The 112,739-nt window shown below is 67.3% G+C and carries 99 protein-coding genes and 1 pseudogene (2 of these 100 only partly in view); 55 read left to right on the top strand and 45 right to left on the bottom strand.

The window, feature by feature from the left end; all coding sequences use genetic code 11:
- The 3 genes from AC3WT6_RS08440 to AC3WT6_RS08430 form a co-directional block, all read right to left on the bottom strand.
- Positions 1-571, bottom strand: the 5' portion of a protein-coding gene (locus AC3WT6_RS08440; RefSeq protein ID WP_492653138.1) for a trans-sulfuration enzyme family protein. It extends 587 nt beyond the left edge of the window; only the first 571 of its 1,158 coding nucleotides appear in the window; the start codon lies at positions 569-571; its stop codon lies off the left edge, out of view.
- A complete protein-coding gene (locus AC3WT6_RS08435; protein ID WP_492653137.1) occupies positions 568-921 on the bottom strand; it encodes an endonuclease domain-containing protein in 354 nt (117 codons plus the stop codon). The genes AC3WT6_RS08440 and AC3WT6_RS08435 overlap by 4 nt, the downstream gene beginning before the upstream one ends.
- Positions 922-1,068: 147 nt before the next feature.
- On the bottom strand, positions 1,069-2,436 hold the full coding sequence (locus AC3WT6_RS08430; protein ID WP_492653136.1) for a pyridoxal-phosphate dependent enzyme: 1,368 nt from the start codon (positions 2,434-2,436) through the stop codon (positions 1,069-1,071).
- Between the two features lie 176 nt (positions 2,437-2,612).
- Between AC3WT6_RS08430 and orn the strand changes: the two genes are divergently transcribed.
- Entirely contained in the window at positions 2,613-3,158 is a 546-nt protein-coding gene (gene orn, locus AC3WT6_RS08425) for an oligoribonuclease (protein ID WP_492653135.1), read from the top strand.
- Positions 3,159-3,168: 10 nt separating this feature from the next.
- On the opposite strand, the gene AC3WT6_RS08420 is transcribed toward orn, so the two are convergent.
- The 7 genes from AC3WT6_RS08420 to AC3WT6_RS08390 form a co-directional block, all read right to left on the bottom strand.
- Positions 3,169-4,494, bottom strand: a complete 1,326-nt coding sequence (locus AC3WT6_RS08420) for an ATP-binding protein (protein ID WP_492653134.1) — start codon at positions 4,492-4,494, stop codon at positions 3,169-3,171.
- A 41-nt stretch (positions 4,495-4,535) separates the two neighbouring features.
- The gene (locus tag AC3WT6_RS08415) at positions 4,536-5,213 is read right to left on the bottom strand and encodes a response regulator transcription factor (protein WP_492653133.1); all 678 of its coding nucleotides are present in this window, start codon (positions 5,211-5,213) and stop codon (positions 4,536-4,538) included.
- Between the two features lie 21 nt (positions 5,214-5,234).
- Entirely contained in the window at positions 5,235-5,549 is a 315-nt protein-coding gene (locus AC3WT6_RS08410) for a hypothetical protein (RefSeq protein WP_492653132.1), read from the bottom strand.
- 24 nt (positions 5,550-5,573) lie between these two features.
- On the bottom strand, positions 5,574-6,164 hold the full coding sequence (locus tag AC3WT6_RS08405) for a glycine zipper 2TM domain-containing protein (RefSeq protein ID WP_492653131.1): 591 nt from the start codon (positions 6,162-6,164) through the stop codon (positions 5,574-5,576).
- Between the two features lie 105 nt (positions 6,165-6,269).
- The gene (locus AC3WT6_RS08400; protein ID WP_492653130.1) at positions 6,270-7,628 is read right to left on the bottom strand and encodes a DUF1329 domain-containing protein; all 1,359 of its coding nucleotides are present in this window, start codon (positions 7,626-7,628) and stop codon (positions 6,270-6,272) included.
- A gap of 39 nt (positions 7,629-7,667) precedes the next feature.
- Positions 7,668-10,265, bottom strand: coding sequence for an efflux RND transporter permease subunit (locus AC3WT6_RS08395; protein ID WP_492653129.1), 2,598 nt, complete (start codon positions 10,263-10,265; stop codon positions 7,668-7,670).
- 69 nt (positions 10,266-10,334) lie between these two features.
- Positions 10,335-11,435 (bottom strand): M48 family metallopeptidase, encoded by a 1,101-nt coding sequence (locus AC3WT6_RS08390; RefSeq protein ID WP_492653128.1) that lies wholly within the window; start codon positions 11,433-11,435, stop codon positions 10,335-10,337.
- A gap of 102 nt (positions 11,436-11,537) precedes the next feature.
- Here AC3WT6_RS08390 and AC3WT6_RS08385 point away from each other — a divergent pair, with 102 nt between their 5' ends.
- Positions 11,538-12,431, top strand: a complete 894-nt coding sequence (locus AC3WT6_RS08385; protein WP_492653127.1) for a hypothetical protein — start codon at positions 11,538-11,540, stop codon at positions 12,429-12,431.
- 196 nt (positions 12,432-12,627) lie between these two features.
- On the opposite strand, the gene AC3WT6_RS08380 is transcribed toward AC3WT6_RS08385, so the two are convergent.
- The 3 genes from AC3WT6_RS08380 to AC3WT6_RS08370 form a co-directional block, all read right to left on the bottom strand.
- A complete protein-coding gene (locus AC3WT6_RS08380; protein WP_492653126.1) occupies positions 12,628-13,443 on the bottom strand; it encodes an AIM24 family protein in 816 nt (271 codons plus the stop codon).
- 48 nt (positions 13,444-13,491) lie between these two features.
- A complete protein-coding gene (locus AC3WT6_RS08375) occupies positions 13,492-14,589 on the bottom strand; it encodes an efflux RND transporter periplasmic adaptor subunit (RefSeq protein WP_492653125.1) in 1,098 nt (365 codons plus the stop codon).
- Positions 14,590-14,663: 74 nt separating this feature from the next.
- The gene (locus AC3WT6_RS08370) at positions 14,664-15,299 is read right to left on the bottom strand and encodes a TetR/AcrR family transcriptional regulator (RefSeq protein ID WP_492653124.1); all 636 of its coding nucleotides are present in this window, start codon (positions 15,297-15,299) and stop codon (positions 14,664-14,666) included.
- Between the two features lie 195 nt (positions 15,300-15,494).
- Between AC3WT6_RS08370 and AC3WT6_RS08365 the strand changes: the two genes are divergently transcribed.
- Genes AC3WT6_RS08365 through AC3WT6_RS08355 form a run of 3 tightly spaced genes read left to right on the top strand, consistent with a single transcriptional unit; the run spans position 15,495 to position 18,826 of the window.
- Positions 15,495-17,213: a vWA domain-containing protein gene (locus AC3WT6_RS08365; protein ID WP_492653123.1), complete on the top strand. Its 1,719-nt coding sequence runs from the start codon at positions 15,495-15,497 to the stop codon at positions 17,211-17,213.
- Between the two features lie 52 nt (positions 17,214-17,265).
- Entirely contained in the window at positions 17,266-17,844 is a 579-nt protein-coding gene (locus AC3WT6_RS08360; RefSeq protein ID WP_492653122.1) for an RNA polymerase sigma factor, read from the top strand.
- Positions 17,831-18,826, top strand: coding sequence for a hypothetical protein (locus AC3WT6_RS08355; protein ID WP_492653121.1), 996 nt, complete (start codon positions 17,831-17,833; stop codon positions 18,824-18,826). The genes AC3WT6_RS08360 and AC3WT6_RS08355 overlap by 14 nt, the downstream gene beginning before the upstream one ends.
- Before the next feature lie 32 nt (positions 18,827-18,858).
- Here AC3WT6_RS08355 and AC3WT6_RS08350 read toward each other — a convergent pair whose 3' ends face one another.
- Genes AC3WT6_RS08350 through AC3WT6_RS08325 form a run of 6 tightly spaced genes read right to left on the bottom strand, consistent with a single transcriptional unit; the run spans position 18,859 to position 21,194 of the window.
- Complete coding sequence (locus tag AC3WT6_RS08350) at positions 18,859-19,065, bottom strand: hypothetical protein (RefSeq protein WP_492653120.1); 207 nt, start codon at positions 19,063-19,065, stop codon at positions 18,859-18,861.
- 8 nt (positions 19,066-19,073) lie between these two features.
- Positions 19,074-19,520: a PspC domain-containing protein gene (locus tag AC3WT6_RS08345; protein WP_492653119.1), complete on the bottom strand. Its 447-nt coding sequence runs from the start codon at positions 19,518-19,520 to the stop codon at positions 19,074-19,076.
- Between the two features lie 2 nt (positions 19,521-19,522).
- A complete protein-coding gene (pspB, locus tag AC3WT6_RS08340) occupies positions 19,523-19,837 on the bottom strand; it encodes an envelope stress response membrane protein PspB (RefSeq protein WP_492653118.1) in 315 nt (104 codons plus the stop codon).
- Positions 19,838-19,849: 12 nt separating this feature from the next.
- The gene (locus tag AC3WT6_RS08335) at positions 19,850-20,503 is read right to left on the bottom strand and encodes a PspA/IM30 family protein (RefSeq protein ID WP_492653117.1); all 654 of its coding nucleotides are present in this window, start codon (positions 20,501-20,503) and stop codon (positions 19,850-19,852) included.
- A gap of 11 nt (positions 20,504-20,514) precedes the next feature.
- Entirely contained in the window at positions 20,515-20,760 is a 246-nt protein-coding gene (locus AC3WT6_RS08330) for a hypothetical protein (RefSeq protein ID WP_492653116.1), read from the bottom strand.
- A 56-nt stretch (positions 20,761-20,816) separates the two neighbouring features.
- Entirely contained in the window at positions 20,817-21,194 is a 378-nt protein-coding gene (locus AC3WT6_RS08325; protein ID WP_492653115.1) for a hypothetical protein, read from the bottom strand.
- 175 nt (positions 21,195-21,369) lie between these two features.
- Here AC3WT6_RS08325 and pspF point away from each other — a divergent pair, with 175 nt between their 5' ends.
- Positions 21,370-22,479 (top strand): phage shock protein operon transcriptional activator, encoded by a 1,110-nt coding sequence (pspF, locus tag AC3WT6_RS08320; RefSeq protein ID WP_492653114.1) that lies wholly within the window; start codon positions 21,370-21,372, stop codon positions 22,477-22,479.
- Between the two features lie 25 nt (positions 22,480-22,504).
- On the opposite strand, the gene AC3WT6_RS08315 is transcribed toward pspF, so the two are convergent.
- Positions 22,505-25,621 carry an efflux RND transporter permease subunit gene (locus AC3WT6_RS08315; RefSeq protein WP_492653113.1) on the bottom strand — a complete coding sequence of 1,039 codons (3,117 nt, stop codon included), beginning with the start codon at positions 25,619-25,621 and terminating at the stop codon, positions 22,505-22,507.
- 172 nt (positions 25,622-25,793) lie between these two features.
- Here AC3WT6_RS08315 and AC3WT6_RS08310 point away from each other — a divergent pair, with 172 nt between their 5' ends.
- The 15 genes from AC3WT6_RS08310 (at position 25,794) to AC3WT6_RS08240 (ending at position 40,226) form a co-directional block, all read left to right on the top strand.
- Entirely contained in the window at positions 25,794-26,657 is an 864-nt protein-coding gene (locus AC3WT6_RS08310) for a DUF4394 domain-containing protein (RefSeq protein ID WP_492653112.1), read from the top strand.
- Positions 26,658-26,820: 163 nt separating this feature from the next.
- Positions 26,821-27,981, top strand: coding sequence for an MFS transporter (locus AC3WT6_RS08305; RefSeq protein WP_492653821.1), 1,161 nt, complete (start codon positions 26,821-26,823; stop codon positions 27,979-27,981).
- A gap of 138 nt (positions 27,982-28,119) precedes the next feature.
- Positions 28,120-28,371: a CopG family ribbon-helix-helix protein gene (locus AC3WT6_RS08300; RefSeq protein ID WP_492653111.1), complete on the top strand. Its 252-nt coding sequence runs from the start codon at positions 28,120-28,122 to the stop codon at positions 28,369-28,371.
- Entirely contained in the window at positions 28,368-28,781 is a 414-nt protein-coding gene (locus tag AC3WT6_RS08295; protein ID WP_492653110.1) for a PIN domain-containing protein, read from the top strand. Before AC3WT6_RS08300 ends, AC3WT6_RS08295 begins: the two co-directional genes overlap by 4 nt.
- 88 nt (positions 28,782-28,869) lie before the next feature.
- Entirely contained in the window at positions 28,870-29,955 is a 1,086-nt protein-coding gene (serC, locus tag AC3WT6_RS08290) for a 3-phosphoserine/phosphohydroxythreonine transaminase (protein WP_492653109.1), read from the top strand.
- Positions 29,956-30,160: 205 nt separating this feature from the next.
- Positions 30,161-31,336 (top strand): phosphoglycerate dehydrogenase, encoded by a 1,176-nt coding sequence (locus AC3WT6_RS08285; RefSeq protein ID WP_492653108.1) that lies wholly within the window; start codon positions 30,161-30,163, stop codon positions 31,334-31,336.
- A gap of 93 nt (positions 31,337-31,429) precedes the next feature.
- Complete coding sequence (gene pheA, locus AC3WT6_RS08280) at positions 31,430-32,521, top strand: prephenate dehydratase (protein ID WP_492653107.1); 1,092 nt, start codon at positions 31,430-31,432, stop codon at positions 32,519-32,521.
- A 12-nt stretch (positions 32,522-32,533) separates the two neighbouring features.
- On the top strand, positions 32,534-33,658 hold the full coding sequence (gene hisC / locus AC3WT6_RS08275; RefSeq protein WP_492653106.1) for a histidinol-phosphate transaminase: 1,125 nt from the start codon (positions 32,534-32,536) through the stop codon (positions 33,656-33,658).
- Between the two features lie 10 nt (positions 33,659-33,668).
- A complete protein-coding gene (locus tag AC3WT6_RS08270) occupies positions 33,669-34,529 on the top strand; it encodes a prephenate dehydrogenase (protein WP_492653105.1) in 861 nt (286 codons plus the stop codon).
- A gap of 2 nt (positions 34,530-34,531) precedes the next feature.
- Positions 34,532-35,851: a 3-phosphoshikimate 1-carboxyvinyltransferase gene (gene aroA / locus AC3WT6_RS08265; RefSeq protein WP_492653820.1), complete on the top strand. Its 1,320-nt coding sequence runs from the start codon at positions 34,532-34,534 to the stop codon at positions 35,849-35,851.
- Complete coding sequence (gene cmk, locus AC3WT6_RS08260) at positions 35,848-36,525, top strand: (d)CMP kinase (protein ID WP_492653104.1); 678 nt, start codon at positions 35,848-35,850, stop codon at positions 36,523-36,525. Before aroA ends, cmk begins: the two co-directional genes overlap by 4 nt.
- 137 nt (positions 36,526-36,662) lie before the next feature.
- The gene (rpsA, locus tag AC3WT6_RS08255; protein WP_492653103.1) at positions 36,663-38,327 is read left to right on the top strand and encodes a 30S ribosomal protein S1; all 1,665 of its coding nucleotides are present in this window, start codon (positions 36,663-36,665) and stop codon (positions 38,325-38,327) included.
- A 169-nt stretch (positions 38,328-38,496) separates the two neighbouring features.
- On the top strand, positions 38,497-38,796 hold the full coding sequence (locus AC3WT6_RS08250) for an integration host factor subunit beta (RefSeq protein WP_492653102.1): 300 nt from the start codon (positions 38,497-38,499) through the stop codon (positions 38,794-38,796).
- Entirely contained in the window at positions 38,793-39,083 is a 291-nt protein-coding gene (locus AC3WT6_RS08245; protein WP_492653101.1) for a LapA family protein, read from the top strand. Before AC3WT6_RS08250 ends, AC3WT6_RS08245 begins: the two co-directional genes overlap by 4 nt.
- A gap of 6 nt (positions 39,084-39,089) precedes the next feature.
- A complete protein-coding gene (locus tag AC3WT6_RS08240) occupies positions 39,090-40,226 on the top strand; it encodes a tetratricopeptide repeat protein (protein ID WP_492653100.1) in 1,137 nt (378 codons plus the stop codon).
- A gap of 4 nt (positions 40,227-40,230) precedes the next feature.
- On the opposite strand, the gene AC3WT6_RS08235 is transcribed toward AC3WT6_RS08240, so the two are convergent.
- Positions 40,231-41,727: a M48 family metallopeptidase gene (locus AC3WT6_RS08235; RefSeq protein WP_492653099.1), complete on the bottom strand. Its 1,497-nt coding sequence runs from the start codon at positions 41,725-41,727 to the stop codon at positions 40,231-40,233.
- A 136-nt stretch (positions 41,728-41,863) separates the two neighbouring features.
- On the opposite strand from AC3WT6_RS08235, the gene AC3WT6_RS08230 reads away from it, so the two are divergent.
- The 5 genes from AC3WT6_RS08230 to AC3WT6_RS08210 all read left to right on the top strand — a co-directional run bounded on the left by AC3WT6_RS08230 (position 41,864) and on the right by AC3WT6_RS08210 (position 46,799).
- On the top strand, positions 41,864-42,400 hold the full coding sequence (locus AC3WT6_RS08230; protein ID WP_492653098.1) for a CvpA family protein: 537 nt from the start codon (positions 41,864-41,866) through the stop codon (positions 42,398-42,400).
- 44 nt (positions 42,401-42,444) lie between these two features.
- Positions 42,445-43,959, top strand: coding sequence for an amidophosphoribosyltransferase (gene purF / locus AC3WT6_RS08225; RefSeq protein WP_492653097.1), 1,515 nt, complete (start codon positions 42,445-42,447; stop codon positions 43,957-43,959).
- Positions 43,960-43,968: 9 nt separating this feature from the next.
- On the top strand, positions 43,969-45,153 hold the full coding sequence (locus AC3WT6_RS08220) for an O-succinylhomoserine sulfhydrylase (RefSeq protein ID WP_492653096.1): 1,185 nt from the start codon (positions 43,969-43,971) through the stop codon (positions 45,151-45,153).
- Positions 45,150-45,779 (top strand): CoA pyrophosphatase, encoded by a 630-nt coding sequence (locus AC3WT6_RS08215; RefSeq protein WP_492653095.1) that lies wholly within the window; start codon positions 45,150-45,152, stop codon positions 45,777-45,779. The genes AC3WT6_RS08220 and AC3WT6_RS08215 overlap by 4 nt, the downstream gene beginning before the upstream one ends.
- Before the next feature lie 78 nt (positions 45,780-45,857).
- Entirely contained in the window at positions 45,858-46,799 is a 942-nt protein-coding gene (locus AC3WT6_RS08210; RefSeq protein WP_492653094.1) for a DegV family protein, read from the top strand.
- Positions 46,800-46,970: 171 nt separating this feature from the next.
- Here the strand turns inward: AC3WT6_RS08210 and sthA are convergent, their stop codons facing one another.
- Positions 46,971-48,368, bottom strand: a complete 1,398-nt coding sequence (sthA, locus tag AC3WT6_RS08205) for a Si-specific NAD(P)(+) transhydrogenase (protein WP_492653819.1) — start codon at positions 48,366-48,368, stop codon at positions 46,971-46,973.
- Positions 48,369-48,611: 243 nt separating this feature from the next.
- Between sthA and bcsD the strand changes: the two genes are divergently transcribed.
- Genes bcsD through AC3WT6_RS08170 form a run of 7 tightly spaced genes read left to right on the top strand, consistent with a single transcriptional unit; the run spans position 48,612 to position 62,024 of the window.
- Positions 48,612-49,094 (top strand): cellulose biosynthesis protein BcsD, encoded by a 483-nt coding sequence (bcsD, locus tag AC3WT6_RS08200; protein ID WP_492653093.1) that lies wholly within the window; start codon positions 48,612-48,614, stop codon positions 49,092-49,094.
- A 12-nt stretch (positions 49,095-49,106) separates the two neighbouring features.
- Entirely contained in the window at positions 49,107-50,096 is a 990-nt protein-coding gene (bcsR, locus tag AC3WT6_RS08195; RefSeq protein ID WP_492653092.1) for a BcsR/BcsP family cellulose biosynthesis protein, read from the top strand.
- 24 nt (positions 50,097-50,120) lie between these two features.
- The gene (gene bcsQ, locus AC3WT6_RS08190; RefSeq protein WP_492653091.1) at positions 50,121-50,894 is read left to right on the top strand and encodes a cellulose biosynthesis protein BcsQ; all 774 of its coding nucleotides are present in this window, start codon (positions 50,121-50,123) and stop codon (positions 50,892-50,894) included.
- Complete coding sequence (bcsA, locus tag AC3WT6_RS08185; RefSeq protein ID WP_492653090.1) at positions 50,891-55,423, top strand: UDP-forming cellulose synthase catalytic subunit; 4,533 nt, start codon at positions 50,891-50,893, stop codon at positions 55,421-55,423. Before bcsQ ends, bcsA begins: the two co-directional genes overlap by 4 nt.
- An 18-nt stretch (positions 55,424-55,441) precedes the next feature.
- The gene (gene bcsZ / locus AC3WT6_RS08180; RefSeq protein ID WP_492653089.1) at positions 55,442-56,608 is read left to right on the top strand and encodes a cellulose synthase complex periplasmic endoglucanase BcsZ; all 1,167 of its coding nucleotides are present in this window, start codon (positions 55,442-55,444) and stop codon (positions 56,606-56,608) included.
- Complete coding sequence (locus AC3WT6_RS08175) at positions 56,587-61,302, top strand: cellulose biosynthesis protein BcsC (RefSeq protein ID WP_492653088.1); 4,716 nt, start codon at positions 56,587-56,589, stop codon at positions 61,300-61,302. The genes bcsZ and AC3WT6_RS08175 overlap by 22 nt, the downstream gene beginning before the upstream one ends.
- On the top strand, positions 61,299-62,024 hold the full coding sequence (locus AC3WT6_RS08170; RefSeq protein ID WP_492653087.1) for a tetratricopeptide repeat protein: 726 nt from the start codon (positions 61,299-61,301) through the stop codon (positions 62,022-62,024). Before AC3WT6_RS08175 ends, AC3WT6_RS08170 begins: the two co-directional genes overlap by 4 nt.
- Before the next feature lie 62 nt (positions 62,025-62,086).
- Here the strand turns inward: AC3WT6_RS08170 and AC3WT6_RS08165 are convergent, their stop codons facing one another.
- Complete coding sequence (locus tag AC3WT6_RS08165) at positions 62,087-62,851, bottom strand: ParA family protein (RefSeq protein WP_492653818.1); 765 nt, start codon at positions 62,849-62,851, stop codon at positions 62,087-62,089.
- A 175-nt stretch (positions 62,852-63,026) separates the two neighbouring features.
- Here AC3WT6_RS08165 and AC3WT6_RS08160 point away from each other — a divergent pair, with 175 nt between their 5' ends.
- Positions 63,027-64,433, top strand: a complete 1,407-nt coding sequence (locus tag AC3WT6_RS08160) for an alkaline phosphatase PhoX (protein ID WP_492653086.1) — start codon at positions 63,027-63,029, stop codon at positions 64,431-64,433.
- Positions 64,434-64,446: 13 nt separating this feature from the next.
- Here AC3WT6_RS08160 and AC3WT6_RS08155 read toward each other — a convergent pair whose 3' ends face one another.
- Together AC3WT6_RS08155 and acnA are read right to left on the bottom strand one after the other, a co-directional pair.
- A complete protein-coding gene (locus tag AC3WT6_RS08155; RefSeq protein WP_492653085.1) occupies positions 64,447-65,481 on the bottom strand; it encodes a hypothetical protein in 1,035 nt (344 codons plus the stop codon).
- 185 nt (positions 65,482-65,666) lie between these two features.
- Positions 65,667-68,330, bottom strand: coding sequence for an aconitate hydratase AcnA (gene acnA / locus AC3WT6_RS08150; protein ID WP_492653084.1), 2,664 nt, complete (start codon positions 68,328-68,330; stop codon positions 65,667-65,669).
- Between the two features lie 202 nt (positions 68,331-68,532).
- Here acnA and AC3WT6_RS08145 point away from each other — a divergent pair, with 202 nt between their 5' ends.
- Together AC3WT6_RS08145 and AC3WT6_RS08140 are read left to right on the top strand one after the other, a co-directional pair.
- Positions 68,533-73,689, top strand: coding sequence for a PAS domain-containing protein (locus AC3WT6_RS08145; protein WP_492653083.1), 5,157 nt, complete (start codon positions 68,533-68,535; stop codon positions 73,687-73,689).
- A gap of 71 nt (positions 73,690-73,760) precedes the next feature.
- Positions 73,761-74,864 (top strand): response regulator, encoded by a 1,104-nt coding sequence (locus tag AC3WT6_RS08140; RefSeq protein WP_492653817.1) that lies wholly within the window; start codon positions 73,761-73,763, stop codon positions 74,862-74,864.
- On the opposite strand, the gene AC3WT6_RS08135 is transcribed toward AC3WT6_RS08140, so the two are convergent.
- From AC3WT6_RS08135 to gspG, 11 genes and pseudogenes are all read right to left on the bottom strand, one after another.
- A complete protein-coding gene (locus AC3WT6_RS08135) occupies positions 74,861-75,148 on the bottom strand; it encodes a hypothetical protein (RefSeq protein WP_492653082.1) in 288 nt (95 codons plus the stop codon). The genes AC3WT6_RS08140 and AC3WT6_RS08135 overlap by 4 nt on opposite strands.
- Before the next feature lie 102 nt (positions 75,149-75,250).
- Positions 75,251-76,318 (bottom strand): tRNA 2-thiouridine(34) synthase MnmA, encoded by a 1,068-nt coding sequence (gene mnmA, locus AC3WT6_RS08130; RefSeq protein WP_492653081.1) that lies wholly within the window; start codon positions 76,316-76,318, stop codon positions 75,251-75,253.
- Between the two features lie 121 nt (positions 76,319-76,439).
- Positions 76,440-76,880, bottom strand: a pseudogene (locus tag AC3WT6_RS08125) (NUDIX hydrolase); the annotation flags it as partial.
- Positions 76,877-77,632 carry a type II secretion system protein N gene (locus AC3WT6_RS08120; RefSeq protein ID WP_492653080.1) on the bottom strand — a complete coding sequence of 252 codons (756 nt, stop codon included), beginning with the start codon at positions 77,630-77,632 and terminating at the stop codon, positions 76,877-76,879. The pseudogene AC3WT6_RS08125 and the gene AC3WT6_RS08120, both read right to left, overlap by 4 nt.
- Complete coding sequence (locus AC3WT6_RS08115) at positions 77,629-78,195, bottom strand: type II secretion system protein M (RefSeq protein WP_492653079.1); 567 nt, start codon at positions 78,193-78,195, stop codon at positions 77,629-77,631. Before AC3WT6_RS08115 ends, AC3WT6_RS08120 begins: the two co-directional genes overlap by 4 nt.
- A complete protein-coding gene (gene gspL / locus AC3WT6_RS08110) occupies positions 78,192-79,400 on the bottom strand; it encodes a type II secretion system protein GspL (RefSeq protein ID WP_492653078.1) in 1,209 nt (402 codons plus the stop codon). The genes AC3WT6_RS08115 and gspL overlap by 4 nt, the downstream gene beginning before the upstream one ends.
- 9 nt (positions 79,401-79,409) lie before the next feature.
- Complete coding sequence (gspK, locus tag AC3WT6_RS08105; RefSeq protein WP_492653077.1) at positions 79,410-80,360, bottom strand: type II secretion system minor pseudopilin GspK; 951 nt, start codon at positions 80,358-80,360, stop codon at positions 79,410-79,412.
- A gap of 2 nt (positions 80,361-80,362) precedes the next feature.
- Entirely contained in the window at positions 80,363-81,118 is a 756-nt protein-coding gene (gene gspJ, locus AC3WT6_RS08100) for a type II secretion system minor pseudopilin GspJ (RefSeq protein WP_492653076.1), read from the bottom strand.
- A complete protein-coding gene (gene gspI / locus AC3WT6_RS08095; protein ID WP_492653075.1) occupies positions 81,115-81,510 on the bottom strand; it encodes a type II secretion system minor pseudopilin GspI in 396 nt (131 codons plus the stop codon). The genes gspJ and gspI overlap by 4 nt, the downstream gene beginning before the upstream one ends.
- A complete protein-coding gene (gspH, locus tag AC3WT6_RS08090) occupies positions 81,507-82,232 on the bottom strand; it encodes a type II secretion system minor pseudopilin GspH (protein WP_492653816.1) in 726 nt (241 codons plus the stop codon). Before gspH ends, gspI begins: the two co-directional genes overlap by 4 nt.
- Before the next feature lie 53 nt (positions 82,233-82,285).
- On the bottom strand, positions 82,286-82,723 hold the full coding sequence (gene gspG / locus AC3WT6_RS08085) for a type II secretion system major pseudopilin GspG (protein WP_492653074.1): 438 nt from the start codon (positions 82,721-82,723) through the stop codon (positions 82,286-82,288).
- 66 nt (positions 82,724-82,789) lie between these two features.
- Here gspG and rrtA point away from each other — a divergent pair, with 66 nt between their 5' ends.
- From rrtA to AC3WT6_RS08030, 11 genes are all read left to right on the top strand, one after another.
- Positions 82,790-83,470, top strand: a complete 681-nt coding sequence (gene rrtA / locus AC3WT6_RS08080; RefSeq protein WP_492653073.1) for a rhombosortase — start codon at positions 82,790-82,792, stop codon at positions 83,468-83,470.
- A gap of 89 nt (positions 83,471-83,559) precedes the next feature.
- Complete coding sequence (fabD, locus tag AC3WT6_RS08075; RefSeq protein WP_492653072.1) at positions 83,560-84,522, top strand: ACP S-malonyltransferase; 963 nt, start codon at positions 83,560-83,562, stop codon at positions 84,520-84,522.
- Positions 84,523-84,524: 2 nt separating this feature from the next.
- Entirely contained in the window at positions 84,525-85,268 is a 744-nt protein-coding gene (gene fabG / locus AC3WT6_RS08070) for a 3-oxoacyl-ACP reductase FabG (RefSeq protein ID WP_492653071.1), read from the top strand.
- 148 nt (positions 85,269-85,416) lie between these two features.
- Positions 85,417-85,662: an acyl carrier protein gene (gene acpP, locus AC3WT6_RS08065; RefSeq protein ID WP_123211919.1), complete on the top strand. Its 246-nt coding sequence runs from the start codon at positions 85,417-85,419 to the stop codon at positions 85,660-85,662.
- A gap of 49 nt (positions 85,663-85,711) precedes the next feature.
- Entirely contained in the window at positions 85,712-86,956 is a 1,245-nt protein-coding gene (gene fabF / locus AC3WT6_RS08060) for a beta-ketoacyl-ACP synthase II (RefSeq protein WP_492653070.1), read from the top strand.
- Between the two features lie 6 nt (positions 86,957-86,962).
- A complete protein-coding gene (locus AC3WT6_RS08055; protein ID WP_492653069.1) occupies positions 86,963-88,297 on the top strand; it encodes an aminodeoxychorismate synthase component I in 1,335 nt (444 codons plus the stop codon).
- Complete coding sequence (gene pabC / locus AC3WT6_RS08050) at positions 88,294-89,145, top strand: aminodeoxychorismate lyase (protein ID WP_492653068.1); 852 nt, start codon at positions 88,294-88,296, stop codon at positions 89,143-89,145. The genes AC3WT6_RS08055 and pabC overlap by 4 nt, the downstream gene beginning before the upstream one ends.
- A gap of 40 nt (positions 89,146-89,185) precedes the next feature.
- Positions 89,186-90,220: an endolytic transglycosylase MltG gene (mltG, locus tag AC3WT6_RS08045; RefSeq protein WP_492653067.1), complete on the top strand. Its 1,035-nt coding sequence runs from the start codon at positions 89,186-89,188 to the stop codon at positions 90,218-90,220.
- The gene (gene tmk / locus AC3WT6_RS08040) at positions 90,217-90,840 is read left to right on the top strand and encodes a dTMP kinase (RefSeq protein WP_492653066.1); all 624 of its coding nucleotides are present in this window, start codon (positions 90,217-90,219) and stop codon (positions 90,838-90,840) included. Before mltG ends, tmk begins: the two co-directional genes overlap by 4 nt.
- Positions 90,837-91,859 (top strand): DNA polymerase III subunit delta', encoded by a 1,023-nt coding sequence (gene holB / locus AC3WT6_RS08035; protein WP_492653065.1) that lies wholly within the window; start codon positions 90,837-90,839, stop codon positions 91,857-91,859. Before tmk ends, holB begins: the two co-directional genes overlap by 4 nt.
- 43 nt (positions 91,860-91,902) lie before the next feature.
- On the top strand, positions 91,903-92,262 hold the full coding sequence (locus AC3WT6_RS08030; RefSeq protein ID WP_492653064.1) for a PilZ domain-containing protein: 360 nt from the start codon (positions 91,903-91,905) through the stop codon (positions 92,260-92,262).
- A gap of 24 nt (positions 92,263-92,286) precedes the next feature.
- Here AC3WT6_RS08030 and AC3WT6_RS08025 read toward each other — a convergent pair whose 3' ends face one another.
- The 5 genes from AC3WT6_RS08025 to AC3WT6_RS08005 form a co-directional block, all read right to left on the bottom strand.
- On the bottom strand, positions 92,287-93,327 hold the full coding sequence (locus AC3WT6_RS08025; RefSeq protein WP_492653063.1) for a cyclic nucleotide-binding domain-containing protein: 1,041 nt from the start codon (positions 93,325-93,327) through the stop codon (positions 92,287-92,289).
- 75 nt (positions 93,328-93,402) lie between these two features.
- A complete protein-coding gene (locus AC3WT6_RS08020) occupies positions 93,403-93,855 on the bottom strand; it encodes a C40 family peptidase (RefSeq protein ID WP_492653062.1) in 453 nt (150 codons plus the stop codon).
- Positions 93,855-94,472 carry a glutathione S-transferase family protein gene (locus AC3WT6_RS08015; protein WP_492653061.1) on the bottom strand — a complete coding sequence of 206 codons (618 nt, stop codon included), beginning with the start codon at positions 94,470-94,472 and terminating at the stop codon, positions 93,855-93,857. The genes AC3WT6_RS08020 and AC3WT6_RS08015 overlap by 1 nt, the downstream gene beginning before the upstream one ends.
- A 160-nt stretch (positions 94,473-94,632) precedes the next feature.
- On the bottom strand, positions 94,633-95,592 hold the full coding sequence (gene trxB / locus AC3WT6_RS08010; RefSeq protein ID WP_492653060.1) for a thioredoxin-disulfide reductase: 960 nt from the start codon (positions 95,590-95,592) through the stop codon (positions 94,633-94,635).
- 156 nt (positions 95,593-95,748) lie between these two features.
- Positions 95,749-96,345: a peroxiredoxin gene (locus AC3WT6_RS08005; RefSeq protein WP_492653059.1), complete on the bottom strand. Its 597-nt coding sequence runs from the start codon at positions 96,343-96,345 to the stop codon at positions 95,749-95,751.
- Positions 96,346-96,663: 318 nt separating this feature from the next.
- Between AC3WT6_RS08005 and sppA the strand changes: the two genes are divergently transcribed.
- The 4 genes from sppA (at position 96,664) to ahpF (ending at position 101,852) form a co-directional block, all read left to right on the top strand.
- Positions 96,664-98,526: a signal peptide peptidase SppA gene (sppA, locus tag AC3WT6_RS08000; RefSeq protein ID WP_492653058.1), complete on the top strand. Its 1,863-nt coding sequence runs from the start codon at positions 96,664-96,666 to the stop codon at positions 98,524-98,526.
- A gap of 15 nt (positions 98,527-98,541) precedes the next feature.
- A complete protein-coding gene (locus AC3WT6_RS07995; protein ID WP_492653057.1) occupies positions 98,542-99,441 on the top strand; it encodes an alpha/beta fold hydrolase in 900 nt (299 codons plus the stop codon).
- Positions 99,442-99,584: 143 nt separating this feature from the next.
- Positions 99,585-100,148 (top strand): alkyl hydroperoxide reductase subunit C, encoded by a 564-nt coding sequence (gene ahpC, locus AC3WT6_RS07990; protein WP_492653056.1) that lies wholly within the window; start codon positions 99,585-99,587, stop codon positions 100,146-100,148.
- A gap of 120 nt (positions 100,149-100,268) precedes the next feature.
- A complete protein-coding gene (gene ahpF / locus AC3WT6_RS07985) occupies positions 100,269-101,852 on the top strand; it encodes an alkyl hydroperoxide reductase subunit F (protein WP_492653055.1) in 1,584 nt (527 codons plus the stop codon).
- Between the two features lie 47 nt (positions 101,853-101,899).
- Here the strand turns inward: ahpF and nadC are convergent, their stop codons facing one another.
- From nadC to AC3WT6_RS07970, 3 genes are all read right to left on the bottom strand, one after another.
- A complete protein-coding gene (gene nadC / locus AC3WT6_RS07980) occupies positions 101,900-102,760 on the bottom strand; it encodes a carboxylating nicotinate-nucleotide diphosphorylase (protein ID WP_492653054.1) in 861 nt (286 codons plus the stop codon).
- A 28-nt stretch (positions 102,761-102,788) separates the two neighbouring features.
- Positions 102,789-103,685, bottom strand: coding sequence for an ornithine carbamoyltransferase (argF, locus tag AC3WT6_RS07975; RefSeq protein WP_492653053.1), 897 nt, complete (start codon positions 103,683-103,685; stop codon positions 102,789-102,791).
- A 64-nt stretch (positions 103,686-103,749) separates the two neighbouring features.
- A complete protein-coding gene (locus AC3WT6_RS07970; RefSeq protein ID WP_492653052.1) occupies positions 103,750-104,325 on the bottom strand; it encodes a superoxide dismutase in 576 nt (191 codons plus the stop codon).
- Between the two features lie 285 nt (positions 104,326-104,610).
- Between AC3WT6_RS07970 and grxD the strand changes: the two genes are divergently transcribed.
- The 3 genes from grxD to AC3WT6_RS07955 all read left to right on the top strand — a co-directional run bounded on the left by grxD (position 104,611) and on the right by AC3WT6_RS07955 (position 111,795).
- Positions 104,611-104,940: a Grx4 family monothiol glutaredoxin gene (gene grxD, locus AC3WT6_RS07965; protein ID WP_492653051.1), complete on the top strand. Its 330-nt coding sequence runs from the start codon at positions 104,611-104,613 to the stop codon at positions 104,938-104,940.
- Between the two features lie 290 nt (positions 104,941-105,230).
- Positions 105,231-108,356, top strand: a complete 3,126-nt coding sequence (locus AC3WT6_RS07960; RefSeq protein ID WP_492653050.1) for a WD40/YVTN/BNR-like repeat-containing protein — start codon at positions 105,231-105,233, stop codon at positions 108,354-108,356.
- Positions 108,357-108,549: 193 nt separating this feature from the next.
- On the top strand, positions 108,550-111,795 hold the full coding sequence (locus AC3WT6_RS07955; RefSeq protein ID WP_492653049.1) for a hypothetical protein: 3,246 nt from the start codon (positions 108,550-108,552) through the stop codon (positions 111,793-111,795).
- An 84-nt stretch (positions 111,796-111,879) separates the two neighbouring features.
- Here AC3WT6_RS07955 and AC3WT6_RS07950 read toward each other — a convergent pair whose 3' ends face one another.
- Positions 111,880-112,434: a DJ-1 family glyoxalase III gene (locus tag AC3WT6_RS07950; RefSeq protein ID WP_492653048.1), complete on the bottom strand. Its 555-nt coding sequence runs from the start codon at positions 112,432-112,434 to the stop codon at positions 111,880-111,882.
- A 188-nt stretch (positions 112,435-112,622) separates the two neighbouring features.
- Here AC3WT6_RS07950 and icd point away from each other — a divergent pair, with 188 nt between their 5' ends.
- Positions 112,623-112,739 carry the 5' end (the start) of an isocitrate dehydrogenase (NADP(+)) gene (icd, locus tag AC3WT6_RS07945; protein ID WP_492653047.1) on the top strand. 1,656 nt of this gene lie beyond the right edge of the window, so only the first 117 of its 1,773 coding nucleotides appear in the window; the start codon lies at positions 112,623-112,625; its stop codon lies off the right edge, out of view.

Below are 112,739 nucleotides of genomic sequence, written 5' to 3'. Positions count from 1 at the left end.
AACCGTGCTCCAGCGGCCTTTGCAGATAGGGGCTGGCGAAGGTGTTGTCGGCCCAGGCCGGGATGCCGTGCTTGCGGGCGATCTCGCCGATGGCGGAGAGGTCGGCGAGCTTGAGCATGGGGTTGGTGGGCGTCTCCACCCAGATCAGCCGCGTCTCCGGGGTGATCGCGGCCTCGACATTCTTCGGCTCGCGCAGGTCGACGAAGCTGAACCTGAGCCCCGCCGACTTCGCGCGCACCCGTGCGAACAGCCGGTAGCTGCCGCCGTAGAGATCGTCGCTGGCGATGACGTGCGCGCCCGGCTCCAGAGTGTCGAGCAGGGTGGCGGTGGCGGCGAGCCCGGAGGCGAAGGCATAGCCGCGCGCGCCGCCTTCGAGATCGGCGACGCAGCGCTCGTAGGCGTAGCGCGTGGGGTTGTGGCTGCGCGAATACTCGTAGCCCTTGTGCACGCCCGGGCTTTCCTGCGCATAGGTGGAGGACAGCGAGATTGGCGGCATGATCGCGCCGGTGGTCGGGTCCGGCGCCTGGCCGGCGTGGATGCAGCGGGTGGCGAATTGGGCGTCGTTTTTCATGGGCTGCTGCCGTCTTGTCTCCTTCCCTCGCTTGCCGGGGAAGGCCGGGATGGGGGCGTTTCGTTCAGGGCGTCGAGTATCACTTGCAAAACCGCCTCTGTCTCTTTGAAAACCGCGTCATTCCAGAAGCGTATTACCCGATAACCGAGTGCCTTCAGTGCCCACTCGCGTTGCTGGTCATGGGCGGCTTCCTCGACGTGCTGGCCGCCGTCGAGTTCGATGATCAGTTTGGCATCCAGGCAGGCGAAGTCGGCGATGTAGGAGCTGATGGGGACTTGGCGGCGGAATCGATGGCCGGCGAGTTGGCGCAACCTGAGGCGTTGCCACAGATGGCGCTCGGCGTCGGTCATCTCGCGCCTCAGCTGTGCCGCGTGTTGAAGTGATTTTGAGTTGCGCATACCGCCCCCACCCTAACCCTCCCCACGCAGGCGGGGGAGGGAACTGAAAACTCCCTCCCCTGCGTAGCGGGGGAGGGCCGGGGTGGGGGCGTTGCTGGTTCACCCCAACTGCTTGCGCAAGTAATTCAGCAGGTCGATCTTGGTGATGAGGCCGACAAAGCGTCCGGCCTCGGCGACCACCGCCACCAGATCCTTGGCGAAGATCGGTAGCAGTTCGGCGATCGGCGCGCTGGGTGCGATGGTGACGACGTTGCGCGTCATCGCCACCGATACCCGCTCCTTGAAGCGCGCCGGATCGGCGTGCACCTGCAGGAGCAGATCGGATTCGTCGAGGATGCCGACCACCGCATCGCTCTCCATCACCGGCAGCTGCGAGACATCGAACAGCTTCATGCGCCGGTAGGCGTGCAGTAGCGTGTCTTCCGGGCGCACGGTCACCGCCGAACCCTCGGCGTAGCGGCGCACGATCAGATCCAGCAGGTTGCCGTGTCGCGGGCGCTCCAGCAGGCCTTGCTCGAACATCCAGAAGTCGTTGTACATCTTGCTCAGATACTTGTTGCCGCTGTCGCAGACAAGGCTCACCACCCGCTTGGGCGCGGTCTGCTCGCGGCAGTAGCGCAGGGCGGCCGCCAGCAGGGTGCCGGTGGAGGAGCCGCCAAGGATGCCTTCCTTGGCCAGCAGTTCGCGGGCGGTGAAGAAGCTCTCGGCGTCGGGAATCTCGTAGGCGGTCTTCACCCGCGAGAGGTCGCAGTTGGGCGGGATGAAGTCCTCGCCTATGCCCTCCACCAGCCAGCTTCCGGCCTCCTTCTGGATCTTCCCGGTCTTCACCACGTCCACCAGGATCGAGCCCTTGGGGTCGGCCAGCACCATTTCCACATGCGGGGCGACCCGCTCGAAGTAGCGTGACAGGCCGGTGAGCGTGCCGCCGCTGCCGACGCCCACCACCACCGCGTCGAGCATCTGCTGGCTCTGCGCCCAGATCTCAGGGCCGGTGGTCGCCTCGTGGGCGAAAGGGTTGGCGGGATTGGCGAACTGGTTGACGTAGAACGCGCCGGTCTCGCCAGCAATGCGCTCGGCGATGTCCTGGTAGTACTCGGGGTGGCCCTTGCCGACATCGCTGCGGGTGATGTGGATTTCGGCGCCCAGCGCCTTGAGGTGCAGCACCTTCTCCTGCGCCATCTTGTCGGGGATCACCAGGGTCAGCCGGTAGCCCTTCTGCGCCGCCACCAGCGCCAGACCCAGGCCGGTGTTGCCGGCGGTGGCCTCGACCAGCATCCCGCCGGGCTGGATTTTCCCCTCACGTTCGGCGGCCTCGATCATCGACAGGCCGATGCGGTCCTTGATGCTGCCGGTGGGGTTCTGGTTCTCCAGCTTCACGAACAAACGGCAGGGGCCGCTGTCCAGGTTCTTCAGCTCGACCAGCGGCGTGTTGCCGATGGTGTCGAGCACGCGGCCGTCACGGCGCATGTCTCCTCCTTATCAATGCGGATATGGCTGCGAGGCTAGCACGGGCCATTTCCGATATCGGATTGCGGATTTCGGACTGAACCGCCACCCTGCGCGCAATCCGCAATCCGCAATCCGCAATCCGCAATCCGCAATCCGCAATCCGCAATCCGCAATCCGCAATCCGCAATCCGAACATGCCCTTTAGCCCCGACAACCTGGTCTGGATGGACCTGGAGATGACCGGCCTCGATCCGCAGCAGGACCGCATCATCGAGATCGCCACCCTGGTCACCGACAAGAACCTCAACCTGCTCGCCGAAGGGCCGGTGCTGGCCATCCATCAGAGCGAGGAGGTGCTGGCGATGATGGACGCCTGGAACTGGCGCACCCACGGCAAGTCGGGCCTGGTCGAACGCATACGGCGGTCGACGGTGATGGAGGCCGACGCCGCGCGCGCCACGCTGGATTTTCTGCACGCCTGGCTGCCGCCGCGCAGTTCGCCGCTGTGCGGCAATACGATCTGCCAGGACCGCCGCTTTCTGGCGCGCTGGATGCCGGAGCTGGAGCGCTTCCTGCACTACCGCAATCTCGACGTTTCCACGGTCAAGGAGCTGGCGGCGCGCTGGGCACCGGAGACCCTGAAGCGCCTGAAGAAGGAAGGCAGCCACCAGGCGCTGGACGACATCCGCGAGTCGGTGGAAGAGCTGCGCCACTACCGGGCGCAGCTGTTCAAGGTCTAGGGTCGGCGCCTCAGACCGCCAGACGCACCGTCACGCAGGCGCCGCCCAGCACACGGCTGCGGTGCAGCAGCAGCTCGCCGCCATAGGCCTCGACGATCTCGCGCACCGCCGCCAGCCCCAGGCCCTGGCCTTCCTGGCGGCTGTCGGCGCGGGCGCCACGCTCCAGTAGCGTCTCGGCCTCGTCGGGGAAGCCGGGGCCATCGTCCTCCACCGTCAACAGCAGGCGCTCGCGCTCGCGGCTGGCGCCGACCTGCAGGCGGCCGCGCCCGTACTTGGCGGCGTTGTCCATGAGATTGCCGAGCAGCTCGTAGAGATCACCCTGGTCGGCGCGGGCGCGCAGGCCGGCGGGGATGTCCAGCTGTACCTGCAGCTCGCGCCGGGCGTAGACCTTGGATAGCGCCGCGCTGATCTTCTCGACCAGCGGCCGCAAGGGCACCGCTTCCGCCAGTGCGCGCTGGCCGCCACGGCTGACGGCGCGCTGCAACTGGTGGTCGACGATGTGCTGCATGCGTTGCAGCTGCTCGCCCAGCAGTTTCGAGGAATCTGGCGCCAGCGGTCGTTCGGCGACGCCGCGCAGCACCGCCAGCGGCGTCTTCAGCGAATGGGCGAGATCGCCCAGGGCATTGCGGTAGCGGGTCTGGCGGTTGCGCTCGGCGCCGATCATGGTGTTGAGGCCCTGGGTCAGCGGCGTCAGCTCGTCCGGGTAGTTGCCTTCGATCTGCACGCGGCTGCCGCTTTCCACCTCGCGCAGCTCGCGCACCAGCCGGCGCAGCGGCCTCAGGCTCCAGCGCAGCACCAGGCCTTGCAGGAGCAGCAGCACCAGCGCGGCGCCACCCAGCCACAGCGCCAGGGTGCGGCGGTAGGCATCCAGCTGCGATTGGTAGGCGCTGTTGTCTTCCATCAGCAGCAGGGTGTAGCGGCGCTCGCGCTCGGCCTCGCCGGAATAACGCAGACCGAACAGCAGCACGAAGCGGTCGGGCAGCTCCTCGAAGCGCCACTCGCCGACCTCCTGCCTAGGTGGCGTCGGCACGTTGTCGCGCAGGCTTTGCGAACCCCAGAGCAGGGCGGCGCTGTCGCTGAACAGCGCCGCCTCCAGGCCCGACTGCGGGCGATCCAGGCGCGGGTCCGGCATCTGGTAGGAGGAAAAACTCAGCTCGCCGTACTCGTTCGGCTCGGCCACGCCCAGCAGCGCGTAGGCCAGTGCCTGCATGCGCTCCAGCTGCGACTGCCGGGCACTGGTCTCGAAGGCGCGATCCAGACTCAGGCCGCACAGGGCGGTGAACACCACCAGGGTCAGCGAGGCGGCGATCAGCAGGCGAGTGCGTAGGGAGCCCATGGCGCATCTTAGCCCTGGCTGCGCCAGGGCCTTCAAAGGGTTCAGGCGCGCGGCAAGTCCCAACGGTAGCCCGAGCCACGCAGCGTGGTGATCGGGTTGATCGTCGCTTCCGGGTCGAGCTTCTGACGCAGGCGGCGAATGAACACCTCGATGACATTGCTGTCGCGCTCGGTTTCCTCCGAGTACAGATGCTCGGACAGCTCGGACTTCGAGATCACCTTGCCGGCATGGGTGAGCAGATATTCCAGCACCCGGTATTCGTAGCTGGTCAGGTCGATGTTCACGCCGCTCACCTGCAGCTGCTTGGAGCCGGTGTCGAGCGCATAGGGGCCGCTGTTGAGCGTGGCGCTGGCCCAGCCGCCGGTGCGGCGCAGCAGGGCGCGCACGCGGGCCAGCAGTTCCGGGGTGTCGAAGGGTTTCACCAGGTAGTCGTCGGCGCCGGCCTCCAGGCCTTCGACCTTGTTCTGCCAGCCGTCGCGGGCGGTGAGGATCAGCACCGGCACGGTGCGGCCGGCTTTGCGCAGGCGGCGGATCAGCTCGACGCCACCCAGCTTGGGCAGGCCCAGGTCGATCACCGCCAGATCAATGGGGTACTCCTGGGCCATGTACAGGCCCTGCTCGCCGTCGCCGGCGGTTTCGGCCACATAGCCCTCGTCAGTAAAAGCCAGCGCGATCTGGGCACGCAGGGCGGGTTCGTCTTCAACGATCAGGATGCGCATGGGCTCTTCGGGAGTAAGGTTTCAGTCGGGGACGAAGACGATGCGCACATCGCCGTTCTTGATCAGCTTGACCCGCCAGCCGCCCTGCGCCTGCTCGACCGCCAGCACCCGGCCGCCGCCGTTCATCTGCTGCGCACGCCGGGCGGCCTCGCCGGGAGACAGATCCTGGTCTTCGAGGCGGTCTTCCTGCGGCACGAAGCCGGCCGGCGGCAGCTCCCGCTGCGAAGGTGCCGGCCAGGTCGGTTGCCGCTGCACCTCGCGCGCCGTGCCCCAGAGACCGGCCGCGAACGCGGTGCCGGTCCACAGCAGGCAGAAGCTGGCGAGGAGACGTCGCATTGCGGTTGGTTCAGGTCGCCGGGTTTAGTAGCGGGCCGGCGCCACCTCGACCTCGACCGCGATGCGGTTGCCGGGGTCGTAGGGCATGCGGGTGCTGTAAGTGCGGCCGTTGTAGCGGTAGGTCACGTCATAGCCTTCGATGCGCTCCTCGTAGCGGCTGTCTTCGACGGTGCGGCAGCGCGGCTCATAGGCGACCCGCTCGCGGTAGTCGTCGTCGCCGCGCGAATAGCTGTTGCGCACCGCATTGGAGCCGACGCTGGCGCCGATCAGCGCACCGATGGCGGTGGCGATCTGCTTGCCCGAGCCCTCGCTGAGCTGGTGGCCGGCAGCGCCACCGATGACACCGCCCAGCACCGCGCCGGCGGTGTTGTCGAAGGCGCTGCCGCGGCCACCACCGCGGTAGCTGTCGCGGTAGGTGACGCGCTCGTCCCAGCATTCCCGGCGCGGCTCGCTGACCCGCACCTGGCTGTAGATCGGGCGCGAGGAGACCACCTGGGCGTAGTCGGTTTCGCGGTAGTCGCGGTCGTAGCCGCCGTGGTAGCGGCCGCCGGCCTCGGCGACGGTGGCAAACAGGCTGCTGGCGGTGACGAGGGCGATCAGGCTGGGCTTGTGCATGGATGACTCCAGGGCGTTCACCCGCGCGGATTGCGGGCTGGTAGGCACACTAGGCGGGTGAACTGAATTGTCCCTGAACTTTACCCCGGCTTTTAAGCCGCGCTCTCAGCCCCCAGTCTTTCCCGCCGTCGCGAACTTCTGCAACTGCTGGGGCGTGAAGTACTTGGGGTCCTTCTCCCAGTCGTATTCGATGAGCTTGGATTCCTCGTTGGTGAGGTTGATGGCGACGTAGCGGCGCGACTGCAGGTCGTAGTGCACCTGCACGCCGTTGACCACCACCGGGACGTTGGCGAAGTTGATCGAATGACTCTCGGCGGTGCGCCAGAACTGCCCGCGCTCGTCGTAGATGTCCTGCAGGTGGACGATCCAGGAGTCCTCGTCGAGCCAGAAGGTGCGCTTCTTGTAGCGGTGGTTGAAGCCGGGCTTCACCTCCGCCTCGATCACCCAGCAGCGGTGCAGCTCGTAGCGGCTGAGGTCGCGGCGGATGTGGCCCTTCTGCGCGATGTCCTTGTACTTGAGCTTAGGGTCGTAGAGGCGGTAGCTGTTGTAGGGGATCAGCACCTCCTTCTTGCCCAGCAGCTTGATGGTGTAGCGGTCCAGCGGGCCGTTGAACATGTCCAGCTGGTCGTGGGTCATCAGGCCGTCGAACAGGGGATTGTCGTAGCCGACCTCGCCGATGCGCCGCACCCGCTGCAGTCCCGGGTTGAACTCCCAGACGCCGGTGTTCTCGGCCTTGCGGTCGATGGGCACGTGCAGCAGATCGGAGGTGCCGGCCTTATTCGGCGGCGCCACGGTCTTGATCAAGGCGTAGAGGTTCTGGTTGTTGAGCGTTTCCAGCGTGGTCTTGGGGTTGTTGTAGACGAAGCTCAGCTCCACGTAGTTGCGCTCGGCCACCCAGCTGCCGTCGGCCTGGGTGGGGATGGCCACCACATAGCCCTTAAAGCCCTTGGTGTTGTAGCGCATGATGTGATTCCACATCACCTCGGTGCCGTTCTTGGGGATGGGGAAGGGATAACCCTGCGCCGCGCCCTTGAAGCCATAGCCCTCGTTGGTCAGCTCGACCTTGGTGGCGTTGTTCTTGGTCGCCTCGTTGAACCAGGCCGGGTAACTGGCGCTGCGCCGGGTCGGGTAGACCGGCATCTGGTAGCTGTCCGGAAAAGTCTTGAACAGCATCTTCTGGCCTTCGGTCAGCAGCGCCTCGTACTGCTTCAGATTGGCGCTGGTGATGGTGTAGAGCGGCTTGTCTTCCGCGTAGGGGTTGGCGCCACGCGGGTAGTCTTTCTGCGGCAGGCCGCCTTCCCAGGCCGGGATCGTGCCGGCCTTGTTGCCGGCGCGCTCGGCGCCCATGGGAGTGAGCTCCTTGTCGAGCTTGGCGGCTTCCTCGGCGCTGACCTTGGCCGCCACCGGCAGGGCCAGTAGCCAGAGGGACAGCAGTAGCGCGTTGCGCTTGAGCGGCTTGGTCATGGACTACTCCTCCAGCAGGAACGCCGCCGGTTCGCGTGCTTATTGGATGGTTAAACCGCCCGAGGGTTTCATATTCAGGAACTTCGCGCACAGCCAGGCCAGCGCCGGCAGCATCAGCAGGGCGCCGAGCAGGTTGGCGGCGAACATGGTCACCAGTAGCAAACCCATGTCAGCCTGGAACTGCAAGCCGGAGAACAGCCACATGGCCACCGCCACGATCAGGGTCAGCGAGGTGAACAGCACCGCCTTGCCGGTGGAGCGCAGCGCCTGCATATAGGCCTCCCGCAGGCTCAGCCCGCGCCCCAGGTAATGGGCGAACACGCCCCAGAGATAGATGCCGTCGTCGACGCCGATGCCGACCCCGAAGGCCGCCACCGGCAGCGTCGCCGCCTTCATGCCGATGCCGATGGTGGCCATGAAGCCGTAGGTGAGCAGCGAGCAGAGCACCAGCGGGGTGATGATGCAGATCACCGCCGCCAGCGAGCGGAACGACAGCCAGACGAAGATCAGCAGGGTCAGGTGTACCCAGACGATCACCACCACCTCGCGGGCGCGGATCTCCTCGTTGGTGGCGGCCATCACCCCGACATTGCCGCTGGCCAGCCGGTAGTTGACGCCGCTGCCCGGCGCCTCGCGGGCCTGGTAGTCCTTGACCACCGCTAGCACCCGGTCCAGGGTCTCGGCGCGGTGGTCGCTGGTGAACACCAGCACCGGCATGCGCGAGCAGTCGAGGTTTTGCAGGCCGGCGGAGGAGGGAATGCGGCCGACCAGTTGCGCCATCGCGTCGCGGTTGCGCGGCAGTACCTTCCAGCTCGGCGCGTTCTCGTTCCACAGGCCGCGCACCTCGCGCGCCACCGTCGGCAGCGCCAGCGCCGAGGCCACGCCTTCGGTGTTCTGCAGGCGCCAGACCAGGCTGTCGAGGTTGTCCATCACCCGGTGGTCGAGGCAGCCGTACTCGCCGGTCTCGGCGATCACCTTGAGGAGGTCGACGCCGATGGCGAAGTTGTTCACCACCACCGCCGAATCGCGGTTGTAGCGGCTGTCTGGACGCAGCTCGGGCACGCCGGCCTGGGCATCGCCGACGGTCAGCTTGGGGTACATGTGGATGGCCCAGGCCAGCGCCAGCAGGCATAGCGCCAGGAAGGGCAGCGCGCCGCGCGCGGTGGCAAACACGCTCAGGCGCCGCCACAGCGGCTCGCCCACCGCGCGCCGGCGGTGGTGGCGCTCGGCGAACTGCGCCGGATCGGCCACCCGCACCCAGCTGAGCAGGATCGGCAGCAGCAGCTTGTTGGTGGCGATCACTGCCGCCATGCCCATCGCCGCGTTGAGCGCCATCTCGCGGACGATGTCGATCTGGATGAAGGCCAGGGTGGCAAAACCGATGACGTCGGTGAGGATGGCGACGGTGCCGGGGATGGCCAGACGGCGGAAGGTCTGGATCGAGGCTTCCAGCGGCGTGAGCTGGTTCTCCGCCACCTCGTTGGCCCAGCCGTTGACGTACTGCACGCCGTGGCTGACGCCAATGGAGAGGATCAGGAAGGGCACCAGGATCGCGAAGGGGTCGAGCCCGAAACCGGCCAGCCGCAGCAGGCCCAGCTCCCAGACCACCGCCACCAGTGCGGCCAGCAGGGGCAGCAGCGCCAGCCGCAGCGAGCCGCAGAACCACCAGAGCAGGCTGAGGGTCAGCGCCATCGCCACGAAGAAGTAGGCGATTACCTCGGCGCTGGCATCGGTGACATCGCCGATCACCTTGGCGAAGCCGATGATGTGCACGCTCAGGTTCGGCGCGTAGTCGGGGTTGGCGACCGCGCGCACGGTCAACTCGTTGCCATCGACGAAGATCGCCTGGCCCTCGGCGTCTTTCTGCTCGGCCTCGAAGCGCTGGTAGCGCAGCTTCCAGCCGTAGTCGGTGTAGCCGCGCCAGACGATGTCGCCGGCGCGGTAGGGCGGCCGCTCGGCCTTGAGCCGGTATTCGTAGAGCGTCGGCGAGGCGATGCGCTGGCGCAGTTGGTCTTCCAGGAGGTCGGCGAGGCGCTTGTAGTCGAGCTTCTCGCCGGTGACCGGGTGGTGTTCCAAGAGCTCCGCGACGATCAGCGCGCCGTTCTGGTCGCTGGCGACATAGCGGCCGATGATCCCCGCCTTGGCCACCCGCTGGCGGATGTCGGCGAGCATTTCCGGGCTCGGCGTGTAGTTGCGCGGCACCACGTTGCCGAGATTGATGCCGCCTTCCACCACCTCGAAATAGGTGACATCGGGGGTGAACAGCGAGGACACCCGCGTGCGATCGACGCCGGGCAGGAAGAACACCGCGTCGCTGAGCGTCTTCAGGCGGTCGAGAAACAGCGGGTCGTAGATGCTCGGCTTCTCGCTGCCGAGCGCGAGGCCATCGTCCGCGCGCATTAGCGCGATGCTGATCAGGTTGGCGCCGCCGAAAGCCTGCTGGTACTCCTTGAACACCTTCATGTACGGGTGTTCGAGCGGAATCTGCTTCTCGAAGCCGGCATCCGGCTTCAGTTGCAGGGCCTGGGCGCCGAGCAGGAGCGTCAGCAACAGCAGCAGGGAGAAGCTCAGCCAGCGACGGGCATAGATCAGCGGAATGACCGCCCGCAGGATCGCCTCGGCCACTCCGGGACGCACGCCGTCTGCCGCCACAACTCCTCCGTTTTCTGGCCGATCTGGCGAAAGCTTACGCGAAGCGTCGCGCTCCTAACGCAGGCTGGCCTGCACCGCCGCCCAGTCGATGGTCAGCGGCTCGCTGGGCCAGTCGCCGGCCGCGGCGATGGCGGCACGCAGGCTGGCGATGCGTTCCTTGGTCGCCGGGTGCGAGGACAGCAGCGCCGGCGGCTGCAAGTCACCCGCCTCGCTTTGCAGGGTCTCGAACATCCTGGGCATGCCTTCCGGATTGATCCTGGCGGCGCGCAGGGCTTTCAGCCCCTCCTGGTCGGCCTCGCGTTCGGCCTCACGCGAATACGACAGCTGGCTGAGCCCGGCGACCATCTGCGCGATCCCGGAGAGATCGCCAAAGATCATCCCCAGGCCGGCGGTGATGCCCAGGCTCTGCGCCATCGCCCGCAGCGAATGCCGCTGCTCGACGTGCTGCACCTCGTGGGCGAGCACGCCGGCCAGCTCCTCGGCGTTGTGGGCGGCGGCGACCAGGCCGCTGTTGACCACCACCACCCCGCCCGGGATCGCAAAGGCATTGATGCTGTTGTCGCGCGCCAGGTACCAGCGGTAGCGGTAGCGGTAGCGCGAGCCAGCGGTGAGCCGCTCGCCGATGCTCTGCACCGCGCGGTTGGCCTCGGTGTTGTCGATCAGCCGCAGCTGGCGCTGCTGCGCCTTCCAGATCGCCTCGCCCAGCTTCTGCTCCTGCGCCACTGGCACCAGGCCAGCGAGGCGGCTGGTGAGCGCGCTGGCGTTCCACAACAGCAGGCCCAGCAGCAGCGCCGGCAGCAGGAACCACAGCAGCATGGCGCCGACGCTCAGCTTCCAGACTGCCCGGTGGCGGCGCTGCTTGCCATGCAGGCCGGCGATGGCGGTAGCCAACGCCGCAGGAGGCTGGACCGCCAATTGCTGCTGGAGGGCGGCATCGTCCAGCGCCAGCGACCAACGGCCCTGCGCCTCCTGCCACTCGAAGCGCCAGACGCTGTCATTGAAGCCGCCGACCGAGAGCTGCAGCTGGCCCAGCGGCACGGACAGCCTGCGGCCCTCGGGCAGGCCGAGCTGCAACTGGAAGCTGTCGAGTTGGATGGGCAGACGGGCGCCGGTGGCGGGCAGGCCGGGGCCATAGACAAGGGCGACGAAGTTCATGCCGATGAGCGGGCTTGGAGGTGGGGATGGGGGCGGGCGTAGGATCGGAGCGCCGGCAGGGGTGCCGGCCAGGCAGCAGACAAGAATCAGGGGAGGCTCATCATGGCAGAGGGAAGCTTCAATAACTGGGTCAGCGGCATTGCCGCGCTACTGGGCTTGGTGTCCACCGGCGCCGCCAGCTACGGCGCCTGGCAGGCCGAACTGGCAAAACAGAAAGCCGGCGACGCGCAACTGGCCGCCGAGGCCGCCGGCCGCGCGTTCGAGGAGATGCAGTACCGCGACAAGCAGCAGTTCGAGCTCTACGGCAAGATCGAAGGCCTGCTCAAGGAAGCCAGCGACGGCTCGCTGGTGCTGGCCGCCACCTATGTGGCCCTGGTTGGCGACCCGCGCGCCAAGGCAGTGTGGTGCGCGGCAGTGCTCAACTACGCCCACATCCGCGAGACCGCGCTGACGCCGGCCGAGCGCAACGCCGTGCTCTACGCCAAGGAATGCCTAAGCGATGCCGCCGAGCAGCGCGCCGAACCTGTGGCGGTGGCCGCCGCCAAGATCGTCGCCGGTGCCGCTCCGGTCGCCGCCGCACCGACGGTGACTGCTTCGGCAACAGCGGCACGCTGGCCAGACAAGAAGATCGTCTCGCAGGGCAAGGCGCTGGGCTATGACATCGACGTGTTTGCCTGCGAGTCCGGCGGTGCCGCCAGCAGCGCCCGGGCACTGCAGCTTGCCGAGCGTCTGGCGCTGCAATCCAGCCAGACCGGCAAGATCGCGCACGCCGATCTCGGCCGGGTGCGGCTGCGCTGGCTGAGTGCCGCCCAGGAAGCCAGCGGCGGCTATCCGGCCGGTCGCAACCAGGTGCAGGCCGACGACGACCGCAGCGAGGAGCGGATCGCCGAGGCGCTGGCGCTACTGGCGGGGGAGGCGACCGGGCAGAGTTTTTCTGCCGGACGTTCGGCCTCGGGGACTGACTTTTATCTCAGCGTGTTTGCCTGCGCGCCCTAGGACGAGCCTGCCGCAGCTTCCGATTACAGCGCTCTGAACTTCCTCCCCCGCGAGCGGGGGAGGATTGAGGTGGGGGCGTTGGGCTGGGCTCTGCGCTCGACGCGACTCGGGTTCTACGACGGAGTGCCATTTGAACCGGACTGCGGACGGGTGCTGCTGCGCGGCGCTCACACTGATCGAAGGTCTTCCCGCGGCCTCACTCATCCCCGCCCAGCAACCCACCAAGCAGGCCGCCGGTGGCGACGCCGCCGAGCAGCGAGCCCTGATCGCGCGAGCTGCCACCGATGGCCGGCGCGGCCATGACGATGCGGTTGGCCATGCGCGACAGCGGCAGCGATTGCAGCCATACCGTGCCCGGGCCGCGCAGCAGGGCGTAGAACAGGCCTTCGCCGGAGAACAGCGCGCTCTTGAGCTTGCCGACGTACTGGATGTCGAAGGAGACGCTGGGCTGCAGAGCGACGATGCAGCCGGTATCGACGCGCAGCACTTCGCCGGGGGCGAGGTCGCGGCGGTACAAGGTGCCGCCGGCGTGCACGAAGGCGAGGCCGTCGCCTTCCAGCTTCTGCATGATGAAGCCCTCGCCGCCGAACAGGCCGACGCCCAGCTTCTGCTGGAAGGCGATGCCCAGGCTCACGCCCTTGGCGGCGCAGAGGAAGGAGTCCTTCTGGCAGATCAGGGTGCCGCCGACGTCGGGCAGGTTCACCGGGATGATGGTGCCGGGGTAGGGCGCGGCGAAGGCGACCTTCTTCTTGCCGACCGGCGCCTGGTTCTGGAACACGGTGGTGAACAGGCCCTCGCCGGTAATCAGGCGCTTGCCGGCACCGGCCAGCTTGTTCCAGAAGCCCTTGTTCTGCGCCGAGCCGTCGCCGAACAGGGTGTCCATCACCACGCCGTCTTCCATGAACATCATGGCGCCGGCCTCGCCGATGGCGGCCTCGCCCGGGTCGAGTTCGATCTCGACGAACTGCATGTCTTCGCCGTAAAGCTTGTAGTCGATGACGTCCATGGCCATGGGGCGGTACTCCGTATGTTGGTTTTGGGGGGATTTTTTAAGGAAAAATCAGTGTGCCGCGTCGCCGCCGGCTGACGTCGGTTCGGCGGCGTTTTGCAGCTGCACGCTGGCTCCGGGGCTGAGCTTCTGCAGGCCTGCCACCGCCACCTGCTCGCCCTGCTTCAGGCCTTCGGTGATCTCGGCGCGGCCGGGTTCGCGCTGGCCGACCTTCACCGTGCGCAGCTCGGCCTTACCGTCGGCGATCACGTAGACGAACAGCTGCTCGCCCTGCGGAAACACCGCCTGCTCGGGCACCACCAGGGCGTTCTGGCGCGCCGAGGTTTCCAGCCGCACGCGGGCGAACAGGCCGGGCTTGAGGCGGCCGCTGGCGTTGTCCAGCCGCGCCCGCACGGCGATGCTGCGGCTGCTGTCGGCGATGCGGGGGTCGATGGCGTAGACCGCGCCGGCGAAGGTCTCGCCGGGGTAGGCATCGACTTCCACTTGCAGCTGCTGACCCGGCGCCAGCAGCGGCAGGGCCGATTCCGGCAGGCGGAAGTCCAGCTTCATCGGGTTCATCGCTTCCAGATTCACCAGCGCCTGGCCGGGCGAGACGTAGTCGCCGACGCCGACCGTGCGCAGGCCGGCGACGCCGGCGATGGGTGCCAGCACCCGCATCTTCGCGAGCTTGGCCTGCGCCATCTGTACCGCCGCGCGGTTGACCGCCAGGGTGGCGGCAACGCCGTCGCGCTCGCTGGCGGCGATCAGGCCGCGCTCGGCGATCTCGCCGGCGCGGCGGTCGTTGCGCTCGGCCAGCGCCAGGTTGGCCTGGGCCTGGGCCAGTTCGGCGCGGTTGAGCGCATCGTCGAGTTCGATCAGCACGGCGCCGCGCGCCACCGGCTGGCCTTCCTGGAAACCGATGCGGCTGACACGGCCGGCAACCTCGGCGGCGATGGTCACCGACTCGTTGGAGTCCAGGCTGCCGATCGCGTTGAGGCTGCGCAGCAGCGGCTGGACTTCCACCGAGGCCACCTGCACCGGCACGGGCGCCGCCGCCTTCTTCTGGCCCTGGGCGGGAGCGCTGTTGCTGCCGGCGGAGTCGGTGCCGGCGCCGGAACAGGCGCTCAGCAGGCTCAGCAGCAGGGGGGCGGCAAGCGGGTGGAAACGCATCGAAAATCCTGGTTCGAAGTTGGCAGCCCCGGATGGAACCTGCATCTCGCGGCTTAGTTCCGCGCTGGCAACAACTAAATGCGAGCCACCAGCGCGGTGAGCTGGTCGCCCTTGGCATAGGCGCGGAACAAGGTGCGCGCCAGCACGCCGATCAGCGGCCGGATTTCGTCCGGCGTCAGGTGGCGCATCGGCAGCACAAAGGCCTCGATCAGCGAGATGATCGCCCTGGCCATGTCCTCCAGGTCATCGCCCAGGTCGAACTGGCCGGCGGCGACACCGCGGCGCAGGGCGTCGGCGATGGTGCGCTGGCTTTCGGCTTCGAACGCGCGCTGGGTGGCGATGATGTCGGCGGTTTCCGGGGTGGAGGGGATCAGCCAGTAGCCGGCGACGCCGTGCTGGATGCGCGCGTCGGCGAACAGCCGCACCAGACCCTGGAACATGATGACGATGCCCAGCGCGCCATCGGCCGACTGGCGCATGGGGTCGAACACGTCCTCGTTGAAGATGCCGTGCAGGCGCTTGAGGCAGTCGAGATAGAGCGCCTCCTTGCCCGGAAAATGCCAGTACAGCGCGCCCTTGCTGAGCTTGGCGCCCTTGGCGATGTCGCCAATCGAGACGCCCTCGTAGCCAAAACGGCCAAACAATTCGAAGGCGTGGGCACGCAGCGCCCCCAGCGTGTCTTCTTGCAGGTGTGCGGGTTTTCGGGCCATCGGGCTTGGGCAGCTGCACGGCGCCCTGGTGGGCGCTGCGTCCTTGCGACTGTAAGTACGGAAATTCTGGATCGGTCGGGGGCATTATCGCAGCTGGCTTCCGCTCGCAGCCAGCCGCGAGAATTTTTCTGGGTGCGCTTAACCCCGTTTTCCCGACTACGCCGTTTATGCACTGGACCTTGCCGGAGAACTCCCATGCCGCTGCGCACTTCCCGCCTCACCGTCTTGTACTCGGTCGCCACGCTGCTGGCGGCCTGCACCACCACCAGCAGCCCTCCGCCGGCCGCCGAGGCGCCGCCGGCGGTTGCCGATGCTGTGGCGCCACCGCCGCCGTCGGCATCGGCGGTGACCGCCGTGCAGGAGGCCATTGCCAGCGTCCAGCAGGCCAGCAGCAAGCGCATGGCCAGCGCGACCGGCGCCTACCTGATGGCCGTGCCGGTCTATCTGCCGCCGCCGGTGGCGCAGGACCGCGAGAACTACCAGGCACCGGAGCAGAGCCCGGTGCGGCTGGTCAGTGAGCGGCCGGTGTCCACCTTCAGTATCGACGTCGATACCGGCAGCTACAGCAACAGCCGCCGCATCCTCGGCGAGGGGCGGCTGCCGCCGGAGGACGCGGTGCGGGTGGAGGAGTTCATCAACTACTTCGACTACGGCTACGCGCCGCCGCGCTCGCTGGAGACGCCCTTCGCGGTGTACACCGAACTGGCGCCCACGCCCTGGAACGGCAAAACCAAGCTGCTGCGCATCGGCCTCAAGGGCTATCAGCCCGCCGGCCCGCTGCCGGCTTCGAATCTGGTGTTCCTGGTCGATGTCTCGGGTTCGATGAACGAGCCCGACAAGCTGCCGCTGGTGAAGTCCTCGCTGAAGCTCCTGGCCCGCCAGCTCGCGGCGCGCGACCGCATCAGCCTGGTGACCTATGCCAGTGGCACCCAGGTGGTACTGGAACCGACCCCCGGAGACCAGACCGCCGCCATCGAACAGGCCATCGACCGCCTGCAGGCCGGCGGCGGTACTGCCGGTGCCGCCGGCATCACGCTCGCCTACCAGCAGGCCGAGAAGGCCTACATCAAGGGTGGCAACAACCGCGTGCTGCTGGCCACCGATGGCGACTTCAATGTCGGTATCACCCGCTTCGAGTCGCTGATCGACCTGATCAAGGACAAACGCAAGACCGGCATCGCGTTGACCACGCTGGGCTACGGCGGCGGCAACTACAACGACCACCTGATGGAGCAGGCCGCCGATGCCGGCGACGGCAACCATGCCTACATCGACTCCTTGCAGGAGGCGCAGAAGGTGCTGGTGGCGCAGCGTGCTTCCACCCTGCTGACCATCGCGCGGGACGTGAAGATCCAGGTCGAGTTCAATCCGGCGCAGGTCAGCGAGTACCGGCTGATCGGCTACGAGAACCGTGCCTTGAAGCGCGAGGACTTCAGCAACGACGCGGTCGATGCCGGCGACATCGGCGCCGGTCACAGCGTCACCGCGCTCTACGAGATCGCGCTGGTCGGCGAGGGCGGCGAGCGCAACGAGCCGCTGCGCTATGGCAGCGCGCCGACGTCGACGCTGACCGCCAAGAACGCCGAGCTGGCCTTCGTACGCCTGCGCTACAAGCAGCCGGATCAGGACGCTAGCCGTCTCATCGAGCAGCCGGTACGGCGTGCCGATGCTCACCAGCGTTTCGCCGAGGCCAGCGCCGCGCTGCGGTTGTCGGCGGCGGTCGCCGCCTTCGGCCAGCGGCTGCGTGGCGGCACCTACCTCGAGGGCTATGGCTACGAGCAGATCGCGGAGCTGGCGCGCGGCGCCTCGGCGGCGGATGCCGGCGGCAACCTCGGCGACTTCCTGCAACTGGTCGGCCTGGCGCAGGGCTTGTCGGCGCGGGTTCCCGCCGGAACTGCGCCGACCGGTGAGTGAAGGCGTCGCGGCGGTCTTCCCGGCGGCGGGGGCTTTGGCCGATGATGCGGTCATGCCCCCGCCCATCGCCGACGTTGGCGCCGACGACAGCGCCACTGACGAAAGCCTGATGCTGCGCTATGCCTCTGGCGAGGCCGCTGCCTTCGAGCCCCTGTACCGGCGCCACAAGGACGGGCTCTGGCGCTACTTCCTGCGCCAGGGCTGCGACCAGGCCACCGCCGCCGAGCTGTATCAGGACGTCTGGGCCGGCTTGATCCGTGCGCGGGCCGGCTATCGGCCCAGCGCGCGTTTCGCCACCTGGCTGTACCGGCTGGCGCAGAACCGCCTGATCGACCACTGGCGCGCGCGCCGGCCGCAGGACCAACTCGACGAGACCGATGAGCGACTCGCCGAGCCCGAGCACCGCAATCCGGCGGCGCGCGCCGGCCAGGCCGAGCAGGCACAGCGCCTGCTTGCCGCCCTCGGCGGCCTGCCGCAGGAGCAGCGTCAGGCCTTCCTGCTGCAGGCCGAAGCGGGCCTGAGCCTGGAAGAGATCGCCGCCCAGCAGGGCGTGGGTCGGGAAACCGTGAAATCGCGCCTGCGCTACGCGCTGGCCAAGTTGCGACAGGAGCTTGCCGATGTCTGGCCCTGAGCATCGTCACCCGGACGACCGGGAGCTGGAGGAGTTCCTCGCCGGGCAGGGACCGCACCATGCGCGTTACCGCGCCGCGTCCAGCGAGCGGCCGCCGCCGGCGCTGGATGCGCAGGTGCTGGCCCAGGCGCGTGCCGCGCTGCCGCCCCGGCGTGACCGCCTGCGGCGCTGGCGCCTGCCGCTGTCGCTGGCTGCGACCCTGGTACTGGGCATCGGCCTGGTGAGCCGCGTGCAGCGCGAGGCGCCGCCACCGGCTGCCGAGAGTGCGGTGGATGCGGCTGCGATCCACTCGCCTAGGACCTCATCGCCTGAGATTGCTGCGGAGCAGGAAGCGCGGGCGCTGGTGCGGCGCGACCAGGCCGAGCAGGCGACGAACGCCAAGGCCGGGGCAGAGCGAGCGCCGGCGATCGGCGCGCTGCAGGCCGGCAAGGCGTTGGCGGTCGAACGGCAGAAGGCCGAGACGCTGGCGCAAGCGCCCGTCCTCTCGGTGGCGCCGGCGGCTGGAGCGGCGGTCGCCGATGTACTGCCGGCACCACTACCGCCTCCGGCCACGGCCATGGCGCCCGAGTCTCAGGCCGAACTCGCCGCCGACGCCGCCCCGGCGGTCGCGGCAGCGCCAAGGCTGGCGCTGCAAGCGACGCCATCGGAAGCAGCCGCCAAGAGCCAGCGTCGGTCGGCGGCGGTTACCGCGATCGCGCCGGTGCCGGAGGCCGCGCCGCGTTACCTTGGCGACAGCGGCCTGGTGCTGGAACTGCCGCCCGGTCGCTATCGTCTGCTGGCGGCCAATGAGGCCCCGTTGCTGGCCGGCGAACGCCTGCCCATGGCCGGCGGCCGCGAGCAATTGCAGGGTTTAGGTGGTGGTGAGGGCGGCTGCCGTTTGTGGCTGGAGCCGCTGGCCGCCGAGCCTGGGCGCCTGCTGCTGACCGGCGACTGCGAGTCTGGCTTGAAAGGCGAATACCGCCGGCTGGAGTCAGGGCGCTGATGGGCTCCGGCTCCAGCCGGCTTGGCGCCTGGCTAGCCCGGCTTGGCGCCCAGCACCCGCGCCGGTAGCAGGAGCAGAGCCCGCAGCAGGCCGAACACGCCGTCCACCGCGATGCCCAGCAGGCGGAACGGCAGGCTGATCAGCCAGACCAGAGGCCAGAGCAGCAGCGCGAGCAGCGCCAGCGGCCAGCAGAGGACGAACAGGATCAGCCAGCCGATGAGGACGAACAGGGTGCCCATCGTCGTGCTCAGCTCTTCTCGTCGCGTTCGAGCTTCTCGATCTCGCGCTTCAGGGCGTCGTCCTTGGACAGGGCGGTTTCCTCCATGCGGCGCAGGCGCTCGTCGAGACGGGCGAAGCGCTCCTTGATCTCCCGCAGATCGGTGGTGGCCGCTGCGCCGCCCGAGGGGCCGGTGTAGGGCGTCGAGGCTGCCGGGCCACCGTCGTTCCACTTCGGACGCGGGCCAGGCATCTCGTCGCCGTTGTCCATCAGATACCAGGCCAGGATGTAGAGCAGGATCACCACCCAGCCGGCAGTGAAGATGGCGAGCAGGGCGACGATCAGGCGGACCAGCTTGAGCTTCCAGTCAAAGTAGTCGGCGATGCCGGCGCAGACGCCGGAGATCCAGCCTTCGCCGGGGTAGCGGCGCATCTCGGAAAGAAAGCCGGTGCGGAACTTCGAGTTGTTGCTGCTCATCGTTAACGTCTCCAACCAGGACGATCGGCGTCCATCAGGGTTTCCATGGCTTCCAGCCGGCGCTCCAGGCGCTCGGCGATGCGGGCGATCTGCGCCAGTTCGGCGATGTCGGGGCCGAGGATCGGTGCCGGCGCCTCGCGCTTGGCTCGGGCGCGGTAGTGCAGGAACAGCCACATCGGCACCACGAAAAGAATCAGCAAGACCAGCGAGACGCCCATCAGGACCATGAGAACCTGGATGCCTTCCGGCATGCCGCTCATGCTGACGTTGACCGCGTGGTTGGCGGCATCGGGGAGTTTGTCTACGGTGATGTCCACGGTGGGCGTCCCTTAGTTCTTCTGTTGCAGTTTGCCGCGCAGGCGGGCGAGCTCGCCTTCCACCGCGTCGGCCTGTTCAAGTTGCGCGAACTGGTCTTCCAGTTTGCGCTTGCCAAGATCATAAGCCTCGGCCTCGGAATCCAGGCGGTCTACATCGCGTGCCAGGGCATCGAGTGCATCACCGGTCTTGGTCTCGTTGAGCGCGCCCTTGACCTGCTTGCGGGCGCTGGCGGACTCGCCGCGCAGGGCCAGCAGGCGCTGGCGGCTGCGGGCCTCGGCCAGCTTCACGCGCAGGTCGGCGAGATCGGTGTCGAGCTTCTCGATCTCGGCCTCCACCGGCGGCAGCAGGCCGACGATCTGCTCGCGTTCCTGGCTCAAGCGCAGCTTCACTGCGAGAGCGCCGCGGGCGAGATCCTCGCGGTCCTTGGCCAGCGCCAGCTCGGCCTTGCGCTCCCAGTCCTTGGACTGCTCGTCCAGCTCGCCGATGCGGCGCTGGATCTCCTTCTTGCGCGCCAGGGCGCGGACCGCGGCGGAACGGGCTTCCACGAGGGTGTCCTCCATTTCATTGATGATCAGACGCGCCGTCTTGAGCGGATCGTCGGATGCGTTCAGCAGGGCCTCGAGATCGGCCTGCTGGACGTCCTTGGTGCGGGAAAAGATGCCCATGGTCTTCAGTCTCAGGCGGCCTTCGGGCTGGCGTCGTCGCTACGCGCCAGCAGTCGGCACAGGCCATAGACCGCCAGGAACGGCAGCGCCAGCACCGCCAGGGGCAGCAGGGCCACCAGTGCGCCGCCGACCAGCAAGGCCGCGGTCGCCAGCAAGGGCGCGGTCAGCGGCACCAGCACCACCATGGCCAGCAGCGCGAAGGGCGCGATCAGCACCAGCAGCAGGACGAGGGCGAGGAAGCGGAGCAGGGATTTCATGGTCAGTCTCAGCGTAACGGTGGGGTGCTGCGGGGTGTAGCGGGTTCAGATGCGGCTTACTGGACCAGCGCGCGCAGCCAGCGGTGCAGGCTGATGGTGCTGGGCTGGGCCTCGCTGCGCACCTGCATGTAGCGGGCGGCACGGCTGGGGGCCTGCTTTTCGGCGCGGGTCAGACGCAGGGCGCGCCACTCGCTCTCGGCGTAGGTGCGGGTCGGGGTGACGATCACCCGCTCCAACACCACCGGCTCGGCGGCGGCCCGCAGCTGGGCGCCGGCCTGGGCGCTCTGGCTGTAGGTGACCGGGGCCAGGTAGGTGACACCGGCGGCGTAGGTGACCGGCTGGGTGTAGGTGACCGGGGTGTTGAAGGTGACGCCTTCGGCCTGGGCGGCAAAGGAAAGGGCGGCGAGGGCGGCGAGGGTGGCGGTGCGGTTCATGGGCTGGTCCTTGGCTTGTGTGTGGCTTGTGCCCCTAATAAAGCCAGGCTCGTGCCATGACCCAAAAAATGTTCGTAATACTATGAAAACAAATGAATTATAGGTGATTAAGCGGGTTCTGAAACGGCCTCGATATTGGTGATATTAATTCAATAGTGGTAAAAATTACCACTAAATGGAAAATACAAAGGACAGCGAAGTCGAGGAAATGACGCCGCCACCGCTGGTGGGCGAGTCCGAGTGTTTCCTGGCAGTCATGGAGCAGGCCTCGCGTGCCGCGCGGCTGAGCAAGCCGGTGCTGGTGATCGGCGAGCGCGGCTCCGGCAAGGAGCTGATCGCCTCGCGCCTGCACTATTTGTCCGAGCGCTGGGCCAAGCGGCTGGTGAAGTTCAACTGCGCGGCGGTCAACGACGAGCTGCTGGAATCGGAGCTGTTCGGTCACGTCGCCGGCGCCTTCACCGGCGCGGTGAAGGCGCGCGCCGGCCGCTTCGAACTGGCCAATGGCGGCACCTTGTTCTTGGACGAACTGGCGAGCATGAGCCTGCGCCTGCAGGAAAAGCTGCTGCGGGTGCTGGAGTACGGCGAATTCGAGCGGGTCGGCTCCTCGGAAACCCAGCGGGTGGACGTGCGGGTGGTGGCCGCCGCCAACGTCGATCTGCCGCGCATGGCCGCCAGCGGTCGTTTTCGTGAGGATCTGCTCGATCGTCTGTCCTTCGAGGTCATCACCCTGCCGCCCTTGCGCGAGCGCCGCGAGGACATCCTGCTGCTGGCGCAGAAGTTCGGCGAGGGCATGGCCCGCGAGCTGGGGCGCGAGTACTTCGCCGGCTTCTCGCCGGCTGCCGAGCAGCAGCTGCTGGACTACCAATGGCCCGGTAATGTCCGCGAGCTGAAGAACGCGGTGGAGCGCGCCGTCTACCGGCTAGACAGCGCCCGCCGGGTGGTGGAACAGGTGACGCTGGACCCCTTCGAGTCGCCGTTCCGGATGTCGGCTGCCGCGCTGGCCGGTACCCTCGGGCTCGCGGCCGAGGCGGCTGGACCCGTGGCTGGATCAGCTGCCTCGTCGTCGCCGTCGGCGGCGCTGAATGCGGCGCCGACCACGGTCTGGAAATTTCCGCTCGACTTCAAGACCCAGGTTGCCGACTACGAGGTGCGGCTGCTGCGCGCGGCGCTGGCGCAGGCGCAGTTCCGCCAGACCCGCGCCGCGGAAATCCTCGGCCTCAACTACCACCAGCTGCGTGGTCTCCTGCGCAAGTACGACCTGCTCAAGGAACTGCGCGGGGAGTAGCGCCCGCTGGTGCGGGTTCCCTCGTTCAGTGCCCGGTCGTCTCCGCCCCCGGTGCCGCCTGCTGACGCTCCAGCTCCGCGGCGCGCGCGCCTGGCGAGGCCAGGCGGCGGCAGAACAGGGCGTAGAAGGCCGGGGTGATGTAGAGCGTCAGCAGGGTGGAGAAGCTCACGCCGAAGAAAATCACCGTGCCCAGCGCCACCCGCGCCTCGGAGCCGGCACCGCTACCCAGCATCAGCGGCACCGCGCCAGCGACGGTGGCGATCGAGGTCATCAGGATCGGTCGCAGGCGGATGCCGGCGGCCTCGATCAAGGCCTCGTGAAAGCCCTTGCCGGCGTCGCGCAGCTGGTTGGCGAACTCGACGATCAGAATGCCGTTCTTGGTCGCCAGCCCGATCAGCATGATCAGGCCCACCTGCGAGTAGATGTTGAGCGAGAGGTCCATCTGCAGGAGCCCGAACAGCGCGCCGGCGATGCCCAGCGGCACGGTGGTGAGGATCACGAAGGGCTGCACCAGGCTCTCGAACTGGCCGGCCAACACCAGGAACACCACCAGCAGCGAGGCCGCGAAAGCGGCGTAGAGCGCGGCGCCGGACTCCTTCAGTTCGCGCGAGTCGCCGCGGTAGCGGATCTGCACTTCCGCCGGCAGTTCCTCGCGGATCACGCCCTCCAGATAGTCGAGCGCCTCGCCGAGTGGATAGTCGGGGGCCAGGCCAGCGCTGATGGTGATGCTGCGCAGGCGGTCGTAGCGGTTGAGGCTGGGTGAGCTGGCGCCCTCGTGCTGGCTGACCAGATTGCTCAGCGGGGTGAGATTGCCGCTGCTGCCGCGCACGTAGAGGCGGTCCAGCTCCTCCGGTGTGCGCCGGCGCTCGTCTTCGGCCTGCAGGATCACCTCGTATTCCTCACCGCGGTCCTGCCACTTGGTGACCCGGCGACCGCCCATGAAGGTTTCCAGGGTGCGGCCGATGGTGCCGGAGGAGACGCCGACATCGGCGGCCTTGACCAGATCAACCCGGAGCGCGATCTGCGGTTTGGTGGCCTTGTAGTCGGAGTCCAGCCGCACCAGCTTGGGGTTTTCCCGCTGCACGCGGGCGAACACCCGGTCGCGCCAGGCGGCGATGGTCGCGTAGTCGGGGCCGCCCAGCGCGATCTGCACCGGCTGGCCGGGACGGCCGCCGAAAGCGGCGCGTTCCAGGGCGACGAGGCGGGCTTCGGGGATGTCCTTCAGCTGGTCGTTGAGCTGCTGGGTAATGACATGCGAGCTGGGCCTTTCGCCCCAGGGCGCCAGTGCCAGCAGCACATTGCCGCTATTGACCTCGTCGCCGCCGCCGAAGCGTGGCGTGCGGACGATCAGGCGCTCGGCCTCGCCGCGCTCGGCGTAGGGCATCACCAGGCCTTCGGCGGAGTGCATCACGCGCAGCATGTAGGGCAGGCTGGCGCCTTCCGGGCCATCGGCCTGGATGAACACCTGGCCGCGATCCTCCTGCGGCGCCAGCTCCTTGGGCAGCAGGCCGTACAGATACCAGCTCAGTCCCAGCAGACCGAGCGTGACCACGATCGCCCAGGCCGGGCGCTGGATCGCCGGCCTCAGGCTGCGCTCGTAGCCGCGCGCGAGCGCGGCGAACAGGCGGTCCAGGCGGCTTTCCTGCGCCGCCTCGCCGGGCCGATGGCCGCGCAGCACGGTGGTGGCCAGGGCAGGCGCTAGGGTCAGGGCGGTGAGGCCGGAGCAGGCCACCGCGGCGGCCAGGGCCAGGGAGAACTCGCGGAACAGGCGGCCGATGTTGCCCTGCAGTAAGGAGATCGGCGCGAACACCGCGATCAGCACGGCGGTGGTGGCGATCACCGCCATACCCACTTCACGCGAGCCGCGAAAGGCGGCCAGCAAGGGCGGCTCGCCCAGCTCCAGCCGGCGATGGATGTTCTCGATCACGACGATGGTGTCGTCCACCACCAGGCCTACCGCCAGCACCAGGGCCAGGAGGGTGAGGATGTTTACCGAAAAGCCCAGGGCATAGAGTAGGGTGAAGCTGGAGATGAGTGCGATCGGCACGGTCAGGGCCGGGATCAGGGTGGCGCGCAGGCTGCCCAGGAACAACCAGATCACCACCACCACCAAAACCGCGCATTCGGCCAGGGTGCGCATCACTTTCTGCAGCGAGGCGTCGATGAACAGCGAGGAGTCGAATACCACCTCCAGCTTCATGTCCGATTCCAGGCTGCTGTTGATCAGCGCCACCTGGGCGCGCACCGCCTTGGCCATCTCCAGGGCGTTGGCCTTGGACTGCTTGATGACGCCGATGCCCAGGCCTTCGACGCCGTTGACGCGGTAGTCGTTGCGCGGGTTTTCCGGCGCCACCTCGACCCTGGCGACATCGCTCAAGCGCACCGGATAGCCGTCGCTGCCGCGGGCAATGACCATGTTGGCGAAGTCGGCCGGCGACTTCAGGCCGCGGGCGGCGCGCAGGTTGAACTCGCGCTCGCTGGACTCGATGCGGCCGGCCGGCAGCTCGACGTTCTGGTCGCGCAGGGCGGTTTCGATGTCCTCGGCGGTGAGGCTGCGCGCCGCCAGCCGCTCGGCCGACAGCCAGATGCGCAGCGCCTGACCGCGGTCGCCGGAGAGGAACACGCTGGACACGCCGTTGACCACGCTCAGCCGGTCGACCAGATAGCGCTCGGCGTAATCGGTCAGTGCCATGCGGTCGGCGCCGGGCTGCGACAGCACCAGGAACATCACCGGATCGGCGTCGGCGTCGGCCTTGGAGATTTCCGGCGGATCGGCCTCGTCGGGCAGATCGTTGAGCGCCCTGGAGACCCGGTCGCGCACATCGTTGGCGGCGGAGTCGATGTCGCGGTCGAGGTTGAATTCGAGTGTGATGTTGCTGCGGCCGTCGCGGGAGGTGGAGCTGATGCTCTTGATGCCCTCGATGCCGGCCACCCGGTCTTCGAGCAGACGGGTGATCTCGCTTTCCACCACCGAGGCATTGGCGCCGGTGTAGAAGGTGGCGATGGAAACGATGGGCGGATCGATGTCAGGGTACTCCCGCACCGGAATGGCGGAGAGCGCGAACAGGCCGAAGCTGACCAGTAGCGCATTGACCACGCAGGCAAGGATGGGGCGTTGTACCGAGAGATCGGAAAGCTTCACGGGTAGGTTGGGCCTTGGGGATTGCGGGGGGTAGACCGTGGTGGTCCGGCCTGGTTCGGTGCGGCGCGCGTGTATTCTCGCCGTTGCCGGTTAAAGTGAGGGGCAGCTGTTGGCGCAACCGAAATGGAATGCCGTGCATCCCTGATTGAACCTGCCAGCTCTACGGAATTTGATGCTCATGATCGCCCCGCCCAAATCCCCTGCCTTTAGCGCCGTCCTGCTGACGCTGCTTGCCTTGAGCCTCTCGGCTTGCGAAAGCGAGCGCAAGATCTATGCGCTGACCAGCAGCGGCAAGATCCTCGGTTTCGACAGCTCGGCACCGGACCGGCTCGATAGCGAGGTCAGCGTCAGCGGCCTGGCCAGTGGCGAGAGTCTGGTGCAGCTCGCCTACCGGCCGGCCAATGGCCTGTTCTACTGCCTGACCAGCGACGAGCGCCTTTGTACCGTCGACCCGGCTTCGGGCAGCGTGAGCCTGGTCAGCACTCAGGCGTTTGTGGAGGACGGCCTGCCCAGTGCGGTGATCGACTTCAATCCGGTGGCGGATCGGCTGCGGGTGATCTCCGGCGAGCAGAACCTGAGAGTCAATCCCGCCGATGGCACGCTGGCGGCCACCGACACCGATCTGGCCTACGACGAAGACGACGAGAACGCCGACACCACGCCCAAGCTGGCCGCTCTCGCCTACGATCACAACGACGCCGGGGCCAGCAGCACCACGCTATACGGCCTGGACCTCAACACCCAGAGCCTGGTGCGGGTCGGCAGCGAGGGTGGCAGCCCGGACTCGCCCAATGGCGGCCTGCTGTTCACCATCGCGAAAACCAGCGTGGCCTTCACCGCCAATGCCGCGCTGGATATCGAGCCGGGTGGCGATACCGCCTACGCGGTGCTGGGCGCCAATGGCGTCGGTGCGGCGCTGTATCGGCTGGATCTCTCCGACGGCAGTGCCGATCTGGTGGGCAGCATCGACGACGGTGATCGCACCATCATCTCGCTGGCGGTGGCGACGGAAGAGGAAACCAGTAGCAGCAATTGAGTGGCTGAGCCCTGTGCTGCGTCGATGCGGAGTGCTCGGGCGTCGGTTTGGGCTTTGCTCATGAGGGGGTAGGCAATTGTCGGCGCTGAATCCTGGACCGGCTCCTCAGAAGGCTGTCATCGGCAAGCCGGCCGCGCCGACCGCCGTGGCGGCGCTGGGCCAGATTCCCCGCGGCGTCTGGGTGCTCGGCTTCGTCAGCCTGCTGATGGATATCTCCTCGGAGATGATCCACAGCCTGCTGCCGCTGTTCATGGTCACGGTACTGAGTGCCAGCGCCTTGGCGGTGGGGTTGATCGAGGGGCTGGCGGAAGCCACTGCGCTCATCGTCAAGGTGTTTTCCGGAGCGCTCAGCGACTACCTGGGCCGGCGCAAGGGGCTGGCCCTGTTCGGCTACGGACTGGGCGCGCTGACCAAGCCACTGTTCGCGGTGGCGCCGACGGTGGGCATCGTGCTCAGCGCCCGGCTGCTGGACCGCATCGGCAAGGGCGTGCGCGGTGCGCCACGTGATGCCCTGGTAGCCGACCTTACGCCGCCGCAGTTGCGCGGTGCGGCGTTTGGCCTGCGCCAGTCGCTGGACACCGTCGGTGCCTTTCTCGGGCCGCTGCTGGCGGTGGGTCTGATGCTGCTCTGGGCCAATGATTTCCGCGCGGTGTTCTGGGTGGCGGTGATTCCCGGAGCGATGGCGGTGGCCCTGCTGCTGCTGGGGCTGCGGGAGCCGGAAACGCATGCGGGGGCGGCGCGCGGAAACCCCATCCACTACCAGAGCCTGAAGCGCCTGGGTGGAGCCTACTGGTGGGTGGCGCTGGTGGGGGCGGTGTTCACCCTGGCCCGGTTCAGCGAAGCCTTTCTGGTGCTGCGTGCCCAGCAGGGAGGCATGCCGCTCGCCCTGGTGCCGTTGGTGATGGTGGCGATGAACCTGGTTTACGCCATGGCCGCCTATCCCTTCGGCAAGCTTTCGGACCGGATGAGTCACGCCAAGTTGCTGAGCCTGGGCCTGCTGGTGCTGATCGTCGCCGATCTGGTGCTGGCGGCCAGCAGCCACTGGGGCGTGGTGCTGGTGGGGGTCGTGTTCTGGGGTATGCACATGGGCATCACCCAGGGCCTGCTGTCGGCCATGGTCGCCGAGGCGGCGCCGGCCGGCCTGCGCGGCACCGCGTTCGGGGTTTTTGGCCTGGTGAGCGGCCTGGCGATGTTGTTGGCCAGCGCGCTCGCCGGCCTGCTCTGGGATCGCCTGGGGGCGTCCTTCACGTTCTATTGCGGCGCGCTGTTCTGCCTGGGGGCTCTGCTGCTCCTGGGCTGGAAAGCGAGTCGGACTGCGGCGTAGCGGCGGCTCCAGCCCCTGGGATGTGCTGGTCGGCGCTGCGGCCGGCTAGTGTTTCCTGGCATCCCAATAAGCCTGGCATTTGCCAGTACGATCTCTGGGGTGTGGACAAACTAACATGACCTGTTAGAGTGCGCGCCCATGAATTTCAGCGTCCATTTCGACGAGGCCACCATCGACCGCCTCGCGGCTGCCGTCGAACGCAGCGGCCTGACCCGCAACCGCATCATCGTGCAGGCGGTGCGGGACTGGCTGGAGCGCAACGAGGAGCCGGGTTGGCCGGAGGCGCTGCGTGAGCATTTCCGCAATCCCGCCCCGGAACTGGCCGAGGAAACCCTGGACGTGCAGGCCTGGGTCGCCGCGCTTGCCCCCGAGCGGGAGCCGCGCTGGTGAGCAAGTACCTGCTCGACGCCGCCACCGTGGTCGCCGCCGTGCAGGGGCGGCTGCCGGTGGTGCTGCGGCTGTCCCGGCTCAAGCCCGGCGAGGTCGCGGTATCCGCAGTCAGCAAGATGCAGCTGGAAGTTGCTCTGCGCCGCACCCCGCGCGCCAGCCCGCGCTATTCGCGGCTGCTGCGCGAGTTCTTCGAGGCGGTACGGGTGCTGGACTTTCGTGGCGAGGACGCCAGCCAGCTGGCCAATCTCGCGCCCTATCTGCCGCAGGAGGCCGGCAGCCCCTCGGCTTACGAGCTGTTGCTGGCCGCCACCGCACTGTCGCACCGGCTCACCCTGGTCACCGACAGTCCGCAGCGTTTCGCCTTCATCCCTGGCCTGGAAGCGGAAAGCTGGCTGAGTGCTGCCCGATGAACCGTCTTTGGTAGATCCAAGCTAAGACCTTGCCGTCCCGCCGGGGGCGGCAAGGAACCACCTCGACTTTTGACCCCTGGAGAACCCGATGTCCCGCATCTTCAATTTCAGCGCCGGCCCCGCGACCCTGCCGGAACCCGTCCTCAAGCAGGTGCAGTCCGAGCTGCTGGACTGGCACGGCGCCGGCATGGGCGTGATGGAAATGAGCCATCGCGACAAGGAGTTCATGTCGATCGCCAGCCAGTGCGAGGCCGATCTGCGCGAGGTGCTGGCGGTGCCGGGCAACTACAAGGTGCTGTTCATGCAGGGCGGCGCCACCGCGCAGTTCGGCATCGTTCCGCAGAACCTGCTGCGCGGCAAAGCCGGCGCCGATTACGTGCTGAGCGGCGACTGGGGCAAGAAGGCCGCCAAGGAAGCCGGCAAGTTCGGCAAGGCGCACATCGCCGCCAGCAGCGAGGCCGACAAGTTCACCCGCCTGCCGGAGCGCAGCGGCTGGCAGCTGGACCCGGATGCTGCCTATGTGCACATCACCACCAACGAGACCATCCATGGCGTGCAGTTCCGCGAGGTGCCGGATGTCGGCGCGCTGCCGCTGGTGGCCGATGCCTCTTCCGACATCGCCTGCCGGCCGATGGACATCAGCAAGTTCGGCCTGATCTATGCCGGCGCCCAGAAGAACATCGGCCCGGCCGGCCTGACGCTGGTGATCGTCCGTGACGATCTCATCGGCCAGACGCTGCCCGGCACGCTGTCGATCCACGACTACAAGGCGGTGGCCGACAACGACTCCATGCTCAACACGCCCAGCACGTTCAGCTGGTATGTCTGCGGCCTGGTGTTCCAGTGGCTGAAGTCCGAGGGTGGCCTCGCCGCCGTCGGTGCGCGCAACGAGCGCAAGGCCAAGGCGCTGTACGACTACATCGACAGCCAGGACTTCTACAAGAACCCGGTGAGGAAGGAAGACCGTTCGATCATGAACGTGCCCTTCACCCTCGCCAACGCCGAGGTCAACGACGCCGAGTTCCTCAAGGGTGCCAAGGCCGCCGGTCTCAATGGCCTCAAGGGCCACCGTGCGGTGGGCGGCATGCGCGCCTCGATCTACAACGCCATGCCGGAAGCCGGCGTCGCGGCGCTGGTCGACTACATGAAGGAATTCGTCCGCACTCGCGGGTGAGGTCGCCCGCCTACGGCGGGCTGTGAGGTCGCTCGCGCTGCGCGCATCGCTGTGAGGTCGCGCCTTCGGCGCTGTGAGGGATAAGCAAACCGCTGTTCCCTCACAGGGCGCGAAGCGCCCGACCTCACAGCAGCCCGCGCAGCGGCTGCGCCCTCACAGGCCCGCGTCAGCGGGCCGCCCTCACGCATCCAAGGAGAGACAGCCAATGTTCAAGATTCAAACCCTCAACAACATTTCCCCGCTGGGTCTGGAGCGGCTGCCGCGCGGTAGCTACGAGGTAGCCAGCGAGATCGGTCACCCGGACGCCGTGCTGGTGCGCAGCGCCGACATGCACAAGCTGGAGATTCCGGCCAGCGTCATGGCGATCGGTCGTGCCGGCGCCGGCACCAACAACATCCCGGTGGCGGCGATGAGCCAGCGCGGCGTGCCGGTGTTCAATGCTCCGGGCGCCAATGCCAATGCGGTGAAGGAGCTGGTGCTGGCCGGCCTGCTGATGGCGGCCCGCAATATCCCGCAGGCGCTCGATTTCGTGAAGAAGCTCGACGGCGACGATCTCGCCATGCACAAGGCGGTGGAAGACGGCAAGAAGAAGTTCGTCGGCTTCGAGCTGCCCGGCCGCACCCTGGGCGTGATCGGCCTGGGCGCGATCGGCGTCAGGCTCGCCAACACCGCCATCGAGCTGGGTATGGAGGTCTATGGCTACGACCCGGCGATGACCGTGCAGAACGCCTGGAAGCTCGACAGCCGGGTCAAGCAGGCGCTGTCGGTGGATGATCTGGTGGCCAAGTCGCAGTTCATCTCGGTGCATGTGCCGCTCTTGGAGGCCACCCGTGGCCTGATCAATGCCGAGCGGCTGCGGCTGATGAAGAAGCAGGGCGTGATCCTCAACTTCGCCCGCGCCGAAATCGTCGATGACCAGGCGGTGATCGCGGCGCTGGCGGCCGGCAGCCTGCACGCCTATGTCTGCGACTTTCCCTCCAATGCGCTCAAGGGCAATCCGCGGGTGCTGGCGACGCCGCATCTGGGCGCCTCCACCGGCGAGGCCGAGGACAACTGCGCGGTGATGGTGGCCGAGCAGATCCGCGAGTTCCTGGAAGTGGGCAATGTCCGCAATTCGGTGAATTTCCCCGAAGCGGTGATGCCGCTCTTGCCGGGCAAGACCCGCCTCACCGTGGTCAATGCCAACGTGCCCAACATGGTCGGCCAGATCACCACCGCGCTGGCCAAGCACAACCTCAACATCGCCGACCTGCTCAACAAGTCGCGCGGCGACATCGCCTACACCCTGGTCGACATCGACTCGGCGGTGGGCGAGGCGGTGGTGGCGGAGATCGCCGCCATCCAGGGCGTGCTGAAGCTGCGGGTGATCGCCGCGCGCTGAGCCTGCGGAGCGGCGGTCGAGGCGGAACTGGCGGCGCGAAGTGAGTAGACTTCGCGTCCGCCGTTGCGCCATGGACTGCCGCCACCTCCTGAAATGACTGTCAGAACTCTTCCCCAGGCCCGTATCGAGATCGACGCGCTGGATCGGCAGATCCAGGAGCTGATCAGCCAGCGTGCCCGCATCGCCCAGGAAGTCGCCCACATCAAGCAGCGCCAGGGCGATACCGGCGATCACTACCGGCCTTCGCGCGAGGCCGAGGTGCTGCGCGCGGCCATGGCCCGCAATACCGGCCCGCTCACGGACGAGGTGGTGGCCAAGCTGATGCGCGAGATTATGTCGGCCTGCCTGTCGCTGGAGTCGCCGCTGACCATCGCCTACCTGGGGCCGGAAGGCACCTACACCCAGGCGGCGGTGCTCAAGCACTTCGGCGAGGCGGTCACCGCCCGGCCGGTGACCGCCATCGACGAGATTTTCCGCGATGTCGAGTCGGGCGCCGCCGACTACGGCGTGGTGCCGGTGGAGAACTCCATCGGCGGCGTGGTCAGCAATACCCTGGACGCCCTGGTGCATACCAAGCTGCGCATCTGCGGCGAGGTGACCCTGCCGGTGCACCACCACCTGCTGTCGGTGGAAACCGATCCGGCCAGGGTGACCAAGGTCTACGCCCACGCGCAGTCGTTCGCGCAATGCCGCAAGTGGCTGGACGCGCGCCTGCCCAAGGCCGAACGTGAGGCGCTGGCCAGTAATGGCGCCGCCGCGCGGCTGGCCAAGCAGGAGGGCGCCGGCAGCGCCGCCATCGCCTCGCTGCAGGCTGGCCGGCTGAACGGGCTCAACATCCTCGCCAGCAACATCGAAGACGACCCCAGCAACACCACCCGCTTCCTGATCATCGGCAAGCAGGACCCGACGCCCACCGGCCACGACGTCACCGCCGTGGTGCTGTCGGCGCATCGCAACCAGCCGGGCGCGCTGTTCACGCTGTTGCAGCCCTTCGCCGACGCCAAGCTGGATCTCACCCGCATCGAGTCGCGGCCGATGAAGGGCGCGCCGGTGCAGGACTACTTCTTCTTCGTCGACTTCATCGGCCACGCCAACGACGAGCCGGTGAAGAAGGCGCTGGATGCGGTGCGTGCCAATGCCGCGTTCTTCAAGGTGCTGGGGTCGTATCCCCAGGCCGCCATCTGAGTGACTGCAATCATGTCTGCCCTGACCCAAAACGCCACCCCTGGCGTGTTGTCGCTGGAACCCTACAAGCCCGGCATGCCGCTGGACGAGCTGCAGCGCCGGCTCGGCATCAGCGATGCCATCAAGCTGGCCAGCAACGAGAACCCGCTCGGCCCCAGCCCGAAGGTGAAAGCGGCGCTGGCCGCGGCCATCGCCAACCAGGATCTGGCCCTGTATCCAGACGGTGGCGGCTTCAAGCTCAAGGCGGCGGTGGCGAAGATGCACGGCATCGACGCCAGCCGCGTCACCCTCGGCAACGGCTCCAACGACATGCTGGAGTTCCTGGGACGCATCTACCTGGGGCCGGGGCGGGCGGCGATGTTCAGCCAGCACGCCTTCGCGGTGTATCCCATCGTCACCCAGTCGCAGAACGCCGAGGCGGTGATCGTGCCGGCGCTGTCGCGCAGCCACCCGACCATGCCGCTGGGCCACGATCTGGAAGGCTTCAGGAAGCTCTGGCGCGACGACATCAGCATGGTGTTCATCGCCAACCCCAACAACCCGACCGGCACCTGGCTGCCGGCGCAGGACATCGAGGCCTTCCTCGCCTTCGTGCCCAAGCACGTCATCGTGGTGCTCGACGAGGCCTATTGGGAATATCTCGACCCGGCGCTGCGCGGCGACGTGCGCGGCTGGCTGGACAAGTACCCCAACCTGGTCGTTACCCACACCTTCTCCAAGACCTATGGCCTGGCCTCGCTGCGCGTCGGCTATGCGCTGTCGTCGCCGGAAGTCGCCGACCTGATGAACCGGGTGCGCCAGCCGTTCAACAACAACAGCCTGGCGCTGCTGGCGGCGGAAGTAGCACTCTCGGATCAGGAGCACGTCCAGAAGTCGGTGGCGCTCAACAACAGCGAGCGCGCCCGCCTGGAGGCAGAGCTGGCCAAGCTGGGCCTGAGCTGGCTGCCCTCGCAGGCCAACTTCCTGGCCATCGACTTCGGTCGCGACGCCGGCCCTATTCATCAGGCCCTGCTGCAGAAGGGCATCATCGTGCGGCCCACCGCCAGCTACGAGATGCCCAACTTCCTGCGCATTACCATCGGCACGCCGGCGCAGAACGACCGGCTGCTGAAGGCGCTGCGGGAAATCCTGGCGTGACGGGCCGCGCGTGAAACTGGCGGTCGTCGGCCTGGGCCTGATCGGCGGCTCGTTCGCGCGCGCGCTGCGGGCGACCGGGCAGGTTGCGAGCATCCGGGGCTACGACGCCGACGAGCGTCAGCGCCGGCTGGCGGTGGATCTGGGCGTGGTCGATGCCGCGCCCGCGAGCACCGCCGAGGCGGTTGCCGACGCGGACCTCGTCGTGCTGGCAGTGCCGGTGCTGCGTACCGCCGAGGCGATGGCCGCCGTGCTACCGGCGCTCAAGGCCGGCGCGGTGGTCACCGATGTTGGCAGCACCAAGCAGTCGGTGCTGGCCGACGTGCGGGCGGTCTGCGGTGCGCTGCCGCCCTGGTTTGTCGCCGGCCACCCCATTGCCGGCACCGAGAAGAGCGGGGTGGCGGCCTCCAATGCCGAGCTGTTTCGCAACAAGCGGCTGATCCTGAGTCCGCATGCCGCGCAGGACGCGCGGGCCCTGGCCCTGGTGCGCGGCCTCTGGGAGTCGGTCGGTGCGCGGGTAGTGGAGATGGATGCAGTACGTCACGACGCCATCTTCGCCGCCACCAGCCATCTGCCGCATGTACTGGCCTACGCCTTCGTCGACATGCTGTCGCGGCTGGGCGACGCCGAGGAAATCTTCGCCAACGCCGGCGGCGGCTTCCGCGATTTCACCCGCATCGCCAGTTCCAGCCCGCAGATGTGGCACGACATCGTGCGCGCCAACCGCGAGTCGGTGGCCGGTCTGCTGGAGCAGCAGATCGCTGAACTTTCCGAACTGCTGGGCCTGATCCGCAACGAACAATGGTCGCAATTGCAGGCCCGCTTCGAGCGCGCCCGCAATGCCCGCGAGCAGCACCTCGCCCAAATCGAATGAGCATGAATCAAAGCAACCTCACGTATACCGTCCAGCCCGGCGGCCAGCTCCATGGCCGCCTGCGGGTGCCGGGCGACAAGTCCATTTCCCACCGCGCGGTGATGCTGGCCTCGCTGGCCGATGGCGTGTCGGAAATCACCGGCTTCCTCAGCGGTGAGGACTGCCTGTGCACCATGAAGGCCTTCCAGCAGATGGGCGTGCGCATCGAACGCCTGGGCGAGACCCATCTGCGCGTGCACGGCGTCGGCCTGCGCGGGCTCAAAGCGCCGGCGGCGGCGCTGGACATGGGCAATTCCGGCACCGCCATGCGGCTGATGTGCGGCCTCCTGGCCGGCCAGCCCTTCGCCAGCACGCTGATCGGCGACGCCTCGCTGTCGCGCCGGCCGATGAAGCGGGTCATCAATCCGCTGGCGACCATGGGTGCGCGGATCGCCTCCCAGGACGGCCGTGCGCCGCTGCAAGTGCAGCCGGTACAGGGCGGGCTCAAGGGCGTGCGCTACGACTCGCCGGTGGCGAGCGCGCAGGTCAAGTCCTGCCTGCTGCTGGCCGGGCTCTATGCCCAGGGCCGCACCGAGGTCTACGAGCCGGAAGCCAGCCGCGATCACACCGAGCGCATGTTCCGCGCCTTCGGGGTCGAGGTCGAGGCGCGCGAGGGCTATGCGGCAGTGCAGGGCGGCCAGTCGCTGCGCGCGACGGACATTGCGGTGCCGGCCGACATCTCCTCTGCCGCCTTCTTCCTGGTCGGTGCCGCCATCAGCCCCGGCTCGGACGTGACCCTGGTCGAAGTCGGCATCAACCCGACCCGGGTCGGCATCGTCACCATCCTCCGTCAGATGGGTGCGCAGATCGATCTGCTCAACGAGCGCCAGCTCGGTGGCGAGCCGGTCGCCGATCTGCGGGTGCGCGGCAGCCGTCTGCGCGGCGTGCACATCGGCAAGGAACTGGTCGCCAGCGCCATCGACGAGTTTCCGGTGCTGTTCGTGGCCGCCGCCTTCGCCGAGGGCGAAACCGTGGTGACCGGCGCCGAAGAACTGCGAGTGAAGGAATCCGACCGCATCCAGACCATGTGTGATGGCCTGCGGGCGCTGGGGATTTCCGCCATCGCCACGCCGGACGGCATGCGCATCTGCGGTGGCCGCATGCACGGCGGGGTGGTGGATAGCCACGGCGATCACCGCATCGCCATGAGCTTTGCCATGGCGGCGCTGCGTGCCGAGCAGCCGATCCGCATCCTCGACTGCCTGAACGTCAACACCTCCTTCCCCGGCTTCGCCGCGCTGGCGGCCGGTGCCGGCCTGCGCCTGACGGTGAGCGGGGCTTGAACACGGTCCCGGTCATCGCCGTGGACGGCCCGGCCGGCGTCGGCAAGGGCATGGTCACCCGTTGGCTGGTGCAACGCACCGGCTTTCATCGCCTCGATTCCGGTGCGCTGTACCGCATCCTGGCGCTGGCGGCAGTCGCCGCCGGCGTCGATCTCGACGAGCACGCGGCGGTGGCGGCTCTGGCGCCGGGCCTGCACATCAGTTTCACCGGCAGCAGCGAGGACGACGAGGCGATCCTGGTCGGTGGCCAGGACTGGACCCGCGAGCTACGCGCCGAGACCACCGGCGCCCTGGCCTCGCGCATCGCGGTATCCCCACAGGTGCGCGACGCCCTGCTGCAGCGACAGCGCGATTTTCGTGTCGCGCCCGGCCTGATCGCCGACGGCCGCGACATGGGCACGGTGGTATTTCCAGACGCGCGGCTGAAGCTGTTCCTCGACGCCAGCCCGGAAGAGCGCGCCGACCGGCGCCTCAAACAGTTGAGCAAAGCCGGGATTGCTGCTAATTTCGCCACCCTTTGTGAAGAAATCCGGGCGCGCGACGCGCGGGATCGTGGTCGGGCCGTGGCGCCTTTAAAGCCGGCAAACGACGCGCATCTCATTGACACAACAGGACTTTCACCCGAGGCCGTGCTGGCGAGGGTGGAGGCCTTGAGTGTCGCCGCTGGATTCTGAAGCTGGCTGGAGCCGCATCAGCTTTTGCGCAAAAGACGTTTTTTGCTGTGCCGTCAGAGCAAGGATGCGCTGGCGTTTTCCACCAACCGGGCCCGCCAACTGGACGAAGGCGGATGTTCAACCTAACCGAGTACCCAATGAGCGAATCTTTTGCGGAAATGTTTGAAGCCAGCCTCAAGGCTGGTCAATCGATGCAGTCTGGCACCATCGTCAATGCGCTGGTCTTGGACGTTAAATCCGATGTGGTGATCGTCGACGCCGGCCTGAAGTCCGAAGGCGTGATCCCCCTCTCCGAATTCATGGTCGACGGTGAAATCAAGGTTGCCGTCGGCGAAACCGTTGAAGTTGCTCTCGAGACCCTCGAAGACGGCTTCGGCGAGACCAAGTTCTCCAAGGAAAAGGCCGAGCGCATCAAGGCCTGGGTCCGTCTGGATACCGCCTTCGAGAAGAAGGAAACCGTCATCGGCATCATCACCGGCAAGGTCAAGGGCGGTTTCACCGTCGACATCGGCGCCATCCGCGCCTTCCTGCCCGGCTCGCTGGTTGACGTGCGCCCGGTGCGCGACACCACCTTCCTGGAAGGCAAGCCGCTCGAGTTCAAGGTCATCAAGCTCGACAAGCTGCGCAACAACATCGTGGTCAGCCGCCGCGAAGTGCTGGAAGCCGAATACAGCCAGGAACGCGACAGCCTGCTGGCCAACCTGCAGGAAGGCGTGGTGCTCAAGGGCGTGGTCAAGAACCTCGTCGAGTACGGCGCGTTCGTCGACCTGGGCGGCATCGACGGCCTGCTGCACATCACCGACATGACCTGGAAGCGCATCAAGGATCCGGCGGAAGTCGTGACCGCGGGTCAGGAAATCGAAGTCAAAGTGCTCAAGTACGACCGCGAGCGCCGCCGCGTGTCGCTGGGCCTGAAGCAGCTGGGTGCGGACCCGTGGGCCGACATCGCCCGCCGCTATCCCGAGAAGACCCGCCTGTTCGGCAAGGTCACCAACATCACCGACTACGGCTGCTTCGTCGAGATCGAGCCGGGCGTCGAGGGTCTGGTGCACGTCTCCGAGATGGACTGGACCAACAAGAACGTCAACCCGGGCAAGGTTGTGCACCTGGGCGACGAGGTCGAGGTGATGATCCTCGACATCGACGGCGAACGCCGCCGCATCTCGCTGGGCATGAAGCAGTGCCGCCAGAACCCCTGGGAAGAGTTCGCGCAGAACCACCAGAAGGGCGACAAGGTGGCCGGCGCCATCAAGTCGATCACCGACTTCGGCATCTTCATCGGCCTGCCGGGCGGCATCGACGGTCTGGTGCACCTCTCCGATCTGGACTGGAACGAGCCGGGCGAAACCGCCGTGCGTCGCTTCAGCAAGGGCCAGGAAGTGGAAGCCGTGGTGCTCGCCATCGACGGTGCGCGCGAGCGCATCAGTCTCGGCGTCAAGCAGCTCGGTCAGGATCCGCTGACCCAGTTCCTTGCCGAGTACCAGAAGGGCGTGATGATCAAGGGCACGGTGAAGACGGTGGACGCGCGCGGCGCGGTCATCGAACTCCCCTACGGCGTCGAGGGCTACATCAAGGCCAACGACCTGTCCCGCGAGCGCGTCGAAGACGCCACCAAGGTGCTGTCGGTGGGCGATACCCTGGAGTCGCGCTTCATCGGCGTCGACCGCAAGAACCGCTCGGTCACCCTGTCGGTGCGCGAGAAGGAAATCCAGGAGGAGCAGGAGATCGTTGCCGAGTACAGCCGCAACGCCTCTACCGGCAAGACCTCGCTGGGCGACCTGCTGAAGGATCAGCTCGGCTAAGTATTACGCCGTCGCTGGGAAAAGCCGCGCAGCCCTGCGCGGTTTTTTTTATGGGCTCGAGTTGAGGGTGGGTTGCCTAGCGGCCCGCCCTCGCCCCGAAGTGCTTGCGCCACGGCAGCGCAATGGTCTATCGTCCGTCGCAGAAAGTGGCCATAAATAACTGAATCCCATGACGAAATCCGAGCTGATCGAGGCGCTGTCGCTAAAGCAGACGCACCTCATGCAGAAGGATGTCGAGTTGGCTGTGAAGCTGGTTTTGGACCAGATCAGCAATGCGCTGGCGCGACAAGAGCGGGTGGAGATCCGGGGCTTCGGTAGCTTTGCCCTGCATCACCGGCCGTCGCGGGTAGGGCGCAATCCCAAGACCGGCGAGGCAGTGCACATCCCCGCCAAGCATGTGCCGCACTTCAAGCCGGGCAAGGAGATGCGCGAACGCGTCAATGAAATGGGCCAGGCGGCGCAATCGTGATCCGCCTGTTGATCATCGCGGTGCTGCTGGCGGTACTGATCTTCGGGGTCGCTATAGGCTTCTACAACGCCGCGCCGGTGACCCTGGATTATCTGGCCGGCCAGTTGCAGCTGCCGCTGATTGGCTTGGTGCTGGGCGAATTCGTGCTGGTGGCGCTGCTCACCCTGCTGGTTTGCGGGGCGCGCATCCTGAGTCTGCGCGGCGAAATCCGCCGGCTGCGCCGACAGATCAAGGATGCCCAGGCGGAACTGCAGAGCCTGCGCAACCTGCCGCTGAAGGATCAGTAAGCCGTGGTGGAAGGATTATTCCTATGGTTGCTGCTGCCCCTGGGTGCGGCGCTGGGCTGGGCTCTGGGTCGCAATCCGAGGCCGGCGGCGGGTGATCCGGAGACGCTCTCCGGCCTCAGCCATCTGGCCAATGAAAACCCCGATCGTGCGATTGCCGCGCTGACCAAGGCGGTCGAGCGCGATCCCGAGGCGGCGGAGCTCAACCTCACGTTGGGGGCCTTGTTCCGCAAGCGCGGCGAGATCGACCGTGCGCTGCGCCTGCACGAGAGTGTGTTGACCCGCAAGGAGCTACGCAGCGATCTGCGCACCCAAGCGCTCTACGAGCTAGGACAGGACTGCCTGAAGGCCGGCCTGCTCGACCGCGCCGAGGAACTGCTGCGGGAAGCCTCCCAGCACGCCTCCCATGCCGTGGTGGCTCTGGAGCTGTTGTTGCAGATCCATGAGCTGCTGGGCGACTGGCAGCCGGCACTGGAGGTCGCCGCCCGTCTTGAGTCCCTGAAGGGACAGAGCCTGGCCCTGGCACGCGCGCATTACGCCTGCGAGCTGTCGGAACTCGCCAGTCAGGACGGTCGTCCGGACGAAGCCCTGCGCTGGGCTCGCAAGGCACTGGATACCGACCCCGACTGCGTGCGCGCCAGCCTCTGTCTGGGACGCCTGGAAGAAGATCGGCAGCATTGGCACGAGGCCTTGACGGCCTATCTCAAGGTGCCCGAGCAGGACGCCCGGTTCTTGCCGGAAGTGCTGCCCGCCATCGAACGGGTCTGCGCCGCCGGCGGCGAGGCCGATACCTTTCGCAACTTCCTGGACAAGGTCGAGGCCCAGCACGGGCTCGACTCCAGCGTCTGGCTGGCGCGCGCCCACCAGTTATCCGATCCCAATGCGCAGGCCTTGTACCTGGCCGACAAGTTGGCGCAGCGGCCATCCTGGCGTGGCTTGGTGCAGTTTCTGAGTCTGCCGGTTGCTGGCGATGCCGGGCGGCTCAGTCGGCCGGTGCAGGCCTTCCGCGAATCCTTGGTGAAGGTGCTCGACAAGCGGCCGCGCTATCACTGCGGCCACTGCGGGTTTGCGCCCAGCCTGTTGTTCTGGCGTTGCCCCAGCTGCAAGCAGTGGGGCAGTGTGCATCCGGCGCCGGATACTCTCTAGGGGTCTACTGCGTGTAGGCGTTGCGGTAGCGGCGGTCGCCGCGATTGATGTCGGCCAACACGTTCTTGGGGATCTTCTCGATCAGATCCTGGCGCATCGCCGACAGCCGGGCGCGGTCCTGTGGATCCAGGCTGGCCAGCCGTAGGCCGGCGTCCAGCTGGGTCAGGGCGCCGCGTTGGTCGCCGCGCTGCAGGTTGTAGGTGGCGATCTGAAACTGCGACTCGGCGATGTTGCCGAGTTGACGCGAGGCTTCGGACAGCAGGCGGTAGGTTTCCACCCGGGTGCCCAGGGCCTGGTCGCGGGTCAGCAGCAGCTGCCTGGCCTCCGCCGGCTTGCTGTCGTCGAGCAGTGCCTGCGCCTGCGCCAGGATGGCGGGGGCGTAGCGCGGATTGAGGGTCAGGGCCTTGGTCAGCAGAGCGCGGCCTTCGCTGCTGCGCCCGGAGGCGGCCAGCAGCTCCGCTTGCAGCAACTGCACATTGACCTGCCGCGGCAGGCTGACCAGCAAGGGCTTCAGGGCCTCGACGCCATCGGCGGCGCGACCCACTTTCGAGAGCGCAAAGGCATAGCCGTAGCGCACCGCCGGCGAGCTGTCGCCGGCGCGCAGTCGGCGCCCGAAGTCGTCCACCGCCTCGTTGCCGCGCTCGGCCATCAAGACCTGGGTGCGCGCCTTCATCAGCGAGAACTCCACGGAGTCCCGGTGTTCGGATTTGGGTAGCGCCTCGGCGCGGGCCCTGGCCTCGGCGACGCGGGTGGTATTGACCGGGTGAGTGCGCAGGATTTCCGGCAGGCCGGCGCCGTACAGGCGCGACTGTTGTTCGAGCTTGGAGAAGAAGCTGGCCATGCCCTCGGGGTCGTAGCCAGCCTCGGCCATGGTATGGATGCCGATGCGGTCGGCCTCCAGTTCGTGAGCGCGGGTGTAATTGACTTCGCGCTGGTAGTTGAGCGACTGCCCCAGGGCCAGCGCTCCGTAGATCACATCGGGGTTGGCGGAGCCGGCGATGATGGCGGCGATCATCGCCGCCCAGGTGGCGATGTTGGCGGTGCGGGTGTCGGCGGCGGTGCGCGCCAGATGCCGCTGGGTGACGTGGGCCTGTTCATGGCCCATCACGCCTGCCAGCTCGCTCTCGTTGTCGGCGGATAGCAGCAGGCCGGCATTGATGCCGACCAGGCCGCCCGGCACCGCGAAGGCGTTGATGCGCGGATCGCCGATGACATAGAACTTGAACGGCACTGGCGCCGTCGCACCCTTGGCCGCCAGCTTCCAGCCCACCGAATTGACGTAGTCGGAAACCTCCGGGTCCTCGACCAGATAGTCGCCGCCGTAGAGCTCGGCGGCCACTTCGGCGCCGATCTTGGCTTCCTGGGCTGGCGACAGCGTCAGGTCGGCGGGTTCGCCCATCTGCGGCAGGTCAAGTGCCGCCGTGGTGCCCTGGGCCTGGGCGCCGAGGGCGGTGGTCAGGGTCAGTGCAGCGAGCAGGTGCAGGGCAGGGGAGGTGCGCAAGGAAGGTTCCGGTGGCCGGCTGGATGCCGGGGTGTTGCTGCCTATAGTGTGATGCAAAAGCGGATTGGTTCGTTGCGACTGCGGAACGGTATTGGCGCAATGATAAAATGCCGCTTCACCACGGTTGGCAGTGCGCATGAATTGGGCGGATTACGCGATCCTCACGATAGTTCTGGTTTCCATCCTGGTGGGGATTTTTCGTGGCTTGACCCGCGAATTGCTGGGTCTGGCCGGCTGGGTGCTGGCGTTCTGGCTGGCCTTTCACTTCCTAGACCCGGTCACGGCTTGGCTTGATGGCCGCATCGCTACCCCCACTGTGCGCCGGGCGGTGGCCTTCGGCGGCATCTTCCTGCTCACCTTGCTGCTGTGCGCGGTGGCGACTTTCCTGCTCGCCTCGATGATCCGCGACAGCCAGTTTTCCGGCATCGACCGTACGCTGGGCGGCGGCTTTGGCTTTCTGCGCGGCCTGCTGCTGATTGCCGCCCTGTTGATGGTGGCCGGCACCACCACCGCTCGCCAGGACCTCTGGTGGCGGCAGTCCTTGCTGGTGTCCGAACTTGAATGGCTGGCCGATGCCCTGCATTCAGTGCTGCCCGAGCGCTGGATTCGGGCCTTGGAGTCCCCAAATTCCCCTTCCGAGCCTGCCGCCTTGCGACAGAGCCGGTCCTCTTGAGCCGTTCGTAGAACAGCCTTCTGTACTAAGGAGCTTCCTGACCCATGTGCGGCATCGCCGGTCTCGTTTCCAAATCGCCCGTCAATCAGGAACTGTTTGACGCCCTCACCATGTTGCAGCACCGCGGTCAGGATGCCGCCGGCATCATCACCGCCGATGGCGACCGCCTGCACCTGCGCAAGGAAAACGGCCTGGTGCGCGACGTCTTCCACGCCGATGAGCACATGAACAAGCTGCGCGGCCTGATGGGCATCGGCCATGTCCGCTACCCGACCGCCGGCTGCGCCACCTCGGCTGAAGCCCAGCCGTTCTACACCAACATGCCGTTCGGCATCTCCTTGGCGCATAACGGCAACCTGACCAACACCGAGGAACTCAAGCAGGCGCTGTTCGAGGAGGACCGCCGGCACATCAACACCGAGTCCGACTCCGAGGTGCTGCTCAATGTCTTCGCCCACGAGCTGATGCAGCAGAACACCCTGCGGCTGACGCCGGAGGACATCTTCGCCGCCATTGCCCGCGTGCATCGGCGAGTGCGCGGTGCCTATGCGGCGGTGGTGATGATCACCGGCTACGGCATCGTTGGCTTCCGCGACCCCTATGGCATCCGGCCGGCGGTGGTGGGTCGCCGCGACGGCCCGCATGGCCCGGATTTCCTGATCGCCTCGGAATCGGTGGCGCTGGACGCCCTGGGCTTCACCGTGCTCGGCGACATCGAGCCCGGCGAGGCGGTGGTCATCACCGAGGACGGCCGCCTGTTCCGCCAGCAGTGCGCGGCCAAGCCGATGTACTCGCCCTGCATCTTCGAGTACGTCTATCTGGCCCGCCCCGATTCGATGATGAACAACATCTCGGTGCACAAGGCGCGCCTGCGCATGGGCGTGAAGCTGGCCGAAAAGATCCAGCGCATCTGGCCCGATCACGACATCGACGTGGTGATCCCGATCCCCGACACCTCGCGCGTGCCGGCCTCCGAGCTGGCGCAGGTCCTGGGCGTGCCCTACCGCGAGGGCTACATCAAAAACCGCTACATCGGCCGCACCTTCATCATGCCCGGCCAGGCGCAGCGCAAGAAGAGCGTGCGCCAGAAGCTCAACCCGGTCGACGTCGAGTTCCGCGGCAAGAACGTGCTGCTGGTGGACGACTCCATTGTCCGTGGCACCACTTCGAAAGAAATCATCCAGATGGCGCGCGACGCCGGTGCCCGCAAGGTCTACTTCGCCTCCGCCGCGCCGCCGGTGCGGTTCCCCAACGTCTACGGCATCGACATGCCGACCAGCGCCGAGCTGGTGGCCCATGGCCGCACCGAGGAGGAGCTCCGCGTCCTGCTCGGCGCCGACCGTCTGGTGTTCCAGGATCTCGAGGACCTGATCGACGCCGTCAAGCACAAGCACGCCAACATCGAGCGCTTCGACTGCTCGGTGTTTACCGGCGAGTACGTGACCCAGGACGTCGATGCCAAGTACCTCAACCAGCTTGAGCTGTTCCGCAACGACGCCGCCAAGGAAACCCGCAAGGCGGGCGCCTCGGGCACGCTCGATCTGCAGAACGCCGCCTAAAGCCCGGCCATGAGCGAATTCGACCCGGACTGGGGTTTTGCCACCCTGGGGGTGCGCGCCTTTGAGCCGGTGCGCGGCGTCGGCGAGCATTCGGCGGCGATCCACCCCACCTCGTCCTTCGTGTTCGGCAGTGCGGCGGAGGCAGCGGCGGTGTTCGCCGGCGAGGCGCCCGGCTATGTCTACTCGCGCTTCACCAATCCCACCGTGCAGGCCTTCGAGCGGCGGCTGGCGGCGATGGAGGGCGGCGAGGCCTGCGTGGCCACCGCCAGCGGCATGGCGGCGATCCTCTCGCTGTGCCTGGCGACGCTGAAGAGCGGCGATGAGGTGATCGCCTCCAACAGCCTGTTCGGAGCCACGGTCAGCCTGTTCAACAATGTGCTGTCGCGCTTCGGCATCGTCACCCGCTGGGTGAGCCTGACCGACCTCGAAGCCTGGCGGCAGGCCTTCACCGCCCAAACCCGGCTGCTGTTCGTGGAGACGCCGTCCAACCCCTTGTCGGAAGTCGCCGACATCGCCGCCTTGGCCGAGCTGGCCCATGCCCACGGCGCCAAGCTGGCGGTCGACAACTGCTTCCTGACGCCGGTGCTGCAGCAGCCGCTGAAGCTCGGGGCCGACTACGTGATCCACTCCGCCACCAAGTATCTGGACGGGCAGGGCCGCTGCCTGGGCGGCGCGGTGGTCGGCGATGCGCAGTCGGTGGGCAAGGACGTGTTCGGCTTCATGCGCACGGCCGGGCCTTCGATGAGCCCGTTCAACGCCTGGGTGTTCCTCAAGGGGCTGGAGACCCTGGCGCTGCGCATGCAGGCGCACGAGAGCAACGCCCTGCAGCTGGCGCGCTGGCTGGAGCAGCAGCCGCAGGTGCAGCGGGTCTATTACAGCGGTCTGGAAAGCCACCCGGGGCACGCCTTGGCCAAGCGCCAGCAGCGCGGCTTTGGCGGCGTGCTGAGTTTCGAGCTGCGTGGCGGCCGCGAGGAAGCCTGGAAGCTGATCGACGCCACCCGCCTGCTGTCGATCACCGCCAACCTGGGTGATACCCGCACCACCATCACTCATCCTGCCACCACCACCCACGGCCGGGTGTCTGCCGAGGCGCGGGCCAAGGCCGGCATTGGCGAGAACCTGGTGCGCATCGCGGTCGGCCTGGAAGACATCAAGGATCTGATCGCCGATCTGCGGCAAGCCCTGGCGGCATGACCGCCGCCAGCGAAGCCCTGTTGCGGGGCAGTCTGGCCGGCAGCCACGAGGCTGAGCCGCGGCCGATGGTCGATCTGGACATGCCGGCGGCGATGCTCAGGGCGCTGCTGCCGGCGCTGCCCCTGCTCAAGCCGGCGGCCGTGCTGGTGCCGCTATTGCGGCGTCCACAAGGGCTGACCGTACTGCTGACCCGGCGCGCCGAGACGCTGCGCAACCACAAGGGCCAGGTCAGTTTCCCCGGCGGTCGTCGCGATCCCGGCGACACTAGCTTTGCCGCCTGCGCGCTGCGCGAGGCCGAGGAGGAGGTGGCGCTGCCACCGGAGAACGCCGAGGTGATCGGCTATCTCGACGATTACCCGACGATCAGCCGTTACCGCATCACGCCGGTGGTGGCGCTGGTGGAGCCGCCGGCGCAGTTTCGGGTTGATCCGGGCGAGGTGGCGGAGGTCTTCGAGCTGCCGCTGGCGGTGGCGCTGAACCCCGCCAGTTTCGAGCGCGGCCTGCTCAGCCGCGATGGCTTCAAGCTGCCGTTTCTGGAGATCAACCACCAGGATCGCCGCATCTGGGGCGCGACCGCCGGCATGCTCTGGGAGCTGTGCCGCAAGGTAAATTTGCATCGCGGCTGAGCCGGACCTGGCGGTTTGGCTATGAAGACCAGTCCGTCATGTTTATGATCCCTCAAATAAACCTTTAGAGGGGGAGACATGAGAATTGGCATCGTGGTGGATTCCGCGTGCGATCTACCGCAGTCCTTCATCGACGAAAACAAGATCGTCATTCTGCCGATCACGCTGCATCTGGATGGGCAGACGATGCTGGACGACCGCAATGCGGCGACCACCATTGAGTTCTACCGCAAGCACGTCACCGATGCAGCGCGGGCGGAGACCTCGGCATTCACCGTCGAGCAGATCAAGAAGCTGTTCCTGGAGCGGCTGGTCCTCGACTACGACCTGGTGTTCTGCTTCACCATCGCCAGCTCGCGCAGCCCGATGTTCGACAACGCCAACCGCGCGGCGCTGCAGATCTTGAACGAGTACAAGCCGATCCGCGCCGCCGCCGGCATCCCGACGCCGTTCGGCCTGCGCATTATCGATACCCAGAACTGCTTCGGCGGCCAGGCGATTCCGGTGATCGAATGCGTGCGCATGATCAAGGCCGGCGAGAGCCACAACAAGATCCGCGAGCGCCTGGAGTTTCTCACCCACAACACCTACGGCTATCTGCTGCCACGCGACTTGAAGCAGCTGCGCGCGCGCGCCCACAAGAAGGGCGACAAGAGCGTCGGCCTTTTGCAGTACGTGCTGGGCTCGGCGCTGGACGTGAAGCCACTGGTGCGCGGCTATCGCAACACCACCCAGCCGGTGACCCGCCTGCGGCATTTCGACGAGGGTGTGGCCAAGGTGTTCAAGTACGTCGAAGGGCAGATCCGCAAGGGCCTGCTGACGCCGACCCTGCTGGTCGAGTACGGCGGTGACCCGCGCCTGCTGGAGGCGCTGCCCGGCTACGCCCAGATGGTGAACACCGCCCACGCGCATGGCGTCGAGGTGTTCGTGGCGATGATGAGCATGGTGGCTGGCATCCATGTCGGCGAGGGGGCAGTTGGTGTTGCCTTCGCGGCCGCCGAGCACGAGATCGATCTGTAGCGCGTGCCTGCAACCAATGAAGCCCGGCAATGCCGGGCTTTTTGTAGGGCTGGTTTAGGCGAGGCGATTCAAACCATTGTGCGCCGCCACCCGATAGGCCTCGGCCCCGCCCTTGGCTTGCCAAGGGCGCAATGATCATCGGCGACGATGGCCGCGCCCGGGGGGGCTGGTTCAGGCGAGGCGATTCAAACCATTGTGCGCAGCCACACGGTAGGCCTCGGCCATCGTCGGATAGTTGAACGTGGTGTTGATGAAGTAGCGCAGGTTGTTGATCGTCGGGCTCGCCATCGCGGTCTGGCCGATGTGGACGATCTCCGAGGCGCGGTCGCCGAAGCAGTGCACGCCCAGGATCTCCAGCGTCTCGGCATGGAACAGGATCTTCAGCATGCCTACCGTCTCGCCGGTCATCTGCGCGCGCGCCAGGCTCTTGAACTGGGCGTGACCCATCTCGTAGGGCACGCCGGCCTCCTGTAGTTCGCGCTCGGTCTTGCCGACGCTGCTGATCTCCGGAATGGTGTAGATGCCGGAAGGCAGCAGGCGGAAGCGCTCGGCCGAGCTGCCGCCGCCGGTGAGGATGTGCTCCACCGCGAAGCGACCCTGGTCGTAGGCAGCGGAGGCGAGGGCAGGCGGCCCGGCGATATCGCCGACGGCGTAGATCTGCGGCTGCGCGGTCTGGTAGTGCTCGTTGACCGCCAGCTGTCCCCGCGAGTTGGGCTTCAAGCCCAGCGCCTCCAGCCCCAGGCCGTCGGAATTGCCGGTGCGGCCGTTGGCCCAGAGCAAGAGGTCGGACTTGATGCGGCGCCCGGACTTCAGATGCAGCACCACGTCGTCGGCCCGCGCCTCGATGCGGGCGTACTGCTCGTTGTTGCGGACGATCACGCCCTGTTCGCGCAGGTGGTAGGACAGCGCCTCGGCGATCTCGTCGTCGAGGAAGGACAGCAGTCGGTCCTGAGTATTCACCAGGTTCACCTTGCAGCCCAGCTTGACGAAGATCGAGGCGTACTCGCAGCCGATTACGCCGGCGCCGTAGATGGTGATGGCGTGCGGGCTGTCGGCCAGCTGCAGGATGGTGTCGCTGTCGCGCACCCGCGGATGGTTGAAGTCGACATCCGGCGGCCGGTAGGGGCGCGAGCCGGCGGCGATCACCACATGCTTGGCGCGCAGTTTCTGCGAGCTGCCGAGACTGCTGTCGACCTCCAGGGTTTCGGCGTCAAGAAAGCGGGCGCTGCCGGCCAGTACCGGTACCCGGTTGCGCTCGTAGAAGCGCCGGCGCAGCGCCACCTGCTGTTCGATGACCCGCCCGGCGCGCGTCAGCAGCTGCGGAAACGACAGTCGCAGGGTGCTGCGGAACTCGCTGAGCAGCGGCTCATTCTGAAAATCGCTGAGTGTCTTCACCGCATGGCGCAAGGCCTTGCTGGGAATGGTGCCCCAGTGGGTGCAGCCGCCGCCGACGTCGAAATGGCGTTCGACCAGCACCGCTTTCAGGCCGTTCTTGGCCGCCATCATCGCCGCGCCTTCGCCACCGGGGCCGCTGCCGATCACCGCGAGGTCGTATTGCTTCATGTCGATATTTCGTACTACGGGATAAAGTTGGTCTCGACAGCGGAGATGATGCTCGGCTGGATCGAGCGCTTGTCCGTACAGGAACTTATGCGTCCGGGCGAATCTGGTATAAAAAGCTCATTGAAATCAGGTAGTTCAAAGTTTACCTTAAGGTAGATAATAAGCTTTGAATGAATCTCGGTTTCGCGGCCACGACCAAAGTCGCAAAAGATGGGCCGGGCAGGGCTGGCAATTTCTGGAGTGCGGGCAATGAGCGATCTCGAACAGGGCAGTCTGGCCTATTTCCTTTCCACTCCGGTGAGCCCGCAGTGGGCCGATTTTCTGCGGGTGCTGGGCGAGGAGTTGAGCGAGCAGATGAGCGCGGACGAAATCCGCGCTTTCTTCCTGCTGCTGGGCAAGCGCATCGCTCGTCGCAACCCCCTGCAGGCGGGCGAAACCCTGCAGGACCTGGAGCAGGCGGTCAACGAGCAGTTGCGCCGCAGCGGCTGGGGCTGGATGCGGATACGCGATCTCAACACCAGCCTGGAATTCCTGCATTCCTGCGCGCCGCTGCGCCAGGCTTTCGGCGACGCCGCGCTGGACTGGGCGCCGGGCATACTCGAAGGGCTCTACAGCGAATGGCTCAAGCAATTGGGTGCCGAGGAAAGCCTGGTGCTGCAGCAGCTGGGCAAGGCCGAAGGTGTGCAGGACACCCTGCGCTTCCGGTTGGCGCATCCGAGCCAGTTCCTCTGAAGGAGGATCGTCATGGCGGAAAAGAGCGACGACATCAAGCAGCTGTTCTCCCATCTGGGCTTGAACCCCAGTGACTACCAGGAGATTCGCAGCGCGCCCAGTGCCAATGCCACGGTGACCGAGACGCCGCGGCGCTGGTCGCTGCTGCAGGCCACCAGCAAGCATCCCTTGCCGACCAAGGTGGCGCCCATCGTGCCGACCACGAGCGGTCCGTCGGCCATGCCCCCCCCCATTTCCGCGCCCGCCGCGGTGCCGCGTGCGGCTGCGCCGGCTACGCCTGCGCAGTGGGCGGCGCTATCGCCGCGCGCCACGGTGTCGGTGCCGATGGCCCCGGTGGTGGTGCCACCGCCCGCGGTGCCGGCGCCGGTCGCCGACGACCAGCCCCTGGCGGAGGGGCTGCGCTCCCTGTTCCAGTCGGTGCGCGAACCGCCGCCGGTCGCGCCGCTGCCTTCAGCGCCGACTCTCCTGGTGCCGCCACCGGCCGAGCCTTCCGCCGACGAGGTATATCGCGAGCTGCGTGGCAATGCGCCGGGCCGGGCCGCACCTCCGCCCGAGAATCCGCCGCCGCCGGCCTGGGCTGGCTATGACGCCGAACAGGAGACCCGTTACGCGCTGCCGCCAGCGACGGCCCAGCATGCGGTGCCGCCACCTGCGCCCAAGGCTGCGGCGGCCTCGCCACCGCGGGCGCTGAGCACGCCGCCTACGCCGGTACCCGCACCACCGCCGGTTGCCGCCGCCGCCAGGGCGAAGCCGGCGCGGCCGGCGCCAGCACCGATGCCGGCAGCAGCCCCGTCGGTGCGGGCGCCGGCAGCCGAGGTCGCCAGCGATCTGCAAGCAGCGTTCCGGCGGCTGGCCGAGCCCGAGCCGCCGCGTGCGGCCGCCAGTGGGCGCCTGCGGCTGCGCTATCCCGCAGCACCACAGGCCCAGGCTGATTCGAGTCGGGAGGCAAGGCTCGATGATGTGCTGCGGCGTATCTCGGGCCACAATGGCCCCACGAAATAACGGGCCGGCCGGAAATCAGGGCGCATGAATCCGAACACCAACCGACTGATCGTTTCGATCGTGTCGCCCAAGGGGGGCGTCGGCAAGACCACTATCGCCGCCAACCTGGCGACGGCGCTGGCGGCGCGTGGCCAGGCCTCGTTGCTGGTGGATCTCGACACCCAGAACAGCCTACGACTGCACCACCAGATGCCGCTGGACGACACCTCCGGCCTGGCGATCCAGACGCTGCGCGGCTTGCCCTGGGCCGACTGCGTGTACCGCAGCCCCTATGGTATCGACTGCCTGCCATTCGGCCTGATCTCGGAGTCGGACCGCCGGGAGTTCGAGCATCGCCTGGATAGCGACCCGACCTGGCTGGTGCGCAATCTCGATGCGCTGCGGCTAGCGCCGGGCAGCTATGTGATCGTCGACACCCCGCCTGGCGGTTCGGCTTATCTGACTCAGGCGCTGCTGGCCGCAGACCTTGCCATCTGCGTGCTGCTGCCCGATGCCGCCTCGTTCATCACTATCCCCTCGATGGAGCGCTGGCTAGACGAGTACAGCCGGCCGCGGCCGGATTTTCACGGCGGCTATTACCTGCTCAACCGCATGAACAATGCCCGGGTGCTGTGCCGCGATGTGGCCGCCGCCCTGGAGCGCGAGCTCGGCCCACGACTGATTCCGGTGGAGGTGCATTTCGACTCGGCGGTGGAAGAGGCGCTGGCCTCGCAGACGCCGATCCTCCGTTACGCGCCGGAATCGCCCGCCACCCGCGACCTCACCGCGCTGGCGGACTGGCTGCTCAAGCTGCCATGAGCGAGCCCAATCCGAGTTATGTGCTGAGCAATGCCGCCCGGGTCGGCCAGCCCTGGTCGCAGACGCTGATCAATCAGAACTGGGACCGGCGGATCGAGCGGCTCATCGAGTTGGGCATCTGGGACCGGAGCTGGATGTTGCCGCTGAGCCTGGTGATCTGTGCGATTCCGGCGATGGTGGTGGTGACCACGCCGCTGCCGTTCGGCAGCCAGGTCTTGTTCGCGCTCGGCACCTTCCTGCTGGCGGTCTGGATGAACCGCATCGAGGGGCGGCTGGTGTCGCACATCCTCATGCTGCTGTCGGTGCTGGTCAGCAGCCGCTATATCTACTGGCGGCTTACCGAATCACTGGGCTCGATCTACTCCAGCGAGCGCTATACCGACATGTTCTTCTCCAGCGGCCTGCTGGCTGCAGAGCTGTACGCCTTCGTGGTGCTGATGCTCGGTTACTTCCAGGTGCTCTGGCCGCTCAACCGCAAGCCCACGCCCTTGCCGCGCGATCTCAGCGAGTGGCCGATGGTGGACATCTACATCCCCACCTACAACGAGCCGCTGAAGGTGGTGCGTCCGACGATCCTTGCCGCGCTGGATGTCGACTGGCCCAAGGAAAAACTCAACGTCTACGTGCTGGACGATGGCAAGCGCCAGCAGTTCCGGGAATTCTGCGAGCAGGTGGGCGCCGTTCATCTCACCCGTGGCAACTCACGCCATGCCAAGGCCGGCAATCTCAACGCGGCACTGCAAAAGACCCATGGCGAGTACATTGCCATCTTCGATTGCGATCACATTCCGACCCGCTCCTTCCTGCAGGTCACCATGGGTGGCTTCCTGCACGACCCACGGCTGGCGATGGTGCAGACGCCCCACCATTTCTTCTCGCCCGATCCTTTCGAGCGCAACCTCGGCACCTTCCGCAAGGTGCCCAACGAGGGCGAGCTGTTCTACGGGCTGCTGCAAGACGGCAATGACTTCTGGGACGCCACCTTCTTTTGCGGCTCCTGCGCGGTGCTGCGGCGCACGGCGCTCGAGGAGGTCGGCGGCATCGCGGTGGAAACCGTCACCGAGGACGCCCACACGGCGCTGAAGATGCATCGGCGTGGCTGGGGCACTGCCTACCTCAACATCGCCCAGGCGGCGGGCCTTGCTACCGAATCCCTGTCGGCGCATGTCGGTCAGCGCGTCCGCTGGGCACGCGGCATGGCGCAGATCTTCCGCACCGACAACCCCTTGTTCGGGCGTGGCCTGCACTTCGGGCAGAGGCTCTGCTACTTCAACGCCATGCTGCACTTCTTCTACGGCCTGCCGCGACTGGTGTTCATGACCGCGCCGCTGTCCTATCTATTCTTCGAGGCGCACATCATCAGTGCCAGCGCGCTGGTGATCGCCGCCTACGCGCTGCCGCACATCGCCCACGCCAATCTCACCAACTCGCGCATCCAGGGGCCGTACCGACACTCGTTCTGGGCCGAGGTCTACGAGACGGTGCTGGCCACCTACATCATCTGGCCGACAGTCCTGGCGGTGATCAACCCCAAACTGGGCGCGTTCAATGTCACCGCCAAGGGCGGTATCAACGAAAAAACCTATTTCGATGCCGACATTGCCAGGCCCTATCTCTGGCTGCTGGCGCTCAATCTGGCCGGTGTAGCCATCGGCATCGCGCGCGCGCTGAAATTCAACACCCACGAAGTCGACACTGTGGTGCTGAACATCATCTGGAGCGTCTACAACCTGATCATCGTCGGCGCCGCTCTGGCGGTGGCCTGGGAATCCAAGCAGGTGCGGCGCTCGATCCGCGTCGACACCACCATCAACGCCCGCCTCAGGGTGCCGGATGGCCCGGTGATCGAGGCGGTCACCACCGATCTTTCCGAGGGTGGTGTCGGCTTGAAGCTGGCCCAGCCCTATCCCTTGCCGCAGGCTGCCGAGCTGCAGGTGGCGCTGGTGCCGGAACGCAGCCTGGTGTGGATGCCAGTGCGCGTCGTGCGTTCGCGCGGCGAGATGCTTACCCTGGAGTTCCAGCCGCTGACGGTGACTCAGGAGCGGCAGCTGGTTTATGCGCTGTTCGGCCGCGCGGATGCCTGGGTTGATTGGTCCGCCACCCGCCCGGCGGATCGGATCGGCGAGAGTTTCCGCACCATCCTCGACTTCGGTTTGTCCGGGGCGATACACCTCATCAAATTCACCGTTCAGAACCTGAAGAGTTCCCTTATGGAATCCCTGCATCGGATCTTTCCCGCCTTGAAGGCGCGCCGGGCTGCCAGCCTGCTGCTGCCGGCCCTGCTGTCGGCCAGCCTGCTGGCCTCTCTCCCCCCGCCGGTGCGGGCTCAGGACGCGCCAGCGGCCGAGGCCAGCGCGGCGAGCGCCGGCGTGGAGCTCGTCACCAACGGCGCCCGCGTCGAGACCCGGCTGCTGAGCTTCCAGTCGATGGGCGCACAGAAGCCGATCCGTCTGCGCGGAGTCACCGGCGAGATGACCTTGCCGGTGGCGATCCGCGACGACGAGGTGGTGACCCGGGCGCGGCTGCGGCTGAAGTTCTCGCATTCGCCGTCGCTGATCATGCCGCTGTCCCACCTCAATGTGCTGGTCAACAACGAGCTGGCGGCGACCATCCAGTTCAGCCCGGAGACCGCCGGTGGCACCGAGCGCGTCATCGACATCGACCCGAGGCTGTTCGTCGAGTACAACCAGCTCGGTCTGCAGTTCATCGGCCATTACACGATGGACTGCGAAGACCCGGTGAACACCACGCTGTGGTCGATCGTCAGCAACAAGTCGACGCTGGAGATCGAGACCAAGCCGCTGTTGCTGGCCAAGGATCTCAACCTGCTGCCCAAGCCCTTCTTCGACGGCCGCGACGCCCGCAAGCTGGCGCTGCCCTTCGTGTTCGCGGCGACGCCGGGTCTGGAAGAGCTGGATGCCGCCGGCGTGGTGTCGTCCTGGTTCGGCGCTCTGGCCGACTACCGCGGCGCCAGCTTCCCGGTCTACCTCAACCGCCTGCCGATGGGCCATGCCGTGGTGTTCGCGGTGGGCAACCGCCTGCCGGCGGGCTTGAGCCTCCCCGATGACGGCGGCAGCGCCAAGCTCCTGCTCACCGCCAATCCGCGCGATCCCTCCTCGACCCTGCTGGTGATTCGTGGCAACAGCGGCGAGAGCCTGAAGGCCGCCGCCCGCAGCCTCGCCCTGGGTACCCAGGGGCTCTCCGGGCAGGAAGTGGTGATCCGCGAGTTCAAGGATCCGGCGCCACGCAAGGCCTACGATGCGCCGCGCTGGATTCCCACCGACCGCCCGGTGCAACTGGGCGAGCTGGCCCAGCCCTGGCAGCTGGAGGCGGTGGGTCTTTATCCGGACACCATCCGCGTGCCCTTCCACGCACCGCCGGATCTCTTCACCTGGCGCAGCAAGGGCATGAAGCTGGGCCTGAAGTACCGCTACACCCCGACGGTGGGCGCCAAGTCGACGCTCAACATCAGCATCAACAACGAGTTCGTGGAGGCCATCGCGCTGTCCTACAGCGGCGAGGACAAGGCTGCCGAACAGCGCATCAAGCTGCCGTTCGTGGCGCAGTACGAGTCGGTGAACAGTTCCACCGTCTATGTGCCGGATTACAAGTTCAGCGCCGACAACACCCTGCAGTTCCAGTACTACTTCGAGCGCAAGAAGGAGGGCGCCTGCAAGGACGTGGTGCTCGACAACCTGCGCGGTGCCATCGACCAGGACTCCAGCATCGACCTGTCGGCCTTCCCGCATTACACCGCGCTGCCGGAGCTGACTCTGTTCGCCAACGGTGGCTTTCCGTTCACCAAGTACGCTGATCTCGGCCAGACCGCGATCGTGGTGCCCGATGTCATCAACGCCGAGGAGATCGAGGCTTATCTGACGGTGATGGGGCGCCTGGGCAATGCCACCGGCTATCCGGCGCATCGCTTCGCGCTGGTGCGCGCCGGCGAGATCGACGGCTACACCGATCACGACATCCTGGTGTTCGGCAGTGCCGGCAACCAGCCGCTGCTGGAGCGCTGGGCCAGCAATATGCCGGTGGCCATCGCCGGCGGCGCCATCAGCCTCAACGTGCTGGGGCCGATCGAGCGCCTGCGCGCCCGCTGGGAGGGGCGCGACCTGACCGGCGCCATCGACCATGCCGGCCGGGTGGTGCTCGAGGCCGGCCGTTCGCTGGGCCTGATCATGAGCTTCGAGTCGCCGCTGTCGTCCAAGCGCACGGTGGTGGTGATGAGCGCCGGCACGCCCAAGCGGCTTGCCGAAGTGGCCAATCTGTTCACCGACCCCGGCAAGGCGCAGTTCGTGCGCGGCGACCTGGTGCTGTTCAATGGCGATCAGGTCAGCAACTATCTGCTCGGCGAGCAGTACAACGTCGGCTCGTTGCCGTTGTTCACCCAGTTGCGCTGGTGGTTCTCGCGCCAGCCGCTGGTGCTGGTGGCGCTCTGCCTGCTGGCGGCGCTGCTGTTGTCGACGGTGTTGTACCGCTCGCTGCGGCGGATGGCGATGCGACGCAAGCAGGCGGCGCATTGAGCCGGAGCGCCCGCTGACATGCGTTACGCGATCCCGGCGGTCGCCGCCGCGATCGCCGTAGTGATCGCCATGGTCGGCTACGGCTATTGGCAGTGGAGTCGGCCCTGGCAGGCCTGGGAGGCCTATCGCAAGGTGTTCGTGCAGGCGGACGGGCGGGTGATCGACCGCACCGCGGCCGGCCGCAGCACCTCGGAAGGGCAGGCCTACACGCTGTTCTTCGCCCTGGTCGCCAACGACCGGGCGGTGTTCGACCGGGTGCTGCAATGGACCGCCGCCAATCTCTGCGAGGGCAGGCTCGAGAGCCGCCTGCCGGCCTGGCTCTGGGGCCAGCGCGAAGACGGCAGCTGGGGCGTGAAAGACCCCAATGCCGCCAGCGATGCCGATCTCTGGATCGTCTACAGCCTGCTGGAGGCCGCCCGGCTCTGGCGGCAGCCGGACTACGCCCGCAAGGCGATGGCGCTGCTGGCGATGATCCGCGCCCAGGAGCTGGCCGAGGTGCCGGGAGTAGGGACCATGCTGCTGCCGGCCCCGCAGGGCTTCCAGCTCGACGACGGCCGCTGGCGTTTCAACCCCAGCTATCTGCCGGAATTCCAGCTCCGCTACCTTGCCGCCGCCGACCCCCACGGGCCCTGGCAAGCGGTGTGGAGCAACCATCTGCTGCAGATGCAGCGGCTGCTGCTGCGCGGCTATGCCCCCGACTGGTATCAGACCGACGCCTCCGGCAAGCCGCTGCTGGACCCGATCAGCGGCGGGCGCGGCAGCTACGATGCCATCCGTGTCTATCTCTGGGCCGGGATCAGTGCCCAGGCCAGCGGCGAGCGCGGGGCCGCGCCCTTGTTGCGCCTGCTAGCGCCTTACGCCGCCCTCGTCCGCCTTCAGGGCCAGCCGCCGGAAGTGGTGGATGTCGCCAGCGGCGCCGCCTCCGGTGGCGCGCCGCTGGGCTACTCCGCGGCTGTGTTGCCTTTCCTCGCAGTAGTGGATGAAGATACCGTTGCAACTCAGCGTACCCGCTTGAAAAACAGCCGGCGAGAGGGCGATTCCGGCAACCTTGGAAAGCCGCCTCATTACTACGACCAAGTGCTGGCGCTGTTTGGCGAGGGGTGGGCCGAGAAGCGTTATCGAATCGATACCCAGGGTCAGGTCATTCCACGATGGTCAAAGACATGTTGCGGCTGGCCCTACTGAGCCTCTGGCTGGCCTGTGCCGCCATGACGGCGCAGGCGCAGGATGCCGCCGCGACCACCGACCAGCTCGCCTCGCAGGCGCGCTACTGGGAAGGCAAGGGCCGCTATGACCTGGCGCGCGAGAACTGGCTCAAGCTGCTACGCGCCTCGCCCGACAATCCCACCGCGCTGTCCGGTCTGGCCAATGCCGAGGCGGTCAGCGGCCGCGCCGCCGCGGCCCAGGTCTACCTCGACCGGCTCAAGGAGGCGCAGCCCAATCACCCCGACCTGCGCCGCCTGGAAGCGGCGATCCGCGCCGGCAGCTACGACCCCGACAAACTCTCGCAGCCGCGCACCCTGGCCCGACAGGGCAAGTACCAGCAGGCGGTGGAGGCCTACCGCAGCATCTTCAACAACGACATTCCCGGCGGCCGCCTGGGCCTGGAGTACTACCAGACCCTGGCCGGCACCGAGAACGGCTGGCAGCCGGCTTACGTCGGCATCCAGAAGCTGGCCCAGGACAATCCCGGCGAGCCGATCTACCAACTGGCCCTGGCCCAGCATCTGACGTATCAGGAGAGCACCCGCCGCGAAGGCATCCGTGGTCTGGCCGAGTTGAGCAAGGACCAGACCATCGCCAGCCCGGCGCGTCAGGCCTGGCGCCAGGCGCTGCTCTGGCTGGGGGCCAAGGCCGGCGACGAGGGCCTGTACCAGGACTATCTGCGCCAGGGTGGCGACGACGCTCAGATCAGCGCCAAGCTCGACTCCCTGCGCGAGGCACGCAGCAGCGCGGTGGCGGCGGCGCGCGGCGAACCGGTGGACCGGCCGCCGACCGCCGAAGAGCTGCGCGGCCAGCTGGTCAAGCAGGGTTTTGACGCCGTCAACGACGGTCGCCTGGAGCTGGCCGAAGGCCTGTTCACCCAGGCGCTCAAGGAATACGGCGAATCCGCCGACGTGCTGGGCGGCCTGGGCATCATCCGCCTGCGTCAGGAAGCCTATGGCGAGGCCGCCGATCTGCTCGGCCGCGCCTCCAACCTCAACAAGTCGCGCGCCGGCCGCTGGAAAGAGGCGCTGGATACCGCCCGCTTCTGGCAGGTGGTGCGCGCCGCGGAAGCCGCGCGCAAGGCCGGCGACAGCGCGCTGGCGATCCGCGAGTTGCGCCGTGCCCTGAGCCTGGACGCCAAGCGCAGCGCCGAGCAGCCGACGGTGCGCATCAGCCTCGCCGACCTGCTGATGGAGCAGGAGCAGTTTGCCGAGGCGGAAAAAATCTACCGCGACATCCTGCGCGGCCAGCCCGACAACGCCGATGCCCTGCGCGGCCTGCTGGGTCTGTTGGCACGGGACCAGCGGCTGCCCGAGGCGATCGCCCTTGCCGAGCGCGCGCCGCCGGAAGTGCGCGCGCAGCTGGGCAACTTCGGGGTGCTCAAGGCGCAGAACCTGCGCGATCAGGCCGCCGAGGCGCTGCGCGCCAAGGACCAGGCCCGGGCCGAAGTCCTGCTCAAGGAAGCCCTGCTGGTCGACCCGGAAAGCCCCTGGACCCGTCTGGATCTGGCGCGCATCTACCAGGGCCAGCAGCGCAGCCGCGAGGCCAGCACCCTGATCGACGGCCTGCTCGCACCAGGCAGCGGCGGCGTGCAGGGCGAGGCCTTGTACATCAAGGCCCTGCTCCTGGCCGAGCAGCAGAACTGGTACGAGGGTCTGCAGCTCTTGGAGCGGGTCGAGCCGGGCGCGCGTACACCGGGCATGGCCGAGCTGCAGAAGCGCCTGTGGGTGCGCTACCAGACCCAGCGCGCCGGGGTCTATGCGCGCCTGGGCCAGCCGGGTGTCGCCAGCCAGATCCTGGCCGAGGTCGAGCCCCATGTCGGCGAGCAGCCGGAACTGCTGGGCGCGCTCGCCACCGCCTTTGCCGATCTCGGCGACGAGAGCCGCGCGCTGGGCTATATCCGCCAGGCCCTGAGTCGCACGGCCAACCCCGGCTCCGGTCTGCGTCTGCAGTATGCGAGCCTGCTGTTCAAGCTGCGCCAGGACGCCGAATTCGAAGTGGTGATGGAAGACCTCTTGCGCAAGGGCGATCTGGATGCCGAGCAGAGCCAGGGCCTGGCCAATCTGCGCATCGCCTACCGCTTGCGCCAGGCCGACCTGCTGCGCGAGGAGGGCGATCTTGCCCGCGCCTACGAGTACCTGGAGCCCTTGCTGCGGCTCAACCCCAACGATCCGCGGCTGATGATGGCGCTGGCACGGCTCTACAACGACTCCAAGGACTACGACCAGGCCTACCGCATCTACCAGCGGGTGCTGGCGCTCAACGACCAGGAGCTCGATGCCTACAAGGGCGCGATCAATGCCGCCCTGTCTCTGTCCAAGTGGGACGAGGCCGATGCGCTGCTGGAGCGCGCCTTTGCGCTGGACCCGGAAAACCCGCGCCTGTACGCGCTGGCCGGGCGCTCGGCGCGTGGCCGTGGGGATGACGGTCGGGCGCTGCAGCTGTTCCAGCAGGCCTTGCGGATCGATGCCCAGCAGGGCGGCGCGGGCGGCAACCCCTTCAGCCCCGGCAATTCCCAGCCGCTGCTGCAGCTGATCGACCCGGCCGCGGCCGGCAACCGGGTGCCTTACAGCCCCTACATCTTCGGCCAGCACCGCGCACCGTCGGTAGCGCCGCCCTCGTTGGCGGCGCGGGTGGTTCCGGCCAAGGCCGGCGCTCCTACCCTGACGCCGCGCGTGGAGCGGGTGCGCCAGCTCGTGAGCAAGCCCAAGGCCCGGCTGCTGGCGGTTGCCAGCACGCCTCGCCAAGAGCGCCGCGTCGCCGACGAGCAGCGCGCGCGCGTCGCGCGGCTGATGCGCGCGGCCTACACGCGCGGCGATGTCGCCATCCCCGCCGGCCACCGCCAGGGCCGGCTCTGGCAGGTGTCGACGCCGCCGGACAAGCCCCAGGGCCAGGCGCCCAGCGGCCGCCTCAATCGCCCCAGTGGCTATTGGACCGAAGACGGCCGCGCCAGCGGCGACAGCGCCGCCTACCGCTATGTCGAAGGCAGCAGCGGTGCGCCGCCGCCCGCACCCAGCCCGGCCGCAAGCTATCGCGCGACTGCCGCCGAGACCGTCGCCCCCGCGCCGCTGCCGGCGACCGGTCGCAGCGAGTATCCAGCGCCGCGGCGCGCGGTCGGCAATCTGCAAACCACGCTCAGCAAGCCGCAGGCCCAGCCGACGCTGCGCGACGAGTTGCTGGGCGATATCGCCGACCTCAATCGCCAGCCCGCAGGCAAGAGCTCGGCGACGGTGGCGCCGCAGGTGTATTACGGCGACAGCTACGGAATCTACGAGGTGCCGCGGCAGACCGGCGGTTATCCGCCTGCGGCGCCGGTGTATCGGGCGACCGAGCCGCGCTACAGCCCTGCGCCGACGGTTGGCCGTCCGGTCGGCCCGGCGCTGGATCTGCGGCTCAGCCGGCCCGAGGTGGTCTTGAGCCAGGACAACAGCGATCCCGAGGATCGCAAGCAGCTACTGCGCGAGATCGGCGATCTGCGCGCCCAGCGCAGCCCCTATGGTCAGATCGGCCTGGGCCTGCGCAGCCGCGACGGCGTCGCCGGCCTGGACAAACTCGACGACATCGAGGCGCCGGTGGAAGTGGGCTTTCCCGCCACCGAGGCTGGCCGCTTCAAGTTTCGCGCGGTGCCGGTATCGCTGGAGGCCGGCACCCTGTCCGGCAGCAGCGTGCCGCTGTTCGGCACCCTGGGTCTGGCGACTGCGCTGGCCTCCGCCAACGGCGAGGAGCCGACCACCATCACCAGCCGCCGCATCAGCCAGAGCGAGTCCGGCGTGGCGCTGGGCCTGGGTTACGAGGTCGGCGACTTTCGCGCCGATTTCGGCACCTCGCCGCTGGGCTTTCCGGTGGAGACCCTGGTCGGCGGCGTCAACTGGCGGCCGACAGTGGGGGCGACCAGCTTCAAGATCGACGTCGCCCGCCGCTCGGTGACCGACAGCCTGCTGTCCTATGCCGGCGCCCGCGATCCCGGCACCGGCCTGGTCTGGGGTGGCGTGACCAAGACCGGCGGCCGACTCGACATCGCCTACGACCTCGGCCGTTACGGGGTTTACGGCAACGGCAGCTACCACCTGCTGGACGGCGAGAATCTGCCGGAGAATTCGGTGGTGGAGATCGGCGGCGGCCTGTACGCACGCGCCATCGAGAGCCGCAGCATGCGGCTCACCTACGGCCTCAATCTCACCGCCTTCGGCTACGACAAGAACCTGCGCCGCTTCAGCTTCGGCCACGGTGGCTATTTCAGTCCGCAGTCCTATTTCGCGGTCAGCGTGCCGGTGGAGTGGGAGGGTTACCACAACCGCTTCAGCTACAGCATCGGCGGCGCCATCGGCATTCAGGCGTTCCGCGAAGATGGCGCCGGTTACTACCCCTTCGACGCCGGCCTGGCCGATGCCTATGCGGCGGCGCTGGAACTGGCCGATCCGGAATTGCAGTTGCAGGGTGGCTATGCGTCCAAGCAGTCCACCGGTATCGGCTTCAGCTTTGCCGGGCAGTTTGAATACCTGCTCGACCCCAATCTGGTCGCCGGTGCGCGGCTGTCCATCGACAACGCCCGCGACTACCAGGAAGGCAGCGCGCTCGGTTATCTGCGCTACAGCTTCTACCCGCAGACCCGCGTTTCCAATCCGCCGGCGCTGTTGCTGCCGTACTTCAATTTCGGAGACCCGCGTCTATGAGCCGCCGCGCGCTGTTGGGGCTGCTGCCGCTGCTGGCCTGTGTCGCCTGCGCCTCGAGGCCGGCCAGCACCGCCCCGGTGCCGGCTCCGGCCGGCTACGGCCAAGCTGCCGCCGCCGACGGCCAGCGCTACCAGTCGCAGCCTCCGGCCCTGGCCCAGCCGATCCGTCCGCCCACGGCGGCGCGACCGGCTGCCGCGTTCGGCGAGGAGGGCAGCGGTCTTGAAGGCATGGCCGCGGGCGAGACCGAGCGCGCCGAGCAGAGTTTCGAGCGGGCGCTAGAGGTCAATCCCTTCGATCCGGTGGCGCTCAACAACCTGGCGGTCGCCAAGGCCGAGCAGGGGCAGTTTCACGAGGCGACCGCGCTTCTGGAGCGTGCCGCCAAGCTGCAACCGGACAATGCCGAGATCGCCGCCAACCTGGCGCGTCTGCGCGGCTATGTGCAGGGCTATGCGATGGCCGGGGTGGAGCCGGCCGGTCCGGTCCAGCCCCAGCGCAGCGGACTGCCGCCGGCACCGCCACCACTCTGGGGCAGCCGCGCGGTCGTGCTGCCGCGCTACAGCCAGCTGCCGGAAGGCGGCAGCGCGGCGACGGCGACGGTGCCCCGGGCGGCGAGTGCCAGCAGCGACTACTACGTCTCCGAGGTCTGCCGCAAACAGGCCACCGCCGGCAGCCAGGGCAAGGCCAAGACGGCGACCGCCGACGACTGCCAGCCGGCGCGCTGAGCGCTGGCTGGCAACAAAAAGGCCTCGCGATGCGAGGCCTTTTTGTTAACTGCCCGGTGTGCTTAGGCCGAGATCGACTCGTACAGCGCCAGGTATTCCTGGGTGATGCGGTGCGAGCGCTCCAGATGCACCAGCGGCAGATGGCGGTCGTGGGATTCCTTCACCTTCACCGAGCTGCCGATGGTCTGCTCCAGCACCGGCCGGCCTTCCGCCTTCAGTTCGTTGACCAGGCGCTGCGGCAGATTGGAACGGGCCTGGAACTGGTTGACGACGATGCCCTCGATGTCGAGATCGTCGTTGTGGTCGGCGCGGATCTCCTGGATGTTGTCGAGCAGGGTGTAGAGCGCCTGGCGGGCGAACTCGTCGCAGTCGAAGGGGATCAGCACGCGGTCGGCGGCGATCAGTGCCGAGCGCGAATAGAAGTTGAGCGCCGGCGGAGTGTCGATGAACACCGCGTCGTAGCCTTTCAGCTTCTTCAGCGCGTCGCGCAGCTTGTAGATCTTCTGCTTGGCCTCCAGCTTGACGATCAGCTCTTCCAGCTTGGGGCTGGAGGCCACCACGTCGAGATTCTCGAACGGGGTATTGGTGGCAAAGCTCATCAGCGGCGGCATCTGCAAGGTGAAGCTGAGCGTCGCCTCGAAGAAGTCGGCGATGCTGCGGTCGGCCTTGAGCCCGCCGGAACCCAGCAGGTACTGGGTGGAATTGCCCTGGGTGTCGAGGTCGATCACCAGGGTGCGCAGGCCGGAGGCCGCCGCGATGGCGGCGAGATTGCAGACGATGGTGGTCTTGCCGACCCCGCCTTTCTGGTTGAAGACAACGCGCTTGATCATGTCGGAGCCGCTTAAGTGGAGTTGAGAGCGTCTTCATTATCGCCAGAATCGGGCCATCTCCGTCGATGCTGGTCTGCTTGGCACCCCGGCTTGCCAACGAGCCTGGCGGATTTCATCGGCTCGTCACCGGGCGGATATTACGATTCCGCACTTTTCCTGAGGGATGAAAAAAATGTCGGGGACTCGTCAGTTGGGTGGTGCGACGCGCCGTGATGTTCTGCGTTACGCCTTTCTGAGCGCGGGCGCCGCGACGCTGCCCGCCTGGCTCGCGGCCTGTGGCGCCTCCACCGCCGAAGTGGCTGCCGATCCCGGCCCGGGCGCGGGCGGCGACCCCGAAGGCAAGGAATTCAGCATCGCGCCCGGCCCGCTGTCGGCGGTGGGGCCGCTGGTCGAGACCGGCGTGGACGGCATCCTGGCGCCGGCCGGTTTCAGCGTGCGCGCGGTGGCCCGCAATCTCTACAACCCGGTCAATGGCCTGTTCGACCCGCTGAGTCTGAGCGGCTATCACTGGCATGCCTCGCCGGACGGCGGCGCGGTGTTCGCCGCCGAGGACGGTGGCTGGGTCTATGTCTCCAACAGCGAGGCGGATGCCGGCGGGGTCGGCGCGCTGCGCTTTGCCGCCGACGGCACGCTGACCTCGGCCTACCGCATCCTCGACCACACCCGCCGGAACTGCGCCGGCGGCGCCACGCCCTGGCAGACCTGGCTGTCCTGCGAGGAGACCGCCGATGGCCTGGTCTACGAGTGCCAGCCCTTTGGCACAGCGGCCGACGCGCGTGCCAGACCGGCGCTGGGGCTGTTCAACCACGAGGCCGCCAGCGTCGATCTCGACACCCGCACGGTGTACCTGACCGAGGACAGCGGCGAGGGTCGGCTGTACCGCTTTCTCGCCGAGGCCAGCGATCTGCTACCCGAAGGCCGTCTGAAGCTGGAGAGCGGGCGCCTGCAGGTGCTCAACATCGCCGGCTACGAGAGCGGCGGCTACCCCGAAGGCCAGGCCCTGCACACACTGCACCGGGTCAGTTGGGTGGACGTGGAAGCGCCGACGCGACCGCAGGCGGAAGTGCGGGCCGAGCTGGCCGCGGCCGGAAAGCCGGTGCCAGGCAGCGTGTTCCGCGGCGGCGAGGGCATCTGGCGCTACGAGCTGCCGGCGACGCTGCGCAGCCTGCCGCCCGGCGGCAGCCGACCCAGCCGCGCTCTGATCTTCTTCGCCTGCAAGGGCGACAACCGGGTGCTCGCCTACGACATCGACAACGAGCTGATCGAGATCGTCTTCGACAACGATTCCATCGAGCTGCCGATGGACGATGTCGACAATCTGGTGGTGAGCCCGGCCGGCGACGTGATCGTCGCCGAGGACGGCGAGGCCATGCGCCTGATCGTGGTGGTGCCGAACCAGCCGGCCAAGACGCTGTTGCAGATCAGCCTGGGCGGCTCCGAGCTGACCGGGCCGGCGTTCACGCCCGACGGCAGCCGGCTCTATTTCAGCTCGCAGCGCGGCCCCAATCTGCCGCTGCTCAATACCGGCTCCGGAGTGACCTACGAGCTGACGATCCCGCCGGAGTTCCGCCGCGCCTGAGGCAAGTTGGCGCCTAGTCGGCCAGCAGCTGGGTGGCCGCCGGCGAGCTGTAGAAGGGCTCCAGCCAGCGCCGGATCAGTGGCTCCAGCAATTTCTTCTTCTTCAGTGCCGCCAGCGCCGGTGGAGCGAAGCGCATCAGGTCGGTGAGGATCATCTTGCGGCTGATGCCCATCTCATTGAGCAGCTCGGCCAGGTGGGTCTTGCCGTACTTGTCGAAGAAGGCGTCGATGCCGGCGTCGATCACTGCCGCATACCAGTCGGTCTTGCGCAGGCTGCGCCAGTGTTCGTAGCCGACCACGAACAGCTCCTCGACATCGCCGGTGCTGACCGTGGATCGCGCCTCGGCCAGGCTCTGGTGCTTGAGGCCGGCCCAGATTTCCAGCGCCGATTCGCGTAGCAGATGGTCGTCGAGCAGGGTTTGCAGCGAGCTCTCGCTCTCCAGCAGGGTGGCGTCCAGGCTCTGCTGGATGTACTTGCGCAAGGTGCTCTCGATGGCGGCGTCGAGCTTGGGCGTGGCCTTGGAGAGCATCGACTTGCCGAGTTTCAGCATCGACGAGGCGCCGGGGATGCTCTTGGTCAGGCTGTTCTCGGCCAGATAGCCGCTGATGCCGCGGTAGATCAGATCGCCGGCGACGGTATGTACCACCGGGTTGGAAAGGCCGGCGTGAATCAGCGCGGCGCGCGCGTCCTTCAGCTCCAGGATCTTGTCCAGCCAGTGGCGGAAGTGGCGGTCCGGCAGCAGCTCGCTGAGCTTGGTCTTGCGCTGGATCGGATGCGCCTGCACCGCTTGCGCGATCTCGCCAACCAGCTCCGGAATCGCGCCGTGCGGCTCCATCTCGGCGGCATAGTGGCGGGCGATCTCCTGCACGGTCTTGCGGCTGACGGCTTCCTCCAGCTTCAGCTTGCTGGCGTCGTGCAGCAGGGCATCGACCTCGGCCTCCAGCCAGGGCTCAAGGGCCTTGGCATCCAGGCGCGCCAGCCACCATTCGACCTGGGCATCGAGCAGGGCGCTGGCCTTGCTGGAGAGTTTCGCGGCTTTCTTCGCCATCTTGAATGGGCTCCTGGGGGGGACGACAGTCGGGGCCGCTACGTCGGCGGCAGGGCAGGCTGGGCCAGGCAGTATGCCCGCTTCGCCGAAGCGCAGGCGGGCGTCGCCGAAAACCCTGGCCGCGGCAGCAGGCGGGCAAAAAAAACCCGGACCAGCTGGCCCGGGTTTTTGTAGGCGAGGGCGGTTTAGGCCGCCATCTGCCGCAGCATGTACTGCAGCACGCCGCCGTGGGCGTAGTAGTCCCACTCCTTCGGCGTGTTGATGCGCACCTTGGCCTTGAAGCTGACCACGCTGCCGTCGGCCTTCTTCGCCTTGACGCTCAGCTCGGTGGCGCCGGCCTTGAGGCCTTCGAAGTCGAACACTTCGCTGCCGTCCAGGCCCAGCGAAACCGCGCTCTGGCCATCGACGAAGTTCAGCGGCAGCACGCCCATGCCGACCAGGTTGGCGCGGTGGATGCGCTCGAAGCTCTCGCTGATGACCGCCTTCACGCCGAGCAGGATGGTGCCCTTGGCCGCCCAGTCACGCGAGGAACCGGTGCCGTACTCCTTGCCGGCCAGCACCACCAGCGGGGTGCCGTCGGCCTGGTGCTTCATGGCCACGTCGTAGATCGACTCGACTTCGCCGGCCTTGCCGTCCTTGCCGATGTACTTGGAGACGCCGCCTTCCACACCCGGGGTCATCGCGTTCTTGATGCGGGTGTTGGCGAAGGTGCCACGCATCATGATCTCGTGATTGCCGCGGCGGCTGCCGAAGCTGTTGAAGTCGGCGCGCTGCACGCCGTGCTCCATCAGGTACTTGCCGGCGGGGCCGTCCTTCTTGATGTCACCGGCCGGGCTGATGTGGTCGGTGGTGATCGAGTCGCCCAGCACCGCCAGCACGCGCGCGCCAGCGATTGGCTGGATGCCCGGCGGGGTCATGGTCATGCCCTTGAAGTAGGGCGGGTTCTGGATGTAGGTGCTCTTGTCGTCCCAGGGATAGCTGTCGGACTTGGCGACCTTGATGCTCTGCCAGCGGGCATCACCCTTGAGCACGTCGGCGTAGCTGGCCTTGAACAGGTCGGCGGTGACCGCCTTGGTGACGGTTTCCTGGATCTCGGCGTTGGAGGGCCAGATGTCCTTCAGATACACGTCCTGACCGTTGCTGCCCTTGCCGATCGGCTCGCTGGTGAGGTCGAGGTCGGTGGAGCCGGCGATGGCGTAGGCGACGACCAGCGGCGGGCTGGCGAGGTAGTTCATGCGCACGTCCTGGTGGACGCGGCCCTCGAAGTTGCGGTTGCCCGAGAGCACCGCCGACACCGACAGGGTGTTCTCCTGGATCGCCTTGCCGAGCGGCTCGTTGAGGGGGCCAGAGTTGCCGATGCAGGTGGTGCAGCCGTAGGCGGTGACGTAGAAGCCCATGGCCTCCAAGTCCTCGATCAGGCCGGCCTTCTTCAGGTACTCGGTGACCGCCAGCGAACCGGGGGCGAGCGAGGTCTTCACCCAGGGCTTGCTGGTGAGGCCCAGCGCACGCGCCTTCTTGGCGAGCAGGCCGGCGCCGATCAGCACGCTGGGGTTGGAGGTGTTGGTGCAGGAGGTGATCGCCGCGATCATCACCGCGCCGTCCTTCAACTCGAAGGTCTTGCCGTTGTCGGTGACGGTGGCCGGACCCTTGGAGGGACGCGCCTTCTGCTCGGCCTCGAAGGCCTTGCGGTAGTTGGCCTTCACATCGGAGAGCAGCACGCGGTCCTGCGGACGCTTGGGGCCGGCGAGGCTGGGCTTGATGCTGCCGAGGTCCAGATGCAGCACGTCGGTGTACTCGGCTTCCTTCGCGTCCGGCGTCCACCACATGCCCTGGGCCTGGGCGTAGGCCTTGACCTTGGCGATGTCGTCTTCGGCGCGGCCGGTCAGGCGCAGGTAGTTAAGGGTTTCTTCGTCGATCGGGAAGATGCCGCAGGTGGCGCCGTATTCCGGGCCCATGTTGGCGATGGTGTTGCGATCCGAGGCCGACAGGTTGGCGATGGCCGGGCCAAAGAACTCGACGAACTTCTCGACCACGCCGCGCTTGCGCAGCATCTCGGTGACGGTCAGCACGAGGTCGGTGGCGGTGGCACCTTCGGCGAGCTTGCCGGTAACGCGCACGCCGATCACTTCCGGCATCAGCATGGAGGAAGGCTGGCCGAGCATGGCGGCTTCGGCCTCGATGCCGCCGACGCCCCAGCCGAGCACGCCGATGCCGTTCACCATGGTGGTGTGGCTGTCGGTGCCGAAGCAGCTATCGGGATAGAGCAGGCCGTCCTTCTCGAACACCACGCGGGCGAGGTATTCGATGTTGACCTGGTGGACGATACCGGTATCCGGCGGCACCGCCTTGAAGTTCTTCAGCGCCTCCTGGCCCCAGCGCAGGAAGGTGTAGCGCTCGGCATTGCGCTCGAACTCGACCTTGGCGTTGAGGTCCAGCGCGGCCTTGCTGCCGTAGTGGTCGATCATCACCGAGTGGTCGATGACCAGCTCGACGGGGCAGAGCGGGTTGACCTTGGCAGCGTCGCCGCCGAGGGTCTTGATCGCGTCGCGCATGGCGGCGAGGTCGACCACGCAGGGCACGCCGGTGAAGTCCTGCAGGATCACGCGCGCCGGGGTGAAGTCGATGTCCTTGGCGGGCAGCTTCTTCAGATCGGCGCTGGCGAGGGCGGCGATGGTCTCCTTGGTGGTGTTCACGCCATCTTCGTGGCGGAGCAGGTTCTCCAGCAGAACCTTGTAGGAGTAGGGCAGGCGGGAGACCTTGTACTGGCCCTCCAGCTTGGTGAGGTCGAAGAACGTATAGTTCTTGGAACCGACGGTAAGGGTGGACTTCGCTTTGAAGCTGTCCGACATGGCGTGCTCGCTCCCGGGAGGTGGCTGGAATCGTGAAACCTTGCGCCGCCTGAGACCCCGAGCTGCTGCTCGGTCTGGTGGGGCGCAGCTCGCAATTATACTGATCGCCGACTGCTTGAGACCGACCACTTTGGTATGAAGCTCGCGCCGCCGCGCTGTTGAGGCGTGTCGATTTTCCCTTGAATCTGGCCTGTATCCGCCCTTGAAACCACCCAGCACCGAATCGCCGAACCGCTCCCGCTGGTGGCGCGCGGCGATGTTGATGCTTGGGCTGTCGGCGGCGCAGGGCGCGCCGGCGCTGACGGCCACCGCCGCGGAGGCGGCCTGGCTGGCCGCGCATCCGGTCGTGCAGGTGTATTCCGACGCCGGCGCGCCGCCGTTCGACGCCTTGGACGAACGCGGCGAGCATGTCGGCCTGGTCGCCGACTATCTGCGCGAGCTCAGCCTGCACAGCGGCTTGCAGTTCCGCTTCTCGCCGCAGCCCAGGCGCGAGCGCCTGCTCGCCGAAATGGCGGCGGGCGGCGAGGCGCAGCTGTTGGTCGCCTATCGCCTGGAGGTCCCGGCCGACGCCGGCCTGCGTCCCCTGGCCAGGGAGCTGGCGCGCGACTACCCGGTGCTGGTCAGCCGCCACCTCGGCGAGGACTACGGCAATCTCGATGGCAGCCGCACCCGCCGCTACGCCCTGGTGCGGGCCTACGCACCGGGCGAGCGCTATGGCCGCCGGCAACCGGCGGGCAGCCAGCTGCTGCTCAAGGAGAACTTCGAACCGGCGCTGGTGGACGTGGCGCTGGGCAATGCCGATGCCAGCGTCCAGGGCCTGGCGGTAGCCGACTACCTGATCCGCCAGCGCGGCCTCGGCAATCTGCAGTTCACCGGGCTCGCCAATGAGCCGGCCGAGCCGCTGCGCTGGTGGCTGCCGGCTGCCGCGACGCCGCTGGCCAGCCTGCTGGAACGTGCCTGGGACGAAATCCCTGCCGAGCGCCATCGCGCGTTGCGCCAGGCCTGGCTGGGCAGCGAGCCGCTGCCGCCAGCGCCGGAGTGGACCGGCAGCGCGCGCTATCTGCTGGTTCTGCTGGCGGTGGCATTGCTGCTGGCGGGCGGCTGGTACTGGCGCCGCCATCGGGCCGGCAAGCCAGGCGTGCTGGCGCCCCAGCATCCGCAGGGACCGGGGCCGGGCCTGTTGTTCGAGATCTGCGAGCCTGAGCAGGGCGCGCCGCAGCTGCGCTATGCCAGCCGCGAAACGCGCCGCTATCTGGACCTGGACGCGGACGCCGAGGCCTTGAGTCTGCCGGCGGTGCTGGCCAGCATCCCCGCCGAGGACCAGGCGCTGATCGCCGATGCGATCAGCGAATGCCGGCCGAGCCTGCGGCGCTGCGAGGTGGAATTCCGGGTGGCCGGTGCCGAGGGCCTGCGCTGGGTCAAGTGCGCAGCCGACCCTTGGCGGGACAGCGACGGCAGCCTGATCTGGAACGGCGTGGCCGTCGACATTACCGCCCAGAAACTGGCCGAGGCGCAGTCGGAGCGTGCCGAGCGGCGCCTGCGGGAGATCACTGACAACGTCCCCGGCGTGGTGTTCCAGCTGGAGCGCGATGCCCAGGGCGCTTATCGCTTCAACTTTGCCAGTGCGCCGCTGCTGGCGGTCTGCGGTCTGCGGCCGCAGGACGTGATGCGCGACGGCGAGGTGATGTTCCGTTCCATCGACGAGCAGGACCGCGAGCGGGTACGGGCGGCGGTGGAGCACTCGGCGCTGGATCTGGAACCCTACGAGGTCGAATACCGGGTAAGGATGGCCGATGGCCGCCTGGAATGGCTGCGCGCCAACGCCGTGCCGCTACGCCTGGGCAATGGCAGCACGGTCTGGAACGGCTACATCGGCAATGTCAGCCGGATCAAGCAGACCGAGCAGCGCCTGGAAGACACTGAGCGCTTCATCCGCGACATCACCGACAACATCCCCGGCTTCGTCTATCAGCTGCGGCAGAACGCCGACACCGGTGGCCGCAAGCTCAGCTTCGTGTCGGCCGGCGTCAGCAGCCACGGCGTGAGCATCGAAGAAGCACTGGCCGAGCAGGGGCGGGTCTACGCCCGCATCCTGCCCGAGGATCAGGCGCGGGTCGCCGAAGCGGTCGACCACTCGGCGGAGACCTTGAGCCCCTACCGGGTCGACTACCGCATGCACCTGCCCTCCGGCGTGATCGGCTGGATGCGCAGCCAGGCGATGCCGCAGCGGCTGCCCGACGGCAGCCTGGTCTGGAACGGCATCACCTACAGCATCAGCGAGGAAAAGCTGCTGCAGGTGGAGGCGCAGCGGGCACAGGAGCGCTTGCAGGCCATCACCGATGCCCTGCCCGGAGTGGTCTATCAGCGCCTGGATTCGGTCAGCGGCGAGGTGGCCTATCCCTATGTCAGCGACGGTGCCCGCGAGCTGTTCGAACTCAGTCCGGAGGAGATCGCGCGACGGCCCGAACGCCTGCAGCAGCGCATCTTTGCCGACGACCTGGCGCCGATGACCGCGGCGTTTTCGGCCTCGCGGCGCGAAGGCAGCCTGGTCAATATCGACTTCCGTTACCGCCGTAGCAGCGGTGAGCTGCGCTGGCTGCGCACCCTGGCCAGGCCAACGCCGAGCAGCGATGGCGAACTGGTGGTCTGGAACGGCTTCACCGAGGACGTCACCACCGAGAAAGACGCCCAGGCGCGCGCCGAGGCGCTGCAGCGGCGTCTGGTCGAGATCACCGCCACCGTGCCCTGCGTGGTGTTTCAGCTGTTGCGCGATGCCGCCGGCCATCAGCGACTGCTGTTCGTCAGCGACAGCCTGCAGGCGCTGGCCGGGGTCTCGCACGAGGCCGCCGAGGCCGACATCAATACTGTGCTCTCGCTGCTGCCGCCGGAAGACGCCGGCGCCATCGACCAGGCCCTGAACCGCAGCCAGAGCGAGCAGCGGCCGGTGTACTACGACTTCCGCATCCAGGCTGGCGACGGTCGCCTGCGCTGGGTGCGCGGCTCGCTGTCGCTGCCGCGAGAGGACGAGCGCGGCAGTGTCTGGAGCGGCACCTGGCAGGACATCAGCGACATCAAGGATCTGCAGGACGAACTGGCCGAAGCCAAGCGCGTCGCCGAGTCCGCGAGCCGCTTGAAGAGCGAGTTCCTGGCCAATATGAGCCACGAGATCCGCACACCGATGAACGCCATCATCGGCCTCGGCCAGCTGGCGCTGCACACCGAGCTGAGTCCGCGCCAGCGCGACTACATCGGCAAGATCCACAGCGCCAGCCAGGCCTTGCTGGGCATCCTCAACGACATCCTCGATCTCTCCAAGATCGAGGCCGGACGCATGCAGCTGGAGCGCGCCGAGTTCGATCTCAACCATGTGCTGGACGATCTCGCCGGCCTCACCAGCCTGCGCGCCGCGGAGAAATCGCTGGAGCTGTGCTTTGAGCTTTCGCCGTCGCTGCCGACCCGGCTGATCGGTGATCCGCTGCGTCTGGGCCAGGTGCTCATCAACCTGACCAGCAATGCCATCAAGTTCTCGCATGCCGGCGAAGTGCGGCTGAGGATCAGCGAGCAGGAGCGTCGCGGCAGCCAGCTGCGGCTGCGTTTCGAGGTGCTGGACCAGGGCATAGGCCTGAGCCCGGAGCAGTTGCAGCGCTTGTTCGAGTCTTTCGCCCAGGCGGACGCCTCCACCACCCGCAAGTACGGCGGCACCGGGCTGGGGCTGTCGATCTCGCGCAATCTGGTGCGCTTGATGGGCGGCGAGATCGGCGTCGAATCCAGCCCTGGCAGGGGCAGCTGCTTCCATTTCGACGCCTGGCTGGAACTACCCGCCAGTGAGCAGCCGCATTACCAGCTGCCGGCTGATCTGCGGGGGCTCCAGGCCCTGGTGGTCGATGACAATGCCGGCAGTGGCGAGCTGCTGAGTGCCTGGCTGACCGCCTTCGGTTGCCAGGTCGCGCGCGCGACCGGCGGTGAGCAGGCGCTCGCCCAGCTCAAGGCCGCCGCGGGCGCACCGCCGCAGCTGCTGCTGGTGGACTGGGACATGCCCGCCATGAATGGCATGGAGACCGTGCGGCAGTTGCAGGCGCTGCAGCTCGCCCGTCGGCCGGCGCTGGTGATGATGTCGGCTTTCGCCGGCGACGAGATGATGAGCCTGGCCAAGGCCGCCGGCGTCAACGCCTTCCTGACCAAGCCGGCAGCGCCGGCGAGCCTGTTGCAGACCGTGCTGGTCGCCCTGGGGCGTGCCGAGGCGGCCCCGGAAATGGCCGCTGGCAGCAGTGCGCATCCGCTGGCTGGTCTGCGGGTGCTGGCGGCGGACGACAACGAGGTGAATCTCCAGGTCGAGCAGGAAATGCTGGAGGCCGCCGGTGCCAGCGTCGGTCTGGCGCGCAACGGCCTGGAAGTGCTGGCGCGGCTGGCCGAGTCGGAATACGACGTGGTGCTTCTGGATCTGGAGATGCCGGAGCTGAATGGCCTGGAGACGGTGCGCCGTCTGCGCGCCGAGCCGCGCTTCAAGGATCTGCCGGTGATCGCGATGACCGCCCACGCCATGCCCGAAGACAGGCAGCAGGCGCTGGCTGCCGGCATGAGCGATTACCTGAGCAAGCCGGTGAGCCACGACGAGCTGGTGGTCGCGCTCTCTCGCGCGCGCCTGCATGGCCCGCTGTTGACCGAAGTCGGCGGTCAGGCCGCGCTGCCCGGTGCCGCGCCCGCCGCCGAGGCCGCCAAGCCGGTGGTCCCCGCCGCGCCATCGCCGGGCCAGGCGCTGCTCGATGCCAAGGGCGCGATCATGCGCCTGGGCGGCAACAGCGGGCTGTATCGCCGGTTGATCGAGCGTTTCCAGAACGACCACCGGGATGCCGCCACCCAGATCGCCAACGCGCTGGCGGCGGAGGATCTGGAGCGCGCACGCCGGGACGCGCACAGCCTCAAGGGCGTGGCTGCCAACCTGGGCGCCCAGCGGCTGGCCGGTCTGGCCGCCGAGATCGAGCAGGTACTGCGCGAGGGAAAGGTACCGGCGGTGGCCAGCGTCGAGCAGTTGCTGCGGGTACAGCAGGAGAGCCTGCAAGCCATGCTGGCGCAACTGCCGCCGCCAGCGCCGCCGGAGGCCGGCGATGCCGCGCCGACCGCCGATCTCGGCGAACCGCTGCGGCGGCTGGCGCAACTGCTGGCCGAGCACGATGCCGAGGCCAAGGCCCAGTTTGCAGGCCTGTCGGCGCAACTGGGCCAGCAGCCGACGCCGGCCTTCCTGCGCCTGCGGCTGGCGATAGAGAACTATGATTTCGAAACCGCCGCCCAGTCCCTGGAAGATCTGATGCGCGAACTCCACCTGCCAGCCCCCGCAAACCCCGGGGCAGGAGCTCCATGACTACCGAGGTCCGCAGCGAGCCCGCCGCCGGCAGCCCGATTGGCTACAGCGGCCTGGAGCCGCGCGGCCAGCTGAGTCGGCCGGTGGTGCTGTTGGTCGACGACACGCCGTTCAACATCGACGTGCTGCGCGGCATCCTCGCCGGCGCCTACACCCTGAAGGTGGCGACCAATGGCGAGAAGGCGCTGGCGCTGGCGCAGATGCAGCCGCAGCCGGATCTGATCCTGCTCGACGTGATGATGCCGGGCATGGACGGCTATGAGGTCTGCCAGCGGCTCAAGGCCAGTCCGCAGACCCAGGGCATCCCGGTGATCTTCGTCACCAGCATGAACGAGGTGGAGGACGAGAAACACGGCTTCGAGGTGGGCGGCGTCGACTACATCACCAAGCCGGTGAGCCCGCCGCTGGTGCAGGCGCGGGTCGCCACCCATCTGCGCCTCTACGCGCACGAGCGGCATCTGAGCGAACTGGTGGCGGCGCGCACCCGCGAACTCGAAAGCACCCGCCTGGAGATCATCCGTCGCCTGGGCCGCGCCGCCGAGTTCAAGGACGACGAGACCGGCCAGCACATCATCCGCATGAGCCATTACACCCGCATCCTCGCCGAGGCCTCGGGGATGAGCCGGGAGAACGTCGATGTGCTGTTCAATGCCGCGCCGATGCATGACGTCGGCAAGATCGGCATCCCGGAAGCGATCCTGATGAAGCCGGGCGTGCTCACCGAGGAGGAATGGAAGGTCATGCGCAAGCACCCGACCATCGGTGCCGGCATCATCGGCAAGCACGACCATCCGTTGCTGGAGACGGCGCGCATCGTCGCGCTCACGCACCACGAGAAATGGGATGGCAGCGGCTACCCGCGCGGGCTCAAGGGCGAGAAGATTCCGCTGGTCGGACGCATCGTCGCCATCGCCGACGTGTTCGACGCGCTGACCTCGGAGCGTCCCTACAAGCCGGCCTGGACGGAGGAGGAGTCGGTGGAGTTCCTGCGTCGTGAGAAGGGCCGCCACTTCGAGCCCAGGCTGGTGGATCTGTTCATCGAGCAGCTGCCGGAGATTCGCCGCATCCGTGAGCAATACGCCGATGTCGGGCCGCAACCGCCGCCCGGCACCGCCGCCTGGGAACAGCTGCCGGATGCCACCAGCCCCGGCCTTCCGGCAACCACCAGCTCCTAGTCGCGGTCGCGGTCGGCGCGCGGGTAGCGATCCTCGACGGTGCCGGTCAGCACCGAATTCATCATTTGCGGATCGCAGCGCTCGACGCAGAGACGGCGCTCGTCGCCGCAGAGTCCGGCATCGCGGCGGATGCCGAGCAGACAGAGTTCGTGCGCGCTGAAACAGCGCTGCACGCAGACATCGTCAGTCGCGGGGACCGGATACAGATGGCGGCGACTGGGCGCCTCTGCCGCGATCGCTGCGAGCGGCAGCAGGGCGTAGACATACAGCGGGAACCTCGGCATGGCTCCTACTCCGGACAGGGCCTCTTGGTCATGACGACACTGTAATCCGCCCGGCGGCGGGAGAGTCGGTGGGAGCTACTGCCGGCCGCCGGCCGGCGGCCCTCAAGCGGCGATCTCGCCGCAGCCCAGGCAGCGTCGACCCTGGTACAGCACCAGGTACTGGCCCGGCGTGACCGCCCGCTGCGGCTGCTCGAAGCGCACCTGTAGACCACCGTCCGTCATCTCGAACACCCGACAGGCGGCCAGCGGCTGGCGGTGCCGCAGGCGGCCGTGCAGCGGTTCTTCCGGCCGGATGCGTCCCAGCCAGTGGAAGGTCTCGGTGCGCAGTTCGTGCCGGAACAGCCGCGGATGGTCGGGCTGTTGGGAAACGATCAGCGCCTTGCGCGCCAGGTCCTTGTCGACCACGTACCAGGGCGCCTCGCTGGCGCCGCGGCGGCCGCCGATGCCGACGCCCTTGCGCTGACCGAGGGTGAAGAACTGCAGGCCGCGATGCTCGCCCAGCACCTCGCCCTGATCGGTTTCGATCGGGCCCGGATCGGGCGGCAGATGCTCGGCCAGAAACTCGGCGAACGGCCGCTCGCCGATGAAGCAGATGCCGGTGGAGTCCTTGCGTCGGTGATTGGGCAGGCCGGCCTGGGCGGCGAGGGCGCGCACCTCGGGTTTGCGCAGGCCACCGAGTGGAAACAAGACATTCTCGAACTGCGGGCGCGGCACGCCGGCGAGGAAATAGGTCTGGTCCTTGTTCTCGTCCACCGCGCGCAGCAGCACCGGGCCTTCCGGCGAGGCCTCCAGCGCCGCGTAGTGGCCGGTGGCGACCAACTCGGCGCCCAGCCGACGGGCGTGTTCGACAAAGGGCTGGAACTTGATCTCGCGATTGCAGAGCACGTCCGGGTTGGGCGTCTTGCCGGCGCGGAGCTGGCGCAGGAAGGCGGCGAACACCCGCTCGCGGTATTCGGCGGAGAAGTCGACCCGGTGCAGGGGTATGCCCAGCTCCTCGGCCACGGCGCGCGCCGTCTGGTAGTCCTCGGCGGCGGTGCAGTAGCCGGACTCGTCCTCGGCCCAGTTCTGCATGAACAGGCCGGAGACCCGGTAGCCCTGCTCCTTCAGCAGCCAGGCGGATACCGCCGAATCGACCCCACCGGAGAGGCCGACAAAGACCTGTCGGCTCATCGTCGACTTAGTCCTGGGAAAAATCCGGCAGGCTCAGCGAGCCGCTGCCGGGGATCGACTGCTCCAGGGGCTCTTCCTCGTCGCCCGGCAGCGGCGCACCGGCCAGCGGCGTCAGATGGGTGAGCACGCGCAGCGGATAGCGCTTGGCGGTCCAGTAGTCCTCCACGCACTGCTGCACCATCGGGCTGCGGTGGCGGTAGATCTCCTGTTGCAGCTCATGCTGATCCATCCAGAACCAGCGGCGGATGCCGGTATCCAGCGGCCGCGAGGCATCGTGCTCCAGCGGCTTGGCGGAAAACGCGAAGCGCAGGAAGGCGTAGTCGAGATCCGGCGGCTGGTATTCGTAGATGCCGACCAGGCCGGTGATCTCCACTCGCCAGCCGGTTTCCTCCAGGGTTTCACGCACCGCGCCCTGCATCAGGGTCTCGCCCTGCTCCCAGTGACCCGCCGGCTGGTTGATGACCAGCTCCTCGCCGACTTCCTCCTCCACCAGCAGGAAGCGGCCGTTGCGCTCGACCACGGTGGCGACGGTGACGTGCGGCATCCAACTGCGCGTGCTCATTTCAACTGCCCCTTCTGGCGCAGATGCTGATAGCCGTCCGGATCGGCCGGGCCCAGCGAGCGCAGGTAGTTCTTCAGGGTTTCGCTGGCGCCGGGCTTGGGCTTGAGGCGGATGTCGCTCTCGTAGTGCTGGTCCGGGTACAGCCGGGCCTCGCCATCGGCCTCCAGCGGGCCGGACGGCGAGCTGACCTTGGCGATCAGCGCCTCCGGCGTGGTCAGCAGCTCGATCTGGAAATCGCCCAGCGCCAGCGGTTCGCGCGCCAGCGTCCAGGCCAGGCCGCGCAGGTCGATGCGGCCGCTGAGGGTGTCAATACGACCTTTCTTGACGATCAGGCTGTCGATCTGGGCGCCGGCCTGGCCGCTGATCGGCAGGTAGCTGAAATTGGCCAGTGCCGCCAGGCGCTTGACCTCGCCGGCCAGGCGGAAGTCGCTGAGCCGCAGGGCCAGCGGCGAGGCCGCCACCCTGCCTTGCAGAGTCGCCAGTTCGCCGCCGCCTTCCAGCCACAGCGAGGCGCGGCCGAGCAGCAGCCAGGCGGGCTGGAAGCGCCAGCGCAGATCCTGCGCCACCAGGCGGTTGTTGACGGTGATGCCGGACAGCTGTCCGGCCGCCCAGGGGCCTTGCAGGCCGTGGATCTTTAGCGCCGAGGCCTGGGGCTTGAAGGCGGCGTAGAGCAGCGCTGCCGGGATGTTGGCGATCAGCGTCAGCAGAAACACCGCGCCCGCCGCCCAGAGGATGTGCTTGCGGGCGATCACGGCCGCACCAGGCTCAGGCGGGCATTGACCAGGCCCGGACTGGCGCGGCGCTCGATCTCGGCACCGCTGACGCTGATGCCGTAGCGGCTCTGGAGGATGCCGATCCAGCGGCCGAGATTGTCGAAGGGCACGTCCTCGAACCAGATCTTCACTTCCTGCTCGCCGTCCGGTTGCAGGCGGGTCGGCGCCTTGCCCAGCTCCGGCAGCCGTGCCGCCTGGTCGACCAGGGTCAGCAGCGACTGGCCGCCGCCCTGCACCGCGCCCTGGCCGGAGGCGCGGGCGCGCTGGATCACCGCACTGATGCTCTCCAGACGCTCGGCGAACGCGCGCTCGTCGGCCAGCGCCGCCAGCTGGCGCTCGCGCGCCTTGGCGAAGGGCTCCCAGAGCACCAGGTAGATCAGGGTCAGCGCCAGCACGCCGGCGCCGATGGCGACGATCAGCCGCTCACGTGGCTGCAGCTCGCGGTAGCGCGCCAGCAACGGCGCCAGATGCGGCTCGGCCTGGGCGGCCAGGGCCGCGAGACGGGCCTGAAAGGCGGTGCTGACTTGATCGAGAGCGCTCATGCGGGAGACAGCTTGATGCGAATTTGCAGGCCTTCTTCGCCGCTGTTGGCGGACTGCACGTCGAGGCGCGCGCCACTGGCCGGTGTGTAGTAGGCACGCAGCTGGTCGAGCGCGGCGAGATCGCTGCCGCTCAGGCTGAGAAACAGGGCGCCCTCGCGGTATTGCAGGCCGTCGAGTTGCAGCGTGGGCGCCGCCTTCAGGCCGGCGGCGAGCGCGTCCATCAGCGGCAGCAGGCCGGCGCCCTTGGCGCTGCCCTGGGCCAGCGCGAACTGCTGCTCGGCCTGGACCCGCAGATTCACTACCCGCTGCTCGCTGGGGAACAGCTCCCTGAAACGTGCCTCGTTGCTGGCCTGCTGCTGTGCGGCCTGGCGCTTGAGGGAGAGCGCGCTGAGGCCGTTGCCGGCCGAGCCGAGCAGGAAGGCGGCGGCGAGCAGGCCGACCGGCAGCCTCCAGGCCTGCCACTCCTTGCTGAAGCCGCGCTGCTGGGCGTAGGCGCCCTGCAAGAGGTTGATGCTCTGCGCCGGCCGGTAGTGGCGGGCGAAGGCCTCCAGCGGGTGTTCCAGGCCGGGCAGCAGCTCGACATCGCGCTCCAGGCGGGTGAAATCGGTCTCGACCTCACGGCCGATCAGGATGCGCAGGGCGTGCTTGTGCTCGCCCTCGGCCAGGCCGAGGAACAGCTCGAAATCCTCGGCCTGGCAGCCGAAGCCGGAATAGGCGCCGGTGCGCACGCTGAGCTTGCCGGGCTCGGCGAGCACGGTCCAGCGGCCGTCGTCGCGCCAGGGCAGGGCCAGGGTTTCCGGCACCAGGGCGTCGGGCGTCAGGTCACGCGCCAGGAACGGCGCCAGCCAAGCGCGCAGCTGCTCTTCGGCAACCACCGCCACCGGCCATTCCTGGCTGGCGAGCGGCTGCGCGGCGACCGCGAAGTGCAGGGTCTCGACGTCTTCGGCGAACTGCTCTTCCAACGCATAGGGTGCGGCGAGCAGGGCCTTGGCAGCCTGACGCACCGGCAGATTGGCGCTGAGCAGGCGCACATCCTCGCCGGGCACGTAGAGCACCAGGCGGCGCTGGGCGGCGAGTTCCAATACCTCGGCAAGCGGCGCTTCGCGCACCATTACGCTCACCGGCGCGTCGCCACTGGTGAGGGCGTAGGCGACAGGAGCTTCCGAGCCAGGCTCGCGTAGGCGGATATGCAGCGTCTCGCGCATGGGGCTGGCTTATTCGGTGTCGAGGCTGCGGGAGATGATGATGGGCGTGCCCGAGCTGGGCCGCAGCACCACACTATAGAGGGCGACACGACCGCTGCCAATGAAGGCTTCCGCCACCATCAGGAAGTAGCTGGTCTTGGCCGACACCAGGTCGGCGGTGACGTCGGCGGGCAGGGTGCCGTCGCTTTGAAGCTTCTGCGGGTTGTCCACCGGGTCGGTCTTTTGCTTGCCCAGCCACTCATCCATCTTCTGTTTGTCGATCTTGTCCGAGAGCGAATACAGAACCTCGGGCTTGGCAGTGTTGACGTTGACCGGGGTCGGCGCGCCGCCGCCGCCCAGGGGCAGGGCGGTCACGAACGGCGCCAGCGCGCGGTAGATCTCCGGGGTGACCCCCTTGATCGCCAGCAGCTCGGTCGGGCTCTGCAAGGCCTGGTCGGCGGTGCGGTAGGGCTGGGCCAGACCCTGGTACTCGCTGTCCTCGGCGCCGCCGCTGCCATTGGGCAGCTGGTTGCCGTCGATCCAGTCGCGGATGGCTTCGGCGATGGCGCTGGCCTGGCTGGCGTCCAGGCCGGGGATCTGCCCGAACAGGCGCTGGAACTGCTTCACATACACCAGCGGCTTGTTGGAGCCGAGATTGTTGAGGTTGAAGCGGCCCTGCAGGTCTTCCAGGTGGCCGCGCAGCGCGCCCTGTTCCACCGGCAGGTAGTCCACCGGGCGTGCCCAGTCCTCGTCCCTGGAGTCGACATCGTTGTCCTCGCGGTCGCGCTTCAGGATCGAGATCACCCAGGTCTCCAGACCGTCCGCGTACCACCAGGCGCGCTCGCCATCGATGAGGGTGGCGGTGCGGCGGATGGCGGCATTGGCCGAGCCCAGCACCGCGGCGGCGGCAATGGCGGCCAGGGCCATCACCAGCATGGCGGTGATGAGTGCGATGCCTCTGGAGCGTTTTGGCGGTGCCATGTTCATTGGCCGCCGCTACCGCCGGAGGAACTACCGTTGCCACTACCGCTACCACCGCTTCCGCTTCCGCTTCCGCTTCCGCTTCCGCTTCCGCTGCTGCTACTGCTGCCACTGCCACTGGAGCCGCCACTGCTGGCAGGCACCGGATTGACGCCGATGCGGAACAGCCAGCGCACTTCCTCGTAATCCTTGCTCTTGAGCGTCAGTTCCACCGCCTTCGGTGGTGGGCTGCTGCTGGTGGCGTTGGGGTTGCTACCGCTGGCCGGCCAGCGCTCGCGCCACTCGCGGTTGTTGTCGAGAAAACGCCAGCGCACCTCGTCGAGCCGGCTCAATACCACCAGGCGCACCGGGTCGCGGTCTTCGGCGCGGTCCAGCACCCGCCAGGTTTCGCGGACCAGCTCGTCGGTCTTCTCGTCGTAGCGATAGGCGATGCGCTCCAGACTGGAGCGCGGCTGGTAGAGCGGGTTGCGCCAGCCGCCATGGGTGAATTCCACCCGCTGCTGGTATTCCTCGAATTCCAGCGCCGGGCGTTTCTCGCCGAAGCCATCGCGCACGCTGCGGCTGGAGGCGAGCTGAAAGTCGTTGCGCAGGCGCTGGAAGGCCTTCTGCCATTCCGCGGTGCGGTCCAGGCGGCTTTCCAGCTCGCGACGGGTGTTGAGCACGTAGTTGAGTCCGCCATAGGCCATGGCGGCGAATACCGAGAAGATCGCCAATACGACGATCAGCTCCAAGAGGGTGAAGCCGCGCGCGCGCCTCATTTGCGCCTCACAAAGCCGGTCAGCTGGGCGCTGGTGGGGGCGTCGGCGCTGCTGTCCTTGGCCAGGGGCGAGAGCACCTTGAGATCGACCCGGCGCAGCTCCGGATCGTCGGTGGCGCTCACTTCCAGCCGCCATTTCCATTCGGTGCCGGCCATCTCGGCCTTGCCCTCGCGGCTGCCGGTCGCGGGCCACTCGGGCTCCAGCTCGACCTCGGTCAGGCGGTTGTGGGCGATCCAGGTGGCGATGCTGCGCTCGCGCAGATAGCCGGCCTGCGAGGCATAGCGGGCAAAGCCGGAGAGCAGCGCGCCCATGGCGATCGCCAGGATCGCCACCGCCACCAGCAGCTCCAGCAGGGTGAAGCCGCGCTGCTCGGCAGGGCGGACCGTGCTCATCCGCGCGGGATCGCGATGCGGGTGAGCTGTAGCCGGCCGAGCACATCACCCTCCAGCCGGTAGAAAAACCCCAACCCCGGCGCGCCGAGGTCGAGCGCAAACGGAGTCAGCTCACCGCTAGACAGCAGCAGAACCTGCGGCTCCATTTTCTTCACCGCAGCGGTCATCGAGGGCGACTTCTCTTCCTTATCCAGCTCCGCTTGCGAGGGATCATTGGCCGGCAGCACCACCCGCCGGCCATCGACCGTGAGGCCGACGCTGATCGGTGGCGGGATCTGCCGGCGACGCAGGCTGCCGGTTTTCTCCAGATCGCTCCACTTGCGGTTTTCGTCGAGCACCAGCAGCCGGAACTCGCTCTCGGTGAAGCGCAGACCGATTTCCACGCCCTTGGCTTCCGCCTCTTCGGCGGCCAGCTTCACCAGGGCCTGCATGCGCCGCGCCTCGTTTTCCATCTGGTCTTCCTGCACCCGGTTGCCGACCGAGAGCATGGCGAAGGTGGCGAGCACGCCGATGATGAGAATGACGACGGCGAGTTCGAGGAGGGTGAAGCCGCGATTCGCAAGTGGTGCGCGGGTAAACCTAGGCGAGTCAGTGCCTGCCGTCGCTGCGCTGGCGTTCGCGACTGCCGCGAGCTTCGCTCGCTGTGGTTCGCTAAGGCGGGCCTGGTTCGTTGCCGTCCTTGGCGCGAACTTGCCCTCCGCATCCGGCCCCGGCCTCGCCATCCCTGGCGAGGCGTTCGCCACCGCCGCGAGCTTCGCTCGCGAAGCGCGGTGGCTCACCCACCCAGATCCCAGTTGCCGATGTCGCCGGCGGCACCTTCGCCGCCTGGCTTGTTGTCGGAGCCCAGGCTGAACAGATCGAACTCGCTCTTGGTGCCCGGTTGCAGGTACTGGTAGGGATTGCCCCAGGGATCGTTGGGCAGCTTCTGCACATAGCCGCCCGGCTTCCAGTTCTTGGCCGGCGGATCACCCTGCGGCGGCGCCACCAGGGCTTCGAGGCCCTGCTGGGTGGAGGGGTAGTAGAAGTTGTCGAGCTTGTAGAGGTTGAGCGAGGACTCCAGCACGCGGATGTCCTGCTTGGCCTTGGCGATACGGGCGTCATCCGGGCGATCCATAATGCGTGGCACCACCACGGCGGCCAGGATGCCGAGTATCACCACCACCACCATGATCTCGATGAGGGTGAAGCCGCGTTGGCGGCGGGCCGGGTGCATCGTCGTTGGCATCGTAAAAATCCTTGATTTGCTTGAACTTCGTGAAGACTTGCGGGAACGCCGTGGATGATAACAAACGCGTCTGACCACTCCGAGACAACCGCTGCCAAAAATCCCTGGACCGAACTTGCGGTCTGGGGCTCGCCACTGGTGCTGATGGCGCTGATCGCCCTGCTGGCCTTGGGCGGCGAGCCCTGGATCGACGCCCTGCGCTACGACCGCGTGGCGATCGCCGATGGTGAGTGGTGGCGCCTGCTGACCGGCAATCTGGTGCATCTGCCGGGCAATACGATTGTCTGGGAGGGCTTCCGGTTCCACGGTCCCTGGCATTTGTTCCTGAATGAACTGGGTGTGCTGGTGCTGGTGCTGCTCTGTCCGGAGCGGCTGTCGGCGGCAGTGTGGGCGCGGCGGGTGATTCTGCTCGGCCTGGGGATGAGCCTGGGTCTCTATTTCTTCGCGCCCAGTCTGCGCTGGTACGTGGGCCTGTCCGGCGTCATGCACGGGCTGTTCCTGCTCGGCCTGATGCCGCAGGCGCTGAAGAAGGACATCGTTGCCCTGGGTTGCATCGTCTATCTGCTCGGCAAGCTCGGCTACGAGCTGTATGCCGGCGCGCCGGTGTCCGACGAGCAGGCCATCGGCGGCAAGGTGGCGCTGGACTCGCACCTCTGGGGTGCCATCTCCGGCCTGGTCTACGGCCTGGTGTTCCAGTCGTTCTGGAAGCCGGAACGCTGGGCATTCTGGCGTTAGCGGCATCCTCCATTTGGTAGTAGGTCGCCACAGCGGCCTTTGTGTAGAGTCTGCGCCGCTTGCTTTCTCCCCCGTCATCCGAGGCCACGATGCCTGAAGCTAACGCAGTAAACGCGCATGCCTTTCTGTTCCCCGGTCAGGGTTCCCAGTCGGTCGGCATGCTCCAGGCGCTGGCCGCCGCCCATCCGGCGATTGCCGACACTTACGCCGAAGCCTCCGAGGTTCTGGGTTTTGATCTTGCCAAGCTGGTGCGCGAGGGGCCGAAGGAAGAACTCGACCGCACCGAGAACACCCAGCCGGCGCTGCTGGCAGCGGCGGTGGCGGTGTGGCGCGCCTGGCAGGCGCAGTCCAGCGCGCGGCCGCTGGCGCTGGCCGGACACAGCCTGGGCGAGTACAGCGCCCTGGTCGCGGCCGAATCCTTAAGCCTCGCCGACGCGCTGCGTCTGGTGCGCCTGCGCGGCCAGCTGATGCAGGCGGCGGTGCCCGAGGGACAGGGCGGCATGGCGGCGGTGATCGGCCTCGACGACGAGGCGGTGGCTCGGTTGTGCGCCGAGTATCCGGGTAGCGAGCTGCTGACGCCCGCCAACTACAACAGTCCCGGCCAGGTGGTGGTGGCCGGCGAAACCCCGGCGCTGGACTGGCTGCTGGCCAACGGCAAGGCCAAGGGCGCGCGGATGGTGATGCGGGTGGGCATGTCGGTGCCCTCGCACTGTGCCTTGCTCAAGGATGCCGCCGCGAAGCTCGCCGAGGCGCTGGCAGCGACCACAGTCCTGGCGCCGAAAATCCCGGTGCTGCACAACCTCGACGCCGCGCCGCGCCAGGATCCGCAGGAGATCCGCGCCGCGCTCGCCGCCCAGCTGCACCAGCCGGTGCAATGGACGCGCACTGTGCAGGCGCTGGCCGGGCAGGGCGTGGTGCATTGGCTGGAATGCGGGCCGGGCAAGGTGCTCACCGGTCTGGTCAAGCGCAGCGTCGACGGCGCCAAGCTCTACGCCCTGGAAGATCCGGCGCAGTTCAGCGCCGCCGTGCAAACCCTCAACGGAGTGAACTGAACATGCAGATTTCCTATCAAGGCCAGGTCGCTCTGGTCACCGGCGCCTCGCGCGGCATCGGCCGCTCCATCGCACTGGCCCTGGCGCAGGCTGGCGCCACCGTGGTCGGCACCGCCACCAGCGAGTCGGGCGCGGCGGCGATCAGCGAGGCGCTGGCCCCCTACGGCGGCGAGGGCCGGGTGCTGGACGTGCGCGACGGCGCCGCCACCGAGGCCCTGGTCGACGCCATCGCCAAGGAAAAGGGCGCGATTGCCATCCTCGTCAACAATGCCGGCGTCACCCGCGACACCCTGCTGATGCGCATGAAGGACGAGGACTGGGCGCAGGTGATCGACACCGACCTCAGCGCGGTGTTCCGGCTCAGCCGCGCGGTGCTGCGTGGGATGATGAAGGCGCGCTACGGCCGCATCGTCTCGGTGGGTTCGGTGGTGGGCCTGATGGGCAACGCCGGCCAGGCGAATTACTGCGCCGCCAAGGCCGGCCTGATCGGTTTTTCGAAGTCGCTGGCGCGCGAGATCGGCTCGCGCGGCATCACCGTCAACGTCGTCGCGCCGGGTTTCATCGACACCGACATGACCAAGGCGCTGCCGGAGGCCGCGCGCAGCGCGCTGCTGGAGCAGGTGCCGGCCGGCCGTCTCGGCGCGCCGGAGGATATCGCCGCGGCGGTGTGCTTCCTGGCTTCGCCAGCGGCCAGCTACATCACCGGCGAAACCCTGCAGGTGAATGGCGGCATGTACATGCAGTAGTTGCTTGAAAGGGCGGCGGGCAAATCGCCTTTCGCCCCTGTTTTTGATGCTGCGATGCAGCACTGCCTGATGCGTATGGGTGGCGACCGTCACAAACCATCGCTTAGAATCCGGCGGCCACAACGAACCGAGGCTTTAAGGAGCCGACATGAGTAGCTTGGAAGAAAAAGTCAAGAAGATCATTGCTGAACAGCTCTCCGTGAGCGAAGACCAGATCAAGCCGGAATCCGCTTTTGTGGAAGACCTCGGTGCCGATTCCCTCGACACCGTCGAGCTGGTGATGGCGCTGGAAGAAGAGTTTGAAATCGACATCCCGGACGAAGAAGCGGAGAAGATCCGTACCTTCCAGGACGTGCTCAACTACATCAAGACCCACGCCAGTTCGGCGTCTTGAGGTCGCTTAAGGCCTCGCTTTACCTCCCCCAGACAAACGGACCGCACGCATGACGCGCCGCCGCGTGGTGGTGACGGGTCTCGGTATTGTTTCCCCGGTCGGGTCCTCCATGGACCTGGCCTGGGCCAATATCCTTGCCGGTAAATCCGGCATTGTCCCGATCACCCATTACGATGTATCCGCCTATACCACCAAGTTCGCAGGCTTGGTCTCGCCAGACTTCAAGGCGGAGGAATGGATGGGGATGAAGGAGATCCGCAAAACGGATCCCTTCATTCATTACGGAGTCGCCGCGGCCAAGCAGGCCCTGCGCGATTCCGGACTTGAGATTACTGACGCCAACCGTGAGCGCATCGCGGTCACGATTGGCTCTGGCATCGGCGGCATAGGCTCCATCGAGGAGGAATGCCGCGCGCTGCACGAAAAGGGGCCGAAGCGGGTTTCGCCGTTTTTCGTCCCCAGTTCGATCATCAACATGGTCGCTGGCTACGTCTCCATCGAGATGGGCATCACCGGCGGCAGCTTTGCCACTGTCTCCGCCTGCACCACCGCCGCGCATTCCATCGGCATGGCGCACCGGATGATCAGCTACGGTGATGCCGAGGTGGTGGTCGCCGGCGGCGCCGAATGCGGCTCCGCGCCGGCGGGCATGGCTGGTTTCTGTCAGGCGCGGGCGCTGTCCACCCGCAATGACGATCCCACCCGCGCCAGCCGCCCGTTCGACAAGGACCGCGACGGCTTCGTGCTCGGCGATGGCGCCGGTGTGCTGGTGCTGGAGGAATACGAGTTTGCCAAGGCCCGCGGCGCCCGCATCTACGCGGAGCTGATCGGTTTTGGCATGTCTTCCGACGCCTATCACATCACCCTGCCGCCGGAAGACGGCAATGGCGCCCGTCGTGCCATGCAGGGCGCGATGAAGGATGCCGGCCTCAATCCCGAGCAGGTCGACTACATCAATGCCCACGGCACCTCGACGCCGGCCGGCGATGGTGCCGAGACCACGGCGGTGAAGGCGGCCTTCGGCGATTACGCCAAGAAGCTGCCGGTGTCCTCGACCAAGTCGATGACCGGCCATCTGCTGGGTGCGGCGGGTGGCATCGAGGCAGCGTTCTCGGTGCTGGCGATCCGCGATCAGGTCTTGCCGCCGACCATCAACCTCGACAATCCCGGTGAGGGTTGCGATCTGGACTACGTGCCGCACACGGCGCGCCAGGCCAAGGTTGATGTGGTGCTGTCCAACTCCTTCGGTTTCGGTGGCACCAACGGCACGTTGGCGTTCCGCCGGCTCTTCTAGCGGGACGTGGCCCAGCACCTTGAGCTGCCAGGAACGCCCGATCTTCTAGCCCTGCACGAGCGGAACCCGGAGCGTTATCCCTTCCTGCTCGAAAGTGTGGCCGGACATCCCACTTCCGGTCGCTACGACCTGTTGTTGGCGTTTCCGCAGTGGCAGTCGGCCGAAACCTTGCTGGACGGGCCGGATTTCTTCCGGCGACTGTCTGAAGTCAGCGCCGCGGTTGGTGAGGACGCCGAGGATCACGGCCTGCCGTTCGCCGGTGGCTGGTTCCTGTTTCTGGCCTACGAGGCGGTGCGCTACAGCGAACCCGGCTTGCGGCTGCCGGACGCGCCCTGTCGGCTGCCGACCGCGCTGGCGGTGCGCTGCCCGGCCGCGATCATCGTCGACCGCGAACGCGGCCGCAGCCATTGCCTGAGCGAGAGCGGTGCCGAGCTGGCGTTGCTGCTGGCGGACTTGCAGTCGCCGGTGGCCGACCCGGCTCTGCCGGAGGGCGCGCTGGTCGAGGCGGTACGCGAGGAAGCCACCGAACGGCACCTGGCCGGAGTGCGCAAAGTGCTCGATTACCTGCGCGCCGGAGACAGCTTTCAGATCAATCTTTCAAGAGCTTGGCGGGCCAAGTTAAAGCCCGGTATCGGCATCGCCCAGCTCTACCGCAGCCTGCGTAGCCGCAACCCCGCGCCGTTTGCCGGGCTGGCCCGCATCGGTTCCAGTGCCATCTTAAGTTCCTCGCCGGAGCGTTTGATTTCCATAGAAAAAGTCGACGGAAAGCGGCTTGCGCAGACGCGCCCCATCGCCGGCACCCGGCCACGCTCGGAGCAGGCCGGCGAAGACGCCGCCCTGCGCCGGCAGCTGATCGGCAGTCTCAAGGAGCGTGCCGAGCATGTGATGCTGATCGACCTCGAGCGCAACGACCTGGGCCGGGTCTGCGAGCCCGGCAGCATCGAGGTCAGCGAGCTGATGACGGTGGAAAGCTATGCCCACGTCCACCACATCGTCTCCAACGTCCGCGGCTATCTGCGCGAGGGCGTCGGGCCGGGTGAGGCGATCGCCGCGGTGTTCCCGGGCGGCACCATCACCGGCTGCCCGAAACTGCGTTCGATGGAAATCATCGCCGAGCTGGAAGGCGAGGGCCGCGGCGCCTATACCGGCGCGATGGGCTATCTCGCGCGCTCCGGTCGCCTCGATCTCAATATCCTGATCCGCAGTCTGGTGGTCGAAGACGGCGAGGTGAGCCTGCGCGCCGGCGGTGGCATCGTTGCCGATTCCACGCCGGAGGCCGAGCTGGCCGAGACCCGTGCCAAGGCCAAGGGCCTGTTGCGAGCTCTGGGCGTGACGGCATGACTCCGGACCTGCCGCGCGAAGTGGTTGCTCTGGTCAATGGCGGGCCGCCCGGCACCGCCATCCTCACCAGCCGCGCACTGCACTATGGCGACGGGGTGTTCCGCACCCTGTTGCGCCACGAAGGCCGCTGGCTGGATTTCGACCGCCATTACGTGAAGTTGGTGCACGACTGCCGGGCGCTGGACCTCGACCCGCCGCATGTCGGCCAGCTGGAGGCCGAGCTGGAAGCGCTCGGCGGCGGCCGTGCCCAGCCAGTGGTGGGCAAGATCATCCTCGCCCGCGCCGGTGGCGGCCGCGGCTACACGCCGACCACCCGCCAGTGCGACCGCATCCTGCTGCGCTATCCGGCACCGCGATTTTCCGCCAGCCACTGGAGCGAGGGCATCAACGCCATCCGCTCGGTGGTGACGCTCTCGGCGCAGCCGCGGCTGGCTGGCGTAAAGCATCTCAATCGCCTGGAAAACGTGCTCGCCGCACGCGCCTGGCCGCAAGGAGTGCAGGAGGCGCTGATGAGCGACGCCGCCGGCAACCTGGTCTGCGGCACCCGCAGCAATCTGTTCTGGGCCGAGCCTGGTCGCCTGTGCACGCCCAGGCTGGCCCAGTGCGGCGTCGCTGGCCTGATGCGGGCGCGGGTGCTGGAGCTGGCGCGCAGCCTGGGCCTGCCGGTGGAGCAGGTCGAGGCGCCGGTCGAGCGCCTGCTGGCGGCGCGCGAGGCCTTCATCACCAACAGCCTGATCGGGCTCTGGCCGCTGCGGCGTCTCGAGGGCCACGAGTTCGGGCAGCCCGGGGTGCTCAGCCAGCGTTTGCAGCAGGCGCTGGCGCATCCCAGCCTGCTGGATGCTCATTGATGCTGTCGTTTCGCCGCTCCCTCCTGCTAAGGTTTGCCGCATGAAAAAGCTCCTGCGAGTGCTCGCGCTGTTGTTCGTGCTCGGCCTGCTGGGGCTGGCGGCGGTGCTCTACGACGCCAACCGCCTGCTGCACCAGCCGCTGGCGCTGGAAGAGGTGGAGCGGGTCAGCATCGAGCGCGGCAACCGCATGCGCGACGTGATCCACCAGCTGCAGGCGGTGGACGCCTTCGTGACGCCTCGCCAGAGCCTGTACCTGCTGCTGCTGACCCGCCTGCGCGACCAGCAGACGCGGATCAAGGCTGGCGACTTCGACCTCGCTCCCGGCACCACCCCCTTGCAGGCGCTGGCGATGTTCGTCGAGGGCCGCGCGGTGCTCTCGGAGCTGCGCATCCCCGAGGGCTGGGGCTATGCGCAGCTGCTGGATCTGGTGCGCATCCATCCCGATCTCGGGCACAGCCTGCCGGAGGAGCTCGCGCCCGGGCAGCTGATGGCGCTGCTGGGCCTGCCCGGCCAGCATCCGGAAGGCCGCTTCTTTCCCGACACCTACCGTTTCACCAAGGGCATGCGCGACCTCGATTTTCTGCGCCACGCCCACCATCTGATGGAAAAGACGCTGAGCGCCGAGTGGGAGCAGCGGGCGCCCGAGCTGCCCTACGCCGATGCCAGCGCGGCGCTGACCATGGCTTCCATCGTCGAGAAGGAGACCGGTGCCGCCAACGAGCGGGCACGGATCGCCGGCGTGTTCGTGCGCCGCCTGCGCCTGGGCATGCTGCTGCAGACCGATCCGACAGTGATCTACGGTCTGGGGGAAAACTTCGACGGCAACCTGCGCCGCGTCGACCTGCTCACCGACACGCCCTACAACAGCTACACCCGCGCCGGCCTGCCGCCGACGCCGATCTGCCTGCCGGGGCGTGCCGCCATCCACGCCGCGCTGCATCCGGAGGACGATGGCAGCGTGTTCTTCGTCGCCCGCGGCGACGGCAGTCACCAGTTCAGCAAGACCCTGGAGCAGCACAACGCCGCGGTACGCCAGTACCAGCTCAAGGCTCAGCCGCGGCGCGAAGGGCCATGAGCGGCAGCGGCTACTTCCTGACCCTGGAAGGCGGCGAGGGCGCCGGCAAGTCCACCGCCGCGCGCTATATCGCCGACTGGCTACGCGCGAAGGGCCGCGAGGTGGTGCTCACCCGCGAGCCGGGTGGCTCGCCGCTGGCGGAAGCGATCCGCCAGGTGGTGCTGTCCAGCTGGGACGAGGGCGTGCCGGCGGAAACCGAGGTGCTGCTGATGTTCGCCGCCCGCGCCGCCCATCTCGCCGCCACCATCCGGCCGGCACTGGCGCGTGGTGCGGTGGTGCTCAGCGACCGCTTCGTCGACGCCAGCTGGGCCTACCAGGGCGCCGGCCGTGGCGTGCCGGCGGCGCGGCTGGCGGAGCTGGAGTCCTTCGTGCTCGGCGAGCTGCGGCCCGATCTCACCCTGGTCTTCGATCTGGCACCCGAGCAGGGCCTGGCGCGCGCCCACAGCCGCGGCGATGCCAACCGCTTCGAGGGCGAGGCCCTGGCCTTCCAGCGCCGGGTGCGCCAGGCCTACCTGGACCGTGCCCGGGCCGCGCCCGCTCGCTACGCGGTGATCGATGCCGGCCAGGAGCTGAAGCAGGTACAGGCGCAGTTGCTGGCTGTGCTGGAGCAGCACTTGTGAGCGAGGCTCTCGAACTGTTCCAGCCACTGCCCTGGCAGCAGGCGCAATGGGCGCAGATCGACGGCGCACGTCGGCGCGGCCAGCTCACCCATGCCTGGCTGCTGGCCGGGCCCGCAGGCGTCGGCAGGCGCGCCTTCGCCCGCGCCGTGGCCGCCAGCCTGCTGTGCGCCAATCCGGATGAACTGGGCCGCGCCTGCGGCCACTGCCGTGGCTGCCGGATGCTCGCCGCCGGCGGCCACCCGGATGCGCACCTACTGGCGCCGGATGGCCATCTCGGCCTCGCCGCCAGCGAGTCCCTGCAGCACGAGGACGGCCTGAGCTTCTGGACGCCGAAGAAGGACAGTGCCCGCCGCGACATCGCCGTCGATGCCGCCCGCAGCCTGCTGGAAAAGCTCACCGTCTCCAGCCATCTCGGCGGCGCGCGGGTGGTGGTGGTGCAACCGGCCAGCGCGATGAGCGAGGCCACCGCCAATGCGCTGCTGAAGACCATCGAGGAGCCGCCGGCCAACAGCTATCTGCTGTTTCTCGCCGAGTTCCCGCAGGCGCTCAAGCAGACCATCCGCAGCCGCTGCCAGACCCTGCGCTTCGCGCCACCGCCGGCCGCCGAGGCGCTGGACTGGCTCCAGGTGCTACATCCGAGCGCAGACGCGGCCCTGCTCGCCGACGCCGGTGGCGCGCCGCTACGGGCGGCGGAGTGGATCGCCAATGACGAGCCGGCGCGGCGCCGGCGCTGGCAGACCCTGCTGAGCCAGGTGGCCGAGCGCAAGCTCGATCCCCTGCAGGCCGCTGCCGAGTTCGGCCGCGACAAGTTCGAAGTAGCGGCGCTCTGTCGCTACTGGCAGGAGGCCCTGCTGAAGCAGTTGCGCCGGGGGCTGTGGAGCCCGCGCCATGAGCAGTTCCTGGCGCTGTTGCTGGAGAACCTGCGCCTGCTGGAAAACCAGAACGCCCAGCCGCAGCTGGTGCTGGAGTCGCTGCTGCTGCGCTGGCGGGCGCTGGCGGGCGCTACGGCAAGCGCGTAATCTGCGGACAGACCCCGCTGCGACTACTAGAAATCTCCCCTACATGAGCACCCCCGCGCGCGCTGGTGGACAGCCCGGCATCCTCACTCTCAACATCAAGGACAAGAGCGCGCTGTACGTCGCCTACATGCCCTTTGTGAAGAACGGCGGCCTGTTCATCCCCACCGAGAAGCAATACAAGCTCGGCGACGAGGTGTTCATCCTGCTGACGCTGATGGACTCCGCCGAGCGCCTGCCGGTGGCCGGCAAGGTGGTCTGGGTGACGCCGCGCGGCGCCCAGAACAAGCGCCAGCAGGGCATCGGCGTGCAGTTTTCCAGCCAGGATGCCGGCGCTACGCAGAAGAAGATCGAGGCGCTGCTGGCGGGCGCTCTGGGCGCGGATCGTCCCACCCACACGATGTGATCGCGGCGCCGTGCCGCGCTCGGATCAGCTCGCCGCCGGCAGCCCGCCGTCCAGGGTATAGGCGTTGTAGCCCTTCTGGGTCAGCACGAACACCGCCACCGAGGAACGTCGGCCGGAATCGCAGCAGGTGATGTAGCACTGGTTGCGGTCGAGCAGGGCCAGCCTCATGCGCAGCATGAACAGCGGGATGTTGAGCGCGCCCGGCAGCGGATGCACCTGCACCTCGCTGGGCATGCGCACGTCCAGCCACTTCGCCTGGCCGGCCGCGACCATGCGCTGCGCTTCGGCGAACTTCAGCTTGCGTGACAGCGGCTCGTTGAGCAGGGAACGGAAATCGCTCTTGGACAGGCGGGTGAGCTTGCCGCGGGTGAGCATGGTGACCGTGGCATTGCGCGGCGAGTCGGAGATCAGCGCCTCTTCACCAAAGCAGGAGCCGGCTTCCAGCTCGGCCAGCCGCACCGGCTTCTGGTTGGGCGCCTCGCGGGTGACCATGCAGCGGCCTTCGGTGATGACGTAGAAGTAGTCGCCGGGCTCGCCCTGCTTGAGCACCACCTGGCCGGCTTCGACCTCGATCGGCTGCATGCGCAGGAACATCGCCTGCAGATTGGCCGGCGGCACGCTCTGGAAGATCGGCATCTGCAGCAGGCGGGTCATCCAGTCGCCATCGCTGCTGTCTTCGCTGCCCAGTTCCTCCACCTCGAACTTGCCGGTTTGGTCCCAGGTGAGCATCACGTCCAGGAGACTGGCGTCCACCGCCAGCAGGCGGGCGCTCTGCACTGCCCGGGCGGCCACCTTGCGCGGCGACTGGTGGGCGATGCGGTGCGCGGCTTCCGGGCTGCCGGCGACCAGGCGCGCGAGCGGTTTGCCGTTGGCGTCCTCCAGCTGCACTTCGCCGGAAAGCAGGTACAAGGCCTTGCTGGCGCTCTCGCCGACCCGGAACAGCAGCTCGCCGTCGGCGAGTTCGCTGATCGTGGCCTTCTTCGCCAGCGTGGCCTGGCTGTCCGACTTCAGTGCGTTGAGGGGCACCAGCGTGGCGAACAGGGCTGGGCTTACGACCTCCGACATCTTGCTATCCCTTGGCTTTTGGTCCCTGCGGTATCGTTGAAACGATAACACGCGGGCCCTGGCGGCTTGTGGTATTCAGTCGAGCACGCGCCGGGCGCCGGCATAGCGTTTTTCAAACCAGGGTGCGTCGATACGGGTGGCGCGCACCGCGCCGCCGCTGACCGGGGCGTGCACGGCTTCGCCGTCACCTAAGTAGATCACCACATGGCTGGGCTCGCGCTTGCGCTCCTCGAAGCGGTAGAACAGCAGATCGCCGGGCCGTGCCTCGTCGCGGTCGATGGCCTCGCCGCTGCGGTACAACTCCGGCGTGCTGCGTGGCAGCTTGATGCCGGCGCGACCGTAGACGTAGTTGACCAGCCCCGAGCAATCGAAGCCGTCCGGCCCGCGGCCGCCGTAGCGATAGGGCTTGCCGACCTGGGCCAGGGCATCGGCGCGGATCGCCTGTTGCAGCGCACGGTCGCCACCCGGTGGCCGCGAGGCGCAGCCAAACAGCAGGCTCAGCAGCAACAGCGCCCAGGCGCAACGCATCAGATGGTGCTACCGGGAGGTGCGGTGCGCTGCATCGAGGGCCGCTGGCTGAAGCCGGCGTACCAGGCGGCGAGGGCAGGGCGGCCTTCCCGCCATTGCAGTTCGGGGAAGCGGAAGTCGAGATAGCCCAGCGCGCAGGCGACGCTGATCTCGGTGGTGCTGGCTTGTTCGCTGAGCAGTCCGGCCGCTTCTTGCTCGAGCTGGTCCAGGCCGCGCAGCACCGCCGCCCGCTTGCGCTCGGTCCAAGGCTGGTGCTGGCGCTCGGTTGGCCGGCGCGACTCCAGGAGCATCGCCACCGCCGCCTCGGTGATGCCGTCGGCGAGGTTCGCGCGCCGCAGCGCTGCCCAGCGCTGGCTGCCACGCGGCAGCGAGGTCAGGCCGCGGCTGCGGCCCATCAGGTACTCGATGATCAGGTCGGAGCCGGGCAGGCACTCGCCCTTCTCGGTGACCAGGGCGGGAATCTGTGCCAGCGGATTGGCTGCCAGGAACTCCGGTGGCGGATCGAAAGGATCCACGCCGATGCGCTCTACCAGGCTGCCCAATTCCAGTTCTTCGATGGCGACCAGCACCTTGCGCGCAAACGGCGAGGTCTTGGAGCCATACAGCTTCATCTTCATGCCGGTTCGGCCTCCTGGGACCGTCTTGTCGTTGTTGTCCGAATAGTAAGGCTCCAGCCCTGGTCGCGCCTCGCCGGTTCAGGGGGGTACTGGGCCTGACAGGCAACAAAAAAAAGCCCGCCAGGATGCCGGCGGGCGGTATTCGGACGCGAGCAGCGGCTTACAGGCCGCTGAGCTTGTCCAGATAGCGCTCGGCGTCGAGGGCCGCCTGGCAGCCGGTGCCGGCGCTGGTGATCGCCTGGCGGTAGACGTGATCCTGCACATCGCCGGCGGCGAACACGCCCGGCACCGAGGTGGCGGTGGCATCGCCGGCGGAGCCGGACTTCACCTTCAGATAACCGCCTTCCATTTCCAACTGACCCTCGAAGATGCCGGTGTTGGGCGAGTGGCCGATGGCGACGAACACGCCTTTCAGGCCGATTTCGCGCGTTGCCCCGGTTTCGAGGTTCTTCACCCGCATGCCGGTGACGCCGCTGGCATCGCCCAGCACCTCGTCCAAGGTCGAGTTCCAGATGATCTCGACCTTGCCTTCGGCGGCCTTCTTGAACAGCTTGTCGTGCAGGATCTTCTCGCCCTTGAACTTGTCACGCCGGTGGACGATGGTGACCTTGCTGGCGATGTTGGCGAGGTAGAGGGCTTCCTCGACCGCGGTGTTGCCGCCGCCGATCACCGCCACTTCCTGGCCCTTGTAGAAGAAGCCATCGCAGGTGGCGCAGGCCGACACGCCCTTGCCGCGGAATTCCTGCTCGCTGGCGAGGCCCAGATACTTCGCCGAGGCGCCGGTGGCGATGATCAGCGCATCACAGGTATAGCTGCCCTGATCGCCGACCAGCTTGTAGGGCTTGGTCTTGAGATCGACGCTCTGGATGTGGTCGTAGATGAACTGGGTTTCGAAGCGCTCGGCATGCTGCTGCAGGCGCGCCATCAGGTCCGGGCCCATCAGGCCGTGGACGTCGCCGGGCCAGTTGTCGACCTCGGTGGTGGTCATCAGCTGGCCGCCGACTTCCAGGCCGGTGATCATCACCGGCTTCAAGTTGGCGCGTGCCGCGTAGACCGCGGCGGTGTAGCCGGCCGGACCGGAGCCCAGGATGATGAGCGGGTGATGGACGGGGGTGGACATCGTTTACTCCTTCGCAAAATCGATGAGGGCGCCCGCTGCGCGGGACAGGAACCGGGTCTGACTTTCCTCACAGGGCGCATAGCGCCCGCCCTCTCAGCGAGCGCAAGCAAGCGCCCTCACAGCCCGGCCCGCCAGGGCCGGGCGCCCTCGCGGGTCTTAGAGCTTGCCGGCGTTTTCGGCGAGGTAGGAAGCCACACCTTCGGCGGTGGCCTTCATGCCCTTGTCGCCCTTCTTCCACCCGGCCGGGCAGACTTCGCCATGCTCTTCATGGAACTGCAGGGCGTCGACCAGGCGCACCATCTCATCGACATTGCGGCCCAGCGGCAGGTTGTTGACGGTCTGGTGCTGGACGATGCCGTTCTTGTCGATCAGGAAGGAGGCGCGGAAGGCGACGCCGTCCTGATGCTCGACGCCATAGGCGCGGACGATCTCGTGGTTGACGTCAGCGACGATCGGAAAGCCGACCGGGCCGATGCCGCCCTTGTTGACCGGCGTGGAGCGCCAGGCAAAGTGGGTGAACTGGCTGTCGATCGAGACGCCGACCAGCTGCACGCCACGCGCCTGGAATTCGGCCAGGCGGTGGTCATGGGCAATGATTTCGCTGGGGCAGACAAAGGTGAAATCCAGCGGCCAGAAGAACAGCACCACCGGCTTGCCGCGCAGGTCGGAGAGCTTCAACTCGCCGAGCGTGCCATCGCCGAGCACGGCGGCAGCCTTGAAGTCGGGGGCGGGACGATTGACGAGTACGCTCATGGGTCTATTCCTTGAAAGGACACGAATGAATGGCTGGACAGCTCTATAGGAAACCGGTTCGCGGCAAAAGCCTGGGATCATGGGGATGGAACCCGGTGGTTCCTGCGAACGCGGGCAAGTCTAGGAAGCTGGTCTGCATCGGTCAAAGCAAACCTGCATATTCGCCACATAGGGCCGGGCTATGAGCCGTGCACCGGCGTCGATGCGGGCGCTTGCCGCCTCTGATCCGTCTTGTGCACGCCGGGTTCGGCCGCACTGTTAGAACGTAAGCTGGAATCCGCGTGTCATACTTTTACATCTACTTCCTGTGATTCTTCCATGAGCGAAGCCGTCCGTCGCCCCTTGTTCGTGCGTCTGTTCCAGGGGCTCTGGAGCATAGTGGCCTGGACCTACCGGGTGCTGGTGATCCTGTTGCTGGTGGCCTCGCTGGGCCTGATCTGGGTCAGCAGCCGCGGCGGCCCACCCGTGGTGGTGGAAGACAATATCGCCCTGGTGGTGGCGCCCTCCGGGGCCTTGGTCGAGCAGATCGATCTGGAGCCGGCGCAGCGCCTGGCCGAGCAGTTTGGTGGCGAGCTGCCCTCGCAGACCCTGTTGCGCGACCTGGTCGACGCGCTCGACGCCGCTCGCCTCGACTCGCGGGTGAGCATGGCGGTGGTCAAGCTCGACGGCCTGAACAGCGCCGGCCTGGCGCAGCTGGAAGAGCTGAACGCCGCGATTGATCGCTTCAAGGCCTCCGGCAAGCCGGTGCACGCCTACGCGCCGAGCTACGAACAGAGCCATTACTTCGTTGCCGCGCACGCCAACGATATCTCCATCGATCCGCTGGGCATGGTGGCGGTGGAGGGCTTGTCCAGCCAGCAGATGTATTTCAAGGACGCGCTCGACAAGCTGGGCGTGGAGGTGAACGTGTTCCGGGTCGGCGAGTACAAGTCGGCGGTGGAGCCCTTCATCCGCAACAACATGTCGGCGGAGGCCAGGGCGGCAAACCTCGACTGGCTGGGTGATCTCTGGAGCCGCTACGGCAGCCTCACCGCGGTAGCGCGGCAGCTGCCCACCGACAGCATCGACCAGTACGTGAACGGTCTGGCTCCGGGCATGCAGCGCCTGCAGGGCGACGCCGCCGGCTATGCCAAGGAAGCCAAGCTGGTCACCCACATCGAAACCCTCAACGAGTTCCGCCAGCGCATGGCCGATACCGTGGGCATGGACAATGATCTCGGCAGCTTCCGCCAGATCTGGTCCGAGGACTATCTGCGCGCCGTGCATTCCAGCCGCAAGGCGCTGCCGCCGGACAGCAAGATCGCGCTGGTGGTGGTGCAGGGCGAGATCGTCGATGGCCCCGGCCAGCCCGGTTACGCCGGCGGCGACAGCATCGCCGACCTGCTCGACGAGGCGCGCCTCGACGACCAGGTGGCGGCGGTGGTGCTGCGGGTGGATTCCCCCGGCGGCAGCGTCTACGCCTCCGAGCAGATTCGCCGCGCCGTGCAGGCGCTGAAGGCCGACGGCAAGCCGGTGGTGGCCTCGATGTCCTCAGTGGCGGCCAGCGGCGGTTACTGGGTGAGCATGGCGGCCGACAAGATCATCGCCCACGAGAGCACCATTACCGGCTCCATCGGCATCTTCGGCTTGGTGCCGACCATCGCCAAGCCGCTGGAAAAGCTGGGTATCCACACCGATGGCGTCGGCACCACGCCGCTGGCCGGTGCCATGCGCATCGACCGGCCGCTGACCCCGGAGGTGAGGATCATCATCCAGAGCAGCATCGAGAAGGGCTATCGCGACTTCATCAACGGCGTCGCCGAAGGGCGCTCGCTGGCGCCGGAGGCGGTGGATCGCATCGCCCGTGGGCGCGTCTGGAGCGGCTTGAAGGCCAAGGAGCTGGGCCTGATCGACGGCTTCGGCGGGCTGGACGCGGCGATCACCACCGCCGCCGAACTGGCGCAGCTGAGCAGCGGCAGCTACGAGCTGGAGGAGCGTCACCCCGGCTACTCGACGCCTTTGCAGACGCTGTTCCACTTCCTGGGCCAGGCGGCGGCGCGCAGTCAGGCGCTGGGCAGTCTCGGTGGCCTGGTGCGGCAGCTTGCGCAGACGCCGGAGCTGCGTCAGCCGCTGGGCTGGATCAATGATCCGCGCGGAATCTATGCCCGTTGTTTCTGTGCCGTGACCCTGGATCGTCCCTGAGGTCGGGCTGGCCGCATGAGCACCGAGCAACCGCAACTTAGGCAGGCCCTGGTCAATGGCGCGCGCCTGAGCTATGTCGACCACGGCCAGGGGCCGCCGCTGCTGCTGATACATGGCCTGGGCGCCAGCCACGCCGACTGGGAGGCGCAGATCGCGCATTTCTCGCGGATCTTCCGGGTCATCGCCCCGGACCTGCGCGGTCATGGCGACAGTGACGACATCCCGCCCTACTCGGTGGAGCGTTTCGCCACCGACCTGCTGCAACTGGTCGAGCAGCTGCAACTGGGCACCCACGCGGTGGTCGGTCATTCCATGGGCGGCGCGGTAGCCATGCAGATGGCGATCCTGCGGCCCGAGCGCATCGTCAAGCTGGTGCTGAGCAATACCCTGCCGGATTTCCGCCCGCGCAGCTTTCAGCAGCGTCAGATGCTGTGGTTCCGGCAACTGACGGTGCGCCTGTTCGGCGTGCCGGCGCTGTCGCGCAAGTCGGCGGCGATGATGTTCCCGCAGCCCGAACAGGCCGAGCTGCGGGCCAAGGTCGCCGAACGCAACGGCCGGGTGCCGAAGTCGGTGTATCTGGCCTCGCTGCGGGCGCTGTCGGGCTGGTCGGTGCAGGACAAGCTGCAATGGCTGCGCATGCCCACCCTGGTGTTGGCCTCGGAGTTCGACTATTTCGAGACCCGACTGGCGCAGAACTTCACCGAGGCCTTGCCGGACGGGCGCTGCCGCCTGTTCCAGGGTGCCCATCATGGTCTGCAGATGGAGTATCCGGACGAGTTCAACCGTGCGGTGATGGACTTCCTGATGCCGGGCGGCACGCTCTCGGCCAAATCGGAAAGCGCGCTCAGCTGGCTAAGGGTCGATACCCAGGCGATGCCGAAGATCGACGTCCGCGAACTCTTGAAGAAGCCCTGAGCGGGTGCTGCGGTCTGGTCTGACGATTTGCTCAGCCAATGGCGGCAATGACAGCAATCAATTTCTAGCATGGCTCGGCTGGCCATAAGATTCATGCACCCCAAGCCGTATCTCTCCCAAAAGTCACCCAACAGGAGTCGCCGATGTCCCTGATCAATACCGCCGTCAAACCGTTCAAGACCACCGCCTTCCACAACGGCAAATTCGTGGATGTCACCGACGCCAGCCTCAAGGGCAAGTGGTCGGTGCTGATCTTCATGCCGGCCGCTTTCACCTTTAACTGCCCGACCGAGGTCGAGGACGCCGCCAACAGCTACGCCGAGTTCCAGAAGGCCGGTGCCGAGGTCTACATCGTTACCACCGACACCCACTTCTCGCACAAGGTCTGGCACGAAACTTCGCCGGCGGTCGGCAAGGCGCAGTTCCCGCTGGTCGGTGACCCGACCCATCAGCTGACCCGCGCCTTCGATGTGCACATCGAGGAAGAAGGCCTGGCCCTGCGTGGCACCTTCGTCATCAACCCGGACGGCATCATCAAGACCGCCGAGATCCACTCCAACGAGATCGCCCGCGACGTGTCGGAGACCCTGCGCAAGCTCAAGGCCGCCCAGTACACCGCCGCCCACCCGGGCCAGGTCTGCCCGGCCAAGTGGAAGGAAGGTGCGAAGACCATCGCGCCCTCGCTGGATCTGGTCGGCAAGATCTAAGCAGCACCGCTGTCCGGCTGGCCGCCCGTTGGGGGCGGCCAGCCCTTCTCAAATCGCAAGGTTTCGCCGGCCGGGTGTTCCGGACGGGGAAATCTTGCCCAAAATTCACGGAGCCGCGTCATGTTGGACACCGATCTCAAAACCCAGTTGAAGACCTATCTCGAACGGGTCACTCGGCCTATCGAGATCGTCGCCCACCTCGACGGCGGCGACAGCTCGCAGGAACTGCGGGCTCTGTTGCAAGACCTGAAGGAAGCCTCGCCGCAGATCAGCGTCAGCGAGCGCGGCGCCGAAGGTGCGCGCGTACCCTCCTTCAGCCTCGGCTCGCCGGGCGAGCAGATCGCCCTGAGCTTCGCCGGCCTGCCGATGGGCCACGAGTTCACCTCGCTGGTGCTGGCCCTGCTGCAGGTGGGTGGCTATCCCTCCAAGCTCGACGCGGAAATCATCGAGCAGGTGCGCAGGCTCGACGGCGACTACCGCTTCGAGACGTATTTCTCTCTCACCTGCCAGAACTGCCCCGACGTGGTGCAGGCGCTGAACCTGATGGCGGTGCTGAATCCGCGCATCTCCCACACCGCCATCGACGGCGCGCTGTTCCAGGCCGAGGTCGAGCAGCGCCAAGTGATGGCAGTGCCCAGCGTCTATCTCAACGGCCAACCGTTCGCTAGCGGCCGCATGGGCGTGGAGGAAATCCTCGCCAAGCTCGACACCAGTGCTTCGGCGCGCGAAGCCGAGAAGCTCAAGACCAAGGCGCCTTTCGACGTGCTGGTGGTCGGCGGTGGCCCGGCCGGCGCGGCGGCGGCGATCTACGCCGCCCGCAAGGGCATCCGCACCGGCGTTGCCGCCGAGCGCTTTGGCGGCCAGGTGCTGGACACCATGGGCATCGAGAACTTCATCTCGGTGCCGGAAACCGAGGGCCCCAAGCTGGCCGCCGCGCTGGAGCAGCACGTCAAGAGCTACGAGGTGGACGTGATGAACCTGCAGCGCGCCGAGAAGCTGATCCCCGCCGGAGCCGATGGCCTGATCGAGGTGCAGCTGGCCAGCGGCGCCGCGCTCAAGGCCAGGACCGTGGTGATCGCCACCGGCGCCCGCTGGCGGCAGATGAACGTGCCCGGCGAGAACGAGTACCGCAACAAGGGCGTGGCTTACTGCCCGCACTGCGACGGTCCCTTGTTCAAGGGCAAGCGGGTGGCGGTGATCGGCGGTGGCAACTCTGGTGTGGAGGCGGCGATCGACCTCGCCGGCATCGTCAGCCAGGTGACGCTGATCGAGTTCGACGCGCAGTTGCGCGCCGACGCGGTCTTGCAGCGCAAGCTCTTCAGCCTGGCCAACGTCAAGGTCATCGCCTCGGCGCAGACCACCGAAGTGACTGGCGACGGCCAGAAGGTGAATGGTCTCGTCTACAAGAACCGCGCGAATGGCGAGCTGAACACGGTCGAGCTGGAAGGCATCTTCGTGCAGATCGGCCTCTTGCCGAACAGCGACTGGCTCAAGGGCACGGTGGCGCTGTCGCCGCGCGGCGAGATCGAGATTGATGCTCGTGGCCAGACTTCAGTGCCGGGTGTGTTCGCCGCCGGCGACGTGACCACGGTGCCGTACAAGCAGATCGTGATCGCGATGGGCGAGGGCTCCAAGGCCGCGCTCAGCGCCTTTGATCACCTGATCCGCAGCTCGGCGCCGGAGGCGCAGAAGGCGGCGGCCTGAAGCCTGCTTGGTCTCCCCAGCTCACATAGGGGAGACCGGTCTTTAAGCTAGACAAAGCGCATCGACAGGTCGATGGCGTGCAGGTGCTTGGTGATGCCGCCGACCGAAATGCGGTCGACGCCGGTCTCCGCCAGCCGGCGGATGTTGGCCAGGTTGGCGCCGCCGGAATACTCGATCACCGTCTTGCCGCCCGCCGCCCGATGGGCGCGGGTCAGGCGCACCGCCTCGCGGATTTCGGCGTCCGGCAGTTCATCGACCAGCAGCAGGTCGACGTTCTCGGCCAGTGCGGCGCGGACCTCGTCGAGATCCTCGGCCTCGGTCATCAGCGGCACGCCGGCATTCAAGGCGCGCGCCGCCGCCAGCGCGGCGGCGATGCCTCCCGCCGCGGCGATGTGGTTTTCCTTGATCAGGATGCCGTCGTAGAGCCCGATGCGGTGGTTCACGCCGCCGCCCATGAGCACGGCGTACTTCTGCGCATTGCGCAAGCCGGGCAGGGTCTTGCGGGTGTCGGCGATGGCGCAGCCGGTGCCTGCCACCGCTTCCACGTAGCGGGCCACCGTGGTGGCGGTACCCGACAGGGTTTGCAGGAAGTTCAGCGCGCTGCGCTCACCGGTGAGCAGGGCACGCGCCGGGCCGGCGAGGGTGAACAGCACGGTGTCGGCGACCACCCGTTCGCCTTCGCCGATCTGCCAGTCCACCGCGATTTCCGGGTCGAGCTGGCGGAACACCTCATCGACCCAGGGCCGACCGCAGATCACCGCCGGCTCGCGGCAGATCACCCGCGCCTGCGCTGGGTGATCCGGGCTCAGGCGCGCGGTGTGATCGCCGGCCGTGCCCAGGTCTTCCGCCAGCGCGGCACGCACCGTCTCGGCCAGGTTGTTGACATACGCCGGTAGCTGGATCGTCATCGCCGCCTCACGCCTCACGCCTCACGCCTCACGCCGCCAGCAAGAATTCGAGCAGCGCCATCTGCGCCCAGAGACGGTTCTCCGCCTCGTCCCAGATCACACTCTGCGGGCCGTCGATCACTTCGGCGCTGACTTCCTCGCCACGGTGCGCGGGCAGGCAGTGCTGGAAGATCGCCTCCGGCTTGGCCAGGGCCATCAGCTCGGCGTTGACGGTGTAGGCGGCGAAGGCGGCGAGACGCTGCGCTTCCTCCTTTTCCTGGCCCATGCTGGTCCAGGTATCGGTCACCACCAGATCGGCACCACGCGCCGCGCTGGCGGCATCGGTGCAGCTCTCCACGGCGTCACCGGCCCAGGCCAGCAGTTCGGCGTCGGGGGTGAATCCGGCCGGGCAGGCCAGGCGCAGGCGGAAGCCAAGCAGCTTGGCGGCCTCGATCCAGGAGTGGCAGACGTTGTTGCCGTCGCCGACCCAGGCCGCGGTCTTGCCGGCCAGCGGGCCGCGGTGCTCGATCCAGGTCTGCAGGTCGGCGAGCAACTGACAGGGGTGGTGCAGATTGCACAGGCCGTTGATGACCGGCACCGAGGCATTGCGCGCCAGCTCCTGCTGGTCGCGGTGCGAATCGTTACGGATCATGATCGCGTCGACCATGCGCGACAGCACGCGCGCGGTGTCGGCGATCGGCTCGTTGCGGCCGAGCTGAGTGGCGTCGCCGTGCAGGAACAGCGCATGTCCGCCGAGCTTGGCCATGCCGGCCTCGAAGCTGACCCGGGTGCGGGTCGAGTTCTTGGTGAAGATCATCGCCAGGGTCTTGCCGGCGAAGGGCTGGGGCAGGGCGGCTTTCTGGGCCTTCAGCGCGCGAGCCCGGTCGATGACCCGGTTGATCTCGGCAGCGGAAAGGTCGGAGAGCTTCAGAAAATGGCGCGGCATGGCAGAACACTCAAAAGAGAAGGGCCGCCTGGTTAGGCGGCCCGGGTGATGCGAGCTGGGAATCTCAGGCGAGATTCTTTTCCACGAATTCCCAGTTCACCAGCGCCCAGAAGTGCTCCAGGTAGGTGGGACGGGCATTGCGGTAGTCGATGTAGTAGGCGTGTTCCCAGACATCGGCGGTGAGCAGCGGCTTCTGGCCGGCGGTCATCGGGTTGCCGGCGCCCTGGGTGGAGACGATGGCCAGCGAACCATCGGCGTTCTGCACCAGCCAGGCCCAGCCGGAGCCAAAGGTGTTGATCGCGGCTTCGGTGAAGGCCTTCTTGAAGTCCTCGACGCCGCCGAACTGCTTGACCAGGGCATCGGTCAGCTTCTTGCCGGGCGGGGTCTGCTTCGGAGTGAGGCAGTGCCAGAAGAAGGTGTGGTTCCAGATCTGGGCGACGTTGTTGAAGATCTTGCCGGAGGACTTCTTGATCACGTCCTCCATCGACATGGTCTCGAACTCGGTGCCGGCGACCAGCTTGTTGGCGTTGTCGACGTAGGCCTTGTGGTGCTTGGCGTAGTGGTAGTCGAAGGTCTCGGCCGACATGTGCGGCACGAGGGCGTCCTTCGCGTAGGGCAGTTCTGGGAGGGTAAAGGCCATGGCGTTTTCCTAAAAAACAGGTCCTCGTGGGCTGGGATGAATCCTGGCGGGGCAGCAAAAGCGGATGGGCAACATAGGCGAGCAACCCCGCAAATTCAACCGGGGCCGGCTTGATGGTGGGCTGGATGGACGACTTGGCGAATGATGAATGGCTGCCGCGGTTCATTATCTGGCACGAAACTCGCGCGTATAATCCGCCGCCTTATGAGGCACCGTACCGGTTTGCAACGGACTGAAGGTCGTTTTTCCAAAGGCCTAACGAATCCGAACGAAGGAGAGTTCCAGATGGACGCGCTCGAGCGCATCAAACAGCAGGTCAGCGAAAACCCCGTCATTGTTTACATGAAGGGCAGCCCGGATTTCCCGCAGTGCGGCTTCTCGGCGCGCACCGTGCAGGCACTCAATGCCTGCGGCGTGGAGTACGCCTATGTGAACATCTACGAAGACGAAGAGATTTACCGCGCCCTGCCGAAGTTCGCCAACTGGCCGACTTTCCCGCAGCTTTATGTGAAGGGCGAACTGGTCGGCGGTTGTGACATCACCCTGGATCTGTACCAGACCGGTGAGTTGAAGAAGATGCTGGAAGAAGCCGTGGGACGTAAGGCTGCCGCCTGAGCCGATCCCCGCGCGAAGAGAACCCGCCCTGGTGGCGGGTTTTTTTGTCCACTATCCGGCGTCGCGTACTCGGCGTATCAAATAAGCGTAAACAGACTGTCAACCGTCCTCCGGGACTGACGTTCACTTCAGGTCATCCAGCCGCGCGTGACTCGTCCGCCTTGGCTGTTCCTACTCAAGAACCCTGGTCTTCCTCATTCATGGAAAGCAAACGCTGGTCTACCTGGTTAAGTGGTTTCGGCCGTTCCCCGGCAGTCGCGCTCACGATTTCGGTCACGCTGGTCAGCCTGGTGTCGCTAAACCTGCCCGTGCAGCGGGTGCAGGGTGGCGACGGCAAGCAGTCCTTCAATTGCCCCGCCGGCTATGACTGGCGTGATCCTGCCGAAGTGGCCGCCGAATTTGGCGCGGTGAGCCCCGCGCGCGCAGCGAAGCTGCGCGAGCACTACGGCGAAAAAGCCTGCGTCTGGCGCAAGCTGCCGGAGTCGCTGATGGAGGTGGGCGAGTCCCAGAAGGCGCGTGCCGAAGCGGTGGGCGAGGTGCCCGAGGGCCTGCTGCGCAAGGCGGCCGAGCAGAAGGCGGCGATGATGCCGCGCCAGAAGGCGGTGGCGAATGCCAGCGGCGCCTGGAGCGAGTACGGCAAGGGTCCGCAGATCTACAAGGCAGAGTATTCCGGCAGCGCCGGCAACGACGGCATTCCCACCGTGTCCGGCCGGGTCGACGAGTACGTCTATGACGAGGCCAACAAGCGCCTGTTCGCCGCGGTCGGCAATGGCGGCATCTGGCTCAGCGAGGCGGTGGATGGCGATCTCAGCACCCTCGGCAACAGCTGGCGGCCGCTGGGCGACAAGCTGCCGACCCTGATCGCCAGTGGCGTGGCCTGGACCACCGGAGGTGGCGGCACGCTGATCGCGCTGACCGGCGAGCACACCGCGGGCGGCAATACCTACACCGGTCTCGGCGCCTACTGGACCACCGACCTGGGCCAGACCTGGAACCACGCCACCGGCATTCCCGACGGCGCTCTGGGCTCGAAGCTGAAGGTCGACCCTTCCAACCCGAACATCGTCTATGCCGCCACCGGCAAGGGCCTGTTCCGCTCCACCGACGCCGGGCGCAACTTCACCAATGTCGCGCTGCCGGTTTCCACCGACTGCGCCGGCAATTTCACCAATTCGAAGTGCCTGTTCGCCAACATCGTCACCGATGTGATCGTCAAGGTGCCGGGTGGCATCACCAACGAGGTCTGTGACGCCGCCGGTTGCCCGGTGATCGCCGCCGTGGGCTATCGCGCCGGCAACCTGCCGTATGCCGATGGCACGGCGCAGTCGCCTGGCAATGGCCTGTACCGCTCCGACACCGGTGTGCCGGGCAGCTACACCAAGATCGAAGCCGCTGGCCCCGATCCGCTGCTCCCCTACGGTTTTGCTCCGCAGGATCGCATCGGTCGCATCGAGATGGGCCAGGCCTATGGCCCCGAGCAGGACCACAACATCATCTACGCGATGGTGCAGGACGCGCGCCTGCTCAATGGCACCTCCGGCCCGCTGCTGGACAGTGACCTGATTCCGGGCACCCAGATTCCGATCGAGTGCAGCAGCCTGCCGGAAGGCGACCCGCAGTTCGTCTGCGAACTGGTGGCCGAGGGCCTCAATCCCACCTATTTCAATGGCATCTACGCCTCCACCGACTTCGGCGACACCTGGTTCCGCATGGCCGACGACCTTGAGCTGGTCGGCACCGCCGGCGCCACCGGCTCCTCGCTGGCGGCCACCGCGGCGCTCGGCGTCGCCCCGGGCATCCAGTCCTGGTACAACCAATGGATCGCGGTGGACCCGACCCAGGCCGACCCGGTCACCGGTGCGCCGACCCGCATCGCCTTCGGCCTGGAAGAGGTCTGGACCAACAGCCTGCCGCTGCCCCTGATCGGCGCTCCGCAGGCGGCCAGCCCCTCGGACTTCAAGGTGATCGGCACCTACTTCTCCGGCGAGACCTGCCTGTTCCTGATCGGCAATGTCGGCGGTGTCGGCGTCCCGGTCTGCCCGACCAGCAGCACCCAGGTCGGCGGTCGCACCACCACCCACCCCGACCAGCAGGGCGGTCTGTTCATCCCCGACGGCGAGGGCGGTGTCTGGCTGTTCGCCGGCAATGACGGCGGCGCCTACAAGCAGCACTCCACGGACCCGACCACCGATCCGCTGAGCAACGACAAGTGGGGCTCGGGCATCAACAACGGCTTCTACACGCTGATGAACTACGGCGTGTCGGTGGCCAAGGACGGCACCGTCTGGTACGGCCTGCAGGACAACACCTCCGGCAAGATCGACCCGACCACGCGGGAACAGATCCGCATCTACGTCGGTGACGGCATGTGGACGGCGGTGGACCCGGACAACGCCAATACCGCCTACTTCCAGACTCCCGGCCTCTCGCTGGTGCGCACGCTCGATGGCGGTGTCAGCAACGAGTATGTGGATGGCTTCGATGTTGGCACCGCGCACTTCCTGTCGCCCTTCGTGATGGACGACAAGGACGCCAAGCATCTGGTCGCGGCTGGCACCAAGGTGGCGGAGACGCTCAACGCCGACACTGACGCGACCTGGACCACGGTCTATGACTTCGGCACCGACGAGGCCAGCGGTGCGGCCTTCCAGGCCCGTGGTCGGGTGCTAGACGTAGTGGGCGACTACGTCTACGCCGCGGCCTGCGGCCCCTGCAATCTGGTCGGCAGCGCCAACCAGTTCCAGCGCAAGCTGGCGACCAATGTCGGCGGCGACAAGCCGGCGGCCAAGGGCACCGCCGACGGCTGGCACGATGCGGCGCTGAGCGGCCTGCCCAATCGCTACATCTACTCGCTGCACATCGATCGCAACGACCCCACCGGCAAGACCGTCTACGTGGTTCTGGGCGGTTATTCGACCGCGCGCTGGGCGCCGCCGGGGCAGTACGGCGATACCAACGACAACCTGCAACCGGGCAAGAACGTCTGGGTGTCGAAGGACGCCGGTGCCACTTTCAGCTCGCTGCAGGGCAATCTGCCGGACGTGGTCACCACCGCGATCCTGCGCCGTGGCAACCAGCTGATCGTCGGCACCGACATCGGCGTGTTCATCTCCAGCGATCTCAACGGTAGCGAGTGGGTGCCCCTGGGCAGCAACCTGCCCAGCAATCCGATCAACCAGCTGGTGCTCAAGCCCGGCGATGACACGCAGCTGTTCGCCGCCACCTTCGGCCGTGGCGTGCAGCAGTACACGTTCCCGGCCGGTGGTGGCAGCTCCTCGGGCGGCGGTTCGTCCGGTGGCTCCAGTGGTGGCTCTGGCGGTGATTCCGGCGGTCGTTTCGGCGGCTCCCCCGGTGCTGCGCTGCTGATCGTTCTGGCTGGCCTGGGCCTGCTGCGGCGGCGCCAGCGGCGGCACTGATCCCGGCCTGCGGTTTGGCAAGCTGCGAATGGGCGGGAGAGATCCCGCCCATTTTTTTTGGGACACAGCCGGGAGTGATGTGTTCCTGACTGGTGTCAATTTTGCATATAGTTAGGGCCATCGCGGCTCGGGCCGCATTCCCCATCCGCAGTACAAGGAAGTCCACTTAGGCCAGGAGGCTGAAGGTATGTTCATGTTGTCCGTCCGCAAGGAAAACCTGCGGCTGCGTGCGCCGTTCCGCCTGCCGACCGCCGGGATCGCGGCCCTGGCTTCGGTGATGGCGGTTTCCGCCGTGCTCTGGCAGTCCGGCGCGCCGCGTCAGGCCGGGCAGGGCGCCTGCCCCGCGGGCTATGTCGCCCGCGATCCGGTGGCGGTATCGCAGCAGCTCAACCCGGCCTACGCGCGTCAGCACGGCGAGCGCATCCGTGCCGAGTTCGGCGATAGCCTCTGCGTGTCTGCGCATCTGCCGGAATCGACGCTGGAAGTGGCGCTGACCCGTCGCGACCTCGCCGAGATGCACAGCGCCCCGGCCGGCACCGCCCGGCGGGCGGTGGAACAGAAGGCGGCCCTGCAGGCAAACCAGGCCAAGGTCGCCAATGCCGCCGGTAGCTGGGAGCAGTACGGCCAGGGGCCGCAGGTGGGTGATCCGGCCTACAACAGCGCCAACGCGGTGATGGGCCACACCCAGGTGATGGGCCGCACCGACAACTTCGCCTACGACCCCGAGCACAAGCGCCTGTTCGCGGCGGTCGCCAACGGCGGCATCTGGATGAGCGAGGCGGTGGACGGAGATCTTTCCACCCTCGGCAACCAGTGGCGTCCAATCGGCGACAAGCTGCCGACCCTGGTCAACAGCGCCGTGGCCTGGACGCCGGCGGCGGGCGGGCGGGTCCTCTCGCTTACCGGCGAGCACACCATGGGCGGCAATTCCTACGTCGGCCTCGGTGCCTACTGGAGCGACAACCTCGGCCAGAGCTGGCACCACGCCAGTGGCGTCCCGGACGCCGCCTTCGCCTTCAAGCTGGCAGTCGACGACTCCAATCCCAGCATCGTCTACGCTGCCACCAGCAAGGGCTTGTTCCGCTCGGAGGATGCCGGCAATAGCTTCGTCAACGTTAAGCTGCCGGTGTCGGAAGAATGCGCGGGTGTGGAGACGCTGGGCCCCTGCCAGTTCGCCAATTTCGTCACCGACGTGGTGGTGAAGAAGCCAGGTGGCAGCACCGGCATCGAATGCGGCGCCGAGGGCTGCCCGGTGCTGGCGGCGGTGGGCTTTCGCAGTGGTGCCGCGCCGTATCCCGATGGCAAGCCACAGTCGCCGGGCAATGGTCTGTACCGCTCCGACTCCGGCAAGGCCGACAGCTTCACGCGCGTCGGCACGCCGACCCCGACCGGCCTCTCGCCCTTCGGCTTCGCGCCGAACGAGCGCATCGGCCGTGTCGAGCTGGGCAATGCCCTGGGCGACGCCCAGAACCACGATTACGTCTACGCCATCGTCCAGGACGCGGTGCTGCTCAATGGCGGCTTTCCGCTGATCGACATCGATGTAGGCGATCTGCCGGCCGATCTGGGTTCGCTCTGCGCGCTGCTGCTGGGCGGTATCCCCGACGGTGGCACCGGCCTGAGCCCCCTGGTCTCCACCGTCTGCGAGCTGCTGGGCCTGGTCAGCATCAGCTCCACCAATTTCAACGGTCTCTACGCGTCTTCCGACTTCGGCGATACCTGGACCCGCATCACCGACGACCTGAGCTTGCTGCTCAACGCGCCGCTGTCCGGCTCCTCGCTGGTGGTGCCGATCCCGCTCGGCGTCGGTCCCGGCATCCAGGCCTGGTACAACATGTGGGTCAAGCCCGACCCGACCCAGCAGCTCGCCGGCATGCCGACGCGCCTGACCTTCGGCCTGGAAGAGCTGTGGAAGAACCGGCTGCCGCTGCCGCCGCTGGGCCTGGTCGAAAGCCTGCCGGTGGGTCTGGACGTGTTCGGCACCTACTTCGCCGGCGACACCTGCCTGTTTCTGATCGGCTCGCCGACCTTGCCGGTGCGCATCCCGATGCCGGTCTGCCCGACCTACGACGGCGTCATCAACGGCACTACCACCCATCCCGACCAGCAGGACGGCATCTACGTGCCGGACGGCGAGGGCGGCGTCTGGCTGTTCGTCGGCAACGACGGCGGCGTCTACAAGCAGCATTCCAGCGGCTTGCTCGACGACTTCGTCAACAACCAGTGGGGCGATGGCGCCAACCAGGGCTTCTACACCCTGATGCACTACGGCATCGCGGTCGCCAAGGACGGCACCGTCTACTACGGCAACCAGGACAACGCCTCCGGCAAGATCGAGCCCGACACCCGCCGCCAGGTTGGCATCTGGGTCGGCGACGGCATGTGGGCGGCGGTGGACCCCGACAACTCGCAGACCGCCTACGTTGCCACGCCGGCCTTGTCGATCGTGCGCAGCACCGACGGCGGCAAGACCGCGACCAGCATCTACACCTCGGCCGACTTCGGCACCGGGCACTTCCTCTCGCCCTGGATGATGGACCCGCTCGACGCCAATCAGCTGGTCGGCGCCGGGACCAAGGTGGCGGTGACGCTCAACGCCGCCACCGACGCCACCTGGACCACGGTGTTCGATCTCGGCGTGGACGAAGCCAGCGGTGCCGCGCACCAGGCCCGCAACCGCTCGCTGGACGTGCGCGGCGAGGCGATCTACGTCGGCTTCTGCGGCCCCTGCAACCTCGCTGGTGCCGATGCCCAGTTCCAGCGCGGCATCGCCACCAATGTCGGCGGCGACAAGCCGCCGGCCAAGGGCAGCGCCGACGGCTGGCACTTCGCGAAGGCGGAAGGCCTGCCCAACCGCTACATCTACAACATCCACATCGACCCGCAGGACAGCAAGACCATCTACGTGGCGCTGGGTGGCTATTCCTCGGCGCGCTGGGCGCCGCCGGGCCAGTACCTCGATACCAACCCGGACATCGGTACCGGCAACCTGTACAAGTCCACCGATGCCGGCGAGACCTTCGTCAACATCAGCGGCAACCTGCCGGATACGGTCGCCAGTGCGGTGATCCGTCGCGGCCAGCAACTGATCGTCGGCACCGATCTGGGCGTGTTCATCTCCAGCGACCTGAGCGGCAAGGACTGGGCGCCGCTGGGCGATCTGCCCAGCGTGCCGGTCAACCAGCTGGTGCTGAAGCCCGACGACGACAAGCAGCTGTTCGCCGGCACCTTCGGCCGTGGCGTGCAGCGTTACACCTTCAGTGATGAGGGTGGTTCGTCTTCCGGCGCTTCTTCGGGCGGCTCATCCAGCGGTGGTTCCTCCGGCGGCACGCAGGAAGGCCGCTTTGGCGGTGCCCTGGGCCTGCCGCTGCTGCTGACGCTGAGTGGCTTGCTGTTGCTGCGTCGGCGCTACGCCTGCGGTCTGCGCAAACAGCAGTAGCCGCGCGGCCCCGCAGAAACAGAAACGCCCGCGACTGCGGGCGTTTCTGTTTGCAGGCTCTCTGGTACTGCGCGGAAGAGCGCCCTACGCAGCCAGCATCGCCTGCGCCACTTCGCGGCGTGGGCCGTCGCCGCAGAGCTTCTCGACCAGTTGCAGGGAGAAGGCCAGCGCGCTGGCCGGACCCTGGCCGGTGACCGTATGGCCGTCGCTGACCACCGGCAGATCCACGTAGTGCAAGAGGCTGTCGCGGAAAGCCGGGTAGCAGGTGGCCTGCTTGCCATCGAGCAGGCCGTGCGGCGCCAGGGCAAAGGCAGGTGCGGCGCAGATGGCGCCGATCCAGCGGTGCGCCAGGCGTTGCTGGCGCAGCTTTTCGATGAGCGGTGCGTGAGCGCCCAGGGCGCGGGCGCCGTTCTCGCCGCCGGGCAGCACGATCAGATCGAAGTTCTGGCTGGCAACGATGTCGTAGTGGGTATCCGGCATCAGCGCGATGCCGCGGGTGCCGGTGACCGGGCTGTTGCCCAGGGCCGCCAGCGTGACCTTGACGCCGGCTCGACGCAGGACGTTGACGATGGTGACGGTTTCCAATGACTCGGAACCATCGGCAACGACAACCAGGGCCGTCTTGGACGCTTTTTCCATCGGGTTCTCCTCGTCTGAATATGGCTTTTTATCGTTTTACCACCACGGCATCTTGACCCAGGTCAGCGCCGCCGCGTGTGGGCTCAACATTTGGTCGTACGCAGGGCGAGCGCGGAACTCAAGGTTGTTACAATGCCGCCCTTGAGTTCGCACGATACCCCAAGGACGCGAATACGCCAGAGGAGCGCATGGAATACCGCCACATCAAAATCCCGACCACGGGCAAAAAAATCACCATCCAGAACGGCAAGCTGCAGGTTCCGGATCAGCCCATCGTCGGCTACGTCGAGGGCGATGGCATCGGC

Source organism: Stagnimonas sp. FW305-C-60 (assembly GCF_058782965.1).
The sequence above is the reverse complement of the archived record's forward strand: the minus strand, read 5'-3'. Positions and strand labels throughout refer to the sequence as shown.

What these genes read in the sequence shown, in the direction of transcription:
- AC3WT6_RS08435 (WP_492653137.1), bottom strand. Translation starts at nt 921, where the DNA reads ATGACCGACGCCGAGCGCCATCTGTGGCAACGCCTCAGGTTGCGCCAA.
- AC3WT6_RS08430 (WP_492653136.1), bottom strand. Translation starts at nt 2,436, where the DNA reads ATGCGCCGTGACGGCCGCGTGCTCGACACCATCGGCAACACGCCGCTG.
- orn (WP_492653135.1), top strand. Translation starts at nt 2,613, where the DNA reads ATGCCCTTTAGCCCCGACAACCTGGTCTGGATGGACCTGGAGATGACC.
- AC3WT6_RS08420 (WP_492653134.1), bottom strand. Translation starts at nt 4,494, where the DNA reads ATGGGCTCCCTACGCACTCGCCTGCTGATCGCCGCCTCGCTGACCCTG.
- AC3WT6_RS08415 (WP_492653133.1), bottom strand. Translation starts at nt 5,213, where the DNA reads ATGCGCATCCTGATCGTTGAAGACGAACCCGCCCTGCGTGCCCAGATC.
- AC3WT6_RS08410 (WP_492653132.1), bottom strand. Translation starts at nt 5,549, where the DNA reads ATGCGACGTCTCCTCGCCAGCTTCTGCCTGCTGTGGACCGGCACCGCG.
- AC3WT6_RS08405 (WP_492653131.1), bottom strand. Translation starts at nt 6,164, where the DNA reads ATGCACAAGCCCAGCCTGATCGCCCTCGTCACCGCCAGCAGCCTGTTT.
- AC3WT6_RS08400 (WP_492653130.1), bottom strand. Translation starts at nt 7,628, where the DNA reads ATGACCAAGCCGCTCAAGCGCAACGCGCTACTGCTGTCCCTCTGGCTA.
- AC3WT6_RS08390 (WP_492653128.1), bottom strand. Translation starts at nt 11,435, where the DNA reads ATGAACTTCGTCGCCCTTGTCTATGGCCCCGGCCTGCCCGCCACCGGC.
- AC3WT6_RS08385 (WP_492653127.1), top strand. Translation starts at nt 11,538, where the DNA reads ATGGCAGAGGGAAGCTTCAATAACTGGGTCAGCGGCATTGCCGCGCTA.
- AC3WT6_RS08380 (WP_492653126.1), bottom strand. Translation starts at nt 13,443, where the DNA reads ATGGCCATGGACGTCATCGACTACAAGCTTTACGGCGAAGACATGCAG.
- AC3WT6_RS08375 (WP_492653125.1), bottom strand. Translation starts at nt 14,589, where the DNA reads ATGCGTTTCCACCCGCTTGCCGCCCCCCTGCTGCTGAGCCTGCTGAGC.
- AC3WT6_RS08370 (WP_492653124.1), bottom strand. Translation starts at nt 15,299, where the DNA reads ATGGCCCGAAAACCCGCACACCTGCAAGAAGACACGCTGGGGGCGCTG.
- AC3WT6_RS08365 (WP_492653123.1), top strand. Translation starts at nt 15,495, where the DNA reads ATGCCGCTGCGCACTTCCCGCCTCACCGTCTTGTACTCGGTCGCCACG.
- AC3WT6_RS08360 (WP_492653122.1), top strand. Translation starts at nt 17,266, where the DNA reads ATGCCCCCGCCCATCGCCGACGTTGGCGCCGACGACAGCGCCACTGAC.
- AC3WT6_RS08355 (WP_492653121.1), top strand. Translation starts at nt 17,831, where the DNA reads ATGTCTGGCCCTGAGCATCGTCACCCGGACGACCGGGAGCTGGAGGAG.
- AC3WT6_RS08350 (WP_492653120.1), bottom strand. Translation starts at nt 19,065, where the DNA reads ATGGGCACCCTGTTCGTCCTCATCGGCTGGCTGATCCTGTTCGTCCTC.
- AC3WT6_RS08345 (WP_492653119.1), bottom strand. Translation starts at nt 19,520, where the DNA reads ATGAGCAGCAACAACTCGAAGTTCCGCACCGGCTTTCTTTCCGAGATG.
- AC3WT6_RS08335 (WP_492653117.1), bottom strand. Translation starts at nt 20,503, where the DNA reads ATGGGCATCTTTTCCCGCACCAAGGACGTCCAGCAGGCCGATCTCGAG.
- AC3WT6_RS08330 (WP_492653116.1), bottom strand. Translation starts at nt 20,760, where the DNA reads ATGAAATCCCTGCTCCGCTTCCTCGCCCTCGTCCTGCTGCTGGTGCTG.
- AC3WT6_RS08325 (WP_492653115.1), bottom strand. Translation starts at nt 21,194, where the DNA reads ATGAACCGCACCGCCACCCTCGCCGCCCTCGCCGCCCTTTCCTTTGCC.
- pspF (WP_492653114.1), top strand. Translation starts at nt 21,370, where the DNA reads ATGGAAAATACAAAGGACAGCGAAGTCGAGGAAATGACGCCGCCACCG.
- AC3WT6_RS08310 (WP_492653112.1), top strand. Translation starts at nt 25,794, where the DNA reads ATGCTCATGATCGCCCCGCCCAAATCCCCTGCCTTTAGCGCCGTCCTG.
- AC3WT6_RS08300 (WP_492653111.1), top strand. Translation starts at nt 28,120, where the DNA reads ATGAATTTCAGCGTCCATTTCGACGAGGCCACCATCGACCGCCTCGCG.
- serC (WP_492653109.1), top strand. Translation starts at nt 28,870, where the DNA reads ATGTCCCGCATCTTCAATTTCAGCGCCGGCCCCGCGACCCTGCCGGAA.
- AC3WT6_RS08285 (WP_492653108.1), top strand. Translation starts at nt 30,161, where the DNA reads ATGTTCAAGATTCAAACCCTCAACAACATTTCCCCGCTGGGTCTGGAG.
- pheA (WP_492653107.1), top strand. Translation starts at nt 31,430, where the DNA reads ATGACTGTCAGAACTCTTCCCCAGGCCCGTATCGAGATCGACGCGCTG.
- hisC (WP_492653106.1), top strand. Translation starts at nt 32,534, where the DNA reads ATGTCTGCCCTGACCCAAAACGCCACCCCTGGCGTGTTGTCGCTGGAA.
- aroA (WP_492653820.1), top strand. Translation starts at nt 34,532, where the DNA reads ATGAATCAAAGCAACCTCACGTATACCGTCCAGCCCGGCGGCCAGCTC.
- rpsA (WP_492653103.1), top strand. Translation starts at nt 36,663, where the DNA reads ATGAGCGAATCTTTTGCGGAAATGTTTGAAGCCAGCCTCAAGGCTGGT.
- AC3WT6_RS08250 (WP_492653102.1), top strand. Translation starts at nt 38,497, where the DNA reads ATGACGAAATCCGAGCTGATCGAGGCGCTGTCGCTAAAGCAGACGCAC.
- AC3WT6_RS08230 (WP_492653098.1), top strand. Translation starts at nt 41,864, where the DNA reads ATGAATTGGGCGGATTACGCGATCCTCACGATAGTTCTGGTTTCCATC.
- purF (WP_492653097.1), top strand. Translation starts at nt 42,445, where the DNA reads ATGTGCGGCATCGCCGGTCTCGTTTCCAAATCGCCCGTCAATCAGGAA.
- AC3WT6_RS08220 (WP_492653096.1), top strand. Translation starts at nt 43,969, where the DNA reads ATGAGCGAATTCGACCCGGACTGGGGTTTTGCCACCCTGGGGGTGCGC.
- AC3WT6_RS08215 (WP_492653095.1), top strand. Translation starts at nt 45,150, where the DNA reads ATGACCGCCGCCAGCGAAGCCCTGTTGCGGGGCAGTCTGGCCGGCAGC.
- AC3WT6_RS08210 (WP_492653094.1), top strand. Translation starts at nt 45,858, where the DNA reads ATGAGAATTGGCATCGTGGTGGATTCCGCGTGCGATCTACCGCAGTCC.
- bcsD (WP_492653093.1), top strand. Translation starts at nt 48,612, where the DNA reads ATGAGCGATCTCGAACAGGGCAGTCTGGCCTATTTCCTTTCCACTCCG.
- bcsR (WP_492653092.1), top strand. Translation starts at nt 49,107, where the DNA reads ATGGCGGAAAAGAGCGACGACATCAAGCAGCTGTTCTCCCATCTGGGC.
- bcsQ (WP_492653091.1), top strand. Translation starts at nt 50,121, where the DNA reads ATGAATCCGAACACCAACCGACTGATCGTTTCGATCGTGTCGCCCAAG.
- bcsA (WP_492653090.1), top strand. Translation starts at nt 50,891, where the DNA reads ATGAGCGAGCCCAATCCGAGTTATGTGCTGAGCAATGCCGCCCGGGTC.
- bcsZ (WP_492653089.1), top strand. Translation starts at nt 55,442, where the DNA reads ATGCGTTACGCGATCCCGGCGGTCGCCGCCGCGATCGCCGTAGTGATC.
- AC3WT6_RS08175 (WP_492653088.1), top strand. Translation starts at nt 56,587, where the DNA reads ATGTTGCGGCTGGCCCTACTGAGCCTCTGGCTGGCCTGTGCCGCCATG.
- AC3WT6_RS08170 (WP_492653087.1), top strand. Translation starts at nt 61,299, where the DNA reads ATGAGCCGCCGCGCGCTGTTGGGGCTGCTGCCGCTGCTGGCCTGTGTC.
- AC3WT6_RS08160 (WP_492653086.1), top strand. Translation starts at nt 63,027, where the DNA reads ATGTCGGGGACTCGTCAGTTGGGTGGTGCGACGCGCCGTGATGTTCTG.
- AC3WT6_RS08155 (WP_492653085.1), bottom strand. Translation starts at nt 65,481, where the DNA reads ATGGCGAAGAAAGCCGCGAAACTCTCCAGCAAGGCCAGCGCCCTGCTC.
- acnA (WP_492653084.1), bottom strand. Translation starts at nt 68,330, where the DNA reads ATGTCGGACAGCTTCAAAGCGAAGTCCACCCTTACCGTCGGTTCCAAG.
- AC3WT6_RS08135 (WP_492653082.1), bottom strand. Translation starts at nt 75,148, where the DNA reads ATGCCGAGGTTCCCGCTGTATGTCTACGCCCTGCTGCCGCTCGCAGCG.
- mnmA (WP_492653081.1), bottom strand. Translation starts at nt 76,318, where the DNA reads ATGAGCCGACAGGTCTTTGTCGGCCTCTCCGGTGGGGTCGATTCGGCG.
- AC3WT6_RS08115 (WP_492653079.1), bottom strand. Translation starts at nt 78,195, where the DNA reads ATGAGCGCTCTCGATCAAGTCAGCACCGCCTTTCAGGCCCGTCTCGCG.
- gspL (WP_492653078.1), bottom strand. Translation starts at nt 79,400, where the DNA reads ATGCGCGAGACGCTGCATATCCGCCTACGCGAGCCTGGCTCGGAAGCT.
- gspK (WP_492653077.1), bottom strand. Translation starts at nt 80,360, where the DNA reads ATGGCACCGCCAAAACGCTCCAGAGGCATCGCACTCATCACCGCCATG.
- gspJ (WP_492653076.1), bottom strand. Translation starts at nt 81,118, where the DNA reads ATGAGGCGCGCGCGCGGCTTCACCCTCTTGGAGCTGATCGTCGTATTG.
- gspI (WP_492653075.1), bottom strand. Translation starts at nt 81,510, where the DNA reads ATGAGCACGGTCCGCCCTGCCGAGCAGCGCGGCTTCACCCTGCTGGAG.
- gspH (WP_492653816.1), bottom strand. Translation starts at nt 82,232, where the DNA reads ATGGCGAGGCCGGGGCCGGATGCGGAGGGCAAGTTCGCGCCAAGGACG.
- gspG (WP_492653074.1), bottom strand. Translation starts at nt 82,723, where the DNA reads ATGCACCCGGCCCGCCGCCAACGCGGCTTCACCCTCATCGAGATCATG.
- rrtA (WP_492653073.1), top strand. Translation starts at nt 82,790, where the DNA reads ATGATAACAAACGCGTCTGACCACTCCGAGACAACCGCTGCCAAAAAT.
- fabD (WP_492653072.1), top strand. Translation starts at nt 83,560, where the DNA reads ATGCCTGAAGCTAACGCAGTAAACGCGCATGCCTTTCTGTTCCCCGGT.
- fabG (WP_492653071.1), top strand. Translation starts at nt 84,525, where the DNA reads ATGCAGATTTCCTATCAAGGCCAGGTCGCTCTGGTCACCGGCGCCTCG.
- acpP (WP_123211919.1), top strand. Translation starts at nt 85,417, where the DNA reads ATGAGTAGCTTGGAAGAAAAAGTCAAGAAGATCATTGCTGAACAGCTC.
- fabF (WP_492653070.1), top strand. Translation starts at nt 85,712, where the DNA reads ATGACGCGCCGCCGCGTGGTGGTGACGGGTCTCGGTATTGTTTCCCCG.
- pabC (WP_492653068.1), top strand. Translation starts at nt 88,294, where the DNA reads ATGACTCCGGACCTGCCGCGCGAAGTGGTTGCTCTGGTCAATGGCGGG.
- mltG (WP_492653067.1), top strand. Translation starts at nt 89,186, where the DNA reads ATGAAAAAGCTCCTGCGAGTGCTCGCGCTGTTGTTCGTGCTCGGCCTG.
- tmk (WP_492653066.1), top strand. Translation starts at nt 90,217, where the DNA reads ATGAGCGGCAGCGGCTACTTCCTGACCCTGGAAGGCGGCGAGGGCGCC.
- AC3WT6_RS08030 (WP_492653064.1), top strand. Translation starts at nt 91,903, where the DNA reads ATGAGCACCCCCGCGCGCGCTGGTGGACAGCCCGGCATCCTCACTCTC.
- AC3WT6_RS08025 (WP_492653063.1), bottom strand. Translation starts at nt 93,327, where the DNA reads ATGTCGGAGGTCGTAAGCCCAGCCCTGTTCGCCACGCTGGTGCCCCTC.
- AC3WT6_RS08020 (WP_492653062.1), bottom strand. Translation starts at nt 93,855, where the DNA reads ATGCGTTGCGCCTGGGCGCTGTTGCTGCTGAGCCTGCTGTTTGGCTGC.
- AC3WT6_RS08015 (WP_492653061.1), bottom strand. Translation starts at nt 94,472, where the DNA reads ATGAAGATGAAGCTGTATGGCTCCAAGACCTCGCCGTTTGCGCGCAAG.
- trxB (WP_492653060.1), bottom strand. Translation starts at nt 95,592, where the DNA reads ATGTCCACCCCCGTCCATCACCCGCTCATCATCCTGGGCTCCGGTCCG.
- AC3WT6_RS08005 (WP_492653059.1), bottom strand. Translation starts at nt 96,345, where the DNA reads ATGAGCGTACTCGTCAATCGTCCCGCCCCCGACTTCAAGGCTGCCGCC.
- sppA (WP_492653058.1), top strand. Translation starts at nt 96,664, where the DNA reads ATGAGCGAAGCCGTCCGTCGCCCCTTGTTCGTGCGTCTGTTCCAGGGG.
- AC3WT6_RS07995 (WP_492653057.1), top strand. Translation starts at nt 98,542, where the DNA reads ATGAGCACCGAGCAACCGCAACTTAGGCAGGCCCTGGTCAATGGCGCG.
- ahpC (WP_492653056.1), top strand. Translation starts at nt 99,585, where the DNA reads ATGTCCCTGATCAATACCGCCGTCAAACCGTTCAAGACCACCGCCTTC.
- ahpF (WP_492653055.1), top strand. Translation starts at nt 100,269, where the DNA reads ATGTTGGACACCGATCTCAAAACCCAGTTGAAGACCTATCTCGAACGG.
- nadC (WP_492653054.1), bottom strand. Translation starts at nt 102,760, where the DNA reads ATGACGATCCAGCTACCGGCGTATGTCAACAACCTGGCCGAGACGGTG.
- argF (WP_492653053.1), bottom strand. Translation starts at nt 103,685, where the DNA reads ATGCCGCGCCATTTTCTGAAGCTCTCCGACCTTTCCGCTGCCGAGATC.
- AC3WT6_RS07970 (WP_492653052.1), bottom strand. Translation starts at nt 104,325, where the DNA reads ATGGCCTTTACCCTCCCAGAACTGCCCTACGCGAAGGACGCCCTCGTG.
- grxD (WP_492653051.1), top strand. Translation starts at nt 104,611, where the DNA reads ATGGACGCGCTCGAGCGCATCAAACAGCAGGTCAGCGAAAACCCCGTC.
- AC3WT6_RS07955 (WP_492653049.1), top strand. Translation starts at nt 108,550, where the DNA reads ATGTTGTCCGTCCGCAAGGAAAACCTGCGGCTGCGTGCGCCGTTCCGC.
- AC3WT6_RS07950 (WP_492653048.1), bottom strand. Translation starts at nt 112,434, where the DNA reads ATGGAAAAAGCGTCCAAGACGGCCCTGGTTGTCGTTGCCGATGGTTCC.